Origin of the sequence: Bacillus massiliglaciei (genome assembly GCF_900098925.1) — a bacterium.
GTDB lineage: Bacteria > Bacillota > Bacilli > Bacillales > DSM-1321 > Peribacillus > Peribacillus massiliglaciei.
The window spans coordinates 332,043-447,385 of the sequence record NZ_LT622359.1 but is presented as its reverse complement, the minus strand read 5'-3'; the positions used below and the strand labels follow the sequence as shown (position 1 = coordinate 447,385).

Below are 115,343 nucleotides of genomic sequence, written 5' to 3'. Positions count from 1 at the left end.
GACTCATTTCAAATCTCCTGGCATCGGGAAGCAATTCGTTTTGTACCCTATTCCGTAAATGGAAAACTTTTCACTAAAACGACTAATATAAAAATTGTTCCAAAAGAGGTTACTCTTTCTTACGGTTCAGATACAGTCACTTTTAAAGCAGAATTCGATATGGAAACATTCAAAGCAGGACTGAAAGAGAAAGAAAACCTTTACCTTCGCTTTAGACAGAGAGATTCTAACGAATATCGCTCTTTTCCAATCCATGCTTCCCTTTCAGAAGAGAAAGTTATATTAGAAGCTTCCCTAAATTACGATGACTTGAATTTTGACTTCACAGAAAATGTAAAGAGATGGGATGTTTATTTAAGTAAAAAATGTGCAGGGCAATTTTTTAACTATAGAATTAAAATAAACAGTATTAATAGCAGCCAAGACCTTGTAAACCGAACCTTTTTTAATGAGACGGACTATTATTACTGCATGTTTTATTTAACGAAGAATAAGCGAATGTCTTTTGTCTATTCAAAAGTCCCTTTTAAAAAGCATATAGATAAAGTTGTGCTAGCTGACAAAAAATTATCAATTTACGGTTCCACTTATTTTTCAAATAATATTGAAGGAGCAAGCAACCATTATCAGCTGTCCATCATGCTTCTCAATAGACTCAGTGAGGAATCCAAAGAATTCCCTGTACAAATTTTATCAGGTTCAGATTCGCCTCAAAAACAATTTCGGGTAGATATTCCAACCGATCAATTAGGCGGTCTTGTTCCCAACTTCAAAGAAATTCTTGATTTTTATATCCTTCTAAATCAGGATGTGGTGAACAGAAAATTAAAAATTGGGTTAAAAGAGTTTACCTATTTTAAAGATGCCGTACTTGAAACTTTCAGCAGTGAGACAAAAAATGAAATGATTGAGTATCATTTAACCACTACTCCAAAAGGAAATTTAAAATTGGAGAGTTTTCGATATTCAAAAGAAAGCTATAAGGAGATTAAATATTTCTCTGATAAAAAAACGGAAGATGATATATGGCTGGTGGGAGAAAGACCCGACACTGCTCAGGATAATGGCTATCATTTCTTCCGTTATCTCAGGAAAACACTTCCTGATAAAGAAATTTATTATGTAATAGATCCTAATTCACTGGATAAAGAACGACTAATAGATGATTCAGACCATGTGCTCTACATCGGGAGCGAAAAACATATCCAAAAAAGCCTGCGTGCTTCAAAACTAATCGGAACACATGATTTAGAATATTTTCTTCCATTCAAAGGAATTCAAATAAAAAATTACCGAGAGGCTACAAAGGTATTTTTGCAGCATGGAGTATTGGGAAGAAAGAACGTCGAATATCATAAAAAGTTTTATAAATACCCTTTCGATCTTTTTATTGTTTCATCTAAGCATGAAAAGAAATTAGTAAAGAAAAAACTGGGATATTCAAATAATGAAGTTGTCGTAACCGGACTGGCCAGATTCGATGAATTACAAAAAGACCATTCCCCTAAAAGAGAAATTTTATTAATACCGACGTGGAGAGAATGGATTAATAATGAAGAAAAGTTATTAAAGTCTTTATACTTCAAAAAATACATTACCTTTTTACAATCAGAGGAACTGTCCAGAATTTTAGAACAATATAACCTAACATTAAATTTCTACCCACATTATCGAATGCAGCAATACATCATTGAAAATGTTCAATTAAACAGTTCCAGGATCAATTTGGTAAAACTAGGAGCAAAAACAGTTCAGCATTTATTAAAAGAAAACAGTCTAATGATAACCGATTACTCTTCCGTTTCTTTTGATTTCACATTACTGGGAAAACCAGTGATTTATTATCATTTTGATCAAGATTTATTCTTTTCCAATGGAATTTTAAGACCTATCGAAGAAACTTTTTTGGGTGACATTGTCTACACGCAAAATGAACTTTTAAAGAAAATTGAGGAAATAGTTAAAGGGAATTTCAAAGAAAAACGCGAAGTTACCTCAAGGAAAAAGTTGATTTTTACTTATCAGGATACAGAAAATAATCTGCGAATATTAAACCATATCCTACAGGATCCATCAGTAGAAAGGCAAAATGACATTCAGCCTTCATAAGCTTCTATTCAACTAAACTGAATGTATGATCCTTTTGTTTGGCTGTCGATTTTTGGCAGCTTCTTTTTGTTACACTAGACTGCAAATTGTTAAATATTTGTGGTTTATTTGTAAGGAACATGCGTTATAATTAGAAGAATAATTAATATAAATTTAACCAACGAATATATAAATAGTTTTTAAAAATGCTAGGAGGCGTAGTTATGAAAAAAGTCATCACATACGGTACTTTCGATTTACTGCATTGGGGTCATATTAATCTGCTAAAACGCGCTAAAGACCTTGGAGATTATTTAATTGTTGCTATTTCAACTGATGAATTTAATGCTCTAAAAGATAAGAAGGCATATCATAGTTTTGAAAATAGAAAGATGATTTTAGAATCCATTCGATATGTTGATAAAGTTATACCTGAGAATAACTGGGAACAAAAAAGAGAAGACGTGATCCGGGAAGGCGTTGATATCTTTGTCATGGGAGATGACTGGGAAGGAAAATTCGACGACCTTAAAGATGTATGCGAAGTTGTTTATTTACCGCGCACAGTTGGTATTTCTACTTCACAGATCAAAAATGATTTATTAGAAGTCAAAAATGGCTAAAGATTTTGTTATTGGAATCTATCTTTTCTGCTTTAACCTGCTTTTTTCTCTATGCAAGCTTTTTCCGCTTAAAAACAAAGCGACTTTCGTTTCTTCAATCGGCGAAAATTGCCAGTTTGTGTTGGAGGAAATGGTCAGACAGCAAGCACCTGTTAAAAGAGTTGTGTTAAATAAAGGAAAAAGCAAGATTGAAATGAAGGACGATGGAGATACCATCGTCCTTCATTTTGAGAGTCTTCATATAATAGAGATGCTGCGATCCATTTTTCATCTTGCCACTTCCCGATGGATTATTGTCGATAATTATTTTGGATTTCTTTCGGCTGTCTCTTTTAAAAAAGAAGTCACATGCACCCAAGTTTGGCATGCAGCCGGAGCTGTAAAGAAATTTGGGCTTCAGGATCCCTCTGTAAAGTTCCGAAGCAAAAAAGCACAGAAACGGTTTAAAAACGTGTATCAGCAATTTGATTATGTTACCATCGGATCCGAAAAAATGGCCGGTATCTTTAAAGAGAGCTTTGGTATTGAAGAAAATAATATACTTAGAACCGGCATTCCCAGAACGGATTTCTTTTTCGATATGGCTGCCCGACAGTCTGCCCTCGATAAAATTTATGCATCATTTCCTGAACTGACACATAAGAAAACACTGCTGTATGCCCCTACTTATCGAGAAAGTGACTTACATGAAGGGTATCAGCTAGGTCTTGATATAGATTTACTCTATAAAGAACTGGCAAATGAAGACTATGCAGTCTTGCTGAAGCTGCATCCAGCTGTTTCTGCCACGAATCGTTTCGCAGAAAAATATCCCGGTTTTGTATATACGATCGGCAATGAGTTTCCTGTGAATGAGTGGCTTCTTGCGGCTGACCTGTTAATTACGGATTATTCTTCACTTCCCTTTGAGTACTCCTTGTTAGGAAAACCGATGATCTTTTTTGCTTATGATCTTAAAAGCTATGAGAAAGAGCGCGGATTTTGGGAAGACTACCATCAATCAATGCCGGGTCCAGTCGTGACTGAGACTTTAGAGATTATTCAGAAGATCAGGGATAATGACCTGAAAACAGACAAGATTATTCCATTCAGGAATGAATGGAATCAATATTCAACAGGTTCCTCCAGCAAAAATCTGGTAGATGTTCTTTTCAAAAAATAGATATCTTAATTAAACGAAAGAGGCGCATGTACAGCGCCTCTTTTTTGTGACTCCATTTCCCTCACTCCCCTGCTTTCCGCAACAATGACGCGTAAAAGGGATCTTTCTATCAACCATCAGATATTTGTAAGAAATTTACACATTTAAATGCTGTACATGTAAAAGAAATGTAATATAATAAGTTGAAAATCAATTAAACTATTAAACATACAAGGAGATATAGATGCGGCAGCTAACTATTTTGCTTCTCATTCTTTTGTTCAGTTTCTCTATCCCTCTTACGTCTTTAGCATCAACTGCAGCACCCGGTCCATTTTTAGATAGGGATAATGCAGACTCAGAGCTGATGGTCAAATTCAGACACCCTATCAGCGATACACGGAAGCAGTCGATCCTCAGCTCCGTCCATGCTAAAGAAATACAGTCCATTGGAGCAATTAATCTGTCTCTCGTCTCTATATCTTCTGATAAAAATAAGAATGACATGATCAACATCCTGCTATCTTTCCCTGAAGTCCAAAGAGCCGAGCTTAATAATGAAGTGAAACCAAGCTATATTCCTGCTGACAGCGGATTTGCAAAACAGTGGTATGCCAAAAAGATTGGCATGGAAACAGTTTGGGATACATCAAAAGGAAACAGCAGCATCAAAATTGCGCTTATTGATGGCGGGGTTCAAATGAGCCACCCTGAATTAAAAGGAAGTTTTATCAAGCCCTATAATATCATTACAAAAAAAACGACGCTTCCCTCCAATGAGCACGGAACGCATGTAGCGGGAATCATTGCCGCTTCCATGAACAAAAGCGGAACAGCCGGCATTGTGCCTGAAGTAAAATTGATGCCCATCAACGTGTTCAAAGATAACGAGGCAGATATTTACACAATCATTGATGCCATTGAATATGCTTCGCGTTCCGGAGCGGATATCATTAATTTGAGTTTAACAACAGAAGATTATAATGAAGAGTTCGATCAGGCTATACAGCGGGCTTATAAAAAGGGAATTATCATTGTTGCGGCGGCTGGAAATGAGCACACTTCTAAACTCAGGTATCCCGCCGCATTTAAAAATGTAATTGGCGTTAGTGCGACCGATCAAAAAGACCGGGCAGCTCCTTTCTCAAATTATGGAAGCTATATCGACCTATCTGCACCAGGTTCGGATATCTACTCTACCCTTCCCGGCAATAAATACGGTTTTATGAGCGGAACTTCTATGGCCGCTCCGATGGTAAGCGGCATTTCAGCTCTCATTTTATCGAAAGATCCCTTTCTTACTCCAAATGAGATCTTGAAAATTCTAAAGTCATCCAGTATTGACTTAGGTCCAAAAGGCTGGGATGCACACTTTGGAGCAGGCAGACTCGATGCCTCTAAAGTACTGGCAAAAACACCTGATCCGATATCAACAATCACAAAATCCAGCAGCTCACTGACAGCTAACGGAAAAAACAAGATGTCTTACTCCTTTCAAACAGAAAATGGAGTTAAGCTCTCTGTCTATATCAAAAATTCGAAAGATCAGGTAATAAAAAAACTAGTGACGAATAAAAGCTGGGACGGCGGCACCTATACGGTCAAATGGGATGGAAAAAAGGATGATGGCTCCTTTGCCCCCACTGGGACATATAAATTAAGAGTCAAAATAAATAACTCCAGGCACTCGGCCTATAAAGGTGTTTCTTTCGGCTTAAAAAACGAAGTGACTCCCGAAATCAAAGCAGCAAAAAAGGAATATTCTTTTTCTCCTTCAGTGACCAAAAAACTGAACATTGATTTGTCACTGAATACAAAAGCGGCTCTGTCCGCTGCGATCTATAATAATCTAGGCAAGGAACAAAAAAGCCTGCTTGTGAATAAAGGATTCGAGGGAGGCAGCCATTCTCTGGTATGGGACGGGAAAGACAGCAAAGGAAAAATAGTGAAGGATGGCATCTATGAGTTGAAACTCCAGGCTGCTGATGCTGCCGGCCGCCAAAGCAAGCAGGCAGCTGTCCGAATCGCTCTCGATACGAAAGCACCTTCGGCCGTCATTAAGAATGCCGCTGCCTCTTTTAAACCAAAGAACAAGTCGGCATCTGCAAAATGGACCGTATCTGAATCCGTAAATGCCAATATATCCATTGTTCAAATAAAAGACGGAAAACAAATAAAAACCCTTTATACGAAAAAGGCATTTAATAAAGGCAGTCATACCGTAACCTGGAACGGAAAAAATTCTAAAGGACAGACAGCCGCAAGCGGAAACTATCAATTTCAAATGGAGCTGATTGATCCTGCAGGTAATCGCAAGATTGTGAAAGGTCCAAAATACAAATTAGTTCGCTAAGTAAACCTTGATGAAAAGCCTTCATCAAGGTTTTTCTTTTCTCTAACCATCTTCAGACATATTGCGACTTTACGAATATAGTTCTTAATTACTATTATATTATACTTCTTTTCATCTTTTTCTCTCTATTTCCATAATGTAATATAATTGTAATGTTATTCCCCCGCCTTTTATTGCTAAAATGGTTAAAAAGACATATTATGGGGTGAAATGATTTGAAAAAGAGTATTGTCACATTTTCTGCGGCGGCCCTTCTTTCGACTGCTTTTGCCAATTCGGCATTTGCAAGTTCATATACAGTAAAAAAAGGCGACACTTTATCAAAAATCGCCAACGAAAAAAAGACAACTGTCAGCAATTTAAAGAAATGGAACCACTTAAGCTCTGATTTAATTCTAGTAAATCAAAAGCTAGTTGTTTCATCATCTGATTCTAAAGCCAAGCAGGCCCAAGTAACAGTGCAAAAAACAACTTCTGCTACCTATACAATCGTTTCTGGAGATACATTAATTAAAATCGCTAATAAGCATGATTTAACTCTTGGAGAGCTTAAACAGCTTAACAGCCTAACATCCGATCGAATATATGCCGGAGATAAGCTCGTTGTTTCGAAAACGAAACAAACAACGACCGCTTCCCTTCCATCTGCTGCTAAGCAAGCCAGTAATTCTCCGTCTGGCACTTACACTGTTGTAGCGGGAGACAGCCTTTCCAAAATCGCTAAAAATAAGGGAACTACTGTATCTAAACTGAAATCAATTAATGGATTAAGCTCTGACTTGATAAGAGTCGGCCAAAAACTGAAATTGACTGGCAGTGCAAGTGCGGCTTCCAATACATCTGCTGCTAAGCCAGCCAGCAGCTCTTCCAGTAATTCTCCGTCTGGCACTTACACTGTTGTAGCGGGGGACAGCCTTTCCAAAATCGCTAAGAATAAGGGAACCACTGTATCTAAACTTAAGTCTATTAATGGGCTAAGCTCTGACTTGATAAGAGTCGGCCAAAAACTGAAATTAACTGGCAGCGCGAGTGCCGCTTCCAATACACCTGCCCGAAAGGTGAGCAGCACTACTGCTTCTTCCAATGCCAGCATTGAAAAAGTAGTAGCTGAAGCTAAAAAACTAATCGGAACGCCCTATTCATGGGCAGGAGCCAGTCCATCCGGATTTGACTGCAGCGGATTTATCTACTATACCTTTAAACAAGCAGGCTATCAGATTTCAAGAGTTTCCTCTTCCACTTATTATGATTTAGGAAAGAGTGTTTCATCCCCTCAAAGAGGAGATTTAATATTCTTTGCTACTGGATCAAACAAATCTGTTATCTCTCATATGGGAATCTACCTTGGCGGCGGACAGTTTATCCATGCCAGCTCCAGCCAAGGGGTTATGATCAGTGATACAAGCAATTCCTACTGGAATCCTAAAATCATCGGCTATAAAAGATTATAGAAATATGTTCAAAAAACGGGCTTTCTCAGTCCGTTTTTTATTTTCTTCATTCAGCCAGTCTCCTTCTGCTGCCTTCACTTTTTCATCTTTTGTATTTTATTCCCACTTCCTGCTATTATTTAAACTCCATAATTCATTCCAGGGTTTCTTTCATCCCTAAACTTATGAACACTCCTGCCGATTCTATTAAAGATGGTAACTTAAAAATTACAGCTGCCCCTTTCACGTATTATAATGAAATGGGCTCTATTTGATGCACTGCGGAAAAATCCAACCGGCTTTTTATATACCATAGAATATATTGAAAAAATTGATAAAGAATATAGACAAGAAAGCATATAAGTCTGTCCTCCCTCCATTGAAATAGTGAAAGACCCATATAAAATGGCGGGATATAAACAGGGGGATAAAAAAATGAGATCAGATTACCATAAAAAGAAAAAGAAAAAAGGCAGAAAAAGAAAAGTAATAGGCATTATATTTTTAATTCTCTTAATCGGCGGGGGAATTTATGCAGCCTCTTTTTATCAATCATTAAAAGACGCTGTTAGCACGATGCAGGGAACGGATTATAAAAGCGATAAAAGAGCAGAAGACCTTAAATTCAAACGGCAGGACCCCTTCTCGCTGCTCATTCTGGGAGTGGATGAGCGAAAAGGAGACAGGGGACGCTCTGATACAATGATTGTCATGACAGTAAATCCTAAGAAGGAATCCATTGAAATGCTAAGCCTGCCGCGTGATACCCGTACAGAAATTGTCGGTCACAATAGCACAGAGAAAATGAACCATGCTTATGCATATGGCGGAATTCCTATGGCTATTAATACAATTGAAGCTTTCCTCGATATCCCTATCGACTATTATGTGAAGATGAATATGGAAGGCTTCAAAGATATTGTCGATGCTGTTGATGGAGTGACCGTTGAAAATGACATGAATTTATCACATGGCGGTTTTAGCTATCCAAAAGGCACGTTAACGTTATCCGGGGAAGAAGCATTGGTTTATTCCCGTATCCGGAAGGAAGATCCCCGCGGGGATTACGGCAGACAAATGCGCCAGCGTCAGGTGATACAAGCCATCATGAAAAAAGGAGCAAGCCTCTCCTCCTTAACGAATTATCAAGATATTTTTAAAGCGCTTGGAAAAAATGTAGAAACAAATCTGTCCTTTGATGAAATGCTGAGCATCCAAAATCATTACAAACCGGCGCTCGGGCATATAGAGCAAACGACGATTGAAGGGGAAGGGCAAAGAATCGACGGCCTTTGGTATCTGATCGTATCAGAAGAAGAAAAACAGAAAATACAGGCCGGTTTAAAAGAACAGCTGGAGCTTCCATAAGTTCTTGAATCCGTTAATTAATCGTTTGATTAATAACTTATATGTAAAGGGGACTCTCATCATTAGAGACGTCCCCTTTTTGCGTACCCAGGAAAATGTTTCTTCTTCGTTGTTTCCGAGCTTTTTGCATATACTAACTAACAAAACAGCGGAAGGAACAGAACGATGAAAACAAGAAGAACCCACTATTTACTTGCATGCGGTCTGATCATGGCCCTCTTATTTTTTTGCTCCTGTCCGTCATTCGCTTATGCCGAAACCCCTCCTGCCGCCAAAAACGTCATTCTCCTTATTGGGGATGGAATGGGAATAGGACAGCTGGAGATAGCCAGGCAATTCGAATATGGCAAAACAGGTACGCTTAATGTGGAAAAGCTGGAACATACAGCCCTGATGAAGACCTATTCAGCTAATAATTTTGTCACAGATTCGGCTGCAGGAGGATCGGCGATTGCGACAGGCGTTAAAACAAAGAATGAATCGCTGGGAGTCGATCAGAGCGGCCAAGAGGTCGACAGTATTTTGGATGCCTTTCAGGCTGCTGGAAGGAAAGTAGGCCTGGTTACCACCAGCATGGTCGTTGATGCCACTCCGGCAGCCTTTGGCGCGAGTGTTCCGAATCGCTGGACTGGCAGTGCTGATATAGCCAGACAGCTTTACCATCATAAAATCGATGTGATTCTTGGCGGCGGAGCGAAGTTTTTTTCACCGGACAAGCAGAATGGCCAGGATCTTGTTGACCAATTTAGAGCGGATGGTTACCGTTTCGTTAAAAATCGAAGTGAACTGAATCAGCTTAAAAAAACGAAGAAGCTCCTTGGATTATTTCATCCATCCTATATGAATTTCAAATTAGACAGAGAAGAATACCATTCCGACGAACCTTCTTTAAGCGAAATGACCTTAAAGGCCATCGAGACGCTGTCACAGGAAGACAGGGGTTTTTTCTTAATGGCCGAGGGAGGAAGAATTGATCATACAGCCCATGCCGCTGATCTAACCGGTATCTGGAAAGAGACGATTGAATTTGACCAAACTGTTCAGTCAGTAATGAATTGGGCTAAAAATAAACAGGATACCTTGATTATTGTGTTGGCCGACCATGAAACAATGGGGATATCCGCTACTGAATCCATGAATATTCCCGCCTTGAAAAAACTCCGTGTCAGTACGGAATATATGGCTAAACAGCTTAAGCCTTTACGGGACGGAACAATGGATCCAGAACAGACGGCCGCTATTTTTAAAAAATATGCCCAAATCAATTTATCTGAAAAAGAAGCACAGCATTTTATTGAGCAAGTTAAGGAAAACCGGGGGATGGTCTATCCCCAGCATCAAATTGACTGGATGATCGGCAGTACAATTGCCAGCTGGTTTAAAGCAGGAACGGCTGGTTTTTCAACCCGCTCCGCAAGTTCTACCGGCGGACATACTGCTAATATGGTTCCGATTTTTGCAACAGGGCCCGGCAGCGAAAAAATTAACGGGGTCCTCGAAAATACAGACATATCCCGGATCATCGCCTCAGCTGCTAACATTCCATTTACTCCCGGACAGCTTCAAAAGGAATAGAGATGATTCTGTTCTTCCTGCCAGTTCATGAAATAGGCGCTCATTTCCACTTAGAATGAGCGCCAGCATATAATTTTATAATTGACTATTCTCCTGCTGTAATTGCTGATTATAGCGGTCCGCTGATTGATATGCATCATACATACCATACATCCAAAAGAGTGGATATGTAATGAATCCAATAAGAATAAACATAAGAAATACATTAATGACCTGGATGATAATCAATAAGATTCCTTTTCCAATATGGCCGTTATAGATTTGACCCAGGCCCGAAAAGAAAAAACTTAAAATGGCGGCCAAACCGGCATTCTTCTGCTGCATTCTCATTCTCCTTTCATTATAAAAAAATCAATTCAGAATTTAGTGATGCCGACCGTTCTTTATGAGTATATGAACAAAGACAGAAAGCATTCTTGCCTGAACAGCAAGAATGCTTTCTTGATCCAGTTCTATTTTGTTTGAATTTGGATTTTTTCCGTATTCTTCACATATTCCTTATATTGTTTATTAATCCGTATGAACGATTCAGTCGTTAGAAGAGCATGGTTGGTCATCAATGCTTTCTTATTGGCGCTGCTTAGCCGGTTATAAGTAATGGCGTATTGAGAACCCGGTCCATCATTCTTCCATGCCATAAATTGCATCGCCCTTCCCACTTTTGAGAAGGTGTTCTTTTGGAATAGAGGGTTTTTAGTCCCGCTCGCAAGTATTCCTCTTATACCAGGTTTTCCATTTGCTACACGCAAAAAAGAATTTTTTTCGATAATTGAATTGGACCAATTCAAGACCCTGATTGCATCTGATCGGGTATTCTCGATTTTATTATTTCGAATGATAATTTTATTATGATATTTACCGCCTGAATATTTATGAGTTCCCACAGCGCGGTCTAAATTTTTGAAACTATTTTTTTCAATAAGAACATTCTGATTAGGCGTTTTATCAAACTTACTCCATTCCTGGCTCCAGCCATTTGTTGACCGGTCTGGTGTATCGATGTTAATCGCTTCTTTCACTTTATTCGCAGAGGCTTTGGAATCCTGAAATGTATTGTTTTGTATCTTCACTCCGTTCGAAGCATCCATTTCAATAAAATGGCCGGAGTTCATGTTTTTAAATGTAAGATGTTCTACCTTTATATTTTGATTATGCCCCATAATGATTGCAATCCTGTCCTTCAAATATTTCAAATCAACAGATGCATTGCCTTCCCCTATAAAGCTGATATTTTTCTCTCCTTGGTGAAGACCAAATACTGCCTTTTTCTTGGATTTCGAAGGCCGTATCAATTGAAACATAGATGTGGAAGCCTTGAACTTCGAAGTGCCTGTCTGGTTTCCTTTTACAAGCTTAGCTCCGTCCTTAAGACGTATCGTGACATTTGAAGGCACATAAAGGGTGTTACTGATTGTATACGTTCCTTTTGTCAGAACAAGGGATCCTCCTCCCTTTTGTTCAAGTTTCTCGAGATAGGAGCGCAGCAGATAATAGTGTTTCGTATGGGTATTATACGTCGAAAATTTTAACATGGATGTATCAGCAGGCTTACTTCCCGGCTTTATCGTATAAACTGGATTCGCTGCATCAGCTGAATTCGTGCCGCTCAAACACATTGCAAAAATGAAACTGCTAAAGAATAAGTAAATAACTTTTTTGGTTAACATTCTCATGGTGTTCCTCTTTTCTTTGATGATAATAAAAAAACTAGTAATATTTAATTACCCTACTATTCTTATTCACAAAACAGGCGCTCATTCAAAACCATAGTGAATGAGCGCCTGAAAACTAAACAATACCAACATTTTATTTTACATATTTCTTTAAGATCGGTTCTGCTTTGGCAATCGCTGCTTTGCTTCCTCCCCTGTCCTTCACATCTTCTACCATTAAGGTCATAAGCAGTTCAGGGTTTTCAGTATTCATGACGGCGATCCAGCCATTTTCAGTTCCTTTTGCATTTTTGGAAGCTTTGATTTCCGCTGTTCCTGTTTTAGCAGCAAGCGGGATATCCAGCCCATTCAATTTATGGGCACTTCCGTGAGGATTTTCAACTACCTGTGTTAGCATGTTCTTGACCAAATCTGCCTGCTCTGCAGAAAGGACATTCTTCTTCCAGACTTTCGGTTCCATCTTATCTTTGACAATCAAGGACGGAGCGAGCATATTTCCTTCATTTAAAAAGGCGGAATACGCAGACGCCAAATGTATAGCGCTCATTTGAATTTGTGCCTGACCGTAGCCGCTGTCGGCAAGCCTTCCTTCTGAGCTTATGTCACCAATTTTAGATGAAGTAATGGGGTAGTCAAAAGGCATTTTTTCTTCAAATCCGAACGCCTTTAGTCCTTCTGTGAACTTCTTTGTTCCCAAGCCGAGCGCTTTTTGCGCGAAATAAATGTTATCTGAATAAATCAGCGCTTTCTGCATATCGATTGGGATTCCCGGATCCGCCACACGTGTTATCGAATGGTCTTTCCAATTCTTTTTCTGCCACGTTTTTCCTTTTATACTGATAGCTTCTTTAGGGTCTACCCCGTTTTTCAGAGCTACTGAAGAGGTGATAGCCTTCATTGTCGATCCAGGAGCAAAAACAGAACTGAATCGGTTGATTAGCGGCTTGTCTGGATTGTCAGTTAATTCCTTTTGTTCAGACGCACTGATTCCCAGCACATATTTGTTAGGATCAAAGGACGGGCTTGAAACAAGGGCCAGCGTCTCTCCTGTTTTAGGGTGAATCGCTGCTGCCGAGCCTTTATCTCCTTTATATTGATTGAAGATGTCTTTTTGCAGCTCTGCATCAATTGTCAAAACAATTGTTTCTCCCTCTTCCGCCTGCTGTTCTGCTATGACTTTCTCTTCACCATTTTCAGCCTTAATGTATATTTTCGCTCCGCTTTTCCCTTTCAGCCGATCTTCCAGGATTTGCTCAAGCCCTCTTTTTCCAATGACATCATTAGCCGAATATCCCTTGTCCTTCATTTTTTTTAAATCCTCTGCTGATACGGGTCCTACATATCCAATTAAGTGAGCCGCCGCCTCTTTATACGGATATACCCGCTCTTCTGTATTATGGATAGAAACGCCTGAAATCCCTGTCAGCTTCTCTATAGTCGCTGTATCATCTGCCGCAAGCTTCTTAATCGGAACAAAATCCCCCGGTCTTACCCATGATTGCGAGAGTTTTTGATTGATTTCATCATCTGTCATATGAAGAAGACTTCCCGCCTGGCTGATGGTTTCCTTTTCATTGGCCATTTGTTCTGGAATAATTCCGACTTCCGCCACCGTTCCATTCATAGCGAGTCCCCGTTCATTGCGGTCGACAATCTCTCCGCGAATGGCAGGATATGAAGTAATGCTGATCTTTTCACCAGCCTGTAACTGAGGGAAAATATAACTCTCATCCCATTGTATATACCAGTTTTCTTTATCATCCTTTTCTTCTTTCACTAAGCGGGCCTTATGATCAGAATCCACAGGACCAGCCATCGTGTTCATCGACACTTTAAAGTTTAAAGATGTTTTTTTGGCATCCTTATCTATAGCACTTTCCTCTGGCTGCTTATAGTTAACCTGAAGGTCTTTCACTTCGATATCTTGATAAATTTTTTCATATCTGCCTGTAAACTCTTCTAATGAAACCTTTTTCTTTGTATCGGCAGATAAGTAATCGTACATTTTTGCGAATTCCTGCTTATTCCATAAGTTTGTATAAGCAGCAAATCGCTCTTCCGGCGTTGGTTCATCATCTGAACATCCCGCCAGCCATAATACACTGATGAACAGTAAGCTGGATAGTAAAAGTAGTTTTTTCATGCTTTCCCCCTATAAACTCTTCAATCTTCTAAGGTTATTTTATCAAAATATATACTGATTTTGGCAAATGAAATCACTTATTCTAACATTTTCTCGAATAAAACGACAATTTCCCCATTAAAAATGCCCCGCCATCCAAGAACGGGACACATCTTATAAAATTTGTTTTTTGCGGGATTTCTTCTCGACCATCCAGTCTTTCAAAAATATGAGACCAAGAATGAGTGATACGGCCACACCTGTGGTAGTGACCAATACCGCAATCCACTCAAACACGGAGTAATCATTCATTTTGGCCCAATCCATCTTGCCTTTCCAATCCTCAATGACAAGATTCATCCCAAAAATACCCGAAATCGTAGTAAAAATCGTTAAAATTTGCAGCAAATAGTTCATACTCTTCCCGGATATGTTATTTTGATTTTGATAAAGGAAGGTAAGCGTTTCCTTTACATCCCGGTAAAGTTCATCAATCAGAAAGGTTGCTTTCAATTTGCTGAATATCTCTTTCCCCGAGGCCGTGCTGTTGACTTCCGGTATGTAGTATTTTGCTGTGAACTGAGTAATCATCAAAATCAGACGTTCTGTACTCCTTTTTCCCTTCTCTATTTCAATTTGAGAATGGTCATGCGAAAGTTTCAATAAAATGATTTTATAATAATAAAAAAGCAGAACGGAGTAGAAATATTCACCATATAAACGACCTGCCAGATTTTGCTCCTTCTTCCCTTCTGCTTTGGTGAGGCAGGAAAAATGATATTCACTCATGATGATATACGTCTCATCTGCCCAGCGGTCGTACACAATATTCTCACAGTACCGATCTATATATCGCTGGTTCCTTGCACCTTCATATTTCTCGTCATCCACTCTATGCCCCTCGAGATCTGCTGCCCGGTAAAGTTCCATTTTTGATATGTAACTGTCTGAATCGAGATTGATATAACTGATGACATACATCCTTTCATCGACGAAAAAAGGAAGACTCCCAAAATAAGAAGGATCTAACTCCGGATCATCTTCTAAATAGGCATCGATCGGCGGAAGCAGTTTTTTAAAAATAAATTTCTTTACTTCCTCATATGTTTCCCCGCCTGCCATCACTTCGATTTGCTCTTCATCTTCCGTAATCGGCTCTAATACCCGAAAAATGTCACCGAAAGACACGGCATCCAGATAAGAAATATTTTCCGGAAGACGGACGCGGATGTTCACCATACCGATCCGGAATGGGCAGAGGAAAACATCAGTGGATTCTATAAAAAAAGGAGTATCAAGCTGTGAAGAAGTCAAACGGCATTCCAATTCAAATTTCTTGGAAAATCTGCGAATCCCTTCCTTATCATGCTGTGAGCCAGGGAATAACAAGGGTTCAATATTCGGCATAAAAGATTTTTCGAGCTTCCTGTGCGAAACTTTGTCTCCTCCGTAGAAGGCCTGCTGAAGGTCCAAATCTTTAAAATCGAAAAAGATAAAGTTTTCCTTCCGTAATTTTCCCGTTAATTTTTCAATGTCTTCTTTATCATCCAGCATAAACGGAAAAAGAAATTGGAATTTGGCACGTTTAACTGTATGGTCATGGGTCTGTGCTTGCAGCTTTTCACCTGTGCCGCTCATGAGCCCACCCTCCCTGCATTATTATTACTTTATTATTCCCCTCAGCCTAAAAAAGCAAACGAACCGTCTTAACTAAAAAAATCCCGCTGGCAAATGCCGGCGGGCCATCGAAGAGGTGTTGGGTAATACCTCTTCACTGCAGGTAACTAGTAACTAAGGGTCTTCATGAAAATCAGGAAATACGAGAAACCGTTATGGTTTAATTCCGTAAACTCCAATGAAGTTCTTCTACAGCCGATAAGCCGTATAAGAATACATTTATTTAATCATGTTTTCCATAGCTAATAAACTCGTAAGAATTGCGTTTCTAAAGGTTTTCAGCGATAATAGACAGCCATTTATGATGAAGAGCAGGTTTTTTGCAAAAAAATATAACTCTAAGCATATTTTACATAAAAAAAATAAATGAAAGATGTTTGATCAGTTAAAAAAGGGGTACTAGTTAAACAGAATATGCAGCAAAGGAGCCATTCACAATCATGAGAGCAGCCACTGCGGAAAGTTCGAGAAAGACTATTTTTCGAGATACACAAAAATCTAATAACCTAACGGACCGTCAGCGAATGAGTGACTTTATCAGAAGAAAACGCTTATCCGCTAAAAAGCAAGGATAAGACCCGTGACTGTGTATCGGTCATGGGTCTTTTGACATTTAATTTACCTGTCCGAATTCTTTGCCGTATACATCACTGATACATCGCTGAATGCCGATTATGTTCATAAAATGCTGGATTTTTTTCATAGTCAAAGCCTTATACTCATCCATAATGGAGAATTTTTTTATATAGGCTATTTTTTCACAGGAGCTTGGGGCTGAATACAATGCTGACTGATCAGGTCCTGTATACTTTGTATCATTGCATGTATAGATAACTGCTTCACCAATCTTATTCGCTTCCTCACTGAAGGAGAACGAAAAAACAATCGCACATTCCTCGTCATAAAAAGAGGGTATTACTTTCATAGAAACGTTTTCCATCATCTCACACCTCTCTGATTTGATACATTTACTATATCAAATAAAAGCGCTCTGCCTGCGCGGCTGTAAGCGGCTCCATTTCCTGAAAAAACTGAACATTTATCCCTTCAGCTCACGAAACTTTACCTATTATAACTAAAGGAATATGCTTAAAAGAATAAGGAAGCCAATAGATGTAAAGAGGGTACGAAAAAGTCTGCCGCAAGAAGAATCCTCGTGGGGCAGACTTAATCTTTTTGTATAAAATCTGAAAGAGAAACGATAAAATCAGTAGACAGACGGCAGCTCATATACACTTGGCAATTCTGCAGGAGACACGCCGCCAATTAAGACTAAACCAGCAACTAAAAGAAATGAAACAACGAAACCTTTGACATTTTTTTTCATAGGTACATCCTCCTTTTTTCTTTTATAAATATTGGTTTTGATAGAAATAAATTCTATAGTTATATTTAAACATACAATGTTAGGCCGTGTTTTTACGGCTATCTTTCTAAGCCGTGTCCAAATACTTTCATTACCTTACCATGCTCTGCTTCTCCGATAAAAATATAACTATAGGAATATTAAGGAGAGAACCATATGGACTTTTCAGCCGTCGGAAAAAAAATAAAAGAATTACGGAAACAGGCAGGTCTTTCACAGGGTGAGCTCGCCGAAGGAATCTGTACACAGGCCCAAATCAGCAAGATCGAAAAGGGCGATGTTTATCCTTATGCTTCCACGCTCTATCTGATCTCTCAGAAGCTGGGGGTAGATGTGAACTACTTCTTCGATATCGGAATGACACCAAGACTGGATTATGTAGAAGAAGTGTTCAATCAGCTTAAATTGGCGCGGAGGAATATGAATTACGAAGATATCCGGGATATTGTAAAAGTGGAAGAAAAGAATCCCCTGTTTCTGCAAAATAATAAGAACTATCAGATCCTGCTTTGGCATAAAGCCATTTATGAATATGAAATGAAGAAAAATGTAGATAAAGCACTCTCCCTGTTGGATGAAGCAATATCTCTCACTAAGTCCTCCGAGAAATTATATTCGGAAAGAGAGATTGAATTATTGCTTACCAGAGGGGTTTTCTATTTTGAAGAAAAAAGATATGCGGAAGCACTGGCTGCCTATAAAGATGCTCTTCATCATTTAAAAGTCCTTCCCTTCCTGAATGATAAATCAATCAGGGCCCGGCTTTTTTATAACACCGCACGTGTCCTCACAAGGCTTTTAAAATACGAGGAATCCATACAGTACTGCTATGATGCCATAAAATGGTGTCTGCGGGAGGATCATCTCTATTTGCTTGCTGAACTGCATTACCAGCTTGGCTACAATCTCGAATTGCTAGGGAATTATACGGAAGCAAAAAATTATTTATCCAAAGCTCTCTTCCTTTTTGAGCTTCAGAAAAACTACCGATTTACTGCATTTATTAAACAAAAACTTAAATCTTGGGAAATTGAAGATCAAATCCATTCATAAGCCACTCCCTGCTCGTCAAAGGGATGGCTATTTATTATGTCTCCCTCCTGCTCTCTCAATAGATTCCCTCCTTCCTGCAAAAAAAGCAAATCGATGCTTACACCGTTTTTTCCAATCCATGCTTGGAGCTAAATTTTATTCGCAAAATGCAGTATAATAAATAGATGAGTATTTTTAGCCCGGGTCAGCCGGCCGTGTTTCAAGAGATCACCTGTTTTAAGACCGTCCATTATAGACGATATTGATGGTATGCAGGTTATCGGTCAGGAACCACGGGACCAAAAGCAATGAACTAACTTAACTGCCTCTAACAAAATGCCACTTGAATTGAATCATAATGAAGCATGCGAAAAAAGCCTTTGGTTTTTATATAAAGCAAACTGAACCACGAACAGGAGGCGTTAGATATGGAAGCCAATTTAGTATACGCAGAAGAATGGAAATCCTTTTTTAATCCTGAAGACCAAACCGATGCCGACATGGTACAGGCAGCCTTAGAGCTTTATTTTCAGGAATTAGTTTATGATAAAAAAAGGGAAGACGGTTTTGATTATATAACAGCTACGGTACAGGATATTCAGCCCTATCAGGTTACGATTGATATTACATCCCCTCTGGGCGGCAGCTGCTCTGGTAATGAAACAGGTATCTGCAGGCATCAGCTTGCTTTATTCTTTTCTGTTTACAGTGAACAGGCTAGTGTTTTTAAATGGGTAAATGACTGGAAAATCAGCCGTTCATCAGAAAATGCTCTGCCTGCTGATTTAGGAATCAAGCGGGCCAGTGAGATCTTAAAGGAACAAACAGAGGAAAAAACTGCACTTGGAAGGGATTACTCTTCCTGGAAATCATTTGTCCGCCGTACATTTGAAGAGCAGATTACTCCAAAGATCAATCTGCCGGTATATTTGCTGGAAGATCACCTGAGAAGCTATTTTAAAAAGCTGCAGTCCAAGGCTCCCATGGAGACTGAATGGCGGAGCCTCTATCAGTTCACTACCCTTTTCTGCACCTTCCTGGAAACGGCCAAACTGATTCAATTGCATGATAAGGAGCCGCAGAGTGTGCGTTTCTTTTATTCCCTTGCCAATGACCTTGCGGATGAAGCGCACGAACTGATTCGCGGCCTTAGCCGGCAGGCAAGACCGTTTGCCTTTGATCCATTTGTTTCAAGTATTAAAGATGATGTCGCTCAGCTCCTTCAAGGGGAAGACGGCCTTGAATATGAGCGGGTAGATTTATACCGCGAGCTATGGAGCTATCTTTTTACAAAGCCGGAATGGCGCGGTCAAGAACTGGAAAGAATCCTTAACCAGCGTTCCAAACAATATCCCGGCACCGTTATTAGAAATTCCCATACACTTGCAGCGATCCATCTGTTTTTATTAGAAGGCCAGGACGCGCAAGCCATTGAACTGCTTAAAGAGCTGCCAGAGGATCATTGCCCGTATATATTTTATTGGCTGAATTTCCTTGAAGAATCCCGGACTATTCCATTCATTGAATATATCAACAGCCATATCAAAGCTTATTTGGCCCGAATGACGGATTACTATAAGCGCGTTGATTTTGTCAGAACCTTCACCAGCCCTGTCACCAGCATTTCTTATAAACTGAAACGAACTGATTTGCTGGATAAATTCTATAAAGCAGCTCTGCCGCACAGTTACTGGAATTATGCAAATTTCCTATTTGAACAGAGACAGTATAAAAAGTGGGTGGAAATGCATATATTTTCGGAAATCAGTATTGATTTAATCAGCAATGATTCCATCAAAACCATTGTCTCCGAACAGCCTGAGCTGATTCTTCCGCTGTATTATCATGCTGTACAGGAAAAAGTATCACTGAAGAACCGCCCTGCATACAAGCAGGCTGTCCGATATCTGAAAAAAATGCGCACCATTCATAAGAAGCTGAAAGAAGAAGAAAAATTCGAGAAATATCTGGAGTATGTAACCGATTCAACTAAGCGGCTGCGTGCATTTCAAGAAGAATTAAAAAGGGGAAAGCTAATCGATGTTTAATCCAGGGAAACTCCAAACCAAAATCGCCATGATGGATAACGGGCAGTACCGCCTCTCTATCATTGATGAAACAGGCCGGCATTTACATTCAACCTATGTCCGCAGGCTGCTTTTCAATTGGGATGACACCAGTTACTATGGAACAAAATTAACGATCGACACGGTGGACGGCCAAGCATTTTTCACGGTCGACGCATGGGGTCTGCTTACCTTATTTGCCAAAGAAAGCTTCAACTCCTTCGTTGATTGGGAATGGTCTGAGCTTTCCTCTGTATGTCTTGCAGCTGCTCCTGTTCTACATGAATCCATTGAAAACGGGATTACAATCCCTGATTTCTCGAGCCTTCAGCAAAATAAACTGGCCTGGGAACTCCCTGAAGAGGTAGAGGAAGAATTTCTCCACTCTTTTTGGGAAGAGCCCGTAATCCCTGACTTTGATCAATCCCATTCCATGACAAATAGGACTTTTGTACAAAAATGGTATAACGATGCGGCCAATATGTATATGCAGAAATATTCTCCTACAGGGAAGCACTGGACGGAAGCCACAGAAGCGCTCAGGGACAGCCGTCTTTCACCCGAAGAACTGCAGGCCTATTTTGACCGGGAAAGCTGGCGTACCTGGATCGGTCTCGAGGAGGATAAAAAGCCCTTCTCCGTCGGTCTTCGCCTTACTGAACCGCCGGAAGGAATCGGCCCATGGAAGCTGGAGGTCATCCTCCGTTCCAAAAAGGACGAAAATATTTTGGAAACCTTCACCTCCAAACGGCTTCCGAGGGGCTGGAATAAATTCCGTCCTGAGGTCGATACATTTATCCAGCGCTTGCTCAAGTTAATTCCCTGGCTGGAAGAAGACGGAAAAGTAAAGCAGAATTTAAATGAAATGGAAGCATGGGACTTCCTGACAGAGGCAAGCGAAAAGTTGCTATTCCTTGGTATGGAAATTCTGCTGCCGTCTTGGTGGATGGCTTTAAAGGAATCCTCCTTAAAAGTGAAAGCAAAAGTGAAAAACCAGAGCACCCGCGGTCCTGCTTACGTCGGATTGCAGGCCTTAATGGATTTCGATTGGCGTTTTTCGGTGAATGGCGAGGAGCTCTCCGAAGCAGAATTTGAAAAGCTTGTAGACGAGAAGCGAAGATTGATTTATGTTCGCGGACAATGGGTAAAGCTCGATCCTGCCTTTATCAAACAAATCCAGGAAATGATGGAGACCGCAAACGAAAAAGGTCTGATGCTCACGGACCTGCTTCAGCAGGAATTCCTGCAAGGTTCTGAGGAGACGGAAGAGGAAGACGAAGATGCGAATGAGCTTCTCCGCATTCAGTTTGAATTAAACCAGGAACTCCGCAAAATGGTGGGCCGGCTTCGAGAAACAAAAAATATTCCGATTGTTCCTGTCCCGGCTTCTCTGCAGGGCGATCTCCGGCCTTATCAGAAACTTGGCGTCAGCTGGCTTCTTTTCCTTCGTGATCACGGTTTTGGAGCTTGTCTTGCGGATGATATGGGTCTTGGAAAAACCATTCAAGTTATCACGTACCTGCTCCATATCAAACAGACAGAATGGGCAAAACCAAGTGCCTCCGGTGATGGAAGGACAGAGAAGAAGACTCTGATACGGAAAGAGAATAGGGATGCCCTCGAAGCAGACGTCCATACTTCGGAACCTTCCGAAAATCAGGCAGCCTTAATTGTCTGCCCTACTTCTGTCCTTGGCAATTGGCAAAAAGAACTGGAAAAATTCGCACCAGACCTGAATGTTCTGCTTCACTATGGCAATAACCGCGCCAAAGGAGAGCGTTTTAAAGAAGCCCTTGAAGGATATGATGTTGTGCTGACTTCCTACGGCCTGACCCATCAGGATCAGACAGAACTCTTATCTCAAAAATGGAGTTCTATTATCCTTGATGAAGCTCAAAATATAAAAAATTCTCAAACAAAGCAATCCCGTGCGGTCCGCAAACTGCAGGGACGCCATCATGTAGCTCTGACCGGCACTCCTATGGAGAACCGTCTCAGCGAGCTTTGGGCCATCTTTGATTTCATTAATAAAGGGTACCTTGGAACACTTGGGCAATTCCAAGAAAAATATGTGGCTACGATTGAACGGGAAGAGCAAAAGGATAAAATCAAGGAACTGCAGCGGCTGATACAGCCATTCTTACTGCGCCGCACCAAGCAGGATCAAGAAGTCGCCTTGAATTTACCGGCTAAGCAGGAACAGAAAGAGTTTGTCCCGCTTACATCTGAACAGGCCTCTCTTTATGAACAGCTGATTAAAGATACGTTTGCGGATATTGAGCAGCTTTCTTCCTTCGAACGAAAGGGAATCATTTTGCAGATGCTGAATAAACTCAAACAGCTTTGCAATCACCCTTCCCTATACTTAAAAGAAACAGATTCTCCCTTATCAAAAGCGGCCGGCCGGTCAGGTAAACTCGAGAAGCTTTTGGAATTAATTGACAGTGTGCAGGAACAAAAGGAAAGCTGCCTGATTTTCACACAATATATCGGAATGGGTGAAATGATTAAAGAGCTTCTCGAAAATCGATATAAAATTTCTGTTCCATTTTTGAATGGGAGCGCCAATAAAAAACAGCGTGATGAGATGATTGAGAAATTCCAAAACGGAGAGTTCCCTATTTTCATCCTTTCCTTAAAAGCCGGCGGCACCGGCTTGAATTTGACAGCCGCCAACCATGTGATACATTATGACCGCTGGTGGAATCCGGCTGTTGAAAACCAGGCTACTGACCGTGCCTACCGAATTGGTCAAAAACGGTTTGTTCATGTCCATAAATTGATTTGTACCGGTACATTAGAAGAGAAAATTGACCAGATGATTGATAAAAAGCAGGCACTGAATGATGAGATTATCAGCGGAGAGAATTGGATTACAGAGCTTTCCACCGATGAAATCAAAGAACTCGTTTCCCTTCAATAAATGGATGTCCGGTTAGACAAAAAAGCAGCTGCCCAAAAGTGTGGCGGTCTCAAAAAGTCAAATTGAACTTTTTGGGATCCATACCAATGGGAGCTGCTTTTTCTGTTATTTTGCCTTAATGGCAATCTTTTTCTTGGTTTGATTTCCTGCAAGATCGGTAACTAGGATTTCAAATTGATTCTTTCCAGGTTTTATAGGCAATTCAACGTTTTTGATTGTTTTACTGAACCCTCTCATTTCATAAGGTTCTTTAAAGGCTTGGCTGAACACTTCACTGCCGTTAACATACACTCGGATTTCATCAAAATTATCCTGTACCTTCATGTTTACTTTAGCTGTTCCATCCTCGGCGCTGACCTTTTGAGGGATATTACTTATGATCAGCCTTGGTTTTTCAGAATCCACCATAATGGTTCTTTTAAATGTGCTGGTATTATTTTTTTTATCCACAGCTGTCACTGTGAAGCCTTGCACTCCATCCGTAAATGTTTGCTTATGGGTAAAAACATAGCGCTTTTGCCCTTCATCATAATTTGTTTTCACTTTCTTTCCGTCAATCTTAAACTCTTTCAAACCAGATGGTTCTTCAATATAGCCTGTAATTTCCACTTTCTTTTTATTGGTTATACTTAAGGTTTTAGGTGCTGTAATATGGACTGCAGGACCGGCTGTATCCGCTTCTTCTGCTCCCTCATCCATATTTACCTTCACCGATGTTTCATTGCCCGCAAAATCTGCAGCAATGACTTGTACTTTCCTGCCCTCGATTTCTTTTAAACTATATTCCTTTATTTTAGGAGAGAGCGGCTCTGTCAAAATTGATTTGCCGTCCACTTCAATATCATAATAGGCAATTCCTGAGCCTCCTGCATTATCTGTTCCTTTTATTTCAAGCATATCGCCTTGTTTCACTGCTTTTAAAGAAGGGGCAGCAGTATCAACCTTCACAGGAAATTTATAAGTCTGCCATTCTGCACCATCATAATCAAGTAAAGCTCTGATTTCATAATAATAGTACCCGTCTTTGGCCGTTTGATTATTGATTTTCCCATCCCATCTGCTGTTCTCCAGAATGCTGTAGTAACTGCCTCTTCCTTCATCATAATAATCCTTGGTAACAAACTGGTCGGTCCTAATTTTTCTTAATGAGCGTCCCGCCGCATCCAAAATACTGTACTCAACACTTTCTGCATTTCTTAGGAAAGACATGACCGGAATCAGATCGTCCTGCACTCCGTCATTATTCGGAGAAATGGCAATGAACTTGCTGTTGAACGTCTGGGCAACCGGATCATAGCCAAGATAATCGAAAGTATTTGTATCAATGGTCGTGACCATACCACCCATTCCATAGAACGACTCTTTATCATATTTGGTTTCGTCTAGAATTGGAGCTTTATCCCATTTCCCTTTGAAACCTTCATAGGGAACATTTAGTTCTGGATTTGTGTCAGCCGGGTCGGTTAACGTAACATATCCTTCAACAAAGTAGCCATTTGGGAAAACAGAGTCAATTGGAACCTGGGTTTCTAAATCATCCCCAAGAACTTTTGCTTTTGACAGGTCGACATCCACTTTGAACGTGACTGACCCATTTGCCGGAACCTCAATCGTTTTTTTATCAGAGCCATTGATTTGAATCGTGGCACCGATAATTTTTTGTGCCTCCAATTCATTAGCTAAATAGCCCAATTGTCCTTCGATGGCAAAATCCGTTTGTACGTTTCCAGCTACATCGTATTCCACTGGTTTGCCGCTGAGGTTTTCAGCCTTCAAGGTAAAGCTGAACGTATTTCCCACTTCTTTTAAAGCTACTTTTGCTTCCTTTTTATCAGCCTCTGTAACGACAACAGGAGTTGAAAGGGCCGAGTGCAGCTGCATCACACCGGCTCCCTGCCGGCGAGGAGAATAGGGGATGTCCCATTCTAAGGCTTCATTCACGATTCCCTTATCAATCAGCGGCTGGGAGGTATTCATCATAAGGTTTTTAGCTAAATTTACGCGATCGAAGCCTTCCAGCTTAAATTCTTGATCTGCTCTTTCCAGCACCAGCGCTGCTCCTCCGGAAACATGCGGAGCCGCCATAGATGTCCCGCTCATCATGCCATACTTGTCATCATTGAGCGTTGAATAAATCTGACCGCCGGGTGCCGTGATCTCCGGCTTGAAGTCCAAGTTAGGTGCTGTTCCCCATGAAGTGAACGAACTCATTTTCCCAGCTTCCGGGTTAGCCGCCTTCGTCTTCTCTCCATTGAAGGTTACCGTAACTTTCTCACCGGCAGCTAAGGCCTGCTGCAGCTGATCTCCGTCTGCCTTCAGCATGAAAAGCTGCGGAATCACGATATTTGGATCAGTGACCATCGATATAAATCCATCAGCATTATTGTAAATGATGACACCTGCTGCTCCTGCTGCCTGAGCATTCAGGGCTTTTTCTGTAAATGCGAGAGTGCCCCGCTGAATTAAAGCAAACTTCCCTTTGACATTAGCCTGTTCCAGCTCTTCAGGTGTACCTATGCCTGCATAGGCCAGTTCATAGACCTTTTCCTCCAAGGAATTAGGATGCACACTGCTTGCAGACATATAAGGGGCTTTAGACGTCTCTCCGTTAACAGTGTATGTAACAGCATCCAAATCCAAAAAGCTGTTTTCAAGGGAGGCTACCTGCAAAGAATCGTAGGCAAGTCCGGGAGTGCCCGCTACACCTATATCTGGATTTTCTGTATCCGGGTTTGCAAATCCGTTTCCAAAATGCGCTGAATTCCCAGAGGAAATCGACATTAATATCCCATTATCAACAGCCCTTGCAACAGCCTGCTGTTCAGGATCTTCAGGTGATACAAATCCTGCTGTGGAGCCCAAGCTCATATTCAGTACATCTGCACCGAGTACAATGGCCTCATCGATTGCCTTAATATAGATATCTCCCCATGTTGTCTGCTCATCCTGATCATTCCCGAATACCTTCAGGGCAAGGAGCTGGGCCTCAGGTGCGACACCTTTGATGCCCCCGTTTTCTTCATCTCCGTTGGCAGCTACCGTTCCGCCAACATGCATTCCATGCATAGAAGCGCCTTCTCCCAAATCCAGAATTTCTTCATTATCATCCATATAGTTATATCCATATGGCACTTTGTCGGTATAATAGTTTCCTCTCAGGCCGTCTGTTTCCTTCAAGGCATACACTTCACTCTCAGTCAGCTCAGCTTCCTCTTCATTACTTAATACCATATCCCTGTGAGAAGGGTCGATTCCTGTATCAATAATCCCGACAACCATCCCTTCCCCTGTATACCCATAATCTCTCCATGCCTCCTGTGCCTGCACCAGTTCTTTGCTATAGATCATATCCGGCTTATCCTTAGGACGCTCATATTCATTTACAATATGTACGGCAGAGACCTCAGGGATCGATTCAATCTCAACAATTTTTCCATATTTCATTTCAGCACTGAAACCATTAACTACAGTTGTAAAGTTCTCAAGCTCTTTAAACCCGATTTTCTTTTCTTTTACTTTCGCTTTTACTTTTTTCTGTCTTTCCAGCTTTTGTGCTTTTAATTCTTTTTTCTTTGCTTTCGGTAAATCCTTATACCGCTTGCCCTTTTTAGTTGCATATTCTATTGCCGGGGCCTCCTGCAGTTCTACCACAACCCGGACCTCATCATCACTCTTATACTTTTTGTCCAGCTCTTCTTTCTTTAGCTGAGTGATCTTACTGTTTTTCTTTCCCGCGTCCGTACTGCCAGTTGGTTCTTTAGAAAGCGGAGCAGCTGCGGAAACGCTTGCCGTAAATACGAGCATAATGATGGCGAAAATAGACAAGCTGCGTTTAAACAAGGATTTTTCCTCCCTTTCAATGTTTGAATTTTTAGAATTATTTACCTATAATTAAAAATACCACAATTTACCTGAAATGTTTAAGGACAAAAAGTCCCTGCCCCTCTTATAATCTACTAGGCTAAATCTATTATTTTTCTATAAAAACCTCTGCTGATAGACCCATAGCAAAGAGGCCTGCTGAACATCAGCAGGCCTCAGAGTATGATGGAATAGATAAAAGAGAGTCTTTCTCTTCTCTTTTCAACGGCAATGCCATTTTAATTTTTCATTCGAGGGTCAAGTGCGTCACGCAGCCCATCTCCCATTAGGTTAAAGCCTAAAACGGTCAGCATGATCGCCAGTCCCGGAAAAAGCACAGTCCAAGGTGCTTCAATGATAAATTCCCGAGAATCTGCCAGCATTTTCCCCCATTCCGGTGTAGGAGGCTGTGCTCCGAGCCCCAGGAAACCAAGTGCTGCGCATTCAATAATGGCGGTAGCGATCGCCAAGGTGCCTTGAACAATGATAGGGGCAAGACTGTTAGGAAGAATATGATGGACAAGAATTCGTGCATCAGTCATCCCAATCGCCTTCGCTGCGGTTACGAATTCCTCTTCTTTAACAGATAATACTCTTGAACGGAGCAGCCTTCCAAAAGTAGGAACATTAATAATTGCAATGGCAATCAATGCATTTCTTAACGACGGTCCCAAGACAGCAACAACGGCAATCGCCAGCAGGATGCTTGGAAAAGCCAGGATAATATCAAAAATCCGGGAAATGACTGTATCTATGATTTTGCCATAGTATCCGGCAATAATCCCCAGGAATGATCCCACTACGACCGACCCTGCAACAGATAAAAAACCAACCCATAATGAAAGCCGCGAACCATAGATAATTCGGCTTAATATATCACGGCCAAATTCATCCGTTCCAAACCAATGGTCAGCAGATGGGGCAAGATGCTTCTCACTGAGCTTCTGCACATCATATGGATGCGGGGCAATCAATGGAGCAAAAATAGCCAACAGGATAAAAAACAGGACAATGCAAAGCCCAACCAGCGCTATCTTGTTTTTCTTGAAATTTTTCCATCCCTCTTTCCATGGCGATACGGCCTTTTCCTCTGCCGCTTGAGGAGGTATGAGCGGCGGTGTATTCGTTACAACTTCAGGCATACTTTCCCCTCCTTATTTATACTTAATCCTTGGATCGATAGCTGCATACAGCAAGTCAACAATCAAGTTAATCATGACAAATAAAAATGCAATAACCAAAATCCCAGACTGAATGACGGGATAATCCCGATAATTGATTGCTTCATAAATATAAGTTCCGATTCCCGGCCAGCCAAAAATCGTCTCCGTCAGGATCGCCCCGCCCAGCAGCAGTCCAGTTTGAAGACCGATGACTGTGACAACAGGGATTAAAGCATTTCTGAGGGAATGCTTATACACAACCCAGAACATCTTCATTCCTTTGGCACGGGCAGTCCTTATAAAATCAGAACGCATAACTTCAAGCATCGATGATCGAGTCATTCGGGCAATAATGGCCATTGGAATCGTCGCCAAAGCGATACCGGGCAAGATTAGATGCTTAATCACTTCAAAAAATTGATCAACGCGCCCATTTACCAGGGTGTCTATTAAATATAGACCGGTCACCGCTGCTACAGGATCCCGGATATTATCCCGGCCTGTTGTCGGAAGCAAGTCCCAGTGAATTGCAACCAAGTATTGTTCCATCAGCCCCAGCCAAAAGATTGGCATGGACACGCCGATTAAAGCGATGATCATGGCCGCATAATCAAACCAGGAATTTTGGAACCAGGCTGAAATGATGCCCGCATTGACGCCAATTACGATAGCTATTATCATCGCAACGAGAGCCAGCTCCAATGTAGCGGCCAAATAGGGCCATATTTCATCAGTAATTGGTGTTCTCGTTTTCAATGACACTCCCAGGTCTCCTGTCAGAAGTCCTTTTAAATAAGATCCAAATTGAATGAACCACGGCTGATCAAGCCCCAGCTCCTTAGTCATTGCTGCTACTGCTTCTTTTGTGGCTTGCTGTCCTAAAATAATTTGGGCAGGATTACCGGGTATTGCCCGAATCATCATAAACACGATAAATGCCATCCCTAATAAGACAGGGACTAGTGAGCCTAAACGCCGTATTGTATAAGAAAACAAAAGACCTTCACCTGCTTTCTGTCAAAACATATAATGCATGATTCTTTAGTGTTCAAAAAGGAATAACAAACGGGAAGCATGGATGGAGCCATACTCCCCGTTTGTATAAATTAATTATCTAAAGAAGTATTTTCAAAGGATTGCGAACCTTTTGGATGCGGCACAAATCCTTTCACAGCTTTAGATCCAGCCAGCTGAGGCTTAGAATATACAAGCGGAACCCAAGGTGCTTCATCATGAATGATTACTTGTGCTTCTTCATAAAGCTTATTGCGTTCTTCTTCATCCGGTGTTGACTGGGCTTTAATCAATAGATCATGAACCTCGTCATTGGCATAGCGTGCATAGTTATTCGAACCAATGTTATCTTTATCAAGCAGCGTATAAATGAAGTTGTCAGCATCTCCATTGTCACCAGTCCAGCCCATCATAAATGATTGAGCTTCTCCTGCCTGAACTTTTTCTAGATATGCTCCCCATTCAAATGTTTTGATTTCTGCATTGATATTTACTTGTTTCAAGCTTGCCTGAATCGCTTCAGCTACTTTTTGTCCATTTGGCATATATGGACGAGGGACCGGCATAGCCCAAAGCTCCATATCAAAACCATCTTCGTAACCTGCTTTCTTCAGCAGTTCTTTTGCCTTTTCAACATCGTAATCATAATCTTCTATACTATCATTGAATCCGCTGATAGAAGGCGGGATCGGGTTCTTCGCAGGGTCTGCAGTCCCTTCGAAGAAGGTATCAATGATTTCTTGCTTATTAATCAAATGAGAAACAGCTTGCCGCACCTCTTTATTATTAAACGGTTCCTTTTCAACATTGAAACCAAGGTAGCCAACGTTCATGGACGGACGTTCAATTAATTGAAGATCGCTGTCCCCTTTGACCTTGCTGATATCACTTGGATTTAATCCATCCATCAAGTCAATTTCCCCTTTGATCAATGCATTCAGGCGGGCTGAGTTATCTTTAATAACTTTGAACGTAACACCGTCTAATTTCGGATAGCCCTCTCTCCAGTAATCTTCATTCTTCACTACTTCGATGGTATCGCCTTGTTTCCATGACTTAAACTTAAATGGTCCCGTTCCCACCGGCTCTTTCGTAAACTTCTCTGCATCTTTTTCAAATGCTGTCGGACTTCCGATTGCAAACGGGCTCATCGCCAAATTTTTCAGGAATGGAGCTTGAGGACGCGTCAAAGTAAATACTACTGTATTTTCATCTGTCGCTTTTACCTCTTTGATTACATGCCCTTCATCTCCTTCAAAACCGCCAAACATCGATGGATAATAAGCAAATTTTGCTTCATCATGGCTCTTTGCCCAACGCTGGAAGTTCTTCACGACTGCCTCTGCGTTGAAATCCGTGCCATCATGAAATTTCACTCCTTGACGCAAATGGAATGTATACGTTTTATTATCATCTGAAATCTCCCACTTTTCAGCAAGTCCTTCCGTAATTTCCATGCTGTCTTCCTCATAATTTACAAGGGTATCCATAATTTGTTCTGTGACAATGAAAGATTCCCCATCTGTTACAGTGGCTGGATCCAGTCCGACCGCATCGCCGCCTTTACCATAAATTAAAACTCCGCCGCCTTTTTCACTGCTCTTGCCGCCGCTCCCTCCTGTTTCGGAAGACGAACAGCCGGCCAACGCAAGCGAAATGGCAAGGATACTCGTTAATAATAACGATAATGTCTTTTTCAAAGCATTTCCCCCTAATTATTCAAATTTATGTATACATCACTTTCACGTATATAAGTGGCAAGCGACGTAGTGACCTGATTCATGCTCCGCAAGAGGCGGCTTCACTGCACTGCAAACATCCATCGCTTTCGGACACCTTGTATGGAACGGGCAGCCTGCCGGCGGATTGGAAGGACTCGGAACATCACCTTCCAGAACAACCCGATTCCCCTCATACTCTACATCCGGTATCGGTACGGCTGACAGAAGAGCTTGTGTATAAGGATGCAGCGGGTTCTCATATAATTCCTCACTTTCCGAGAGTTCGACAATATGGCCGAGGTACATCACGCCTACCCGGTCAGATATGTGACGCACAACCCCTAAATCATGAGCAATAAATAGATAAGTGAGATCAAACTCTTCCTGTAAATCCTGCAGAAGGTTCAACACTTGTGCCTGTATGGAAACATCAAGAGCCGATACAGGCTCATCCGCTATAATTAATTTCGGATTAACTGCCAATGCCCTTGCAATGCCAATTCTCTGGCGCTGCCCTCCGCTGAATTGATGCGGGTAGCGCTTTGCATGGTAACTGCTCAGACCAACTACCTCAAGCAGTTCCTTAACGCGCTGCTTACGTTCTGCCTTACTCTTCATTCCATGTACAATCAGCGGTTCTTCAAGAATTTTTTCCACAGTATGACGGGGATTCAAAGATGCAAATGGATCCTGGAAGACCATTTGCATTTCCCTTCTTTTCTTTCTCATTTCAGAAGCGGACAGGCTTGTTATATCCTGTCCTTCAAAATATACCTTCCCATCACTTGGCTCCAGAAGTCTGAGCAGCAGCCTTCCTGTCGTTGATTTACCGCAGCCGCTTTCCCCCACCAATCCCAAGGTCTCCCCTTTTTGAATGGAAAAGGATAAGCCGTCAACTGCTTTCACTTCACCAACTGTCTTCCCAAGAACTCCTCCCTTGATCGGGAAATGCTTCTTTAAATTTTCAACTTTAACTAATGTTTGATTCATGCCTCGCTGCCCCTTTCCCCTCTTCATACAGCCAGCATCGCACTCTCTGCCCGTCTTCAAAATCCTTCAGGTCCGGAGTCTTGCTCAGGCATTGCTCCATAGCATGCTCACAGCGCGGAGCAAACTGGCAGCCAAGCTGTTTAGCACTTGGCTTTGGCACATTGCCCGGTATGGAATAGAGCCTGTCCTTTTTTGTCCTCATATCCGGTATAGATTGAATCAGCCCAATTGTATAAGGATGCTTCGGATTTTGGAAAATCGTTTGCACGGACCCTTCTTCCACAATCCTCCCTGCATACATAACGATGATTCTCTGACACATTTGAGCTACCACACCCAAATCATGTGTAATCATCATGATTGCTGTCTCCGTATCTTGGTTTAACTTTTTCATGAGCTCGAGAATCTGTGCCTGTATTGTTACATCCAGGGCAGTTGTCGGCTCATCTGCTATCAATAGCTTTGGGTCGCATATCATCGCCATCGCAATCATTACTCTTTGCCTCATCCCGCCGGACAGTTGATGAGGATATTCCTTCATAAGCTCTTCAGCCCGTCCAAGGCCGACCATTTTAAGCATTTCAACAGCTTTCTTTCGGGCCTGTTTTTTATCCCATTTTCTATGTATGCGAAGCGATTCAATCAGCTGTTCTCCTATTGTAAAAACTGGGTTTAGACTCGTCATCGGCTCTTGGAAGATCATTCCTATCTCATTGCCCCTAATTTTCCGCATTAGCGCTTCTGAAGCATTGGCAATATTTTTTCCATTAAAAAGAATTTCACCTTCAATTTTTCCTGTCTGCTTAGGCAGCAATCCCATAATGGATAAAGAGGTGACACTCTTTCCGCAGCCTGATTCGCCTACAACACCCAATACTTCCCCAGGATTGACATGAAAATCTATCGAGTTAACCACCGGGATCTCTCCCTCTTCCGTGCGAAAACTCGTGTTAAGTTTCTTCACTTCTATAATTGGCCTATTCATGTTTCACTTCCTTCATGGTGAATCACTGATATAGTTTTACTAATTATTACATCATTATGTCTATTTTACAATATTTTTTCTGAAAATTTATTCTTTAAAGAATAATAATTATATTAAAAATAATCTAATATCTAATCTGGTATAAAACGATACATATTTCAGTTATTAAGATATTAGGCAATCGAGTAGGAGGGGGTGATTAACCCCCGACCTCTCACACCACCGTACGTACCGTTCGGTATACGGCGGTTCCATTAAGTTTGACGCAGAAATTCATATCGATTATATAAACTTTTCAACCCTCGGTGACTCCAATACAAGTTATTGAGGGTTTTGTGTAAGATTGGACTACAGGCTATTCTCCAATATTTCTTTCTGGAGTTTCCCCATTCATATGCCTTTTGGTCAGGGACACCTAGACCTTTGAGTTTTCTTACTCTTGTCCTCGGTTTCTTCCATTGTTTCCATTCAAGCATACGGAGTCTCCGTCTAATCCACTCATCAAATTCTTTAAATTTACTTGGTGTATCAGCCAATGCAAAATATCCACACCATCCCGTTAGATATTGATTTAGTTTCTCGATTCTAACTTCCATAGGAATTTGTTTAGAACGGGAGGTTAACTCCCGTATTTTAGCCTTAAGCCTTTTAATACTTTCATTGGCTATTCGAACCTTCGGTTTCTTATTGACCGTAAAGCTAAAGCCAAGAAACTTTCGTTTCCACGGGCGATCAACTGCTGACTTTTCTCTATTTACTTTGAGCTTTAATTTCTGCTCAATAAAGCATGTAATTGAGTTCATCACTCGTTCTCCAGCTTTCTTCGATTTCATGTAAATATTACAATCATCGGCGTAGCGGACAAACTTGTGACCTCTCCTTTCTAACTCTTTATCAAGTTTATCCAAAAGGATATTCGAAAGAAGGGGGCTCAGTGGACCTCCTTGTGGTGTTCCTTCTTCTGCATCATAGACTACACCATTCATCATAATTCCTGCTTGGAGATATTTCCGTATAAGTTTCAAGACCAGCCGGTCTTGGATTCTACTTGCTAATATCCCCATTAACTTATCATGATTGACTCTATCAAAGAATTTCTCCAAGTCCATGTCAATCACCCATCTATAACCTTCACTTATATATTCCCTTGCTTTACGAACCGCATCATGACCTCTTCTATTTGGTCTAAACCCATAACTATGTTCTGAGAAGGTTGGGTCAAGAAGTGGGGTTAGAACTTGGGCGATAGCCTGTTGAATGAACCGGTCTGTCACGGTAGGTATTCCTAGTAATCTTACTCCACCGTTCGGTTTCGGGATTTCGACTCGACGGACTGGGTTAGGTTGATAGGTACCTTCCCTTAATGAATCACAAAGAGTTTCCCAGTTCTCATAGAGATGTCTTCGTAGGGATTTTACGGACATTCCATCTATGCCGTGACTCCCTTTGTTCTTCTCCACACGTTTAAGTGCTTCTATTAAGTTTTCCCGTGACAGAATCAGATCCATTAACATGTGATATTTCCTTTCGACGTGAACGTAGAAATCTAATTATGTTATTCCTGCTCCACCCTCATGAAGTCCCCTGTGGAATTCACCACTTCCTCCTTCAAGTAAGTCCTTTCGGATTGTCTGCTTCTATACAGGAATTATATGCCTAGTTCTCGTTCTTCCTAATAGTTCAGTCCTTCCCATTCCATCTCGAGTTGGAATGGTACTATGACCTCGGCTGACTTCTGATTGTTCAGCTGTCCATCGCTGGATAGGTTACCAAGGGAACTTGGCGTTCCAATCAGACCTCCCCGGGTAAGAGTACAGTCTTTCCCTCCATCTATCTGCTTCATTTACTCTGTACCACCTTCGGCAGTAAGGACTTCGTTTTGTTGTGCAAACTCATCCAATGGTACCTAGCCTTATATGAAGTTCGTGTTCCTCAGACCGGAGGTTTGCCGCTCGCTTCCTTCAGATTCTGCGTCACCACAGACACCCTTGCGTTAAGCTAACCATTACTACTGCCTTCATGGTTCGGGACTCTCACCCTATAGACTGCACCCATGCCGGGCGNAATCGAGTAGGAGGGGGTGATTAACCCCCGACCTCTCACACCACCGTACGTACCGTTCGGTATACGGCGGTTCCATTAAGTTTGACGCAGAAATTCATATCGATTATATAAACTTTTCAACCCTCGGTGACTCCAATACAAGTTATTGAGGGTTTTGTGTAAGATTGGACTACAGGCTATTCTCCAATATTTCTTTCTGGAGTTTCCCCATTCATATGCCTTTTGGTCAGGGACACCTAGACCTTTGAGTTTTCTTACTCTTGTCCTCGGTTTCTTCCATTGTTTCCATTCAAGCATACGGAGTCTCCGTCTAATCCACTCATCAAATTCTTTAAATTTACTTGGTGTATCAGCCAATGCAAAATATCCACACCATCCCGTTAGATATTGATTTAGTTTCTCGATTCTAACTTCCATAGGAATTTGTTTAGAACGGGAGGTTAACTCCCGTATTTTAGCCTTAAACCTTTTAATACTTTCATTGGCTATTCGAACCTTCGGTTTCTTATTGACCGTAAAGCTAAAGCCAAGAAACTTTCGTTTCCACGGGCGATCAACTGCTGACTTTTCTCTATTTACTTTGAGCTTTAATTTCTGCTCAATAAAGCATGTAATTGAGTTCATCACTCGTTCTCCAGCTTTCTTCGATTTCATGTAAATATTACAATCATCGGCGTAGCGGACAAACTTGTGACCTCTCCTTTCTAACTCTTTATCAAGTTTATCCAAAAGGATATTCGAAAGAAGGGGGCTCAGTGGACCTCCTTGTGGTGTTCCTTCTTCTGCATCATAGACTACACCATTCATCATAATTCCTGCTTGGAGATATTTCCGTATAAGTTTCAAGACCAGCCGGTCTTGGATTCTACTTGCTAATATCCCCATTAACTTATCATGATTGACTCTATCAAAGAATTTCTCCAAGTCCATGTCAATCACCCATCTATAACCTTCACTTATATATTCCCTTGCTTTACGAACCGCATCATGACCTCTTCTATTTGGTCTAAACCCATAACTATGTTCTGAGAAGGTTGGGTCAAGAAGTGGGGTTAGAACTTGGGCGATAGCCTGTTGAATGAACCGGTCTGTCACGGTAGGTATTCCTAGTAATCTTACTCCACCGTTCGGTTTCGGGATTTCGACTCGACGGACTGGGTTAGGTTGATAGGTACCTTCCCTTAATGAATCACAAAGAGTTTCCCAGTTCTCATAGAGATGTCTTCGTAGGGATTTTACGGACATTCCATCTATGCCGTGACTCCCTTTGTTCTTCTCCACACGTTTAAGTGCTTCTATTAAGTTTTCCCGTGACAGAATCAGATCCATTAACATGTGATATTTCCTTTCGACGTGAACGTAGAAATCTAATTATGTTATTCCTGCTCCACCCTCATGAAGTCCCCTGTGGAATTCACCACTTCCTCCTTCAAGTAAGTCCTTTCGGATTGTCTGCTTCTATACAGGAATTATATGCCTAGTTCTCGTTCTTCCTAATAGTTCAGTCCTTCCCATTCCATCTCGAGTTGGAATGGTACTATGACCTCGGCTGACTTCTGATTGTTTAGCTGTCCATCGCTGGATAGGTTACCAAGGGAACTTGGCGTTCCAATCAGACCTCCCCGGGTAAGAGTACAGTCTTTCCCTCCATCTATCTGCTTCATTTACTCTGTACCACCTTCGGCAGTAAGGACTTCGTTTTGTTGTGCAAACTCATCCAATGGTACCTAGCCTTATATGAAGTTCGTGTTCCTCAGACCGGAGGTTTGCCGCTCGCTTCCTTCAGATTCTGCGTCACCACAGACACCCTTGCGTTAAGCTAACCATTACTACTGCCTTCATGGTTCGGGACTCTCACCCTATAGACTGCACCCATGCCGGGCGCANCGGAGGTTTGCCGCTCGCTTCCTTCAGATTCTGCGTCACCACAGACACCCTTGCGTTAAGCTAACCATTACTACTGCCTTCATGGTTCGGGACTCTCACCCTATAGACTGCACCCATGCCGGGCGCACACATAAAAAGTGACTGCAGCTGCAGCCACTAATGAAGGGGAATCCGTCAAGATTCTAAAGTCGTGGAAAAAAACGGAGAGTTATTCGGGGCATTTGCTTTCATGCCATTCTATATAGAGGGAAACAATGAGGAATAATGGAGTATTTCTGATTTCATCAAGGTTTCGTATACCTTACTGACTCAGCAAAGCCACCTCCTCTTCAAGCTTCTTCATTTTCCTTCGAAGACATTCTGCATATTTACTTAGTTCACTATATTTATCTTCAATTGTGCAGACCATACTTTCAAGAGCTGCAATCCTGCTTTCCTGTATGGAGGATTTTTCATGCGATTTTGCAATAAAACGAATTAAGTTTCCGATCAGGATTTCATTTCTTTCCGGACAGTAAGCTCTGCTCCCTTGCTTACAGCCGCTTTCAATAGATGCTTCTGTCCTGTTCATGTTTTCCGCTCCTTTATAAGCCAATATGTTCATATCTATCCGGAACTGTTATCTCCTCCGGTTTTTTCCCAACAAACTGTACCATGTCAGCTATTACTTCTGTTACATATACTTTTTTCCCCTCCTGATTTTCATAATTCCTTGTTTGGATTCTTCCTGTTACTCCAATGATTGAGCCTTTCCGGCAATAATTGACTGTGTTTTCGGCCGTCCGTTTCCAGATAGTACACGGAACAAAATCGGTTTCATATCCTCCTGATGAATTCCGGAAGTGCCGATCGACAGCTAAAGTAATGTTCGTAACGGCCTTCCCATCTCCTGTGTATCTTAATTCAGGATCCTTTGTCAGCCTTCCTACAAGGGTCACTTGGTTAATCATCTTTTCAACTCCTTTCCTGTTTACATCATAAACGGCTATAAGGCATATGCAAAATCAGAGAAAATATCATATAGAAAGAAGGAGTGCTGAATTAAATCTTTTTGCATGCCGGGAAATATAATTTTCTGGATAGCAGCTTAGTAAAAATCCATTTTTTTGCATTTTTAAAAGAAATTGAATGAGACTGTCGAACTCCTTATTTGCCGGCTGACCTATGTGTTATAATCAAAACAATCAGGAAGTAAAATACAGAACAGAAAGAAAATGCAGGGAATTTCTCCCGCTGGTTTATAGCTTATTCAATATTGGATCATCCTATTTTATGGAGGGATAGCATGAAGTCATTTAAATTAATTTCTGTTCAAATTGTCACACCCCAATTGGAATTAATCGATGTTCAGCTTGTTGACGGATTGATTATTAATAAAGAGGATGATGCCCGCACATGGCTTTTAGAAGCCTTCGTACAGGAAGGCCATTATAAGCAGCTCGAGAATAACCTCCCAAAGCTGAATGAAGAAGTAAATATTCAGGCTGTTATCACAAAAAAAGATAATGATCCTGCTTTCTTTCATACCGTGCTGCGCACCCTCCGGTTTATCGACGGCCATGTCAGCCTCTTATTTGTGGGGCATTTACAATCGGCGAGAAACAGGTATGCTGAAATCTTGCTGGAGGATTTAGTGCGGAAAGGGATAGAAGGGCAGCAATTAGTAGAAGAATTCAAAGAGAAGATCCACTCAAAGCATAAAGTGGCTGCAAAAAACGTCAAGTAAAGCCGGCTCCGCAATGGAACCGGCTTTGTTTCAATTATCGATTTTTGTCATTATCGTCATTATCGTCAATAATGTCATTGTTTTGATCTGCATCATCAATGGTATCATTTGGAACTTGTGTATCATCAAGAGCGTCATCTGCATTGTCTTCCGCATCATCGATGATACCATCATCATTATTGGTACCATTATCATTGTTGTCCAAACCGTCATTCTGGTCTTCGATTTGATTATTGTTATCTTCAGGTGCCGGATCGTTATCATCGTTCGTTCCGCAGCCTGCCAAAACAAGCATGGACATAAATGAAGCACCCAGCATAGCTAAAAGCTTCTTTTTCATCATGAAAACCTCCTTTCTTCTTGGTCCTTTGTATTTTGTCCCGAAATCGAAAATATGTTGCGCTGCTTTTAAAGGTTCTCCGTCAAATGTTGGGGTGGCGACTGATCGCCATCCCTAACCAATATGTATCCCAATTCCTTTAAACTGATGGGTTAATAATATTTTTGCCCGAAAACGGCTGAAATTCCTGAATCCATACGCATTTCGCTTAAGAACCTTCGTTGAATTGTTGATCCCTTCTAAAAAACCATTCGAATACCCATAAACAAAGCTGTTTAAGATTTCTGTCTGCCAATTTTGGAGCGTGGTAATGGCTTTCTCCATTTCAGGAATGCCAGAGTCCTGGACCCGTCGATAAAAGTCTCTCAGGCCCTGTTTGACCTTCCCTATATCTTCCGATCCAGATTCCTTCGCCTGAACAAACCAGCCACGATAGGTTTCCTTTAATTCGTACGCTTTTTTAAGCTCTTCCGACATATCCAAATAACGATGCAGATGCCATCTGTCTTCTTCTGTCAGGCGGTCGGAGGCCTTGTGAAAGACATGCTTCATACGTTTGCACTTCTTGCGGTCATACGGGTGAAACTCTTTCTGTACCCTTCTCCGGACACCGTCCAGCGCCCAATAGACATACCGGCAGAAATGAAAGCGATCGGCCACAATCACAGGGCGGCCTAAGGCACTTTGAACCGCCGATTTAAAAGAATGGCTCATGTCCATGATCACCACCTGAACCTGGTCCCCATACTTTTGAAGATAGTGTTTAATCGTATTCTTATAGCGATTAGGCAGGATATCTAAGGGCTTTTTGGTGATTCCATCGGCAATGATGAGCTGGTATTTTCCTTCTCGTGTATCTCCTTTATACTCATCAATGGCAATCACAGAAGGCAGCTTTTCCACAGAACGTATTTCACTCCGAGCCAAACGGTCAAACCGGCGGACAATAGTAGAAGACGAAGAACCGTAGGTTTCCCCCGTTTCTTTAAAGGTCTTTCCTTTAATCGCCCGTATGCCCACGGCCTGATTCCATTCAATAGATGTACGCTGGTAACGCTGTACGAACGGGTTTTGTTCCGAAAAACGCTTCCCGCATGCACAGACATACCGTCTGCGTTTGTAGAATAAATCCGTCTTCCTCTCAAACCACTTTAAGTGCTTAACCTTTTGGATCCGGTAGTCGTGAACACGGGAGGTGGGAGCTCCGCAGTCAGGGCACTGCTGGAGGCTGCGTTCCATCTCCACATATACCCTCATCGTTTCCTCCACCTGCTCTACTTTTAAAATAGTAACCCCTTTTAAACCGGGAATATTCATGGTAAAATTCATGTGCACGCAACTCCATTCTCTACTTGTTTCTAGGCAACTCAAGTATAAAAGAATTGGATGTTTGCGTGCATTTTTTATGCAAACAATTGTATGGATACCCCAACAAATAGTATAGAGCCCTTTTAAAGAACATATTGGAAATCAGGATTCTCCCTAAAAAGAACACTAAAAAAGGCCAGACTTAAAAGTCTGACCTCAAAAAGGGAGAATAAAAAGAAATGGTTAAAAAAAGCACAGCACTTGTTTCACTCTTTATTTTACACCCTATCCAAGGAAAATAAACTGATAATTACCAAAATCATCCTTTTTACACAGGGATATTGAAAGAGACATTATAAAAGGCTTACTCCCTTTTCCTTACTTATTTATCACCAAAGGCAAACATAATCTCTGCTTCGCAGGCTATTTCACCATCTACACTGGCAACTGCTTTTCCTTTTCCTATGGAACCTTTCATCCTCAAGATCTCCACTTCCAGTCTCAGCTGGTCACCTGGTTTCACCTGCCGCTTAAATCGGCATTTATCAATACCCGCAAAAAACGCCAGCCGGCCTTTATGCTCTTCCTGTTTCAAAACAGCAACAGCTCCTACTTGGGCTAAGGCTTCCACAATTAAAACTCCAGGCATAACTGGATAGTCAGGGAAATGTCCATTGAAAAACTCTTCATTGGCCGTCACATTTTTAATCCCGACTGCTCTTTCCCCCTCATTGATTTCAATAATCTTGTCAACAAGAAGAAAGGGGTATCTGTGTGGGATAATTTCTTTAATTTGTTGGATATCCAGCATAGTATGTCTCCTTTTCCATTAAGCTTATGTACCTTGATTCACGATGTCCACGATGTGCGTCCATGTGGACTTTTTAAATACATCGACGAATTCACCGCCGCCAAATACACTATAGCCTACTATGGCGCCTAAGACAACTGCCGCTGCTGCAAACAAACATATGAGAATCAGGCGAAGCCAAATAGGCAGAAGCCTGACACGTATCCAAGGTCTGCTTTCTGTATTTGCCTGTTCATTTTTCTTTTCATCAAACTGCTGCCTTGTTAAACTCTTTTGCTCCATATTAATAATGAAAACTCCTTTTACATATTATATGTGAGAAGGGACATCTCCTGCATTACAGTCCTGGAGATAGGACAGTCTCTCTTTTCTCCCTTCTCTATCGTAACATGTTTATCGGATTCCGTTAATAAGCCCCATCATTTGGTCTGCTAATGTAATGGAACGTGATTGGAGCTGATAATGTCTCTGCACATTCATTAAATCTGTCATTTCCTTGCCCATATCCACATTAGACGCTTCTAAGGCGCCTTGCCGCACATTGATGCCTTCCCGCAGTCCGCCGATAAGCGGAGTCATGATTTCTTCCTCATTAATGTCCATTGCTGTATAATCTTCCGGCAGTCCAAGCAAATTTCCGCCAAATTGGTCCAAAAACTGAGGCTTTTTAACTGATACCACCCCAAGCTCAAAAGTCTGTTCTCCCGTTTCCGTATGAGCGGTCAGTCTTCCTTTATCGGATACCGTAAGACTGTTTACCGTCCCGTTAATGACAACCGGCTCTCCGTTTTGATCAAGAACCGAGTTCCCTTCAGCCGTTACCAGCTTCATTCTGTCTGAATTAGCGCTCTCCGGTGAAAGATAGAAAGCGCCGTCTCTCGTAAGCCGTGTTTGTTCGCCCAAATTATCTTTCACAGAAACAGTAAAATATAATGACGGATCACCAAGAGCTAAATCCAAATCTCGATCGGTGGTTTTAAAGGATCCTTGCGTCAAAATAAGCTGAGCCTGTCCTAATTTAGCTCCAGTCCCCTGCCTGATTCCCATTGGTGTCAATCTTTCAGCTTCTTTTTCGGTATTCTGCTGATTATCAAATTGCTGGGCTAAAAGATCTGAAAAAGTGGCTTCTTTTCTTTTATAACCGTTTGTATCAGCATTGGCCATATTATTACTGATCATGTCTAATTTATGTTGCAGCTGGCTAAGTGTATTTGTAGCTGTCAGCATCGTTCTGTTCATAGATATTTCCCCTTATGATTGAAGATTATAAACGGTTACCCGATTCGGCCAACTTCATTTACTGCTTTTTCCATACTTTTATCATAGGCCTGCAAAACCTTCTGGTTGGCTTCAAAAGATCGATAAGCCATCATCATTTCCGTCATTGTTTTAGATTCGTCCACATTCGAGCTTTCAAGAAATCCTTGTTTTAAGCTAAAGTCCGCGCCATTCACATTATAAGCATCCGGAAGAACTATTCCTTCTGCCGCTCTGTATAAGCCGTCTCCCTCTTTCTCCAATTGCCCATATGGATTGCTGGAAAAGGCAATGCCTAAGCGCACATCTTCTCTCCCTGCCTGAGAAAGGACGCCTTCTTCATTTATGACGTATTGATCATTGTCCAGCTGAATTCTCTGATTGTTCGAGTCGAGTACATACGATCCCGAAGCTGTGGTCAAATACCCGTCTGCATCCAATGTGAAATTTCCGTTCCTCGTATACCTTAGTTCTCCCCATTCATCTTGGACTGTGAACAAGACCGTTCCCCGCATCCCTGTTTCTTCATCAATGGGCATATTCCCGTCTGCAAGCGACACGTCTGTCTTTAAACTTGTTTCAGTCAGGTCGCCCTGTGAAAAAAGCGGAGAGACATCCTGGATATAAACCCCCGTGTTTAACCCGCCCACTTGCTGTGAAGAAGAGATACCTGCTCCATTTTTCCCGGGAATGGCATTAGTGTCCATCCGATTTAGAAGCATTTCCGGAAAAGCTCTGACACTGGTTTGATCAGATTTATAACCGGGAGTATTCGCGTTGGACATATTATTCGTCAGGAGTTCCGTTCTTCTCTGCTGAGCAATCATACCTGACGCTGCTGTATAAAAACCTCTTAACATTCTTACACTCCTCTGAACAGGTTTCGTTTTTTTCTGTTATATAAAATATCGGACAAAAATGCATGATCTTAAGGATTTTCACAATGGTATATTTTTCAAGTTCATTAGGGTCAATTGTAAAGGAATCATACCGAATAGCAGAAAAAGGGCCCTAGCTCGCTCTTACATTGATACGCACGCTTCATTGGTACCTCATGTCTCCGTGAACCATAGACCCTCATCTCTACATTTTCTTATTTAATTTTCCGTGCCGGTATCTTATCAATATTATCCAGCATAATGCCTGTACCCATAGCGACACAGTCCATAGGCTGTTCAGCCACCAGTACTGGGACCTTTAATTCCTCCGCTAAGAGTAAATCCATTCCGTGAAGCAGAGCCCCGCCTCCCGTCAGGATCACCCCGCGGTCGATAATATCCGCAGAAAGTTCCGGCGGTGTTTGCTCCAGTACGCTTTTGGCAGCCTGTACAATGACTGCGACTTGTTCTCTAAGCGCTTCTTCGATTTCGGCAGAATTTACGGTGATTGTCCGCGGCAGGCCAGATACCATATCGCGGCCGCGAATTTCGATTTCCTCTTTTCGTGAACCAGGGAAAACTGTAGCAACCTGGATTTTTATATTTTCAGCTGTACGCTCCCCAATCAGAAGCTTATATTTTCTTTTTATATAATTAAGGATTTCTGCATCAAACTTATCCCCTGCCATCTTAATTGATGCCGAAGTAACGATATCCCCCATGGATAATACCGCGATATCTGTGGTGCCCCCGCCTATATCGACAACCAGGTTTCCGCTTGGCTGGAAAATATCCATCCCCGCTCCGATTGCAGCTACCTTAGGCTCCTCTTCAAGGTAAACCCTTTTACCGCCGCTTTTTTCCGCTGCTTCTTTGATCGCCTTCTGCTCAACTGTTGTAATATTCGTCGGGCAGCATATTAAGATGCGCGGCTTAGAAAGAAAGCCTTTTACATTCAGCTTATTAATGAAATGCCTCAGCATAGATTCAGTAACATCAAAATCTGCAATTACACCGTCTTTAAGCGGACGAATTGCTACAATATTACCAGGCGTTCTCCCTACCATTTTCCTAGCTTCCTCACCTACAGCAAGTACTCGGTTCGTATTTTTATCAATCGCTACGACTGAAGGCTCATTCAACACGATTCCTTTACCTTTGACATGTATCAGAACATTTGCTGTCCCAAGATCTATCCCAATATCCCTAGCAAACATTTTTAAATTTCCTCCTTGAATATCCTCACATAATGCTACTTCTGTCCTAATTGTTTATTTTACCATATCATATATACAATAAATAGTAGAAAAAATAAAATTAAAGTTACTTCAATTATAAAAAAAAGATCCCTTCAGCAAGGAAAACCGAGGGATTTTATACTTTATTTTGCCTGTCATCTTCCGTCCTGTACCATTAGGATTTCCAAAGTACGGTAAATTATTTCACGACTTCTTCTTCTAATTCAGAACGCTTATATTTCAACTTAGTCGCTTCCCCGCCGCGCAAATGGCGTATCGATTTATGATAATCCAATATGTCCTTTACTTCATTAGCCAGATCGGGATTTATTTCAGGAAGCCTTTCTGTAAGATCTTTATGCACTGTACTTTTTGAAACGCCAAATTCCTTTGCAATCACTCGCACTGTTTTCCTTGTTTCCACGATATACTTTCCTATCTTGATAGTTCTTTCTTTGATGTAATCGTGCACACCACTCGACCTCCCTAAATTGGATGTGAGGAGTGTGAAATGAGATCCGTTCTGTCGAATCAAATATAGCATCTTAAAATATATGAATGATAAATTCCGCCATTAATAGGATATTTGTAATTTACGACCCCTCACCTCAAACACTCTCTTTATCGGTTTATACATCTTATTAGCTTGGTTAAGAATTTATGACAAAAGCAAAAGTCTTTTCTTGATTTTCTTTCGTTCTGTGATATATTCACCTGCTTATTTCCTGAGAAATATGTCGCTTCCAGTCCATTTAGCAGGAATTTTTAGAACACTGATTTTCACATACAAAAAGAAACCGCCCCGAAGGACGATTTCTTTTCACCAATTTTCAGTTGCTGCGCTGCATGTATCCGTTTTGATTATTATTATTCTTCGTCTTCTGCTGGCTGTGTTTGATCATCCTGACTATCTGGTGTTTCCTCATCGGCATTTGGATCAGATTTTCCGGCATCGCCTTTCGTATCAGCTTCGTCAGAAGTCTCTTCTTCCGCTGCCTTTGGTGCTTGTTCTTCCTTAGCAATGTCTATTGTAGAAGCCTGCTTGCCGTCAAATTCAATTGGATTAACAGCAATGTTTTCTTTGCGGATTTCAAAATGCACATGATTTTCGGCTTCTTCATTGATTTGGCTGGTTCCTGACATAGCAATCGCCTGCCCCTGCTTCACTCGGTCTCCAACCGCTACCTTTATATCTTGAATGGATTGATAGCGTGTCATGACCCCATCTTCATGTTCTACTTCAATTAAATTGCCAAGAAGCGCATCTTCCTGAACGGTTTTTACAGTACCGCTTAGAGAAGCTTTCACTTCAAATTCTTTGCCGTCTTTTTGAGCAATATCGATTCCTTTGTTTGGCTCATACCTATTATTGTAGAAAACTAAAGCTGCCTCTTGCTCTTTTTCATCGGCATTGACATCATAGAATTGTTTCTTGATCACTGTCTCGGACGAGTCGGCAACCGGCATTTTCACATTTTCCAAATTACTGTTTACTTCTACAGACGGCTCATCGAATCCCTTATTTTCTGTATACTCTTTATTGCCTTGATCTGCAGAATCCCTGAAGCTCATTTGCACCAAAAATGCCGCGGCTAAGATAATGGCTGCACTTGCAAGATAGATAGCTGGTAACGCCCAGCGTTTTTTTAGAATACGCTGGATTTTGGAAGTTGTTTTTCTTTCTTCCTCTCTCATATTTATCACCTCTGCAATCATTGTGAACAGTTTGCAGAGAATATATACCTTTCCGAAAAAATATTTTTAGATTTATTTTGTGAACAGGAACAGCCAATTATGCATGGAATATTTCCCAGTATCATCGTGCTGTAAAAAGAAACCTTTTAAAATGATGAAATCCCTATTTTCCTTCTGGATGATTTGATAAAATGACGTATATCAAATTTTTTAGACTGAAGGATGTTTTCACTATGAAAAATACAGCTCGTATCATTATTTCCCTGCTTCCGATTCTTTATATGGGGGCGGTATGGACAATGTCCAGCATGCCAGATGACGTGATTATGGATCTTCCATCTTCGGCTTGGGACCGATTTATAAAAGAAGCTCTTCACTTAGTAGAGTTTGCAATCCTCTATATACTTTTTGCTGCTGCCTTAGCAGCCAATCAAAAATTGACAGCTAAAAGCAGCCTTTATGCCGCAATAATAGCAGGATTATATGGGATTACCGATGAAATTCATCAGTCTTTTGTTCCTTATCGCTCTGCTACCTTGATTGATGCCGTAAAAGATAACATTGGTGTACTTGCTGCCTACTTTCATGTTCGCTATCATTATTTCAAGCATCAGAGAGGATTTTTAACACAGATTGAAAAACTCGCAAAAAAAAATAAGAGAGCATAACGCTCTCTTATTTTTTTGCTGTCAATGTATTAAGAAGATGGCCTGAACTCTGGATGTCTATCCCTTGATAGTAGTATTTCACAATATCTTTATAATTTTTTCCTTCTTTCGCCATTCCATTCGCACCATATTGGCTCATTCCCACACCATGTCCGAAGCCTTTTGTCAGAATGATGATCCGATCTCCCTGCCGCTCCCAACTGAAATCGGAGGACGTTAAACTTAATTTTTCCCTGATTTGCTTCCCCGTCAGTTTCACTCCGCCAATATCGACAATTCCTACACGGTTCCCTGAAGTTCTTTTCGTAATCGTACCAATCTGGCTCCCTTCCGGAACATTCACGCCGAGTTTATTTTCGAACTCAGACACTGTTACAGCCACCTTCGTTTGAAATTTCGGGGAACTTTTGTCCCATGGGCTTGAGACACTTTTCAAATAAGGCCGTGCCGCTTTCCAATAATCCTCTGAGTTTTCCGTATAGCCATTACTGGTCGAAAAAAAGGAAGCTTCAATAGGCTGCCCGTCATAAGTCAGGATCTGCCCTTCTGTTTCTTTTACCGCCTTTTTAATTTTATTCATTTTTTCTGTATAAGTGGAACCCCATAGTTCTTTTAATTCACTGTCATTTTTATAAACTTGATGCAGCTCTGTATCCCCTACATCTGCCCCTTCAGGCAGCCCGATTTTTTTCTCGGACAGTAATTGACTGACAATGTATGTACGGGCGGCGAGCGCTTGAGCCTTCAATGCTTCTTTTTCAAATTCTGCCGGCATTTCGGCTGCGACAACTCCTGACAAGTAGGTTTCAAGCGGCAGCTTTTGAATTTTTTTCTCCGATGACCTGTAGACAGAGATTTCAATCGATTCGTTTTTGCTTGAATCCACTTTTTTCCCTTCCTTTCCATCGGTTTGCTCCGTTTGTTCTGATAATTCGCCGGTTGTATCGTTCTTGGAAAATGGAAGCACAAGCATGGCTGGAATCATAATAATAACGAATACTGTGATGATCAATACTAGTATCATTGGTTTCATGGTCTTCTTCAAATTCCCTGGCCTCCCCATACATTGAACTCTGCCTATTGCCGGCAGGTAATTGCTCTTAACAATGTATGGGACTGGACAAGCACTTATGACTAAAAGAATCTTAGATTCTCTCTATAAAAAAACCCGTTCACTGGGAACGGGTTTTTATATCATGCGTTTAAGTCTGCGGCAACAGATGGTGTTTCCGCTGGAGTGTCTTCTTTTATTCTCTCAATATCAGCGCCTAGCGAAGCCAATTTTCCATGGAAATTCACATAGCCTCTGTCAAGATGCTTAAGCTCTGTTACTCTTGTCATCCCGTCAGCTACTAAACCAGTTAGGATCAGTGCTGCAGCGGCACGTAAATCAGTAGCAGACACTTCTGCGCCCTGAAGAGAAGACGGGCCATTGATAATGACTGAACGGCCTTCAATTTTCACATCTGCATTCATGCGGCGGAATTCTTCCACATGCATAAATCGATTTTCAAATACAGTTTCAGTAATCATACTTGTGCCTTTTGCACAAAGCAATAAAGACATCATCTGGGACTGCATATCAGTCGGGAATCCAGGATGCGGCATTGTTTTAATATCAACCGGCTTTAATTCATCCGGTCCAATTACACGCAAACCATCCTCTTCCTCGCGGATTTGAACACCCATTTCCTCCATTTTGGCAATAAGGGATGTGAGATGCTCAGGAACAGCACCCCTTACTAATACATCTCCGCCCGTAATGGCCGCAGCTGTCATAAATGTCCCAGCTTCGATGCGGTCAGGAATAATAGCATGCTCGGCACCATATAATGTATTAACGCCTTCGATTTTCATAGTACCAGTTCCGGCACCTTTTACCTTAGCTCCCATCTTGTTCAGGAAGTTTGCCAAGTCTACGATTTCCGGCTCTTTTGCTACGTTTTCAAGGATGGTTGTGCCTTCAGCCAAAGTAGCTGCCATCATAATATTTTCAGTTGCTCCAACACTAGGAAAATCAAGATAAATCTTTGCACCTTTCAATCTTCCATTCACTTTGGCATCGATAAATCCATTACCTACCTTAACCTCTGCACCCATCGCTTCGAACCCTTTTAAATGCTGATCGATCGGACGGGAACCAATGGCACATCCTCCAGGTAAAGCTACCCGTGCACGGCCGTTTCTGGCTAATAATGAACCCATCACTAATACTGAAGCTCTCATTTTTCGAACATATTCAAATGGTGCTTCTTCTAATAACTCTCTTGATGCATCTACAGTAACTTGATTATCATGAAAGGCAACATCTGTATTTAAGTTGCGCAATACTTCATTGATTGTATATACATCGGAGAGAGTAGGAACGTCTTTAATGACACTTTTCCCATTGCTTGCTAATAATGTTGCAGCGATAACCGGCAAAACGGCGTTTTTAGCACCTTCGACTTTAACTGTTCCGCTAAGCCTTTTTCCGCCGCGGACGATGATTTTTTCCAAAAGTATTCCCCTCCGCGTCCATTTTCTCTATATTAATATTCAAACGTCACGATTGGTGTGCCAACTACAAAGCTTGTCCGCCCGCCCAATCCGTCTGTCCTGAGTCCTACCTGCAAATTCAACTGTTCTTTTGTCAATGTCTTCTCAAACAACTCTGAATGTGCTGTCACAGAAATAAAATTCTCTTCCTGCACACTTTCAATTTCCCTGGCATTAAACCGTTTCAATACTTGTTCCATCTTGGCAGATAAAACCGAATCCATATTATCACTGAAAGACCCGCTTATACAAGAAAAAATTGTCGGATTACCTCGAAATGTGTCATTTACACTATTATGGAAGGATGAAGAGACAAATGACCTAGCTCCTTTATCCCAATTCTTTCCTTTTATTTCGTAAATGAGGTATGTAACCATGCCATTTCCTTCCTGCGCAGTCATCATGGAAAAAGATTCAGCAATGCCATATTTAGCATTAGTATGGGATGCGGCTGCTTTCCAGCCATTCTCATCAACTTCTACACGGCTCCATTTGAATTGAGGCAGTTTTTCTTTCAAAACAGAAAGTTCTTTTTGAAAATTTTCTTTTGTCTGAATCTTATCATTTCGCTCTCTCATGTATATAGACCAGTTTTCTATCTCCAGGCCCTTTATCGCTTCTAGATGTTCAGCAATTTTTTCGATATCTGTTTTTTCATTTGCCACAATCGTACTATTCCCATATAGTGCAGGTATCAAACCGATCGCAAACACACACGATAGCATTTTTATCCAGTTTTTCATTATAATCCCCTCCCATCTTCAGTATTGCCCGAAGAAAAGGGGACATACGAGCCGTTCATCGTCAATTGACGACATACTTTGACGTCAGGAGACCTAAATGGCTGACCTTTTAAAAATAGCGACCGCTTTTTACACCCATCTCAATTCCATAATAGTGGAAGCTGAGACGCAAAACCGAGATAATCAAGGAAGAAATTACTCACAGCTGATCCTACCGCTACAGTTATCAAGATGTAAAGCACTCTGGCTTTCAATACTGAATTAGCCCGTAAAAACTTGTCCAAGTTCAGTGATTGTAAAGCCCACCATGTAACTGAAATAAAAAACAGATGCGAGATGATACCAATCATGGCTTGAAGCCCCATGCTGCCTGTTAACATTTTCTAACCTCCAAAATTAACCCAAACTTGATTATACCACAAACAACTGATTAGGTTGGAATAAAAAAGGAAAATAAAATAAAAAAAAGCTTGAACCTGAAAAGGCCCAAGCATCGGCTCTGCAGCTGATCAGTTTCCCATGAAATCAGCAAACCCGCCAAAATGCTGATGAAGAAAATCCAAACCTACATTTGGGTACAGCCCGAAGAGCACTGTGCCCGCCGAACAAATCAACACAACGAAAATCATGCTGGCAGGCATTCTTTTCTTACTTTCCAGCTGCCCCCGCCGAAAATACATTTCTGCTAAAATTCTAAAATAGTACATATAGGAAACAACCGTCATAACCAGCATCACAGCTGCCAGCATATAATGGGCTGGTTCTGCCAGAAAAGCTCCCAGAAAGATATGAATTTTCCCTATAAAACCAGCAGTTCCCGGAATTCCGGCCAGCGACAGAAGAAAAACGGACATGGCTGCAGCGAGCAATGGAGATCGTCTTCCCAGCCCGGCAAAGGCTTCATATTCCACTGACCCCGTTTCCGCAGAAATATGCTGAAGAACGGTGAAGGCTCCTATATTCATTAATAAATAAGCAAGTAAATAAAACCAAAGCGTATCCAGCAGAAAGTATCCTCCGCCAACTGTCGCAATAGCCGTCAGGATATAACCGGCATGAGCGATACTGGAATAGGCAAGCAGCCGCGGCACACTTGTCTGCCTGAGGGCAATCACATTGCCAATTACCATAGTCAGCCCAGCTAGAACTGATAAATAGATGCTGTTTTTTTCCAAGAAGGTAAATCCTCCATAAACATCACCTGAAGCGGTAAAAAAAACTGTAATTATAATTCTCAATAAAAGCAAAAGAACGGCTGTTTTTGATATTGTACTAATAAAAACAGCTGCCGGAATGAAGGGACCTTCATCTCCATTGCAGGTCCATATATGAAAAGGAGCTGCCGCTGCCTTGAGGGAAAAACCAGCGAGTATCAACAGAAAAGCGATGCTTAATAACTGAAGGATTTGACTGTCGGTTATACGGATTAATACCTCGTTTATTTCCCTCAAGTTCGTGGATCCAGCGATTCCATACAAGTAGCTCATCCCAAACAAGGTAACAGCTGATGCGATCCCTCCATTTATCACATATTTCATGGGCGATTCATTAGATGCTTCATTTCGTTTCTGGATTCCTGTCATAATATATGCAGAAAGGGAAAGAAGTTCTAATCCTGCAAATAACGTCACTAAATCACCGCTCGAAGCGATAAACATTGCCCCAAGCAGGCCCGTCAGAAACAAATAGTAAAATTCACCTCTGTACTCATTGAATCCTTCCTTTGAAGAAAATCCCGCTGCCAGTAAAATAACCAGAAAACCGCCTCCTAAAAGGAGCAGCTTAAACGCCTTGGCGAATGAATCCAATAAAAACGTATCATACAAAATGCTTTCCTTACCTGTTGAAAGCAGGCCAAGCAGTGACACAAAAGCAATCAGAACACCTGTCAGGGCCAAAGGGGCAAGCCGCCGTCTTGAAAATGTTTTAGGCGCCAGCCCGTCAAGAAACAACAGCAGCAAAATGGTTACTGTAATGATCAACTCAGGCACTGCTATTCCCCATTCATTAGAGAGCATAATTTTCATATTCCCCATCCACCTCCCTGCATCCTCATTTAAACACTGCCAGTACTTCCTGGAGCGGTCCGCTTAGCACGACGGGATATAAACCAATCAATACAATCAGAGCAAGTAACAAAACGGATGGAACATACTCTGATATCCGAAGGTCCCTTCCCTTATTTTCAAAAGCAGGCTTTCCGCGCACAATCATTAAAATGGCTCTCCACATATAAGCAGCCATCATTATCAGTCCCAGAATCCAGATACAGGCCAGAATCACATGGGATTTAAACAGCTCGGGAAATAAAGCAAAGCCACTGCTAAACCCAGCCAGAATGGGCATACCGAGCGAAGCAATTCCCGCTGTCACAAAAAATACTGCGAATACCGGCATAAAAAACGCACGTCCTCCTAACTGTATCATCGAGGCTGTTAAAGGCCTCTCCTGCAGCACACCTGTTAAATAAAACAATAAAGCAGCAATCAAACTATGTGTAACCGTCTGATAAACAGCACTCTGATACCCTGACACGCTTCCTGCACTCACTCCCATAAGAACGATGCCCATATTTGACATCGAAGAATAAGCAAGCAGCTTTTTCAAATTGGTTTGGAGCAGAGCCAGCAAAGATCCATATAAAAGTCCAATAATGCCAAAGAGCGCCAAATAAAAAGACAGATCCTTAAACGGTTCAGGGAACAGACCGGATCCAAAAGAAAGGATTCCATAGGCTCCTATCTTCATTAGGACACCAGTAAGCAGCATCACAATTGGAATCGGCGCTTCTTTATGTACTCGTACCGCCCATCTGTGAAATGGAAAGATTGGCAGCTTCATCCCAAAAGAAATAACAAGAGCTATACACAAACCCATTTTTAATGGCTCAGAAATCGGTGCAAATAAGGAGACTCCTCCTACCGTTAAAATCTGAATGAGTGCATCAATATTGGTTGTCCCTGCCCTGGCGAATAAAACCATGATGACCATCAGCAAAATGCCAGATCCGAGGCCATTATAGAATAAAAAGTGATAAGCAGCCTTTTCCTTTTCAGCCAGTCCCCATTTTCCGATCAAGAAGAACATTGTAATGAGAGTAAGCTCGAGGAAAATAAACAATAGGATAAGGTTTTCAGCTGTAAATACGCCGAGCATTCCTATTTCCAAAATGAAAAACAACATAAAATAAACTTTACTATCTTTTTTTATCTGGAAGGATGCCATTGCTGCAGCCAGTGCCAGAATGGTTGTCAACATAATAAATAATAGGCTCAGTCCATTTACCCCAAGCTCAAAATTAATGGTATATAATTGTGGATCATACTCTTCCAGGCTGCCAAACCGAATCCATCTGAATTTCATTGAAAAGGCTGTCAGGTCTTTCCCCAGCCAATGCAGGACATACATATATATAGATAGCAAAAAAGGAAGAACGGTTCCGGTAACGCCAAACTGCTTAATTGTTCGTTCTTCCGTACGGGGCATTAACGCAACCATCATAACTCCGAGCAACGGAGAAAACACAAGCACCATAAGGAAATAGCTATTCATCGGTCCGCCCCCTCAAATAGACAACGGGGGACATACAGTATTCTTTTCATAATAAACACGCCCCAATCAACCAGGCAGACATGTAAAACGCCTTCGGCAAAAACGGAAGGCCAAAGCCTATTTGTAGAGGAAAGCTGAAAAAAAGGCACCAGCCACGGGAATTCCTTCATTCTATCAACCTCCTTTAATGCTGTGTTTTATCCTTTTCAATATGCACAGTGTTTTTATTGCGGTAAAGGACGATTAAAATAGCCAGTCCGACTGCTGCTTCGGCCGCAGCAATGGCCATTATAAATAAGGAAAAAACTTGCCCGGAAATAGAGGGAGACCATCCAAGTTTACTAAATGCAAGCAGGTTAATAATAGCTGCATTCAGCATGAATTCAATAGAAATCAGCCTGATGATTGGATTTCGTTTTGCCAATGCCCCATATAGACCAATGCTGAATAACCCCAAAGCCAAAACCAGATAGGCCGCCAAAGGAACAGAAGTCATGACCGCCCGCTCCTTTCCATTGAGTCTTCTTTTGTAAGAAAGAGAATCCCTGCAAAGGCAGACAGCAGCACCGCCAATGTTAATCCAAGAGGAATCATATATTTAGAGAAAAGCTCGATGCCCAGCTTCTTTGTATTCTTCACATCAAAATCAGACGGCAATACCGAGATATTAAGGTCATGAATACCTGCATATACCGCGATGGAAAACCCTGCAACCCCTGCCGCCAGGAAGAACTTTTTCCATTTTCCTGTTTTACTCGCTTCATTATTACTGCGTCCTGCCAACTTAACACGGAACATCAAGGCAGATATAACAACTCCCAAACCAATGAGAATCTGAACCAGCGCCGCAAACTCAGCAGACAATAAAACAAATATTCCTGCTATGCTGATTATAGTAACAGCCAGTGTGATAACCACATGTGTCCACCTCTTTACTTGCAGCAGCATAACAGCCCCTGTGACGGTAAGAAAAGCTAAAATACTAAAGGCAATCATTTCTCCCGAAAATCCCATACCACACTCACCTTCCGAATATTTAGAAAATTTTTTCCGATTAACTTGACTGGCTTGTCCTCACAATCGACATATAAAAATTATATGTGATTTTTAAGTAAAAATAAGGGAGTTTGGTCCATAAACGGGATTTCACATACTATACACCTAAAAATATACAGGGGTCCGGGCAGACATGCAAACATCTATATATCTGTGAGTTCGTTCCCGTCAGGAGGTCTGCTCTTTTCAAGGGCCAATTAAATCATATTAATGATTTTCGTTTGAAGACTAATTTATTAAATAAGCGGAGGAATAAGGTCAGAAGGATGATGAGGTCTAAGAGGTCATCAAATTGAGCCGGATGAATACATGCTTCATACTAAGATACTTAAAACAGCATATCTGTACACTCTATGAAGTGCGTGTAGAATTTATGTATGTTGCCAAAATTGTTCCCTCTTACCATAAAGGAGTTGATCAATAAAAAAAAGCACCTGTGCTAGAGACAGGTGCTTTTTTCAAAGTTATCGCATATTAGCGATTTGGATCCGGTTTACTGCACGTTTAAGAGCAAGTTCTGCTCTTTTAGCATCGATCGTATCTTTGCTGTTTTCCTGCAGTCTTTCTTCCGCGCGGGCTTTAGCAGCCTGTGCCCGGTCCACATCGATAGATTCAGCTCTTTCAGCAGATTGAGCTAAGATGGTTACCACATCAGGACGGACTTCTAAGAATCCTCCATTTACGGCTACATAGTCTGTTTTGCCGCCATTTTTCAGGCGTACTGCACCGATTACTAAAGGCGCAACTGTCGGTACGTGTCCAGCCATGATTCCAAGCTCACCGCTTTTTGCCTTTGTGCTTACCATTTCAACTTCTGCATCATATACTGGGCCATCGGGAGTAACTACATTGACTTTAATGGTCTTCATTTCATTCCCTCCTTGGTCCCTTTAATTAAGCCATTTGTTTTGCTTTTTCAACGACTTCTTCAATTCTTCCGACTAGACGGAAAGCATCTTCTGGAAGTTCATCATATTTACCTTCAAGGATTTCTTTAAATCCTTTAACTGTTTCCTTAACAGGAACATATGAACCTTTTTGACCAGTGAACTGTTCAGCCACGTGGAAGTTTTGTGACAAGAAGAACTGGATTTTACGAGCACGGGCAACAATCAGCTTGTCATCCTCGCTCAATTCATCCATACCCAAGATCGCAATGATATCTTGAAGCTCTCTGTATTTTTGAAGAGTTGATTGAACTTGACGTGCTACTTCATAATGCTCAGCTCCAACAATTTCAGGGCTAAGAGCACGCGAAGAAGAAGCCAATGGATCAACCGCTGGGTAAATACCCATCTCAGATAATTTACGCTCAAGGTTAGTTGTTGCATCTAAGTGAGCGAATGTTGTAGCCGGAGCCGGATCGGTATAGTCATCGGCTGGTACATAGATCGCTTGGATAGAAGTAACAGAACCTACATTTGTTGATGTAATACGTTCTTGTAACTGACCCATTTCAGTTGCAAGTGTCGGCTGGTAACCAACCGCTGAAGGCATACGGCCAAGCAGGGCAGAAACCTCTGAACCAGCTTGAGTAAAACGGAAAATATTATCGATGAAAAGAAGAACGTCCTGTCCTTGCTCATCACGGAAATATTCTGCCATTGTCAAACCGCTCAATGCTACACGCATACGCGCACCAGGCGGCTCATTCATTTGACCGAATACCATGGCTGTTTTCTTGATAACGCCTGAATCACTCATTTCGTGGAAAAGGTCATTACCTTCACGTGTACGCTCACCAACACCGGCAAATACAGAGATACCGCCGTGTTCTTGGGCAATGTTATTGATCAATTCTTGAATTAATACAGTTTTACCAACACCGGCACCACCGAACAAGCCGATTTTACCACCTTTGATGTATGGTGCAAGAAGGTCAACAACCTTAATGCCTGTTTCAAGAATTTCTACTTCTGTTGTTAAGTTTTCAAATGAAGGCGCTTGTCTGTGAATTGGGTCACGACGATTGTCTGCTGGAATAGCTTCTGCAAGGTCAATGCTTTCTCCTAATACGTTGAATACACGACCAAGAGTAACTTCTCCTACAGGAACAGAGATTGGAGCACCTGTATCTACAGCTTCTGCACCGCGGGTTAAACCATCAGTGGAAGCCATCGCAACTGTACGGACAGTATTATCACCTAATTGAAGGGCTACTTCTAGAGTTAATCCTGCACCAGACGCTGCATTTTCGATTCTTAAAGCGTTATAGACCTTAGGAAGTTGGCCATTCTCGAACTTAACGTCAACAACCGGACCCATAACTTGGGTAACGCGTCCTAAATTCATCGTTTTCCCTCCTAACTTACTTTTGACGATTGAATGATTTTGGAACAGGCGGCAAATCGTCGATGCCCCCTGCTCCCTAAGCCGTACTTTTTTATCCAAAAACGGATGGAATATCCTATTCTAAAGCCGCTGCACCGCCGACGATCTCTGTAATTTCCTGAGTGATCGCAGCCTGACGCGCACGGTTATACTGCAAGGAAAGCGAATTAATAAGATCCTTTGCATTATCAGTTGCATTTTTCATGGCTGTCATACGAGCAGAATGCTCACTGGCTTTACCATCAAGCAATGCACCGTAAATCAAGCTCTCCGCATATTGAGGAAGCAATACTTCCAGGATTTCTTCTGCATTCGGTTCGAATTCATAAGAAGTCAATTTGCCGCTGGCTGAACTGATTTCTGATAAAGGAAGCACTTTCTTTTCCGTAACATCCTGCTGGATTGCACTGACGAAATGGTTATAATACATGTAAATTTCATCACAAGCACCATTTGCATACAAATCAACAGTTGACTTGGTAAGAGTATTGATATCTGAGAATGTCGGTTGGTCCGGCACGCCCACTACTTCAAGTTCGACAGGCATATCACGGCTGACGAAGAAGTCACGGCCCACTCTTCCGATCGCAATGATGAGATACTCATCACTGGATTGGTGACGCTGCTGGATCGTTTTGTATACATGACGAAGCACACTGCTGTTATAAGCACCTGCTAATCCCCGGTCAGATGTAATAACAAGGTAACCGGTTTTTTTTACAGGACGTGATACCAACATTGGATGTGATGCATCTGTACCTGTAGCGATACTCGCAACGACTTCCTGGATTTTCTCACTGTATGGTACGTAAGCTTTTGCATTCATTTCAGCACGACTCATCTTAGAAGCTGAAACCATTTGCATTGCTTTCGTTATTTGACTTGTCTTTTTGGTTGAAGTTATCCGTGTTTTTATATCGCGTAAAGAGGCCATTCATTCTCACCACCCTTTTAAATTATTTAGACCTGATTACTCAGAGATAACGAATGACTTTTTGAATTCGTTAATAGCCGCAACGATGGAAGCATCTTCTGGAAGGTTGCTTGTCGTACGGATGACATCTAATAATTCCGGATGAGAATTGTCTAAGAAGATATAGAATTCTTCTTCAAAACGGCGGATATCAGCCACTGGAATATCATCTAAATGACCTTTAGTCAATGCATAAAGGATCATAACTTGTTTTTCAACTTTAATTGGTTTGTTAAGATCTTGTTTAAGAACCTCAACAGTACGGGCACCACGGTTTAGTTTAGCTTGAGTGGCTGCATCAAGGTCAGAACCGAACTGAGCGAATGCTTCCAATTCACGGAATGCCGCAAGGTCCAAACGAAGTGTACCCGCAACTTTTTTCATTGCCTTGATTTGTGCTGAACCACCAACACGTGATACGGAAAGACCGGCGTTAATCGCTGGACGTACACCTGAGAAGAACAAATCAGACTGCAAGAAGATTTGACCATCTGTGATGGAGATTACGTTTGTTGGAATGTAAGCAGAAATATCGCCTGCTTGCGTTTCAACGAATGGAAGAGCTGTAATTGAACCTGCACCAAGAGTGTCATTCAATTTAGCTGCACGCTCCAATAAACGTGAGTGCAAGTAGAATACATCCCCTGGGAATGCTTCACGGCCTGGAGGACGGCGAAGAAGCAAGGAAAGTTCACGGTATGCAGATGCCTGTTTAGAAAGATCATCATATACCACTAACACGTGCTTGCCTTCGAACATGAAGTGCTCACCCATAGATACACCTGCATAAGGAGCCAAGTATAATAATGGAGCAGGCTGTGATGCAGACGCAGATACAACAATTGTGTAATCCAACGCACCATTTTTACGAAGAGTTTCTACTGTACCCCGTACTGTAGACTCTTTTTGGCCGATTGCAACATAGATACAGATCATGTTTTGGTCAGCTTGGTTAAGGATTGTATCGATGGCTACAGATGTTTTACCTGTTTGACGGTCACCGATGATCAATTCACGCTGTCCGCGTCCGATAGGAACAAGCGCATCAATCGCTTTAATACCTGTTTGAAGAGGTTCATGTACAGATTTACGGTCCATTACCCCTGTAGCAGGGCTTTCAATTGGACGAGTTTTTGTTGTGTTAATCGGACCAAGACCATCCAAAGGCTGTCCTAGTGGATTCACGACACGTCCTATTAATTCTTCACCTACAGGAACTTCCATGATTTTACCTGTACGGCGTACTTCACTGCCTTCTTGAATATCTCTGAACGGTCCAAGGATAACGATACCAACATTGTTTTCCTCGAGGTTTTGAGCTAACCCCATTGTTCCATTTGAAAATTCTAAGAGCTCTCCGGCCATTGCGTTATCTAACCCGTGAACACGTGCGATACCATCCCCTACAGAGATTACTGTACCAACATCGCTCACTTCAATTTCAGATTGATAATTTTCAATCTGCTTTTTAATCAGCGCACTGATTTCTTCAGCTTTGATGCCCATGAATTTCACCCCTATCTGTAAATATTAACCTAATAGTTGTTTGCTAAGACGATCAAGCTTTCCGCTCACGCTTCCGTCAAAAATACGGTTGCCAATTTGAAGCTTGATTCCGCCAATAATGTTTTTATCCGTGACATTTGTAATCCTTAAGTTCCGCTTTCCTACTTTTGCGGCAAATGCGGAAGAAACAGCCGCTTCTTCTGATTCAGTAAGAGGACGAACTGTATAGACAATTGCATCAGCAACTGACTTTTCTTCATTGGCAAGTTCAATATACTCATCTGCCATTACGCTGACTTCATCAATACGATGACGGTCAGCCATTAACAGGATTGTATTCTGAAGTGATTCGGAAAGACTGGAAAAGGCATTAGAAATGATTTCTTTTTTCGCATCGCCTGTTACTTTAGGATGCTTAAGAAAATTCAATAATTCCTGATCGTTTGTGAATACTTCTTTTACAGCACGAAGCTCTTCTTCAATTTGGTCGAGGAGATTTTGCTCTTTCGCAAGTTGGAAAAGAGCTACGGCATAACGCTTTGCTACTGTTATATCGCTCATTTAGTTTCTCCTGCCTCTTGAATGTATTCATTAATCAGCTTTTCCTGATCGGATTCAGATAGTTCTTTTTCAATGACTTTAGAAGCAATCAATACAGATAAAGAAGCCACTTGCTCACGAAGTTCCGCAACTGCTTTTTCTTTTTCCTGTACGATTTCGCGCTTCGCAGATTCTTTCAGACGTCCCGCTTCATCACGTGCTTGTTTAATAATATCTTCACGCTGCGCTTCGCCTTGTTTCTTTGCATTTTCAATAAGCTGTCCCGCTTCAGTGCGAGATTGCTTTACGATTTCACGCTGTTCTTCTAAATATTGCAAAGCTTCTTTCCTGCTTGCTTCAGCAGCTTCGATCTCGCTGGCGACATGCTCTTCACGTTGTTTCATGATGCCCATTAATGGACCCCAAGCAAACTTTTTAAGCAAGGCAAGCAAGATAAGGAAAATTACTAGTTGGTATAACACATCACCGATGGCGATACCAGGTGTTGCTCCGAGTACAAAACCGTTTAATAACACGCTTGGTTCACTCCCTTCACGAGTTTCACTTGCAAAAATTTATCGTTCATTCTGCCCCATGGGCCGAGAAAAATATTCTGTAGACATAAAGGAAAGGCGAAGGCTCTCCTTAGATGAACTTCGCCATTATGAAAATTCTTTAAGTTTCTAAACTTATTGTCCTAATACGATGAACGCGATAACTACCGCGATAATTGGAAGGGCCTCAACCAAAGCGACACCGACGAACATTGTAGTTTGAAGCATACCGCGAGCTTCTGGCTGACGAGCCATCCCTTCGATTGTACGACCAACGATAAGACCGTTACCGATACCAGCACCTAATGCACCTAATCCTACTGCGATAGCAGCAGCTATAAGACCTATTGAACCTGTCATGATAAAATTTCCTCCTTGAAATTTGTTTTATTTTAATAGCTTGTCCAATAAATATTGAACAAATATATATTAATGGTCGTCACTTACTTTGTGAGAAAGATAAACCATCGTTAACATAGTGAAAATAAAAGCTTGAATGGAGCCGACAAAGACACTGAATCCTTGCCAAGCAAGCATTGGAATTGCACCGCCCAATGCGCCTAAAAAACTGCTAGTTCCTAATCCAACAAGCAAGGACAGCAAGAGCTCACCGGCGTAGATATTACCGTAAAGACGCAATCCAAGAGTTAGAGTATTTGAGAACTCTTCAATAATTTTCAGCGGGAACAAGAAACCCATTGGCTGAACGTAAGTTTTCGCGTAATTCTTGGCACCCCGCATCTTAACGCCATAATAATGAGTAAGACCCATTATCATAATCGCCAAAGTCATTGTGATTGCAGGATCCGCAGTTGGGGATTTCCACCAAAGGTGATGATCCACGGTAATTGCGAAAGGCAATCCAAGCATATTAGAAACGAAAATGTACATGATCAGCGTCATTCCAAGCATAAGGAAATGACCGCCTGTACGCCAATCCATTGCGCTGTTGATGATATTCTTCACGAAATCCATAACCCACTCGATAAAGTTCTGAATTCCGGTCGGTCTCATGGCAAGTCTGCGGGTTGCCGCGAAGGCAATTAAGAAGACAATTAAACTCGCTATGGTAATCATCAGTACGTTAGCTAAATTAAAATATATTCCAGTATTCATCAATTCCCACATGGGATTTTCATGATTCAACAGTATTCACCTCTCTTCTTTACTTTCGACGTATGTTTTGTATAAAATAATCTATCATAATGACAATATAAACTGTCATTAATCCCAAAACCACGAAGACCACTCGAAATTCCTCAGGATACCTCAAAGCGATCATAGCAGCTATAGCAGCTGCAGACATTCTTGTTAAATTGCCAAGAGAACGTGCTTTTTTCCCTTCAGCTACCGCCTGGGAGAATTTCTTGTTCTTATTGACCAATGACAAGAAAATGATCATGCTAAAGATTGTGCCGAGCAGCAGACCCTGAAAAATGTCATCAAATGGCGTAAACACGATTCCCAGCAAGTACAGTCCCATTAAATAAAGCATGGACTTCCGCTGCCTGTTGAACATTTTGTCTAATTCCGGCATCTCGTCACAAAATCTCCCTAAAAGTTTGTTATCAAATGAGTTTTCAGCATGGCAAACACGCCTTTGATACCCTGTCAAATAACCCAACCGTCATTATTATGTAAACAGTTCGGCAAGATTCCACCTTACATCCTACAAAAAGAATGTCTGTCAAATTCAGCGTATATTTTTCGGAAAAATACTGACATCAAAGCCGTGGCCAATGGATTGGCATTTGATAATGCATAAGTTGCATCCCCGCAGTTAGTAGTGGTGGTAAAAAAGGATATATTTTCATGCAAATTAGTGTTAAACTTGCATGTAGATGCGCCTGAAAACCTTCTCATCTTACATCCTTTGTTAGCATACAATAGGCCAGTATCAATGTCAATGAAGTGGTTAGTGAAATTTGTCACAGATTTGTAATTATTAACGAAACGTTCACATTTTATTTTATTTTTCCTCTTGACACTCATTTTTCCGCCTCAATTTGAATGGTTGTCTCAATCCGATCTTCTTTTCCCGCTCTTTTTGCAAATATGACCGCTTTATACAATCCAGGCCGAGGAAGCTTTTCACTATTCACATCTTTACTGATCATTCCTCGCGGAGCAGCCTTCCCCCATTCTAAATACCCTGCAAATCGATATCCATCCGCTTCATACAATGCGATGCCATATTCATCGGCCCCTTGCGGCAAATACATTTCATAGCGGTACTTTCCAGGTTCATCCGCCTGTACAAATTCAAATCCCATTACCCTCGGATAATCTGGTTCTTCTTTGACATACAGGTAAGGGAGCTGAAGCTTTTTCGTTCCTTCAGATAACGTGACATACCCATCATAAATTCCTTTCTCGGTTTCCTTCGATTCTGCCTGAAGCCCTATTTTCACTTCTTTCTTTTCTCCCGGCTTCAGATGAAACGATGCGGGAAGATGCCAGGTCAGACCCTTTTCCTTGAGCGGCTGCTTAAATGAATAGTGCTGTTCCGATTCACTGACATTTTCGACCGTTATCACTTTTTCATGTTCCTCAATCCCTCCCTTCCTCGTATACATACCAAAGGCAAGAGAACTTGGCGACAGCAGAGTGCTGACATTTACAGCTTCAGGAATCTGTATGCGTCCTGCACCTTGATCGAACGTATGATACAGCTTGCCTTCTTTATCTGTTATAGGCTTCGCAGTATTCATCAATGCTGACTTCACTTGCTCCGGCGTCCATTCCGGATGCATTTGCAAAATCAGCGCACATGCTCCGGCAACATGCGGCGCCGCCATACTTGTACCGGCTAATGCCTGGTAACCGGACGGAACGGTACTGTTAATGGCAACTCCGGGAGCGACCACATCTGGCTTGATTCCCCAGTTTACCGTCACAGGGCCGCGGGAGCTGAAATCTGCCAAAAGATCCCTTTCTTCCTTATATATATATTTGCCGCTCGGGGATACGGACTTTTTGATCCATCCCCGCAGCTTCTTTCCTTCATATTTGGTAATAGAAGCTGCCGGAATACCTATCCCTTCCCCAATCGTTCCCGTAAATTCCCCGTCCGTATTATTGTAGATGATAACAGCAGCAGCCCCGGCTTCCTTTGCGTTTTTTACCTTTTCAGTAAAAGTTAGTTTCCCCCGCTCTATAAGGACTACTTTTCCCTGTGCATTCCCAAGATCGCTCTTCTCTCCCCTGCCGCCAAATACAAGCTCTTCTGAAAAATGCAAATCCCAGGGTTTTGAGCCTTGAAGCTGGCTTAGAGGAACCTCAGACTCCGAACTTCCGAGTCCATACCGCAAATAGGGGACCTTCAGCGGCGGAGTAGATGCACCGACAGAAATAGCTTTTTCAGCTGTTCCAGGGGATCCGACTGTCCATATCCCCGGTCCTGAATTTCCGTTAGAGGTAACGGCAACAATCCCTTTTTCTACCGCTTTGTTTAATGCCATGGAGATAGGCAGATCTGGACCATTTACTGCATTTCCAAGCGATAGATTCAGAACATCAATCTCATCCTTTATGGCTGTTTCCAATGCCAATAACACTTGTTCCGTATCCCCGCTCCCGCCAGGTCCCAAAGCCCTGTATGCATAAATTTCTGCCTCAGGTGCCACACCTTTCAACTTTCCATTGGCCGCAATAATACCGGCTACATGTGTCCCATGAACGGTCGCCAGCTGCTGAGGACTTTTGGTTTCCATGGGATCGTGATCATGGTCAACCAAATCCTCTCCTCCTTTATATGAGTTTTTCAGATCTGGATGGGTATAGTCAATTCCAGTATCAATTACCCCTACTTTCACTCCCCGGCCGGTGAGCCTTCTGTTTTTCAAATCATAATAGCCTCTAATATCCTCCCCGCCTATAAACGGAACACTTTGATCTAAGGCGGGGAGATATTGTTTGACCTCTGCCACATATTGAACATTCTTTTCCTTCTTCAGCAGTTCAAGCTCCTTTTTCAGGCCAAAAACGGAAAATCCACGCAGTGCATGCTTATATTCATGCCTGATTTGCACAGAAGGATATTTTTGTATCATCTCAGCGCTTTCACGTTCAGAAGTTTTTGGTTTTAAGACTATAATGGCTGAATTTTTTTCTGCCTGTCCCCCCTCGGCATAACAGCTGATAGTATGTATGAATATTAAAAAGATGACCGTCAGACCCGTTAGTTTTCTCACGATAATCGCCCCCTAGGATTTATCCTTTCACCCACCCCGGGGACTATACATAAAAAAGAAAGCCCTCAAGCTTTCCGTCATACAGGCCTCCTTCGCTCACTTTGCGGGCAGGAGAATTTCTGAGAGCTGTCACTCAAGAATAAGACACCCTTATCAGGAACAGAAAGCTCGGCGATCTATCCTCTTCCGAGCATAACAAAAGGTATCGAGAAACCTCGATACCTTTTGGGAAACCCACTCTAATTTTCTATGGTTCAAATCTTTCTGGCGGCGAATCCGAACGCTGAAAATGATAACGGATGGCCTCTGCAATTCTCTCAGAAGCACGGCCGTCTCCATATGGATTCGATGCTTTAGCCATTTCCTCATATGCCGCAGGGTCATTCAAAAGCTTGTAGGCCATATCATAAACCGCCGCTTCATCTGTTCCGGCAAGTTTAAGGGTTCCGGCTTCAATCCCTTCAGGACGCTCCGTCGTATCCCGCAGCACTAAGACCGGAACACCCAATGACGGTGCTTCCTCCTGAATTCCGCCAGAATCCGTCAAAATCAGATAGGCACTTGCAGCAAAATTATGAAAATCCAAAACATCTAAAGGCTCAATTAAATGAATCCGCGGATCATCACCGAGAAACTTATCGGCAAGTTCTCTGACTGCAGGATTCAAATGGACCGGATATACTACTTGAATATCATCGTGATCTCCGACGAGCTTTTTGACGGCTCTGAAAATGTTTTTCATAGGTTCTCCAAGGTTTTCCCGACGGTGAGCTGTCATTAAAACAAGACGGTCATTGCCCAATTTGTCCAAAACAGGGTGGGAATAAGAGTTCCTTACAGTTGTTTTCAGTGCATCAGTAGCTGTGTTTCCCGTTACAAATATTTGCCCGTTCTTCTTTTCTGCCTGAAGATTCTTTTCTGCCTGAGGAGTCGGCGCGAAATGAAGATCGGCCATCGTCCCTGTCAGCTGCCGGTTCATTTCCTCCGGAAAAGGAGAATATTTATTCCAGGTCCGTAATCCCGCCTCAACATGACCGATTGCAATTTGATTATAAAAGGCGGCCAAACTGGCAGCAAAAGTCGTTGTCGTATCTCCGTGAACAAGTACAATATCCGGTTTAACCTCTTTCATAATCTGATCCAGCCCGGAAAGCGATCTGGTTGTGATATCAGCCAGCGTTTGCCGGTCCTTCATAATATTCAAATCATAATCAGGACGGATCGAGAATAAATCAAGGACCTGGTCCAGCATTTGCCGATGCTGAGCCGTCACAGCAACCACAGATGTAAAGTCCTCAGGACGGTTCAGGAACTCAAGAACGAGCGGAGCCATTTTGACCGCTTCAGGCCTTGTCCCAAAAATCGTCATTACCTTAATCGGTTCTGTCACTGCCGACACTCCCATCTCTGCTTATTTCGTTCCGAACAGTCTATCTCCAGCATCTCCAAGACCTGGTACAATATAACCATGATCATCAAGCTTTTCATCAAGTCCGGCAATATAAATATCAACATCAGGATGCGCCGCTTTCAAAGCTTCCACACCTTCTGGAGCAGCAATCAAACACATAAACTTAATATTGACAGCTCCTCTGTTCTTAATAGACTGAATGGCTTCAATTGCTGATCCCCCTGTAGCAAGCATCGGATCGACGACGATACATTCACGCTCTGCAAGGTCGCTCGGCATTTTTACATAATATTCAACCGGTTTGAGTGTCTCTGGATCACGGTATAAACCGACATGTCCGACTTTAGCTGCCGGTATAAGTTTAATGATTCCATCGACCATCCCGATTCCCGCACGCAGGATTGGCACGATCCCTACCTTCTTCCCTGACAGCATTTTCACTTTCGCTTTGCTGACCGGTGTATCAATTTCAACTTCCTCAAGCGGCATATCCCTTGTAATTTCAAATGCCATAAGAGAAGCTACTTCATCCACAAGTTCTCTGAATTCCTTCGTCCCTGTTCTCGCATCGCGTATGTATGCTAATTTATGCTGAATTAAAGGGTGGTCAAAAACGTATACTTTACCCATTTCCATCTCTCCTCATCTTTAAAATAACGGCCTTTTCCCATAAGAAAAAAGATTTTTACGTACATGAATCCATTCATCTCACTTATTTTACAGAAAAAGAACGCATACTTCAATAAAGGTTTAATGGTCGGACCTTTAAAACTGAAAAAGCCGCTCCCCTTAAGGGAACGGCTTCACATTATAATTAAAAAGAAGGATATAGCTCAAATTTGTTTGTTAATTCGCGTACACGTGCATCGGCCTCTTTCAATTTGTCCGCATCTTCATGGTTTTTCAGAACAAGACCTATAATAGATGCAATTTCATCCATATCTTCCAAGCCGAATCCGCGGGAAGTAACAGCAGCTGTTCCTATCCGAATACCGCTTGTCACAAATGGACTTTCCGGATCAAAAGGAATCGTGTTTTTATTCACTGTAATGCCAATCTCATCCAGCGCGTGCTCAGCGACCTTGCCTGTCAGGCCTGTAGAGCGAACATCCAAAAGAAGCAAATGATTATCAGTGCCGTCTGAAACAAGCGTGAAGCCTTCTTTCTTCAGCCCTTCTCCCAAACGTTTGGCATTATCAATGATTTGCTGGGCATACGTTTTGAACTCTTCCTGAAGCGCTTCTCCAAAAGCAACTGCTTTCGCTGCAATGACATGCATAAGCGGGCCGCCTTGAATGCCAGGGAAAATAGATTTATCAATTTTCTTTGCAAATTCCTCTTTGCAAAGGATCATGCCGCCGCGCGGTCCGCGCAATGTCTTATGAGTAGTCGTCGTTACGAAATCAGCGTATGGTATCGGACTTTCGTGCAGTCCCGCTGCTACAAGACCGGCAATATGAGCCATATCTACCATCAAATAGGCGCCTACCTCATCAGCAATTTCACGGAATTTCTTAAAGTCGATCGCTCTCGGATAAGCACTGGCTCCTGCAACGATTAATTTAGGTTTATGCTGACGTGCTTTTTCCAACACATCATTATAATCAATTCGATGATCCTCTTTACCAACGCCATACTCCACAAAGTTATACTGGACACCGCTGAAGTTAACCGGACTTCCGTGCGTTAAATGTCCGCCATGGGAAAGATTCATTCCAAGAACCGTGTCCCCCGCTTCTAAAACCGTAAAATATACAGCCATATTTGCCTGGGCGCCGGAATGCGGCTGAACATTCACATGTTCCGCTCCAAAAATCTGCTTTGCACGCTCTCTTGCCAAATCTTCTACAATATCCACGTACTCACAGCCGCCATAATAGCGTCTGCCAGGGTACCCTTCTGCATATTTATTCGTTAGTACAGACCCTTGCGCTTCCATTACAGCTTCACTGACGAAATTTTCAGAAGCAATGAGTTCGATTTTTGTCCGCTGGCGTCCCAACTCTTGCTCGATCGCCTTAAAAACCTGCTCATCTTGCTTAGCTAAACGATTCATAGTAAATCCTCCTCTGATTGTACTGCCATGATTTTTTGCTGTTACAGGATAAAATAAACCTATGTAAAAACATAAAGTTAAGCTTACACACAGACAGCAAGCTGAACTGCACTGGTTTTATGGCATAAGTGTCCGCCGCCTCTTCTTTTCTAAAGGCGGAAAGTGCTGCTGTTAACCGGCATACATAAGCTCTCTCTTAATTCAATTTCATTTTAACATGTCTCCAACAGAAGTTATAGTCTCTTTTTACGCACATTTAATTAATTTTATGAAAGATCGTTCGTAATACAGATAATAATTTAAGATTATTACAAGTCACGACTGATAATTCATCATGAAATCTAAACGTCTCAATCCATTAAACATTCGCAAAAGACTGACATTTAACGGTCAGTCTTTTTTAAGAACAGCTCTTATTGATTCGATTGTCTATATACACAGCTCTTTCGCCCCCAATTAATTTAGGACGTGACTTGGCCATCGTAACATGCGCATGGCCAATTTCCCGGATAGAAGTTCTCACCGGCACAGCCACATGCTTCAAATGCATGCCGATAAAAGTATCACCTATGTCAATGCCAGCCTCTGCCTTAATATGCTCAACAACAACAGCATCTTTCATATTCTGAAAAGCATAGGCTGCCATTGAGCCGCCAGCCTTTTTAACGGGCACTACAGAAACTTCCTCATACCCTCTTCGAAGCGCCGTCACCCGGGAAAGCACAAGCGCCCGATTTAAATGCTCACAGCACTGATAAGCAAGTTCTGCACCGGTTTCGGCTTGAAAAGAAGACATCTCTTCAAATATCATCCGGGCAATTTCCTCTGCCCCTTCAGTTCCAATCCTTTTTCCTCTTACCTCGCTCGTGCTGCAGCCTACGACGACCAGATTGCCTTCCGATAATTGTGCTATGTTTTGAAATTCAGCGAGCAGCCTTTTAAGCTGTCCCTGCCAAGTCTTCAGCATCTCTTTAAAATCGTCCCCTTGATTGTTCATCTTCAGCGCTCCCTTCTCCAGCGTAAAAAGAATCAGCTATTCTGATCTTCATATTTCTTAATTTTTCCAAGGCGGTTCTCATGACGGCCTCCTTCAAAATCTGAAGTCAGCCATGCCTGGGCAATTTCCCTGGCCAGTCCCGGCCCAATAACCCGTTCACCCATAGCCAGAACATTTGAATCATTATGCTGCCTTGTTAATTTCGCACTGTATACATCATGCACAAGCGCACACCTGATCCCTTTGACTTTGTTAGCAGCAATGCTCATTCCGATACCTGTCCCGCAGACAAGGATTCCTCGGTCAAACTCCCCTCTCGCTACTTTTTCGGCTACAGGAAGCGCATAATCCGGATAATCTACAGATGTGCTGCATTCACAGCCAAAATCTTCATAAGGAATATTCAATTCTTCCATTAGTTTTTTTATTTCTTCCCTAATTTGGATGCCGCCATGGTCAGATGCAATTGCTACTTTCATCGTCTTCCTCCTCTATTTTTCCTTACTATTATTGTGTCACAAATAGCCAAAAAGATAAAGAAATGGGTTCATCCCGTAACCATTAAAATGACTGAAGAACCATCATCACTTTAGCTGTTTACAGAAAGAGAAGATGCCTCACTCCGCTGCGTAACATAAACCTTTTCCAGCTGCTGCTAAAAAAATAAAAAAGAGAAATCAGCTAATGTGATTTCTCAGAGAAGGGGTGAGTCTTTTTGAGCAGGCTGGGACAACAATTAAAAAACATAGATTTCCGTTTCAAGGACGGCTTTCGACAACCCCGGGAGTCTCTCCCTTATGCTGTTCCGGCGGCCGCCCTTATCCGTTTCTTATGATAGATTCTTATCCTTTTTCTAAGAATTTTCTGCTTTTATTTCGTGCTCGATCGATGAACAGCAATCTCTTATAACTTGAAACGGCTGATGGTTTGCTTAAGCTGATCAGCCTGAGCTTTAAGCTCCCGTGCCGCTTGATCTACACTGCCCATAACAGAAGCCTGATCATGGGTAGTAGCTGTCACTTCCTCTGCACCTGCGGATGTTTCTTCCGCAATGGCCGCAACTTCCTGTGATTGCTGGGAAGTCTCTTCTATACTCGCCATCTGCCTGTCTACAAGTTCAGTTATATCCGTTACAGCCCGGGCTACAACATTCACCGTTTTCGACATCTCTTCAAGGGCAGCATCTGTTTCAGATCCTTTTTGCACTTCCTGATTGACCGCCTCTACCTGCTCTGTAATCTGCTTCACCACCGCTTTTACTTCGGACTGGATATTCTGAATCAATCCGGAAATATCCTGAACAGCTCTCGCGCTTTCATCAGCGAGCAGGCGCACCTCTTCTGCCACTACAGCAAAGCCTTTGCCATGTTCACCCGCACGGGCTGCTTCAATAGACGCATTAAGGGCAAGCAAATTAGTCTGAGCAGCAATATCTCCGACAAGCCTGATAACCTGCTCAACTTTTGCCGCATTTTCCTCCAAACGCCTTGCCTCTGTTAAAGATTTCTTGTTTCCTTGTGCCAGCTGCTGAATCCCTGAAACTAAAGAATGAATGACATCTTTGTTCTTTCCAAGCTCAGTAACCATTTCACCCGAAAATGAAACAGAAGCATTTGCCTTCCTCTGCACTTCTTGAGCTATTTTCGTCACATCTTCCATCGCTTCAGCTGTATTCATAATAGAGACCGCTGAATGGTCTGCGCCTTTGGAAATTTCTTCGATCGTCCTGGCGATATTTTCAGCCTGCTCCGAAGCTCTGCTCGCCTCTCCGGATATATGAACAACCTTATCATTCGTTTCATGAAAATTATCATCGATTCGATGCACCATATCCCGTAAATTGAAAAGCATATGATTAAAAGCCAAGCCTAATGAACGAATTTCATCGTCTGTTTTATGTACATAGGCTTCCTGGCTAATATCGCCGTCTGCTGCACTCAAGGCAGCCGTTTCCAGTTTTTGAAGAGGCTTTATAATCAGCTGGGCGGCAAAGTAAGCCAAAATTCCGGACCAAATAATCCCGAGTGCCAGTGTCGCGATGCTAAATAAGAGGGTGTTTACACCCTCAAAAAATAAAGGATGAACAACAAAAATAAAAAGTGCCGTTGTAGAATATGTTATGAAGGCTAAAACGGAAATGAAAAGCACTAACTTTTTTCTTAAGCCAAACTTATATCGTTTTCTCTCTGTCATCCTCAATTCCCCCTGTAGCGTAACTACTCAGCTAATTTTCGGACCAACTCCCCGATCAGGCCTTGCAGTTCATGATAGGTTTCTCTATATAATTCAAGCGGGCCGCCAAATGGATCTAAAATGTCTCTGTTTTTCTTATCGTCATAGATAAACTCCTTTAAAGTAAACGTTTTATCAATGGCAAAAGGGAAGGCCTGGCCAATTGCCATCTTATGACTCTCTGTCATCGTAAAAATGTAAGTAGCCCATCGCACCTCATGCTCTGTCAAAGGTCTGGATGAATGGGAATGCAGGATATTATGTTCATCAAGCACCCCTTTCGCATGTTCAGATAGATCTAGGTTTGGCGCTGCATAAATCCCGGCAGACCTCACATCGATACCAGGGATTTGCTTGCTCTTCAATATAGCTTCTGCCAACGGGCTCCTGCATGTGTTCCCTGTGCAGACAAATAAAATGTTCATCTTTTTCACACTCCTCTTTACCTTCATTCCTTTTCTAATTATATAGTACACGGCATGAATATTTTCAGCAGTCATACAGGAAATAAATAAAGAGGGATTTTCTATCCATTTTTTCTGTACTTTTAAAATACCATATCCATGTACTCATTTTCTTGTATAAGAAAGATAAAATATTACATTCTTGTGAATAATTATACCTATAACAAAATACCCTGGTTAGTCTCCAGGGCAGAATGCATCTTTATACTCACTTAAAATGAGAGCAGCAGCTTTAGGCCAAAGGCAAGTAGAATGCCCCCTCCGAGCATTTCACTGTAGATTCCGAGGACTCCCTGCATTTTTCTCCCTAATACTAAGCCGCCCCATGTTAAAACAGCCGCGGTTACACCGAAACAAACAATGGTCATTACCGTTTTTGCTCCAAAAATGCCCAAAGTCAGCCCCACTGAAAAACTATCGAGGCTTACACTCAGCGCAAAAATTACCAATCCCTTGCCTATAGGCGCCAGGATGGCCTCTTCACTGCCTTTTAATCCCGATATAAACATCTGGACACCTAAAATAATCAGCAAAATCCCTCCGGCATATCCCGCTACCGTTCCGAATTGATCTGATAAAAACCTTCCTGTTGCCATCCCTAAAAGAGGCATAAACATATGGAATGCCCCGACTGTAAGTCCAATGATGAAAATTTGCTTGATCCGCAGCTTGAACATTCCCATGCCGAGGCCAATCGAAAAGGCGTCCATTCCTAAGGCAAATGCCATAAGTATTAATGTAATTAATGCTCCTATGACTGATTCCAAATCTAACACCCTCCCCGGACTAGCCTTATACATGGTATGCATGTCCGAAGAATGTTAGAAGATTAGATTGATTATCCTTGGATTTTTTCTGTCATTATCTTCTGCCCGGCTGCTTTAGTCAGGCGATTCATGATAGCCGCACCTATTCCGTCTGTCGGAAACACTTCGCTGTATATAACGTTTACGCCTTCCTGATCGAACTTTCTCAGCGTCTCATATAAACCAGCAGCGACTGTGGACAAATCCGCTAATGAACCAGGTGATAAAATAGAATCTGCCTCATATCGTTCTTTATTCTCCTCAGCTGCTAATACACCCACTTTTTTTCCCTCAGCCCTCTCGGCATCTATTACACGCTGAAAAAATCCCTGCGATCCTTCCACCAATGTCAGAGGGGCTTTCGGGGCATAATGTGTATATTTCATTCCAGGAGCCTTCGGTGCTTCTGCAGGATTCTTCAAAGCAGCATCCTCAATCACCTTGCCAATCACTTCTTGAATTTGTTCTTTTGTAATTCCGCCCGGACGAAGAATGACGGGAATTTCACCTGTACAGTCGACTACAGTTGATTCAACCCCCACTCCTGTAGGTCCTCCATCCACAATTCCCGCGATTCTTCCATCTAAATCATCTTTCACATGAGCAGCTAACGTAGGACTTGGCTTTCCTGATGTATTAGCGCTGGGTGCTGCAATAGGCAATCCGCTTGCCTGAATTAAAGCTGAAGCAACCGGATGATTCGGCATTCTTACCCCCACTGATCCAAGGCCGACTGTTACTAATTCAGAAAGAACTCCAGCCTTCTCCTTTAAAATAACCGTTAAGGGTCCCGGCCAAAATTCTGCCATTAACCTGGCTGCAGCTTGAGGAATTGACTCTGTAAATTCCTCAAGCTGCTGCTTAGACGCAATATGAACAATCAGCGGGTTATCACTCGGTCTTCCTTTTGCCTCATAAATTTTTTTGACTGCTGTACTGCTTTTGGCGTTTGCACCAAGTCCGTATACCGTTTCAGTTGGAAAAGCTACCACTTCATCATTCATCAGTAAATCAGCAGGCTGCATAATTTGTGGATAACCTTCTTTTTTATCCACACTTTTATCCACTTTCCAAAATTTCGTTTCCAATATGAGCACCTACCATTCTATTTATTGCCAAGCGGAATGAACCGCGTAAATTAAGCCTTTTATATTAAAAGATACCATGAAAGTATAAAATACGTTCAGCTATAACACAAGGGTGCTGCACATATTGTGGGTAATCAGTGGATAACTTTTGCAATAAATGAACTCATTTGTTAGTTATATGTGGATAAAATTGTGGACAAGTGGATAAATTAACGCCATTTTTTGAAAAATGGCGTAATTCTTACCTTTTTAAAATAGATTTGTGAATAACTCTCCAAAAAAAGATTTAACTTCAATCTCCTGCGGTTCTTCTCCGTTATACACAGTTGTCCTATTTTTAGCCGGCTTATCCACATCCCCTGCACTTTGCTCCGGTTCTGATTTTTCTTGCACCGGCTGCTGCAGATCTGATCTTTCTTCTTTTTCTTGTTTTTCCTGCTTCTCTTCACCAGTTTGTTTTGGTTCATCTGCTTTGACGGCAGCCTGCTCTTCCGTTTCTTCTTGAGTCACTGGAACATTTTCTGCTCTCTCTTGCACAGGAACTGACGTTTTTTCTTTTGAAACAGTCTCCTCTGCACTTCCCTGATCTTCCACAGGACTTTGGCTTACAGCCGTACCATTCGAAAAATCCAAGAAACATAATGGAGGGAACAAGACACACCACCAATTTGCTCCTTCTCCTGCGCCTAATGTAATGATAACTGCTTCATAATCTCCAGCAGGATATAAGTATTGTCCATAAAGCTTTGTCGGAAAGTCTGCCTGACCGAATTTCACCGAAACAGTCTGCTTCAGTCCTTCTTCCTCCATCACTTCTTTTGCAATCTGCTCCACTTCATCCAGGTTTCCCCGAATCACGTTTCTGGCCTCTTCAATCGATGTTAATTCGGCGACCCACTCTGTGATGGATTCATTTACCCGATCACGAATCAGTCTCTTCACTGCCTGATCCTCTTCATGGTCACTATTAGCCAAAATCCTTAATCGAATCGCCTCATCCGGTATGACCATTACCTCGTCCGATGTCTTAGCAGCTTCCGTCTTCGGTATATATAAACTAGCAATTGTTCCAATCGTTAAAATTAATAGATAGATAATAGCTGAATATTTTCGTTTTAACATGACCCTCTCCCCCTTACACCAGACAGTCTGGCCATGTCTGCCTTATCTTAAACTATCATTTTTAAAAAAATCATCTTCACGATGGAACAACAGAGAGTTTCCGCTCATATCAGCCTGTTTGAAGAACGAAAAAAGAGACCAAGACAAATCCTTCACGATGTTTCACTCATTAGGGACGAAAAAATCCGCCTAAACAGGCGGATTAACGAAGCAAGGCGAAAACCATACGGTCTTTCCCATTAATATCATATTCGACGTCTACCTCTGCAGCCGGAAACGTTTCTTTCAGCATCGCGGCAATTGTTTCACCCTGTCCATAACCGAATTCGAATCCTATCAGTCCCGGCGCTTTCATAACAAGCGGAAGCTGTTCCATAAAACGGCGGTAAAAGGCCAATCCATCTTTGCCGGCAAAAAGTGCCCGATGCGGTTCATGGCCAGTCACCACTTCCGACATCCACTCTTTGTCGCGCTCTGGAATATAGGGAGGGTTGGATAGCAGAATATCAATCTGCTTCCGCCGGTCCAGTAAAGGCTGCAGCAAATCCCCTTGTACGAATGTCACATCAGCTTTTAAGTTTTCCGCATTATGCCGGGCTACTTGAAGAGATGTTTCCGCTATATCTGTAGCCATTACATGAAGGTCCGGCGCTTCAAGCTTCATCGTGATGGCGATAGCGCCGCTTCCCGTACCTACATCCACCAACTCAAGATTCTTCACTTCCCCAAACACGCCTTTTATCTTATTCAGAGTATGATAGATCAATTCCTCGGTTTCCGGACGGGGAATAAGCACCTCTTCATTTACCAGAAACGTCCTTCCGTAAAACTCTTCTTTCCCAGTAATATACTGTACCGGCCGTCCTTCTCCATGCATACAGACTGCCTCTTCAAATTCACTCAGACGGCCGGCAGGCACTGCATCCTGAAGGCTGGCTAATAATTGGGAACGGGTCAGTCCCAGGATAGACTGCAGAAGAATTTCACCGGCATTAGCCTCTCTTCCGCGCTCCTTTAAAAAAGAAGAAGCCCAATTCAGGGCTTCATATATTTTTTTCTCACTCATCCGCATGCTCCAATCGTGAAGATTGGTCTTCTAGGATCAGTGCATCAATCACTTCATCCAGTTTGCCTTCCATAATCTGATCAAGCTTCTGAATGGTAAGTCCGATCCGATGATCTGTTACACGGTTTTGCGGAAAATTATACGTGCGAATTCGCTCAGAACGGTCGCCAGTACCTACAGCCAGCTTCCTGTTTTGATCATATTCCGCCTGAACTTCCCGGTTAATCTTATCATATACCCGGGCGCGCAATACTTTCATCGCCTTTTCCTTATTCTTGATCTGCGATTTTTCATCCTGACAGGAAACGACTGTATTGGTCGGAAGGTGAGTCAGCCGGACAGCTGACATAGTCGTATTGACACTTTGTCCGCCAGGTCCGCTGGAAGCAAACGTATCGACTCGGATATCCTTGTCATGGATTTCGATTTCCACCTCTTCTGCTTCAGGCAGAACTGCCACCGTAGCAGTCGAAGTATGAATACGGCCGCCCGATTCGGTTTCAGGAACCCGCTGAACACGGTGGGCGCCATTTTCAAATTTCAATTTGGAATAAGCGCCATTTCCATTGATTATGAAGATAATTTCTTTATATCCGCCAAGACCTGTCGGGCTCGCTTCAATAACTTCCGTTTTCCATCCTTGCACCTCTGCAAATCGGCTGTACATCCTGTAAAGGCTTCCGGCAAATAGCGCTGCCTCATCTCCGCCTGCAGCCCCTCTGATTTCCATGATCACGTTCTTATCATCATTTGGGTCTTTAGGAATCAGAAGAATTCTCAGTTTTTCCTCTAACGCTTCCATGGCTGCTGCCAGTTCATTCATCTCTTCCTTAACCATCTCACGCATATCACTGTCCAATTTCTCATCCAGCATCGCTTTAGCGTCTTGATATTGCTCTTTCGTTTCTTTATATTCCTTATAGGCCATGACCGTTTCCTGGATCCCTGATTGTTCCTTGGAATATTCCCTTAACTTTTTTGAATCATTAATTACTTCCGGATCGCTTAATAGTTCATTCAATCTTTCATATCTATCTTCTACTGCCTGCAGTCGATCAAACACGTTATTCACCTCATAATTTATTCCCCTTCAAAACAGGGGGAAATCCAGCTTTTCACAATTACATTTATTATAGTATAGGTCAATAAACATCGTCAAAAGGCACGGAGCTGCTGTCACCTCGGGGAACATTACTCCATTTATCCAAGCAGCCTTTTGAAAGAGGTCCGTCTTCCCTCCCTCCGTTGGATGGGAAATAAAAAACTGCCTGCCATCCGATGGCAAGCAGAGTAATCATATGGTATCTCAAACTGTGTCAAGGCAGCTGATCAGCAGTCTGCTACATTTTCTCTTTTATAAGCGCCTTTTGTCTGCCTGGCACCTCATGATGATGACGGCATCTCGGTTCATATGATTCAGATGCACCAACAAGGATAACGGGATCATCATACGAAGCAGGCTGATCATTTATCAATCTTTGTGTCCTGCTTGCTGCAGAACCGCAAACAGAACAAACAGCCTGAAGCTTAGTCACCGACTCCGAAAGAGCTAATAAATCAGGCATCGGGCCAAATGGCTCTCCGCGGAAATCTTGATCCAAACCCGCAAGGATAACCCGATAACCGCTGTCCGCAAGATGCTGGGCAACATCCACAATTTCTTCATCGAAAAATTGGACTTCATCGATCGCAATAATATTAAGATCTTCCTGAAGATATTTAAAAATCTCAGTGGAATGCGCAATCGGCTTTGCCATCACTGATGTTCCATTATGGGACACAACAGCCTCTTCCGCATAGCGATTATCAATAACCGGTTTAAAAACCGCAATGTTTTGCTTAGCAAACTTCGCCCGGCTGACCCTTTTGATTAATTCCTCTGATTTTCCAGAAAACATACTGCCGCAAATTAATTCAATCCAGCCTGATTGTTTCATCTCATACATCGAAACGATGACTCCCTTCCACCTTACGATCCTGTTTCTTCGGTTCATTCAGGATCCCGGTTATCTATTCCTTCAAAAGAGGTATCTGCAAAAGAAAAAACAGGCAAGTAAAGGTGCTTGCCTGCTTCCTGCATGTACAAAGTGTAATTCACTAACGGTGCACATATCGGCAACCCGAGAGGAATTTCCCTCTGCTGAACCTTATTTAAGGTTATATTTTTTATTGAAACGGTCAACACGTCCGCCAGCTTCAGCGAATTTTTGACGGCCAGTATAGAATGGGTGGCATTCTGAACAAGTTTCCACTCTGATATCTTCTTTTACTGAACCAGTTTCAAAAGTGTTACCACAAGAACAAGTTACTTTTGCAAGTTTGTAATTTGGATGAATTCCAGTTTTCATTCTTTTCAGCTCCTTCTGCCCTGAATCATTCGAAACAGAGTTATATACTTCAAGATAAGGCCGCAATGGACCCTCTCAATTATTGTAAAAACACATGGGTTCATTATATCAACTTCACTCAGCTTGTGCAACCTTTGTTTTGGAACAATCTTAGGAACGCTTGACTGCCGCTCCTTTTTTCATTTCCTCATCCAGTTTACTGAAAAATTCTTCATTACCCTTAGTTTGCCTTAAGCGGCGCAAAAATTTCTCTACAAAATCAGGCGTGTCAGACATTGTTTTCCGAATCGCCCATAGTTTATCTAAATGTTCTTTCGGAATCAGCAGTTCTTCTTTCCTTGTTCCGGAACGCCTGATATCGATAGCTGGGAAGATTCTTCTTTCAGCCAGCTGACGATCCAGATGCAGTTCCATATTGCCGGTTCCTTTAAATTCCTCATAAATGACATCATCCATGCGGGAACCAGTATCAACGAGGGCTGTTGCCAAAATGGTCAGGCTGCCCCCTTCTTCAATATTACGGGCTGCTCCGAAGAAACGCTTCGGCCTGTGAAATGCAGCCGGATCGATACCTCCGGAAAGAGTTCTTCCGCTCGGAGGAATGACAAGATTGTAAGCCCTCGCCAAACGGGTAATGCTGTCCATCAGAATAATGACGTCGCGCTTATGTTCCACAAGCCTCATAGCCCGTTCTAAAACAAGCTCCGCTACTTTAATATGATTTTCCGGCACTTCATCAAACGTCGAGCTGACGACATCACCTGCTACAGAACGCTCAATATCCGTCACTTCTTCCGGACGCTCATCAATAAGGAGAACGATCAGTTCAGCTTCAGGATGATTTGTTGTAATTGCATTCGCAATTTCCTTAATCAGCATGGTTTTACCGGCTTTTGGAGGGGCTACAATCAGTCCACGCTGTCCGAAACCAACCGGGGCAAGAACATCCATAATCCGTGTAGACAGGTTTTTCGGCGTTGTCTCCAGCCTGATCTGGCGGTCTGGATACAAAGGCGTCAATCCAGGGAAATGAACCCGTTCCTTTGCGCTTTCCGGGTTATCTCCATTAACCGCTTCCACATGAAGCAAGCCATAATACCGTTCATTTTCCTTTGGAGGACGGACTTTTCCAGATACCTTGTCCCCATTTCTGAGGTCGAATCTTCGGATTTGTGAAGCTGAAATATAAATATCCTCCGAGCTTGGAGAATAGTTAATCGGACGAAGGAAGCCAAACCCTTCTGATGGGATGATTTCAAGTACTCCTTCCATGAAAAGAAGCCCGTCCTGTTCTGCCTGAGCCTTTAAGATCGCAAAAATAAGTTCCTTTTTTGAAAGCTTGCTGTAATAGGAAACTTTATATTGGCGTGCGTGCTCATATAAGTCTTTCAGTTTCATGTTTTCTAAATTGGAAATCGTTAAATTCATTATGACACCACACTTTATATAATTAACATCCTCAACCGATGGACAAGCAGTCTAAGGCATGGCCATATAAAAACCACACCTGCTTTCCACACGGCGAACATGCTATACATCCGCCGAAAATAAAAGGCCGTATAGCGGAATATATTTGCTGTAAAAATTAGCCCAGGCCTCTGGCTTCACCTAAAGCTTGCCTAAACGGCAACATTTCTTTAGAAGGGTATTTAAATTGAAGAAAATGGATGGAAGACTTCGTGAAGTTAGAAGAAGAACAGATTTTATTTTTTTCTTAAAACAAGATTTATTGTACTTCCTTTATTTCAATTATTCAACTGAAAGTTTTTGAGAGGGAAAGCGGACGGAAAATCCGCCCGCTCGTTTTACAGAAGAATGGAATGCCCCTGTCTCTCTTAACCTATTATGCCATTAGGTTTGATTTTTAAACTATGCCGTCCGTCTATGAACCGTACCGTACCGGACTGGGCACGCATAACGACAGATTGGGTTTTACCATAATTCCCTTTGAACTGAACCCCTCGCAGGAGTTCTCCGTCCGTCACGCCTGTCGCAGCAAAAATTGCATCGTCACCGCGGACTAAATCTTCCATGCGAAGCACACGGTTCAGATCAATTCCCATTTTTCCGCAGCGTGCCACTTCTGTTTCATTTTGAGGCAGAAGCTTTCCTTGGATTTCTCCGCCAAGGCATTTTAAGGCAACCGCTGAAATAACGCCTTCAGGAGCCCCGCCAGAGCCGAAAAGAATATCAACACCGGTTTGGTCAAAGGCCGTATTGATGGCCCCTGCCACATCTCCGTCATTGATCAGCTTGATACGGGCTCCCGCTTCACGTAATTCATGAATAATCTTCTCATGGCGTTTACGGTTTAAAACAGTTGCCACAACATCCTGAATATCCTTATTCTTTGCTTTGGCCACTGCCTTCAAGTTGTCCAGAACAGATGCATGAATATCAATTTGTCCGACCGCCTCCGGTCCTACTGCAATCTTCTCCATATACATATCGGGGGCATGAAGAAGATTTCCCTGGTCAGCGACCGCCAATACGGCAAGCGCGTTCCAGCCTCCAGAAGCGACGATATTTGTTCCTTCAAGCGGGTCAACAGCAATATCTACAGCCGGTCCCATTCCGGTACCCAGTTTTTCTCCTATATAAAGCATCGGCGCTTCATCCATTTCCCCTTCACCGATTACCACTGTTCCTTGCATAGGAATGGTATTAAAAACATCCCTCATCGCTGTTGTTGCCGCGTCATCCGCTTCATCTTTTTTTCCTCTTCCCATCCAGCGGGCTGAAGATAAGGCTGCAGCTTCTGTTACACGGACCAGTTCCATTGATAAACTTCTTTCCATTTCGGCTCCTCCTCAGTGTCAAACGTGCTTTTTCTAATCTACGATTAATAGTATAACACATTATACTATATCTTGTAGCACAATTAGACAGCAAGGAAACGGTCAATTTTTCAATTGTTCTACCTCATCCTTGGTCATTTCTTCCCGCCAGATTGTAGCGCCTAAACCTGAAAGCTTTTCAACAAGATGACTGTAACCGCGGTCAATATGCTCAAGACCTGTCACCTCAGTAATTCCTTCAGCCATAAGGCCGGCAATTACTAATGCCGCTCCGGCCCGAAGGTCACTTGCCTTGACTTTTGCCCCTTGCAGCGTAACCGGCCCATTGATAATAGCAGCCCGGCCTTCGACTTTAATCTTGGCGTTCATTCTTCTCAGCTCATCAATATGTTTAAATCGGGCTCCGTAAATTGTATCTGTCACAACACTTGTCCCTTCAGCCTTGGTAAGCAGCGAAGTGAAAGGCTGCTGAAGATCCGTTGCGAATCCAGGGTATACCAATGTCTTTATATCTATAGCCTTATACTCTTTGCCCGGAGCAACGAAAATCTGGTCGTCGCTTGTCTCCACATGGACACCCATCTCCCTAAGCTTAGCAGTGACGGATTCCAGGTGCTGCGGAATGACATTGTCGATGACGATTCCTTCGCCTGCCGCAGCGGCCAGAATCATAAAAGTCCCCGCTTCAATTCTGTCCGGAATGATAGTGTGCCGGCAGCCATTCAGATTCTCTACGCCTTCAATTCGAATGATATCTGTACCGGCTCCTTTGATTTTAGCTCCCATGTTGTTTAATAATGTCGCCACATCAATGATTTCCGGCTCTTTGGCAGCGTTTTCGATAATAGTCCTGCCTTTAGCAAGAACAGCAGCCAGCATGATATTTATGGTAGCCCCCACGCTGACGACATCTAAGTAAATCCGAGCCCCGCGCAATTCATCGGCGCGAAGGTAGATGGCCCCCTGTTCATTGGTCACATGGGCTCCTAAAGCCTCAAATCCTTTAATGTGCTGATCAATCGGCCGCGGCCCTAAATGACAGCCGCCCGGAAGGCCAATAACAGCTTTCTTGAATTTTCCAAGCATGGCTCCCATTAAATAGTAAGAAGCGCGCAGCTTTTTGACACGTCCGCTCGGCAAAGGCATAGAAACCATCCGGCTTGGATCTACGATCATCTCTCCATCGTTAAAAGATACATCGCCGCCAATTTCCTCCATTAAAGCTTTGAGCATGCGTACATCAGAAATATCCGGCAATCCTTCGATCGTCACTGGCGAATCAGCTAATATTGTGGCAGGGATAAGAGCAACCGCACTATTCTTTGCCCCGCTTACTCGGATGTTCCCTTTTAAAGGATATCCGCCGGCAATTTTAAGTTTTTCCATAATAAACTCCCTTCTAAGCTAAGCACTCAAGAAGAATAACAGTCATTTTTTTCCATAAACAATCCACATATTTCGACAGCTTTCAATTTCTTGTTTTAGTTTACACAAAAAACTCTATTTTATGTAAAAAAATGTTAAATTTAACAGAAAAATATGAATGAAAGAAGTAGAGGAGAATTCATAAAATCGTTCCGCCTCTAAAAACAGCCAAGAGACGGAACGGAAGAAATTACACGCTAAGTTCAGAAAACAGAATGGGATTAAGCTTCCGTTCTGTTATTCCAATCATTAATAAATGCCTCGATGCCTTTATCAGTCAGAGGATGCTTGAACAGGCTCAAGATTACTTTGTAAGGAACTGTAGCAATATGCGCACCTTTTAGCGCCGCTTCTGTAATATGCATTGGATGGCGGATCGATGCAGCAATAATTTCAGTTTGGATATCATGAATGGCAAAGATATCTGCTATATCAGAAACTAATTGCAGACCATTTTGACCAATATCATCCAGACGTCCTAAAAATGGAGATACATAAGCCGCTCCTGCTCTCGCAGCCAATAAAGCCTGATTGGCATTAAAGATAAGTGTCACATTTGTTTTGACTCCTTTTGCCGAAAGGGCAGCAACGGCCTTCAGGCCATCCGGAGTCATAGGTACTTTAATGGTAATGTTAGGCGCGATGGCTGTAAGTTCTTCAGCTTCCTTCATCATGCCTTCAAAATCAAGAGAGATGACTTCTGCAGATACAGAATCCTTTACTAAGCTTGTGATCTCTCTTAAACGATCATGGAAGGATACTCCCTTTTCTTTGGCAACAAGGGATGGATTAGTTGTCACGCCTGCCAAGATACCTAATGCATGAGCCTCACGGATCTCGTCAATATTTGCTGTATCAATAAAGAATTTCATATTTGTCATCCTCCATATGTAGTATGTGTGTCTGTAAAAAGAGAAAGGACCCTTCCATTTAACAGGGCAGTCCCAGGCTGTACGCCTTAAGCACTTGCACAAAAGAAGGGTCCGCCCATTTCCAGCTATCCGTTTTGTTAATTACGCCTTGCCGTTTGAACCAAACTCACGGATTTTGCCTATAACAGTTTTTTTGATTGCCTCACGTCCAGGAGCAATATATTTCCGTGGATCATAAACATTTGCATCCGCATTCAATACATCGCGCACCGCTTGAGTAAAGACAATCTGATTTTCAGTATTTACATTGATTTTAGAAGTTCCCAAAGAAATCGCCTTTTGGATATCTTTTGTAGGAATTCCTGTTCCGCCGTGTAATACCAATGGTTTTTTTGTTAAATCACGTACTTCTTCCATCTCTTTGTATCCTAAGTTCGGTTCACCTTTATATGGACCATGAACAGATCCAAGTGCTGGTGCGAAGCAGTCCACATTTGTTTCTTTTACTAACTGCTCACATTCTTGGGGATCAGCATAAATAACGCCATCAGCAACGACATCGTCTTCCTGACCGCCTACTGTACCGACTTCTGCTTCTACAGAAACATTGCGTTCGTGTGCGTAGGCTACAACCTGTTTAGTGGTTTCAATGTTTTCTTCAATCGGATGATGAGAAGCATCAATCATGACAGAAGTAAATCCTGCATCGATTGCTTCTTTACATTTTTCAAAGCTGGAACCGTGGTCCAAATGGATTGCTACAGGAACACTGATGTTCATATCCTTCATTAGGCCCTTAACCATCATAACTGTTGTATAGAATCCACCCATGTGACGGGCAGCACCTTCAGATACACCCAAAATGACAGGAGATTTCTCTTCTTCAGAAGCAGCGAGAATCGCCTGGGTCCATTCAAGATTATTGATATTAAATTGCCCTACTGCATATTTCTCTTCTAAAGCTTTGTTTAACATATCCTTCATAGAAACTAAAGGCATTGAAGTTTCCTCCTAATAGTAAAGTTGGTCATAGAAAGCGAGTCATACTAGATATCCCCAGAAATGAGATAAACCATTCGTATAAGTATCGCAATTACTTCCCTTTTAGAATATCAATACATGGAAGAAACAGCAACAAATATAGACTGCCGTCTCTCCTAATTTTTTTGATAGGAACAGAAAGAAAAGGCTTCTTATCACCTTGTAAAACAGAAATTTATGACAGAAAAAAACACGGCCTGCCTGAAATGACAGCCGCTGCGGACGAATGGTTTTCAGCTCGACTTAATAGGAAGATGATCTCGTACCGCTTTTCTTATATCATCAATATCGAAAGGCTTTGCAAAATGGGTAAGTGCCCCAAGATCCTTTGCTTCCTGAATCATATCAAGCTCTCCATAAGCGGTCATGATGATAACACGGATATCAGGATTTACTTTTTTCATTCTTTTTAAAATCTCGATGCCGTCCATCCCCGGAATTTTCATATCCAGCAGCACCAGATCAGGAGCATGCTGATTCAGCGCCTCAAGGGCTTGTATGCCATTGGCCGCCTGGAACGTCGTATATCCTTCTTTGTTCAGTACTTCATTTAACAAGATCCGTATACCGAACTGATCGTCCACTATTAAAATTTTCCCTGTCATGAAAGCCACCTCGTCCCCTCTAGCAATTTTTTTACCCTGCCTTAAAGCTCCTTTATAAATTCGATAGCCGGCTTACATTACCTGCCAGTTCACAGAACTTTTTAAATTTTTTCTTCTATTGTTATTTTACCATAGCAAAAGCGCAGCTGGCATACAGAATCTGCCCCCTTAAGTTTGGAATTCGAGAAATTTGTTAAGTTGCTTTATAATAAATCTAAAAAAAGAAGGAGATTCGCTCCGTATGTTAAAAATATTTTCTACACAGATGAACGGGATTTTCAAAAAAATCACCGATGAAGAGGAATTCAGCCTAGAAGATGCCGGACGCCTTTTAGCCCAAGCAGGCATTGGTGAGGGAAAAATATATATTTACGGCCTCAAAGAAATGAAAGGGATTCTGCACGAGGCATTAGAAGGAAAAGAGCCATTTCCGTATGCAGAAGAATTCGCTGAAACTGCGCTGGAAATGGGAAAGGAAAATCGTTTCCTTATATTCAGCCGCCATTCGGACGATGTGGCTGCGGTAAAATTGGCAGGCCAGCTGCGGGAGGCTGATCTCCCCTTCGTTGCCGTCTCTTCCGTAAAAAAGGAAAAGGACAGCGTTGAAGACTTAGTAAGTCTTGCTGATGTTCATATCGACCTAAAAATACAAAGAGGTCTGATACCGGATGAATCCGGAGAAAGATTCGGTTATCCATACTTGATGGCTGCCCTTTATGCCTATCATGGAATCAAATTTACTTTAGAAGAAATTTTAAAGGAATATGAAGAATAAAAGGCTGCAGGGATTCAACAAGTAGAATACAAGAAGGTTCTGGGACAAAACAGAATGGGAAAGCTATGGCCTGCAGGAGTGAAAGGGCTCTTTTGGGACAGCAAGACTTCAGGCGACGGGCTGTGCTTTGAAATGGAAATCCATGCAGCAAATAAATATCAAATTGTCGACAAAAGGCATTGAGAGGCTTGAACTGCCCCTTCTCGGTGTCTTTTGTCATTTTTGGATGAATAAAGTTAAAATCCACAGCTTTCCGCTCCAGGCACTTGCTTTCCGGAAAGCGTCCATCCTACGTTCCAATCACCCTGCACAATTTACATAATTCTATTTTAAAAGAAAAAAGAGTATAGACACACTCGAAAATCTTCGAGTGTGTCTATACTCTGAATTATTAAATTTCTCCGTGAGAAATTTGATATTTTTATTTTGGTCCCAGCTTTGTTTATCTTTCGCCTTGCTGAATGGCCATTCCTACAAAATCCCTGAATAATGGCTGAGGCCGGTTTGGACGTGAGATGAATTCAGGATGGAATTGAGAAGCCAAGAACCAAGGATGATCCTTAAGTTCTACAATTTCAACCAAACGGCCATCCGGGCTTGTACCGGAGAATACGAATCCTTCAGCCTCCATTGCCTGGCGATACTCATTATTAAATTCATAGCGATGGCGGTGGCGTTCATATACGACATTTTCCTGATAAGCCGCATAAGCTTTTGTACCTTCTTCAAGCTTGCATGGATACAGACCTAAACGCAAAGTTCCGCCTAAGTCCTCAATATCTTTTTGCTCTGGAAGCAAGTCAATGATCGGATTTGTTGTTTCAGGATTGATTTCAGCTGAATGAGCATCTTTCAAACCAAGAATATTTCTCGCAAATTCAATCGAAGCCAGCTGCATCCCTAAGCAAATACCGAAGAAAGGTTTCTTTGTTGTGCGGGCGTATTCTGTTGCAACGATTTTCCCTTCAATTCCTCGGTCGCCGAATCCGCCGGGAACCAAAATGCCGTCCACATCATTCAATAGCTCATCGACATTGTCTTTTGTGACATTTTCAGAGTTAATCCACTTTACTTCCACATCAGCACTGTATGCAAAACCTGCATGTTTCAAGGCTTCCACTACAGAAAGGTAAGCATCCTGCAGTTCTACATACTTTCCAACAAGACCGATTCTTGTTTTCTTTGTTAAAGAAGTCACTTTAGAAACAAGTTCTTTCCAGTCTTCCATATCCGCTTCGGCACAATCCAGTTTTAAATGGTCACAGACAATTTGGTCCATACCTTGTTCTTGAAGTGCTAAAGGAATCGTGTATAGCGTGTCAGCATCTTGGCACTCAATAACGGACTGTGTATCAATGTCACAGAACAAAGCAATTTTATCTTTCATATCCTGAGAGATTGGCATTTCGGTACGAACGACAATAATGTTTGGCTGGATACCCAAACTGCGAAGTTCTTTAACGCTATGCTGAGTTGGCTTTGTTTTCATTTCACCAGCCGCTTTAATGTACGGCACAAGAGTACAGTGGATATACATGACATTTTCACGGCCAATATCACTCTTGATTTGACGAATTGCTTCCAAGAACGGAAGGGACTCAATATCCCCTACTGTACCGCCAATTTCTGTGATGACAACATCTGCATTCGTTTCTTTGCCGGAACGGAAAACTCGGTCTTTGATTTCGTTTGTAATATGGGGGATAACCTGTACCGTTCCTCCTAAATAATCACCGCGGCGTTCTTTACGAAGGACCGTTGAATAAATTTTCCCTGTAGTCACATTGCTGTGCTTTCCTAAGTTAATGTCAATAAACCTTTCATAGTGGCCCAAATCAAGATCTGTTTCAGCGCCGTCATCTGTTACAAAAACCTCACCATGCTGATAAGGACTCATTGTACCTGGGTCGACATTGATGTATGGATCGAATTTTTGAATCGTTACATTCAATCCTCTATTTTTTAAAAGCCTTCCCAATGAAGCGGCTGTAATACCTTTTCCTAATGAAGAAACCACTCCGCCTGTTACAAAAATATATTTTGTCATATGCATCCCCCTTAATAATTTTATTGTAAGACTGCCAAATGAAAAAAAGACTGTAACCTTGCCGACACTTGCGCCTCATTCTAGTTTTCACCTTTTTGAAGAATTCATGAAAAAATAAAAAAATGATGACTGAACCATCATTAAAAATAAAAACGCTCCGCTTACAAAAGTAAGGGAGCAATATAATTTTTCTTTATGTCCTTTTTTAAGGAGCCCAAAAATGATTCTACAAATTCCGACCTAAAAAGTCAAGCAGCATTTGCTGTTATATTATTCATCCTTCTTTTTCAAGTCATCATCGTCTTCATCTTCATCATCTTCGTCTTCGTCTAAATCAAACTCTTCGTCGTCAATGATCTCTTCATCGTCATCCACAAGATCATCATCCAAATCTTCATCATCATCCAGAAGGTCATCGTCATCAAGATCTTCTTCGATATCATCCAGTTCTTCGTCAAACAATTCTTCATCATCCGCATCTTCACTAAAGTCATCAACCGGCGCAGCCTTTTTCGCTTTCTTCTTTTTCTTAGGTTTTGCAGCTGAATGAACGACTTCTTCTTCAATTTGATCGACAGGATACCAAGCTTTTAAACCCCAGCGATTATCACCTAAAGAGGTAAACCGGCCGTCAATATTTAAATCAGTATAGAATTGAGCAATTCTTTCCCTGATTTCTTCTTGGGATAAATTTTGCATTTTGACGATTTGATCCACCAAATCACTGAATACAATCGGTTCATTCTTATCTACCAAAAGCTCATAAGCCATTTCTAATAATGACATTTCCATAATCTGCTGTTTGGAATAATCTTTTAAACTCAAACCCTGCACTTCCCTTCTCTATTGCAAACACTTTTCGTGTTCTTTAACCTCACAAGTAATCTAAAACAGGATTCGGTCATTCAGACAGCTTTTCCTGCTAGACATAATATCCATTATAAACAATAAAAACGACTTTATGCTAGTTCTATCTTCAGCAAAACATGTATTTCCGCAAACCAAAATCTAGTCATTATTACCCTTTTCTTCTTGTTCTTTACCAGATATGTATAGACGATACGCACATACAAAGAAAAAAACTGCCACTATAAAGAATGAAATGGCCCCCAGCTGGTGGTCATATAAGACATATAAAATATAGATGGCTATTAAAAAACCGATCATTATCAAAATTTTTTTTATCATTGATCCACTCAGCTCCAAGACCATTTTTTCCTTATTTTCCCCTTATTATAAGGGAGTTTATAGAAATTGTGAAAAATTTAAGCAAAAATATTTATCATCCTATGTAAAAAGCGGCCGCAGTCAGCCGCTCACCGCTTACATATTCCTTCTATACTGCCCCCCGACTTCATACAAAGCATGGGTAATTTGACCAAGACTTGCCGCTTTTACGCATTCCATCAAATAAGAAAATAAATTTTCTCCGTTTAATGCCGCTTCCTTCAGCTGTTCAATCAGCTCCCTGCCTTCTTCTTGATGCCTCTCCTTAAAGGATTGGAGACCGAGAATCTGCCCTTCCTTCTCCTCTTTGGATGCTCTTGCGATTTCCATGCTGTCTAGCTCTTGTTCAGATGGAGGATTAGGGTTTAAATACGTATTTACTCCGACAATCGGCAGCTCTCCTGTATGCTTCTTCATTTCATACAGCATCGACTCATCCTGGATTTTCCCTCGCTGATACTGCGTTTCCATTGCTCCGAGAACGCCTCCCCGGTCATTGATCCGTTCGAATTCCTGGAGCACCGCTTCTTCCACTAAGTCTGTCAGCTCTTCAATGATGAAAGAGCCCTGCAGTGAATTTTCATTCTTGGCCAGCCCAAGCTCTTTTGTAATAATCATCTGGATAGCCATCGCCCGCCGCACAGATTCCTCTGTCGGTGTAGTGATTGCCTCATCATAGGCATTTGTATGAAGCGAATTACAATTGTCCTGCAAGGCCATTAAAGCCTGCAAAGTCGTTCTGATGTCATTGAAATCAATCTCCTGTGCATGAAGGGAACGTCCCGAAGTCTGAATATGATACTTAAGCTTCTGGCTTCGTTCATTCGCTCCGTATTTCTCTCTCATCACGATCGCCCAGATTCTTCGGGCCACCCTTCCAATGACAGTGTATTCGGGATCAAGCCCATTTGAGAAAAAGAATGATAAGTTCGGAGCAAAATCATCGATTTTCATGCCTCTGCTCAGATAATATTCCACATAGGTGAATCCATTGGCCAATGTGAACGCAAGCTGTGAAATTGGGTTGGCTCCCGCTTCAGCAATATGATACCCCGAGATGGATACAGAATAATAGTTCCTGACTTTATTTTCAATGAAATATTCCTGAATATCACCCATTAATTTCAAGGCAAATTCAGCAGAAAAAATGCAGGTATTCTGCCCTTGATCCTCCTTCAGGATATCAGCCTGAACGGTCCCCCTGACTGTCTGCAGTGTGTACGCCTTTACCTTCTCTATCTCTTCCTCTGTCAGAGTGCGGCCCAATTCCTGCTCCTTCATGTCAAGCTGCTGATCAATAGCCGTATTCATATACATCGCCAAAATGATGGGAGCCGGACCATTGATCGTCATAGAGACAGAAGTGGAAGGATGGCAAAGGTTAAAACCGGCATACAGTTTTTTCATATCATCCAATGTACATACACTTACACCGCTTTCACCTATCTTCCCATAAATATCCGGCCTGTAATCAGGATCTTCACCGTATAGGGTAACAGAGTCAAACGCAGTACTCAACCTCTTCGCATCATCATCTTTGGATAAGTAATGAAAACGGCGATTCGTTCTTTCAGGAGAACCTTCTCCCGCAAATTGACGCTTTGGATCCTCACCCTGCCGTTTGAATGGAAAAACCCCTGCAGTATAAGGGAAGGCTCCTGGTACATTCTCCCGGTAGACCCAGCTTAAAATATCGCCATAGTCCTTGTATCCGGGAAGAGACACCTTAGGAATCATCAACCCGGATAAACTCTTCGTCTTAAGTTTCGTAACAATTTCCTTATCCCGGATTCGGGTTATAAATTGATCCCCAGCATACTTTTCTTTTAAAACCGGCCACTCTTCAAGATTTTTCATGGATTCCGGCGTTAGTTTGGAAGCGGTTTCTATTCTTGCTTCATCAAGTACTTTCAATGCGGAAGTTTCTCCATTCATTTCCCGGACCGCCTCAATCGCTCCCTCCAGTTGAAAAAGTCTGCGGGCGATACCGGTCTGCTCATCCGCTTGTTTATGATACCTCCTTATCGTTTCGCTAATTTCGCGAAGATAATAGCGCCGGTCGGCTGGGATAATCACATCCTGCTTCTTTACCTCTGCGTGTTTGGAGAATCTCGTTTCCCAGGCTGTGTCTGATTTTTCGTTCAGTTTTCCAGCCAATGCGGCGAACAGGGCATTCGTTCCCTGGTCATTAAATTGAGAAGCGATTGTCCCGTAAACAGGCATCTCAGAAAGCTCCCGGTCAAAAAGCATCCTGCTGCGCTGATATTGTTTCTGCACCTGGTTTTTAGCATCCTCAGATCCTTTCCGTTCGAATTTATTAATGACAATCAAATCGGCATAATCAATCATATCGATTTTTTCCAGCTGAGAAGGGGCTCCAAACTCGCTTGTCATGACATACATGGAAATATCGCAAATCTCCGCAATTTCGGCATCTCCCTGACCGATCCCGCTTGTTTCCAAAATAATCAAGTCAAAACCAGCGGCTTTCGTAATGGAGATCGCATCTTTAATCGCCAATGATAATTCACTTCTTGAATGTCTCGTGGCCAGACTTCTCATATACACTCTGTCAGAAAAGATGGCATTCATGCGAATGCGGTCGCCAAGCAGTGCGCCGCCTGTCTTTTGCTTAGTCGGATCTACTGACAGAACGGCAATCCTCCGATCTGAAAACTCATTGAGAAAACGGCGGATCAATTCATCGGTAAGGGAACTTTTACCCGCACCCCCTGTTCCGGTAATACCTAAAACAGGCGCTTCTTTTTCAGACACTTTGATTTGCTCCAGCACACTTTCTGCTGTTGTGGCCGTTTCTTTTTCAGCATCCAGCTGGTTCTCTGCAAACGTAATGAATTGTGATACTGCCCGGATATCTCCTGACAATAAATCTTGAACTTTATCATGGAGAGAACTTTGGACAGTAGAAAAATCGCATTCTTTCATGATTACATCAATCATCCCCTGCAATCCCAGCCGGCGTCCGTCCTCAGGTGAAAAGACCCTCTTTATTCCATAGTCATGAAGCTCTTTCATTTCTTTCGGAAGAATGACTCCTCCTCCGCCAACATAAATGCCAATATGTCCGGCTCCTTTTTCCTGAAGCAAATCAAACATATATTTAAAATATTCTACATGCCCGCCTTGATAGGAAGACACGGCGATTCCCTGCACATCCTCCTGAATAGCCGCATTCACGACCTCTTCTACCGATCGGTTATGCCCTAAGTGAATCACTTCAGCTCCGCTTGCCTGCATAATCCGACGCATAATATTGATCGAAGCATCGTGTCCGTCAAATAAACTGGAAGCCGTCACAAAGCGAATATGATGCTTTGGCTGATAAGCCGTACCTTGAGTCATTCCGCTCTTCCCCCTCTTAATGCAGATTCGTTTCCCTCGCTGCCTGTCACGAAACCGTGGATTAACATGTCTGTCTGCAGGCTGATATACTCTTGAAGGCTAAACGTCTTTTGAAGCGCCCACCGCCGGAAACTCCACATCTGTCCTTGAACAAAAATATTATGGGCCATCAGGGAAACCTGTTCCTTTTTTACAGAAAGCTCACCGTTTTCCACACATTTTTCCAACAATTTCTCGAACATGGAGACCATCTGAAGCTCTTTTTTTAACACATAAGGCAGTGCGTCCTTCGTCAAGGCTTTGACCTCTTGGTACATGACAAGAACTTCATCCTGCATTTCATCCATCACTTGGAAGAAATAAGCAATGGTTACTTTCAGACTTTCCAACGTGCCCTGTGACTGGTCAATTTCCTTTTGCAACTTCTCCTGCACCTCGTCATAAATAAAGTCACAAACGAGATAGAGAACATCTTCTTTGGATCTGATATATTCATATAATGTCCCGATGCTAAAGCCGGCAGCTTTTGCAATTTCTCTCGTGGTTGTACGGTGAAATCCCTTTTCTTTAAAAAGAGTCACCGCTCCTTTAATCATTTGCGTTCGGCGCTTCTGAATCAGGCGCTCATCCTTAACAGACGCATGGATTTCCCGTTTACTCATTTCCCCTCCCCTTTTCAGCAGGAAAATTCATTCCGCAGTGCGGAAATGCAATGGAACTAAACAGCCATTTACCGGCCGGTTCTTTACTTTGTAATCATCCTGGATATCACCAATTTTTGTATTTCCTGGGTTCCCTCATAGATTTGCGTAATTTTGGCATCGCGCATAAACCGCTCAACTGGGTAATCTTTTGTATATCCATAACCGCCGTATACTTGGACAGCCTCCGTTGTAACCTTCATAGCGGTATCTCCTGCAAACAGTTTGGACATCGCTGATTCTTTCCCATACGGAAGCCCCTCTGATTCGAGCCATGCCGCCTGATACGTCAGAAGTCTTGCCGCCTCTACACTTGTCGCCATTTCTGCAAGCTTGAAGCTAATCCCCTGCTGAGCTGCTATCGGCTTTCCAAACTGAATCCGTTCCTTAGAATAACGGACAGCAGCGTCCAAAGCCCCTTGAGCAATGCCGACCGCCTGTGCTGCGATACCGTTGCGCCCTCCGTCAAGAGTCATCATCGCAATTTTAAACCCTTCCCCTTCCTTTCCTAAGAGATTTTCTTTAGGCACACGGCAGTCTTCAAAAATAATTTCCGTTGTAGGAGATGAGCGAATGCCAAGCTTTTTCTCCTTCTTTCCAATCTTGAACCCTGGGAAATCCTTTTCCACGATAAATGCGCTCGTTCCTTTTTGCCTGGAGGCCGGATCGGTCAGGGCAAATACAACATATGTATCCGCCACTCCTCCATTTGTAATGAAAATTTTAGAGCCGTTCAGAATGTAGTCATCGCCTGACTGCTTAACGGTTGTTCTCATGCCTCCAGCATCTGAACCCGAGCCTGGCTCTGTCAGTCCATAAGCACCTATTTTCTCCCCCAGCGCCATTGGCCGAAGATATTTCTGTTTTTGTTCTTCAGAACCAAACTTATAAATTGGCCAGCCTGCCAGGGAAGTATGGGCAGACAATGTTACACCTGTTGAGGCGCATACTCGCGATAATTCTTCAACCGCAATGCAATAAGCCAGATAGTCGCTTCCGATCCCGCCGTATTCTTCCGGCCATGGAATGCCGGTAAGTCCTAATTCTGCCATCTTATCAAAAATATTTCGGTCAAAACGTTCTTCCTCATCTCGCTCGGCTGCAGTGGGAGCCACTTCATTCTCTGCGAAATCGCGGACCATTTTCCGAATCATTTCATGTTCATCACTAAGCTTGAATTGCATGATTATCCCTCCATTGTACGTACCCGGTTTTTATAAGTTTTTTTGGATAACAATTTTTTGAATTTCACTTGTTCCTTCATAAATTTCAGTTATTTTGGCATCCCGGAAATAACGCTCCACTGGATATTCCTTGGAGTATCCATAGCCTCCGAAAACCTGAACTGCCTCCACAGCAGTCTCCACCGCTGTACGGGAAGCGAAAAGCTTTGCCATCGATGCCTCCTTGCTGCAGGAAGCGCCTTGTGCTCTAAGATCAGCAGCACGGTAGACCAGCAGCTTTGCGGCTTCAATAGAGGTTGCCATTTCAGCAAGTTTAAAGGCAATTCCTTGCTGTTTTGCGATTGGTTTGCCGAATTGAACGCGCTGCTTCGCATAGTTCACTGCATGCTCATAACTTCCTTCCGCTATCCCTAATGCCTGAGCTGCTATTCCGATTCGGCCAAACTCAAGGTTAGCCATAGCAATTTTGAAACCCTCTCCTTCTGATCCTAATAGATTTTCAGCAGGCACCATCATATCTTCAAAAGACAGCTGAACTGTCCGGGAACCAAGAAGGCCCATTTTGTGTTCATCTTTTCCGATAATAAGCCCCGGTGTGCCCTTCTCCACAATAAAAGCAGAAATCCCTTTGCGGCCGAGTTCGGGCTGAGTGGCAGCAAATACAATATATACATCGGCTTCTCCGCCATTCGTAATGAATACCTTTGAACCATTTATCCGGTAAAATCCTTTCTCGCGAACAGCCTTTGTTTTCAAACTTCCTGCATCAGAGCCGGCACTCGGTTCAGTCAGACAAAAAGCCCCTAAGTATTCACCTGACGCTAACTTCCGTACATACTGCCTCTTTTGTTCTTCCGTTCCAAAATACAGAATAGGATTCGTCCCAACCGAAGTGTGAACAGAAAGGATGACACCCACAGTCGGGCTGACTTTCGAAATTTCATGAATAGCAATGATATAGGAAATGTAATCCATTTCAGCACCGCCATACTGAGCCGGGACAGGAATTCCCATCAAGCCAAGCTCCCCCATCCGGCGAATCACCCCGCTTGGAAATTCGCCGTTTTCCATTTTTTCGATTTGCGGCTCAATTTCATTCCGGGCAAAATCCCTGACCAGCTTCCTCATCATTTCCTGTTCCTCTGAAAATCTTAGTTTCACTTCTATCCACTCCCAGATGCGTCCTTTTAATCTAGTTATATTCGTAGAAACCCCGTCCTGATTTCTTGCCAATCCAGCCCGCTTTCACGTATTTCCTCAGCAGAGGACATGGCCGGTATTTGTCATCTCCAAATCCGTCGTGAAGGGTCTCCATGATGTACAGGCATGTATCCAGCCCGATGAAGTCTGCCAGCGTAAGCGGTCCCATTGGATGGTTCATCCCAAGCTTCATCACCTCATCAATGGCTTCTTTTGCCGCCACCCCTTCATACAGCGTATAAATAGCCTCATTAATCATCGGCATCAAGATCCGGTTCGATACAAAACCAGGAAAATCATTCACTTCAACCGGCACTTTTTTCAGCGATCGTGCCATGTTCTCAATGGCGGTATACACTTCATCTGCAGTGGCCAGCCCTCTAATAATTTCTACTAATTTCATAACTGGCACCGGATTCATAAAGTGCATGCCAATAACACGCTCCGGCCGATTGGTAGCGGCTGCTATTTCAGTAATAGGCAGTGATGAGGTATTTGTAGCAAGAATGGCATGCTGCGGAGCTATTCGGTCCAATTCAGCAAACAGCTCCGTCTTAATCTCCATATTCTCCACCGCTGCTTCGATAACTAGATCTGCCTCTTTTGCAGCCTGCAAATCAATAGAAGGTGTCAGCCTGCCGAGCACCCCGGCCTTCTCTTCTTCTGTCATTTTCCCTTTATCCACCTGACGGGACAGATTTTTGTTAATAGAGGCCATGCCCCGCTCAACATAGACTTCTTTCAGATCATGGAGAAGAACTTGATATCCGCTCATGGCACATACTTGGGCGATTCCCGACCCCATTTGTCCCGCTCCTATAACAAGCACTTTCTTCATTTCCATAAAATCATCCCTCCTTCTCTCTGAATCTTTTACACTTGTTTCGGCACTTCGATTAAAAGAGCATCCCCTTGGCCTCCGCCGCTGCAAATGGCTGCAATACCCAAGCCGCCTCCCCGTCTTCTCAATTCATGCATTAAGGTAATCACCACTCGTGCCCCGCTTGCTCCTATTGGATGTCCTAACGCCACGGCCCCACCATTGACATTGACTTTGTCTGGATTGATCTTGGCTATTTTTCCGCTGGCAAGCGCTACGGCTGCAAAGGCTTCATTTATTTCAAAAAGGTCGATTTCCTCTATTGTCTTTCCTGTCTTTTTCAATAACTCATTAATCACAAGGCCCGGCGTTTTCGGAAAATCCTTTGCCTCGACAGCAATCTCTGCATGGCCTGCTATATACGCAAATGGCTTTTTGCCTTCCTGTTTTGCTCTTTCTTCACTCATCAGGACCAATGCCCCCGCTCCGTCATTTACACCAGGAGCATTTCCTGCCGTAATGGTCCCTTGATTGTTAAAAGCAGGACCGAGCCTTGCCAGTTTCTCCATGGAAGTATCTTTTCTTGGAGCTTCATCCTGTTTTATGACCACTGGTTCTCCTTTTCGGACCGGTACTTCGACAGGAACAATCTCTTCAGCGAGGATTCCGTTTTCCATCGCTGCAACAGCCTTCTGATGGCTTCGATAAGCCCAGGCATCCTGCTCCTCTCGCGAAAAGCCGAACTCCTCTGCTGTGGCATTTCCATAGGTGCCCATATGAGCACCAGTGAAGCTGCAGCTTAAGCCGTCTGAGATCATCGTATCCTGAAGCTTTCCGTCCCCCATTCTCAGTCCCCATCTTGCTTTAGGAAGAATATAAGGAGCATTGCTCATCGATTCCATTCCCCCGGCCACAATTACGTCTTCTTCTCCAAGACGAATGAGCATATCCGCAAGTGTGATGCTTCTCATGCCTGAAGCACAGACCTTATTAATCGTTTCCGTCTTTACTTCCCAGGGAAGTCCGGCATGGCGCGATGCCTGACGGGAAGGAATTTGGCCCTGCCCTGCCTGAAGCACATTGCCCATAATCACTTCGCCGACATTGCTTCCCGCTATTCCCGCCCGAGCCAAAGCCTCCTTAATCGCAATACCTCCAAGCACTGATGCCGTCAGACTGCTCAGTCCTCCCCCAAATTTCCCAAAAGGTGTTCTCGCTCCGCTTACAATTACGGTTTTCTTCATCAAAACGCCTCCCTTTTTATATTTCACATTGATTGAACGCTCGCTCAATTATATGTAAGCGCTTAACTTCATTTTACTTCCATTTCTGTAAATATAATAGAATTATATGAACGAACTTCTGGATTAAAAAAAGCCCGCTTTCGTTCAAAGAATAAAAGCAGGCCTATTTATGCTAATCAAGATGCCAGCGTGCCCGTTTCACCTATCACGGATTTCTCAAGCAATTCTGCTACATCGTACGTTTTAACGTTCTCTTCCACTTCTTTTGCTTTCGTCCCGTCTGAAAGCATGGTCAGACAGTACGGACAGCCGGAACTGATCACAGAAGGATTAACCGCCAAAGCTTGTTCTGTCCTTGATACATTGATCCGATGGCCGGTTTCTTCTTCCATCCACATCAAACCGCCCCCTGCCCCGCAGCACATTCCATTTTCCCGGTTTCTTCCTTCTATTTCTGCCAGTTCAACTCCTGGAATGGATTGAAGAATTTCTCTCGGCGGACTGTAGACGTCGTTGTAACGGCCAAGGTAACAGGAATCGTGAAACGTGATTCGCTCATTGACCGGATATACCGGCTTAAGTCTCTCTTCACGGACCAGCATCGCCAGCAGCTCGGTATGATGGTACACTTCTGCTTGAAGACCAAATTCCGGATACTCATTCTTAAAAATATTGTAAGCATGCGGATCGATTGTCACGATTTTTTTTACATCATTTTTCTCAAACTCTTCGATATTTTTAGCCGCCAGCTCTTGGAAGACAAATTCATTTCCCAGCCGTCTCGGCGTGTCTCCGGAATTTTTCTCTTTATTTCCAAGGATGGCAAACTTCACACCCGCCTCATTCATCAGCTTAGCAAAGGAAAGGGCTATTTTTTGGCTTCTGCTGTCATATGAACCCATAGACCCCACCCAGAACAAGTATTCAAACTCTTCTTCTGCTTTCTTCATTTCTTTTACTGTCGGGACGGTTACATCCTTGCGCAGTTCTCTCCAATCCTCTCTTTCCTTCCGGTTAAGACCCCAAGGATTCCCTTGACGCTCGATATTCGTCATCGCCCTCTGTGCATCAGAATTCATTTTTCCCTCGGTCAATACAAGATAGCGGCGCATATCAATGATTTTATCCACATGCTCATTCAGTACAGGACATTGATCTTCACAGTTTCTGCAAGTCGTGCATGCCCAAAGCTCTTCCTCTGTAATTACTTCGCCAATCAGGCTTTTGCTGTAAGGCTCTGCCGCTGCGGCTGTTTCCTGTGCTCCTCGTGAAGCACCTGCCATAGCAATTTGGTTTCCTTCCGTATGGCCGAAGACATAGGTTGGCACCCATGGCTGTTTTCCCGTAACAGCAGCTCCTGTATTAGTTAAGTGGTCACGCATTTTCACTAGGATATCCATCGGTGACAGCATTTTCCCTGTATTTGTTGCCGGACACATATTAGTGCACCGTCCGCATTCTACACAGGCATACAAATCCATCAATTGATGCTGGCTGAAATCCTGAATCGTTTTGGAACCATAGTATACTTCTTCCTCTTCACTTTCAGGCTCTTCTTCAAAATTAATGGATCTTAGCTTCCCCCGATTACCCAACCGCATATAAAATACGTTCAGAGGCCCTGTAATCAAATGGAAATGCTTGGATTGCGGAATGTAAACAAGGAAAGTAAGGATGATCAATAAATGAACCCACCAGGCAATATAGAAAATGACAGTCGCAGCTGCGGGACTGATCCAGCCAAAAATGAACGAAATGGCAGAGGCAACCGGTTCGGACCAGACAGCCTCATGGCCATGCCAGATCATCGCCATGCCATTGCCAATCAGGACGGAAGCCATGATGCCTGCGATGAATAGAACAACTAGCATTGCTTTAAAATCGCGCTTCAGACGGACAAGCTTCTCTATATAACGGCGGTAAAAGGCCCACATGATGGCGGCGAGAACCATTAACGTTACTAATTCCTGAAAAAAAGTGAAAGCCGGGTAAACCGGACCAAACGGCAAATGTGCCCCAGGTTTTATTCCCTTGATGATAAAGTCGATTGCACCAAATTGCACGAGGATGAAACCATAAAAGAGCATGACATGCATCGGTCCGCTCTTTTTGTCTTTCAGTAATTTTTCTTGCTTAAACACATACCTCCAAACATTTCCCCAGCGCTCTTTTACTTTTTTATCAAATTCAACCTTTTTGCCAAGTTTCATATAAGCAAATCTTGTTCTAAGCAAATACGTAAATAAAAAGATTCCGTAAGCGGTTACAATTATAGCTGCAATAAGATTTACCCAGAGCAATCCGTTCATTTCCATCCAATAAGCCCCCCTCTAAGTGATGAATCTGCCAATGCCTGATTGGTATTATTTGAAAAAATGGCATTTTCTGATTTTAGTTACTTCTATTATATAATGAATGAGCATTCAGTCAACTTTTTTCACTGATATTTTTTCATTTTTTTATTGTCTGAAATCCTCTCTTTTAACACAAGCTATAGACAATACTTCTAAGGAATGAAAAAGGAGGGAAAAGGATGAAAGCTATAGGCCGTATTATAGGATTCCTTATCGGAATTCTCGGTTTGCTGTTCCTAGACTTCAAATTAGGCAAAAAGCGGAATAAGTCTCTAAACAGCAAATGTACGATGAGTCCCGGACAAGTCAGCCTTTTCACTTCAGGAAAACATCTCTTTGAGGACTTTTTTAAGGAAATCAAACAGGCAAACAAGCAAATCCATATCCTTTTTTATATTGTGAAGAATGATGAATTCAGCAAACGCTTTTTTCACTTGCTGGAAGAGAAAGCACGAAGCGGCGTAGAAGTCCGTCTCCTTGTCGATTTTCTTGGAGGGCTCAGTATTCCTCACAGCCGGAGAAAATCTTTAAAAGAAAGCGGTGTTCTTTTTGCCTATAGCTATAAGCCAAGGCCCCCTTTTTTCTTTTATTCGCTGCAAAAAAGGAACCACCGGAAAATTGCGATTATAGATGGAAAGATCGGATATCTTGGCGGTTTTAATATTGGCAAGGAATACATTGACCAAGATAAGAAATTAAATCCTTGGCGGGATTACCATCTTAAAATGACTGGCAGTTCGGTTATACCATTACAGAATGTCTTTCTTCATGATTGGAATCTAGAGCGTAAGCCAGAGCAGCAGGAAAACCATTCATCTCTTCCTTCAACAGGGGGGCGTTATCCGATTCAATTGCTGGTCACAGACGGCAATGGTTTGGAGGACAGCCTAATTCAGCTGCTTCATTGTGCAAAAAATAGAATCATCATCGGTACGCCCTATTTTATACCCGGGCCTTCTTTCTTCCAAAAGCTTAGAGAGACGATCCGCCGCGGTGTGCATGTCACCATCATTATTCCTAAAATAGCGGATCATGCTTTTGTAAAAGAAGCTGGGCATCGATTTTTGCGTCCCTTACTTGAAGAAGGGGCGCAGATTTTGGAATATCAGAAAGGGTTTTACCATTCTAAGGTGATGCTGATTGATGATACGATATGTGATATCGGCACAGCAAACCTTGATAAAAGGAGTTTTTACCTTAATGGGGAAATCAATTGTTTAATTACAGATGCAGACTTTATCAAAACCTTACAAAGGGAATTAGATAGGGATATTAGCGAGTGCAGGCCTATTGAAATGCCCAGTCTATATACACGCGATCCAGTTCGATTCATAAAGGAACGGGTGGCTGATCTGTTATCTCCTTTTTTATAAAGAAAATTTCTTTAGGAGCCGCAGATAAGACTTGCAACAAAATAAAGGCCATCTAATTTCTCTGTGAGAAATTGGATGGCTTTTGCTTATCTGACCATTTTCTGTTCCGGTTTTTACAAGTCCGCTCTTTTGTCTTACATTTTTTCCGGTGCTGAAACACCAATCAATTGAAGTGCATTCTTCAAAGTAATTTGAACGGATTTAACAAGGGCAAGGCGGGCCTTGCTTCTGTCTGCCATTTCCGTATCAAGCACTTTGTCTGCATTATAGAAGCTGTGGAAAGTAGAAGCCAATTCAAAGATATAATTGGTCATTCGGTGAGGCATCCGTTTTTCAGCAGCTTCCGCAATAGCCTGCGGAAACTCTCCTAATTTCTTCAGCAATTCGATTTCTTTCTCGGTTGAAAGCAAAGAAAAATCTGCGTCTTTTTCCAGACTGATCCCCTGTTCTTCCCCCTGCCGCAGAATGCTTGAAATCCGTGCATGAGCATATTGAGCATAGTATACCGGATTATCATTAGACTGAGATACTGCCAAATCCAAATCAAAGTCCATATGTGTGTCTGCACTGCGCATCGCAAAGAAATAACGAGTTGCATCCAAACCGACTTCTTCAATTAAATCACGCATCGTCACAGCCTTGCCGGTACGTTTGCTCATTTTCATTTTCTCGCCGTTTTTATATAAATGAACGAGCTGAATGATTTCTACTTCAAGCTGGTCTCTCTTATAGCCAAGAGCTTCGATTGCCGCTTTCATCCGCGGAATATATCCATGATGGTCGGCACCCCATATATTAATTAACTTATCAAAACCGCGTTCCAATTTGTTGCGGTGATAGGCGATATCAGGCATTAGATACGTATAAGAGCCATCCTTCTTGATCAAAACGCGGTCCTTATCGTCTCCCAGTTCTGAAGAGCGGAACCATGTTGCACCATCTTCCTCATAAACATGTCCATTCTTCTTCAGTTCTTCCAATGCACGGTCAATCTTCCCATCCTCGTACAAGGAAGTTTCAGAATACCAAACATCGAATGCCACACGGAAATTTTCCAGATCCGTTTTCAATTTTTCCATTTCATACTTCAAGCCATAGTTGCGGAAAAAGTCAAAACGTTCTTTTTCATCAGCCTTTACATATTGATCTCCGTATTCTTCAGCAAGCTTTTTACCGATACCGATGATATCTTCCCCACGATAGCCGTCAGCAGGCATCTCTTTTTCAAGACCCAATGCCTGAAAATAACGGGCTTCTACTGACAATGCCAGGTTATTGATCTGATTGCCGGCATCATTGATATAATATTCCCGGGAAACATTGTAACCTGCTTTATCAAGAATATTACACAAAGAATCACCGACTGCCGCTCCGCGGGCATGTCCCAAATGCAAATCACCGGTAGGATTGGCAGAGACAAATTCCACTTGGATCTTCTCTTCTTTGCCAAAATCACTTTCTCCATACCGATCTTCCGCTTCCAAGATCGCAGGGACCAGCTCTGTGAGATATTGATTATTCATATAAAAATTGATAAAGCCCGGTCCGGCCACCTCAATTTTCTCAATGGATGCCTTTGAGCGGTCAAAATGTTCAATAATCGCCTCCGCGATCATTTTTGGAGCTTTTCTCGCAATGCGTGTCAGCTGCATCGCCATATTCGTTGAATAGTCCCCGTGCGATTTGTCCTTAGGCAATTCCAGAATTGCATCAGGTATTTGGCTTTCCTCCGCCAAACCAGCACGTAAGACAGCCTCCTTGATCTCCGCTTTTAATTTTTCCTGCACCTGTTCAACTATGTTCATCTTTTATACTTCCTCCCTGTAGGAAATTGTCAGCTCATATTTACCGGGAGAGCCCCCCTGCATATGCATCTGATAGCGCAAAGACAGTTTGCCTTCCTTAAGACGCTCATTCCATGTATGATCTATTTTCGTTGCCGTTGTCGTAAGACCCAGAATTCCATACACACTTTCATACTGTCCATTCGTTTTTTCCTGTAAACGAAACAGCTGCCTCATTTTCACCGACCCGCTCCGAAGAAGCAGCGTTTCGTGGGGCTTGTGTTTAATCGTCGTCTGGACAGTTCCCGCTTCATTTTCCTCACGGTACTGTATATAAATATCGGAACCTTTGGATAACAGCGTTCCAAAGGTAATCAGTTCATAAGATTCGGTTTCCCTTCCGTGTGTAATCTTAGTATGTAGGGTCACCTTGATATTTCTTTTTTCTTGTCCCTGAAGAGTCATTGCCCCACTTCCTTACCTGTCTCCATCCGCCATCATTAGCGGAAAGGGACTGCCAATGGCCCTTCCTCATCTAACGGGTACGCCGGATATTCTTTACTAAGTATAATTATTATGACAGGAAGTTTCAACTTGAAGTCGAAGCAAATACGGATTCTGCTCTTGTCTTTTGTTCATTTATAAAAAAGACCGGCTGATATGGAGCCGTATAACGGTCCGAAGCCATACATCAAGGGGCCGGACAAAATGAAAAAAACATCCATTTCCCTAGAGAAATTGGATGTTTTTCGCTTATCTGATAGATTTCTATTATAGTCTCTGGGATAACCAGTTATTTACCTTGGTGAATCCAGCCCAGAATCATTTCGCGAATCAGTTTACTTGCCGTATTCGCTGTTTGTTCTGATTGATCATAAACCGGCGCCACTTCTACTAAATCGCAGCCAACCACTTTTATATCAGAATGAGCAATTTCATGAATGGAGGCCAGAAGTTCCTTCGAAGTTATGCCGCCTGCATCCACCGTTCCCGTTCCCGGAGCATGAGCCGGATCCAGAACATCAATATCAATCGTTACATATACCTTTCGCCCTGCAAGCGAAGGAAGGATTTTCTTTAATGGTTCAAGCACTTCAAATTTAGAAATATGCATACCATTCTCTTTTGCCCATTGGAATTCTTCCTTCAGCCCGGAGCGAATTCCAAACGAATAAACATTGGATGGTCCAATCAAATCGGCTGCCTTCCGAATAATAGAAGCATGAGAAAGCGGCTCTCCTTCATAATCCTCACGCAGATCCGTATGGGCATCCATATGGATGATGGCCATATCTGGATATTTTTTGTACATGGCCTTAATAACAGGCCATGAAACTAAGTGCTCTCCGCCCATGCCTATCGGGAATTTCCCGGCATCCAGTACACCGTCAACAAACTTTTCAATTAAATCAATGCTTTTTTGCGGATTACCAAAAGGAAGAGGGATATCCCCTGCATCAAAATATTTAACTTCTTCCAGCTCACGATCTAAATAGGGGCTGTATTCCTCAAGTCCAATTGAAACTTCACGGATTCGGGCAGGGCCGAATCGGGAACCCGGACGAAAGCTGACCGTCCAGTCCATCGGCATCCCATAAAGCACAGCTTCAGATTCTTCAAAAACTGGATGGCTTTTTATAAATACATTTCCTGAGTACGCTTCATCAAAACGCATGCTGTCTCCTCCTTACTTCACTAAATCCTGAACAAATTTAGGCAGGACAAACGCTGCTTTGTGAAGCTCTTTTGTATAGTATTTCGTTTCAATTTCATGGAAACGGTCTTCGGCAACTTCAAGCGGGTTATATTTCTTCGAACCGATAGTGAACGCCCACAATCCGCTTGGATATGTTGGGATATTAGCAAGGTAAAGATTCGTAATCGGGAAAATTTCCTTTACATCCTTCTGCACATTGCGAATCAGATCCGCTTTGAACCATGGATTGTCTGACTGGGCTACAAAGATTCCATCCTCTTTCAGCGCTTTTGAAATTCCTGCATAAAACCCTTTTGTAAACAGGTTCACCGCCGGCCCTACCGGTTCCGTTGAGTCGACCATGATGACATCATATTCATTTTCGCTTTCCGCAATATGCATGAAGCCGTCTCCTACTTGGACATCCACGCGGGGATCGTCCAGCATGCCGGCAATTTCAGGCAAATATTTCTTGGAATATTCAATGACTTTTCCGTCAATATCAACCAATGTCGCTTTTTTCACACTTGGATGCTTAAGCACTTCGCGAATAACTCCGCCGTCTCCTCCGCCGACTACTAAAACATTTGCTGGGTTTGGATGTGTAAATAAAGGAACATGTGCCACCATCTCATGATAGACGAATTCGTCACGCTGGGATGTCATGACCATGTCGTCAAGAAGCAGCATGTTTCCCCACTCTTCCGTTTCAATCATGTCAAGCTTCTGGAAATCTGTTTGTTCCGTATGTAAAGTGCGATTCACTTTCATTGTGATCCCAAAATTTTCAGTCTGTTTTTCTGTAAACCAGATACTCATTTATATCGCTTCCTTTCTATTCTTCGATTCATCCGTTTCTATAAAACGGTGATACATAAATTTGTCTTTAGCTAGAAAAAGTATAGTCTAATCTAGCAGAAATGCAAGTGAAATATTTTGCTGTCAGTCTCCATGGATAAAAAGATACTTTTTTTTCCATACTAGTTAACAGACCATACCTGTTTAGGAGGAGAAAGCCATGGAACTAGTGACAGGGCAGCGCTTTAAACAAGCGATCAAATATATCAGAGCTTTCGTCATCCTTTCTATTGCCAGTCTGGCTATCATGATTATTCTTCTTATATCCCTTCTGGTTTATGCTAAACTTTTGGGTCCGCCTCCCATTTCGGTACCGCAGTCCACTCTCTACTACAGTGCGGACGGAAATGTGATCGGTGAATCCAATAATGCACAAAAACGCTACTGGATACCGCTTAATGAAGTTTCTCCTGCCTTAATTCAGGCAACCGTTGCGATTGAAGACAGGCAGTTCTACAATCATTATGGTTTCGATATCAAACGTATCGGCGGCGCCATACTCGCTGATCTTAAAGCAATGTCAAAAGTGCAGGGAGCCAGCACAATCACCCAGCAATATGCAAGAAACCTGTTCCTATCTCACGATAAAACATGGAACCGTAAGCTGAATGAAGCCTTGTACACCATCCGTCTGGAAATGAATTATTCAAAAAAAGAGATTCTGGAAGGCTATTTGAATACCGTCTACTACGGCCATGGGGCATATGGTGTTCAAGCAGCCAGCCAATATTATTACGGCAAAGACGCAAACGAACTCACTCTTGCAGAAGCAAGCATTCTAGCAGGCATTCCAAAAGGCCCTTCCATTTATTCTCCGCTTGAAAATTTGGAAAAGGCCAAAAAGAGACAGAACATTGTCCTTCAATCGATGATAGCAAAGGAATATATAGATAAAACAGAAGCAGAGAAAGCAAGACATTCTGACCTTTCTTTAAATGGAGAATACCATATCGTTACACACAGAATGGCTCCCTACTTTCAAGATGCTGTTAAACGCTCTTTAAAAAATGAACTGCAAATAGATGAGAGAACAATAGAACTTGGGGGATTAAAAGTTTATACCACCCTTGATGAGAATCAACAAAAGATTGCTGAAGAGACGGTATCAGACATTATTTCATCCACTTCAGAAATCCAAGCCGGTTTAGTGGCCATGAATCCGAAAAATGGACATGTGAAGGCATTGATTGGGGGCCGCAATTATGAGGATTCGCCCTTTAATCGGGTCACCCAGGCTGTCCGGCAGCCGGGTTCAACCATGAAACCCCTGTTATATTATGCGGCACTGGAAAAGGGATTTACACCTTCCACTACATTAAAAAGTGAGGAGACAACCTTTTCTTTTGAAAATGGGAACCCTCCTTATTCTCCGCATAACTACAATCATCAATATGCCAATGGCGAAATCACCATGGCTCAGGCGATAGCTTTATCGGATAATATTTTTGCGGTGAAGACTCACTTATTTCTCGGGGAAAAGACCTTAATCCATACTGCCCGCAAATTTGGGATTACGACCAAAATGGAAGAAGTCCCTTCGCTTGCCTTGGGCACTTCCGGTGTCCGCCCGATTGAAATGGTGAATGCATACAGTCTTTTAGCCAATGGCGGGAAGGAAGTCCATCCTGTTTTCATTACAAAAGTTGTGGATCGACAAGGCGAGGTTCTCTTTGAGCAAAAAAACAAAAGCGAACAAATTTTGAAAGAAGACAAAGCATTTGTCATGACAGGCATGCTGACCGGTATATTTGATGAAGCATTGAATGGCTATACCAAGGTGACAGGAAGCACAGTGGCAAAAAGCCTGCACCGTCCTTACGCCGCAAAGTCAGGTTCAACATCAACTGACAGCTGGATGATCGGCTATGCTCCCCAGCTTGTAACAGGCGTGTGGACCGGATACGATAAAGGACAGCAGCTGGATAAACCCGCCGAAAAGGTATACGCCAAGAAAATTTGGGCCCAATTTATGGAACAAGGCTTAAAGGATCAGCCTGTTAAGAAATTTAAACCGCCTTCCAATGTCGTCGCTGTACAGGTCAATCCTGCAAGCGGCAAGCTCGCAGCAGCCGGCTGTCCTGTTTCCAGAACTACTTACTTCATCAAAGGAACGGAGCCTGAGGAATATTGTATGGAGCATTTCAAAGGAGAGGGGACATCTAAAGGAGATTCTCCTCCAAAAGAAAAAGAAAAACGGCCATGGTACAAACGAATCTTGAAGCCATGGGAATAAGATACATTTAAAAACCCCCGAAGCATAATGCTCCGGGGGTTTTCAGTCCTATGCTTTATAGCGATAAAGCTGTCTTTAAGTTTAAATCATTTTCTATGAAACACACAAGTCTTTCTTAGATAAAAAACGAATTCGCCGGCAGACAAATCATTTATTCAGCATCCAGGTCCCGCTTTAACTGTTCCGGCGCTCTTTCCCACATGCCAGCGTCATGATTTTTCAAGAAATCCGCAAGAATCTTCTTGGACTTCTCATCCATAAAATCAACCATGATCTTCCGCTTTAAGGATTTATCCATTTTATTGACATGTTCCGGCAATGATTTATATCCTCTTCTAATTGAACGGTCAACCGTCATTTCACAAGCCGTGACGCCTGCATACATCGGTCCCTCCTGTACCGTTTCAATCGTCACCCAGACAAGCCAGTAAGGCTTCCCATTCGGAACTTCTTCCTTTGTTTTCAGGAATTTAATTCCTCTTTCGACAGTACTCCGGGCATGCATGGCTCCAATATCTACTTCCGCTTCTCCAGCCTCTACATCAATAATAACCGGGGATATATTATCGAGCGTCAGCACACCGGCTCCATACCCGCCATGTCCTTCCGTCGGGTCATTCTTGATGATATTGAAGCCTATTTTTTTCTGTGGTTTTTCTTCCATCTTCCTTCCTCCTTAGATAAAGCTCATTAAAAAAATATCTGTGAAAAAAATTCATTTAAGTGATTAATAATGAACGGCAGCACAAACGTAAAGATAGGCTGGATTGTGTAATCGCCGAGCGGGGTGAGGACCAGGATCAAAAAGATCAATGAACCATAAACCTCATATTGAGTCATCTTCGTTCTGATATGATTAGGTGCCAGGTCCTCAATAATCCGGTAACCGTCCAAAGGGGGAATCGGAAGCAGATTAAAAATGAACAGAATGATGTTCAATTGAATCAGCATTTCCAGAAATGGCTGAATAAAGAACGGCAGCTGCGAGAACAGCCCGGCAGCCAGCAGACTAAAAAGGATGGCATATCCAAGACAGGCAACTAAAAAATTGCTGAATGGACCTGCAAATGAAACAAGAATGCCTGCCAGTCGCGGCCGTTTAAAGTGAAAACGGTTCACAGGCACCGGCCGAGCCCAACCAAATCCTGCGATCAGGAGAAACAGTGTCCCCAGAGGATCCAGATGTGAAACCGGGTTCAACGTCACTCTTCCCTGCTGTTTAGCTGTAGAATCCCCAAACTTATAGGCAACATACGCATGGGAAAACTCGTGGACAGTAAATGCAATGATCAGAACCGCTACTACATAAGGCAGCTCCTCAAGATCAAAAGCCAGAAATCGTTCTAATCCTTCCAAATTTCTTCCCCCATCCTATATAAATGTAAGTATACATGAAATTAATCATATGTAAAAAACTCTGTTTCCCAGTCTTGCAATTCAGAATTCAGTATGAAACACTACAATCATAAAGGAAAATTCTACATAAGGGAAGTACAGCTTCCTGTTCCTTAAGAAATGGCCTGCCTATTTAGTAAAAGCAGGCTTACCTGATATGAAAGGAGGGAGAAATACATGCCATATGTAACCGTTAAAATGCTGGAAGGCCGCACCGATGATCAAAAGAAGGCCTTGGTTGAAAAAGTGACAGAAGCTGTTACAGAAACAACCGGAGCTCCTGCATCAGCTGTAACTGTTTTTATCGAGGAGATGACAAAGAATCATCTCGCTGTCGGCGGGGTCCGTAAAAGCGATCAATAAGCACGGCATAAAAAAAGACATCGCTGGTGCTCAGCGATGTCTTTTGGTTTAGCTGCTTCAGGAAGCTTCGTCCTGATCCTTTTTGTATTCCGTTTCCCAATAAGTAGCGTTTTTAATTCCAAGCTCTTTCGGATCAAATACCGGATCAAGACCTGCCTTCTTTTGTCTCTCATAGTCTTTCAGTGTCAGAATAGCCGGTTTGGCCAATATGAGAATGGCAATAATATTCAGCCAAACCATAAGTCCTAACCCAACATCTCCAAAAGCCCATGCCAGCTGAGCTTCATTGACCGTCCCGTAAAACGTTACCCCTAACAGAACGATAGGCAATATTCGTCTCAGAATATAGTAATAGGCCATAATAGTCGTAAAAGCGAAGAAGAAGAGAGCAACCGCTACAAAGCCTGCGCCAAAGCCAGGCAATACATCATTAATGGCTGCCTGCGTATACATTGGACCGGGTTCAACATCGCCAAGTCTATTTTGAATGAAAGAGCCATCTTCATTCTGGACATTGTACATCCCTGTAAATAAAATCATAAATGCAGTTGCGGAACATACGAAAAGCGTATCAATATAAATGGAAAATGCCTGACAAGCCCTTGCTTTGCAGGATGCGAAACTTCTGCCGCCGCTGGGTGAGGCCCTGTTCCCTGCCCCGCTTCATTGGAGTATACACCCCGCTTAACACCCCAGGCAATAGCCATCCCAAGCAGCCCGCCAAAGGCTAAATCATATCCAAAAGCACTTCAGATAATCAGCATAATCACATCAGGCAGTTCAGTAATATTGAGGGCGATAATGATCAAAGATAAAAGAATATACCAGACCGCCATGAACGGAACGGTAATTTGTGCAGCATTAGCTATCCTTTTAACACCGCCCAAAATGATGAAACCTAATAACAATACAAGCACAATACCTGTTACATAATTCGGAATATGAAAGGCGTTATCAACTGCCACAGCAATGGAGTTGGCCTGAACGCCAGGCATTAAAACTGCCATTGCAATAAGAGCCGCCAAAGCAAAAAGCACCGCAAACCATTTCCATCCTATTCCCTTTTCAATATAAAAGGGCCGGCCCTCCGCGGTAGACCCCTTCATGCTTTTCCTTATAAATCTGTGCAAGCGTTGACTCTATGTACGCACTTGATGCCCCAATAAAGGCAAGCACCCACATCCAGAATACGGCACCCGGTCCCCCGAAGGCAATCGCCGTAGCAACACCTGCAATATTCCCAGTCCCTACTCTTCCGGATAAAGATAAAGCAAGTGCCTGGAAGGAGGATACTCCCGCTTCCGAACTCTTTCCCTGAAACATGAGACGGATCATTTCCTTCACATGACGTATTTGAAGAAAACGAGTTAAAATAGAAAATAAAAGTCCGACACCAAGCAAAATATAAATAACCGGTGTGCTCCAAAGAATCCCATTCAGATAATTTACGAATGCCTCCACTCCTTAACCCCCTTGTATATTTTATTTAAAAAGTCTTAATATTCATTATACTTGACCCATCCTCTGGTCACAATGTCCTAATAAGCATTTTTTAACTTTCGTGCAAAACTCACAAAAATCATAAAAAAATAGACAAAGCCAAGCGATTAATTCAGCTTGGCTTTGTCTTTTAGCATTTCTATATATTCGTAGGCCTCATCAATTTCTTCGAGCGTGTACTTTTGCTTGCTCTTTAAAACGAAGATTTTTTCTATCACTTCTGCTTTAGACAGATTATCGAAATATAAGACTGTGGAAACGAGCTCTAAAAAGCGGGCATTCTGTCCATTCATATCATTCAGGCAATCTTCCAAGTGTGGCATGTCCATCTCATGCATGGACAGAAAATCTTTCCCTGACTCCGTGATCGAATAACAATATTGATAATAGCCTGCCTTCTTTTCTTTTACTTCATTTAAATATCCCATGTCACAAAGCTCTTCTATTCTCAGTGTCAGTTCCTCAGAGTAAGGACCGTAAAAGTGAAATTGGAATTTCTCCTGAAACGGAAATGACAGCTTCTTGGCGATGAAAACAATTTTCTGCAATTTTTTCCGACCATTAATTTCCCCTGCAGTGGAAATCGCATTAATGATCTTAGCATGTTCCTTAAACAAGGTTTATTCACTCCTAATCATGAATGCTCAGGGCATTCTTTCATCACTCCGGAAAGTCCAGCAGCTTCCGGATTTGCCTTTTGATTTTATTATGAACTGACTCATCCTGAAGGAAATCCGCAGGAAAATATAATTTATGATCAGTCCTTCGCTTGCCTGATATGGCATCTACAATTTCCGACTCCCGTGAAAGCTCCCTGATTTCTCCATTGCTCTTCATTAAATGAATAGGCAGGCGCTCTTCCTCTTCTCCCGGACGGTAAAAGTCATAGGGCAGATCAGAAGAAGAATCGACAACCAAATAATACTCCGGATCAATTCCTGCCTTCACAAATAATTTATTTAATTCAACAAGCTTGTTCATCTGAATATTTGAAGGGTGGAACTCCGTATACTGGAACAGCCTGCGGTTCATGAAACGGCTGCAAAGGTCGCTGAGGACTGTATCTTCCTCTTCTTCCCATATCTGAAAATAATAAAGAATAACCGATTCATCCATTTTCAAATAGTCCTCAAGGGTCACCTTGCCATTGAACAGGGAATAGAAATGAACAGGATTTTGCCTGAAGTGATAACCTGATTCATATAAGTGCTTTGCTCTGTGAAGGATTTTCGTCAGAATCACTTCCGCACTCCGGGTAACCGGGTGAAAGTAAATCTGCCAATACATTTGGTACCGGCTCATAATATAATCCTCAACCGCATGCATTCCGCTCTGTTTGATCACAACCTGATCTTCTCTTGGACGCATAACGCGAAGGATTCTTTCCATGTCAAAATGTCCGTAGCTCACACCCGTAAAATATGCGTCTCTCTGCAGGTAATCCATCCGGTCAGCATCAATCTGACTTGATATTAAGCTGACAACTAGCTTGTCCTTATATGTTTTCGCAATGACTTCCGCTACTTTTTTAGGAAAATCGCTGCCGACTTTGGACAGAACCTTATTGACTTCCGTTTCCCCTATAAGGATTTGCTGGGTAAATTGCTCATGGTCCAAATCAAAAACCTTTTCAAAGGAATGAGAAAAAGGCCCATGGCCCAGGTCATGGAGCAGCGCTACACAAAGAGACAGCAGACGTTCCTCCTGCTTCCATTCGGGTCTTCCGTCAAAGACATCATCGACAATTCTCCGAACAATCTCGTATACCCCCAGGGAATGACTGAAGCGGCTGTGCTCTGCTCCGTGAAACGTTAAGTATGTAGTGCCCAACTGTTTGATTCTTCGAAGCCGCTGAAATTCCTTCGTTCCTATTAAATCCCAAATCACTCTGTCCCTGACATGAATATAGCGATGGACCGGGTCTTTGAAAACTTTCTCTTCACTTAATTTCTCTTGGGAATAATCCATACACTGCCCTCTTTTTCAATCTGATATTTCTCATTATACCTTTTTTCAACGGCAAATCCCATTGCCTGGTACAGGGAAAAAAACCTATTATTGGCGAAAACAGCCGAACAGCGCCGCTTTTCCCCCCATATATTTTTTCTCCTTGAAAATTATCATTCCCTCTGACCATTTGGAAGAAACCGGACACGGAAACGTCCGAATAAAAAATCACCTCGGACTGCTGACAGTCAGGGTGATTTATATCATAAATGGTTATTTAAGTTTAGCATCTACTTTTACCATTAATTCATCCTCAGTCGGGGCAGCGACTGGACGGTTATTGACAAAAGCAAATGATTTCTTCCTGCCTGGGCCGCAATAAGATTGGCAGCCTATTTCAATTTTTGCATGCGGATCGAGCTTCTGCAAACGGGGAATTAATGTCTTTATATTCACCGCCTGGCAGTCATCACAAACTCTGAATTCATTCGGCATACCTCTGCACCAGCCTTTCTCTCTTTTATGTCCACCGAGCTAAATTGACAGCTAAAAGGTATTTTACCGCTTCTAATTACTTATTTCAAGACGGCAATCATGGCAGAATCAGGAACATTCTTCTCATTAGCAAAAAATAGTTTCCTATCTGATTTATAAAAAAATTGATAGCCTCTTAACTTGATGGTATAAATCTCAGCCAGCCTGTACAAAATAGTGATAGAAATGTCCATCTTATAAAAGAAGCCCAACTACTAATTAAGATAAAATAGCAGAAAGGAAGGATATACAATGAAAGTACGTCAAGATGCATGGACCGAGGAAGACGACTTGCTTTTAGCTGAAACGGTCTTACGCCATGTGCGTGAAGGCAGCACCCAGTTAAATTCTTTCGAGGAAGTAGGGGATAAATTAAACCGGACATCAGCCGCCTGCGGATTTCGATGGAATGCCGTCGTCCGCCATAATTATACGAAAGCACTGTCTCTAGCAAAAAAACAGCGAAAACAACGGCAGCGAATGCTTGGCAAGGAACAGGGCGGGAAGAAAAAGCTTCTCTACACGCCGCCTGCTTCTCCAATGGGAAGCTTTGACGTCGCTCAGACAGGAGAAATGAATCTTCCTATCATGGAAGAAAGCCAAGAATTAGAAACTAGCAATACCGGAATCATGGAAAATCCGGAATTACAGGCCGAACAGCTGCCGCTTACTGCGGAACGTCCTACTTCATTTTCTTCTCTAACATTAGAAAGCGTCATCGCCTATTTGGAATCTATGAATGGTAAACTGCTTCAGGCAGAGGCCCTTCAGAAAGAAAATGAAAGATTAAAACTTGAATTACACGAGCTGAAAATGTACAACGAAGAACTGGCAGGAAAAGTGAATAACCTCGAGCAAAATACCGGCCTAATTCAGGAAGATTATGAAACTTTAATGAAAATTATGAACCGTGCCCGGAAACTCGTTCTGTTTGATGAGGAGGAACGTCCTTCTACTGCATTTAAAATGGATCGGAATGGAAATCTGGAAAAGCTGGCTGAATAACATACCCGCAGCCCGCCGATGTATCATTCTCTTATAAATGTTAAAGGCCAGCTGCCAGTAAGATAAAAAATCTGTCTTCCAAAAAGGAAAACAGATTTTTTTATTTCACAAGAACAGCACCTTATTATTCCGTTCCGTGACTCTTTCTAAGTATCCTTCATATAGAAGAAGCTCTTCCGGCCTAAGAGAGTCTGAATAAATTCTTCCTGACAGTTTTTGCAAGGTCTGTAATAAACGCAGCATCACATCAGGGACCGTAAGAGGCTGTTCCATCAGTTCAGAAAGGGAGGCCATTACTTCTGGCCTTATATCCGGATAGTCGAATTTAGTCTCCTGCCCGCCCTTAGCCAGCCGGTAAAATTCCCGAACCAATTTGGCCC

At 42.4% G+C, this 115,343-nt stretch carries 100 protein-coding genes and 2 pseudogenes (2 of these 102 cut by a window edge); 18 read left to right on the top strand and 84 right to left on the bottom strand.

Annotation, left to right across the window (positions count from 1 at the left end):
* From BQ4305_RS14105 to BQ4305_RS14075, 7 genes are all read left to right on the top strand, one after another.
* A protein-coding gene (locus BQ4305_RS14105; protein WP_199880694.1) for a CDP-glycerol glycerophosphotransferase family protein crosses the window boundary here: on the top strand, positions 1 to 2,109 show its 3' portion. 726 nt of this gene lie to the left of the window's left edge; only the last 2,109 of its 2,835 coding nucleotides appear in the window; its start codon lies beyond the left edge, outside the window; its stop codon occupies positions 2,107 to 2,109.
* A 203-nt stretch (positions 2,110 to 2,312) separates the two neighbouring features.
* The gene (gene tagD, locus BQ4305_RS14100; protein WP_110928370.1) at positions 2,313 to 2,711 is read left to right on the top strand and encodes a glycerol-3-phosphate cytidylyltransferase; all 399 of its coding nucleotides are present in this window, start codon (positions 2,313 to 2,315) and stop codon (positions 2,709 to 2,711) included.
* Positions 2,704 to 3,873 (top strand): CDP-glycerol glycerophosphotransferase family protein, encoded by a 1,170-nt coding sequence (locus BQ4305_RS14095; RefSeq protein ID WP_110928369.1) that lies wholly within the window; start codon positions 2,704 to 2,706, stop codon positions 3,871 to 3,873. The genes tagD and BQ4305_RS14095 overlap by 8 nt, the downstream gene beginning before the upstream one ends.
* Before the next feature lie 223 nt (positions 3,874 to 4,096).
* On the top strand, positions 4,097 to 6,205 hold the full coding sequence (locus tag BQ4305_RS14090) for a S8 family serine peptidase (RefSeq protein ID WP_110928368.1): 2,109 nt from the start codon (positions 4,097 to 4,099) through the stop codon (positions 6,203 to 6,205).
* 215 nt (positions 6,206 to 6,420) lie between these two features.
* The gene (locus BQ4305_RS14085; protein ID WP_110928367.1) at positions 6,421 to 7,656 is read left to right on the top strand and encodes a C40 family peptidase; all 1,236 of its coding nucleotides are present in this window, start codon (positions 6,421 to 6,423) and stop codon (positions 7,654 to 7,656) included.
* Positions 7,657 to 8,070: 414 nt separating this feature from the next.
* The gene (locus BQ4305_RS14080) at positions 8,071 to 9,003 is read left to right on the top strand and encodes an LCP family glycopolymer transferase (protein WP_110928366.1); all 933 of its coding nucleotides are present in this window, start codon (positions 8,071 to 8,073) and stop codon (positions 9,001 to 9,003) included.
* A gap of 165 nt (positions 9,004 to 9,168) precedes the next feature.
* Entirely contained in the window at positions 9,169 to 10,578 is a 1,410-nt protein-coding gene (locus BQ4305_RS14075; protein ID WP_110928365.1) for an alkaline phosphatase, read from the top strand.
* 75 nt (positions 10,579 to 10,653) lie between these two features.
* Here the strand turns inward: BQ4305_RS14075 and BQ4305_RS14070 are convergent, their stop codons facing one another.
* The 5 genes from BQ4305_RS14070 to BQ4305_RS14050 form a co-directional block, all read right to left on the bottom strand.
* Positions 10,654 to 10,902: a hypothetical protein gene (locus tag BQ4305_RS14070; RefSeq protein ID WP_110928364.1), complete on the bottom strand. Its 249-nt coding sequence runs from the start codon at positions 10,900 to 10,902 to the stop codon at positions 10,654 to 10,656.
* 128 nt (positions 10,903 to 11,030) lie between these two features.
* Positions 11,031 to 12,251: a right-handed parallel beta-helix repeat-containing protein gene (locus tag BQ4305_RS14065; RefSeq protein WP_234396966.1), complete on the bottom strand. Its 1,221-nt coding sequence runs from the start codon at positions 12,249 to 12,251 to the stop codon at positions 11,031 to 11,033.
* Positions 12,252 to 12,384: 133 nt separating this feature from the next.
* Positions 12,385 to 14,394, bottom strand: coding sequence for a penicillin-binding transpeptidase domain-containing protein (locus BQ4305_RS14060; RefSeq protein WP_110928363.1), 2,010 nt, complete (start codon positions 14,392 to 14,394; stop codon positions 12,385 to 12,387).
* A 153-nt stretch (positions 14,395 to 14,547) separates the two neighbouring features.
* Positions 14,548 to 16,011, bottom strand: coding sequence for a magnesium transporter CorA family protein (locus BQ4305_RS14055; RefSeq protein WP_110928362.1), 1,464 nt, complete (start codon positions 16,009 to 16,011; stop codon positions 14,548 to 14,550).
* A 652-nt stretch (positions 16,012 to 16,663) separates the two neighbouring features.
* Complete coding sequence (locus tag BQ4305_RS14050; RefSeq protein ID WP_199880693.1) at positions 16,664 to 16,993, bottom strand: hypothetical protein; 330 nt, start codon at positions 16,991 to 16,993, stop codon at positions 16,664 to 16,666.
* Between the two features lie 579 nt (positions 16,994 to 17,572).
* Between BQ4305_RS14050 and BQ4305_RS14045 the strand changes: the two genes are divergently transcribed.
* From BQ4305_RS14045 to BQ4305_RS14035, 3 genes are all read left to right on the top strand, one after another.
* The gene (locus BQ4305_RS14045; protein ID WP_110928360.1) at positions 17,573 to 18,469 is read left to right on the top strand and encodes a helix-turn-helix domain-containing protein; all 897 of its coding nucleotides are present in this window, start codon (positions 17,573 to 17,575) and stop codon (positions 18,467 to 18,469) included.
* 407 nt (positions 18,470 to 18,876) lie between these two features.
* Positions 18,877 to 20,496, top strand: a complete 1,620-nt coding sequence (locus BQ4305_RS14040; protein ID WP_110928359.1) for a hypothetical protein — start codon at positions 18,877 to 18,879, stop codon at positions 20,494 to 20,496.
* Positions 20,489 to 23,437, top strand: a complete 2,949-nt coding sequence (locus tag BQ4305_RS14035) for a DEAD/DEAH box helicase (protein WP_234396965.1) — start codon at positions 20,489 to 20,491, stop codon at positions 23,435 to 23,437. The genes BQ4305_RS14040 and BQ4305_RS14035 overlap by 8 nt, the downstream gene beginning before the upstream one ends.
* 105 nt (positions 23,438 to 23,542) lie before the next feature.
* On the opposite strand, the gene BQ4305_RS22090 is transcribed toward BQ4305_RS14035, so the two are convergent.
* From BQ4305_RS22090 to ssb, 12 genes are all read right to left on the bottom strand, one after another.
* On the bottom strand, positions 23,543 to 27,277 hold the full coding sequence (locus tag BQ4305_RS22090) for a S8 family serine peptidase (RefSeq protein WP_324611587.1): 3,735 nt from the start codon (positions 27,275 to 27,277) through the stop codon (positions 23,543 to 23,545).
* A gap of 260 nt (positions 27,278 to 27,537) precedes the next feature.
* Positions 27,538 to 28,440, bottom strand: a complete 903-nt coding sequence (locus BQ4305_RS14025) for an ABC transporter permease (RefSeq protein WP_110928358.1) — start codon at positions 28,438 to 28,440, stop codon at positions 27,538 to 27,540.
* Between the two features lie 12 nt (positions 28,441 to 28,452).
* Positions 28,453 to 29,457 (bottom strand): ABC transporter permease, encoded by a 1,005-nt coding sequence (locus BQ4305_RS14020; protein ID WP_110928357.1) that lies wholly within the window; start codon positions 29,455 to 29,457, stop codon positions 28,453 to 28,455.
* A 110-nt stretch (positions 29,458 to 29,567) separates the two neighbouring features.
* Positions 29,568 to 31,175 (bottom strand): ABC transporter substrate-binding protein, encoded by a 1,608-nt coding sequence (locus BQ4305_RS14015; protein ID WP_110928356.1) that lies wholly within the window; start codon positions 31,173 to 31,175, stop codon positions 29,568 to 29,570.
* 42 nt (positions 31,176 to 31,217) lie between these two features.
* Positions 31,218 to 32,186 carry an ABC transporter ATP-binding protein gene (locus BQ4305_RS14010; protein WP_110928355.1) on the bottom strand — a complete coding sequence of 323 codons (969 nt, stop codon included), beginning with the start codon at positions 32,184 to 32,186 and terminating at the stop codon, positions 31,218 to 31,220.
* The gene (locus BQ4305_RS14005; RefSeq protein WP_110928354.1) at positions 32,167 to 33,171 is read right to left on the bottom strand and encodes an ABC transporter ATP-binding protein; all 1,005 of its coding nucleotides are present in this window, start codon (positions 33,169 to 33,171) and stop codon (positions 32,167 to 32,169) included. The genes BQ4305_RS14010 and BQ4305_RS14005 overlap by 20 nt, the downstream gene beginning before the upstream one ends.
* A 254-nt stretch (positions 33,172 to 33,425) precedes the next feature.
* A complete protein-coding gene (ltrA, locus tag BQ4305_RS14000) occupies positions 33,426 to 34,685 on the bottom strand; it encodes a group II intron reverse transcriptase/maturase (RefSeq protein ID WP_110926455.1) in 1,260 nt (419 codons plus the stop codon).
* A 158-nt stretch (positions 34,686 to 34,843) separates the two neighbouring features.
* Positions 34,844 to 35,014 carry a hypothetical protein gene (locus tag BQ4305_RS21540; protein ID WP_199880500.1) on the bottom strand — a complete coding sequence of 57 codons (171 nt, stop codon included), beginning with the start codon at positions 35,012 to 35,014 and terminating at the stop codon, positions 34,844 to 34,846.
* A 296-nt stretch (positions 35,015 to 35,310) separates the two neighbouring features.
* Positions 35,311 to 36,570 (bottom strand): group II intron reverse transcriptase/maturase, encoded by a 1,260-nt coding sequence (gene ltrA, locus BQ4305_RS13990; protein ID WP_110926134.1) that lies wholly within the window; start codon positions 36,568 to 36,570, stop codon positions 35,311 to 35,313.
* Positions 36,571 to 36,728: 158 nt separating this feature from the next.
* Complete coding sequence (locus BQ4305_RS21535) at positions 36,729 to 36,899, bottom strand: hypothetical protein (protein WP_199880500.1); 171 nt, start codon at positions 36,897 to 36,899, stop codon at positions 36,729 to 36,731.
* A gap of 524 nt (positions 36,900 to 37,423) precedes the next feature.
* Positions 37,424 to 37,693 (bottom strand): hypothetical protein, encoded by a 270-nt coding sequence (locus BQ4305_RS13980; RefSeq protein ID WP_199880692.1) that lies wholly within the window; start codon positions 37,691 to 37,693, stop codon positions 37,424 to 37,426.
* A gap of 13 nt (positions 37,694 to 37,706) precedes the next feature.
* The gene (gene ssb, locus BQ4305_RS13975; RefSeq protein ID WP_110928352.1) at positions 37,707 to 38,072 is read right to left on the bottom strand and encodes a single-stranded DNA-binding protein; all 366 of its coding nucleotides are present in this window, start codon (positions 38,070 to 38,072) and stop codon (positions 37,707 to 37,709) included.
* Between the two features lie 335 nt (positions 38,073 to 38,407).
* Here ssb and BQ4305_RS13970 point away from each other — a divergent pair, with 335 nt between their 5' ends.
* Entirely contained in the window at positions 38,408 to 38,848 is a 441-nt protein-coding gene (locus tag BQ4305_RS13970) for a YwpF family protein (protein WP_110928351.1), read from the top strand.
* A 34-nt stretch (positions 38,849 to 38,882) separates the two neighbouring features.
* Here BQ4305_RS13970 and BQ4305_RS13965 read toward each other — a convergent pair whose 3' ends face one another.
* From BQ4305_RS13965 to BQ4305_RS13925, 9 genes are all read right to left on the bottom strand, one after another.
* Positions 38,883 to 39,191 carry a hypothetical protein gene (locus tag BQ4305_RS13965; RefSeq protein WP_199880691.1) on the bottom strand — a complete coding sequence of 103 codons (309 nt, stop codon included), beginning with the start codon at positions 39,189 to 39,191 and terminating at the stop codon, positions 38,883 to 38,885.
* Positions 39,192 to 39,302: 111 nt separating this feature from the next.
* Positions 39,303 to 40,523, bottom strand: a complete 1,221-nt coding sequence (locus BQ4305_RS13960) for an ISL3 family transposase (RefSeq protein ID WP_199880690.1) — start codon at positions 40,521 to 40,523, stop codon at positions 39,303 to 39,305.
* A 355-nt stretch (positions 40,524 to 40,878) separates the two neighbouring features.
* Positions 40,879 to 41,307 (bottom strand): 3-hydroxyacyl-ACP dehydratase FabZ, encoded by a 429-nt coding sequence (gene fabZ, locus BQ4305_RS13955; RefSeq protein WP_110928348.1) that lies wholly within the window; start codon positions 41,305 to 41,307, stop codon positions 40,879 to 40,881.
* A 24-nt stretch (positions 41,308 to 41,331) separates the two neighbouring features.
* Positions 41,332 to 41,589: a DNA-directed RNA polymerase subunit beta gene (locus tag BQ4305_RS13950; RefSeq protein WP_110928347.1), complete on the bottom strand. Its 258-nt coding sequence runs from the start codon at positions 41,587 to 41,589 to the stop codon at positions 41,332 to 41,334.
* Positions 41,590 to 41,700: 111 nt separating this feature from the next.
* Positions 41,701 to 42,546 (bottom strand): flagellar hook-basal body protein, encoded by an 846-nt coding sequence (locus BQ4305_RS13945; RefSeq protein WP_110928346.1) that lies wholly within the window; start codon positions 42,544 to 42,546, stop codon positions 41,701 to 41,703.
* Positions 42,547 to 42,581: 35 nt separating this feature from the next.
* The gene (locus BQ4305_RS13940) at positions 42,582 to 43,424 is read right to left on the bottom strand and encodes a flagellar hook-basal body protein (RefSeq protein ID WP_110928345.1); all 843 of its coding nucleotides are present in this window, start codon (positions 43,422 to 43,424) and stop codon (positions 42,582 to 42,584) included.
* Between the two features lie 233 nt (positions 43,425 to 43,657).
* The gene (gene mreB, locus BQ4305_RS13935) at positions 43,658 to 44,659 is read right to left on the bottom strand and encodes a rod shape-determining protein (protein WP_110928344.1); all 1,002 of its coding nucleotides are present in this window, start codon (positions 44,657 to 44,659) and stop codon (positions 43,658 to 43,660) included.
* 220 nt (positions 44,660 to 44,879) lie between these two features.
* Positions 44,880 to 45,152, bottom strand: coding sequence for a sporulation transcriptional regulator SpoIIID (gene spoIIID, locus BQ4305_RS13930; protein ID WP_110928343.1), 273 nt, complete (start codon positions 45,150 to 45,152; stop codon positions 44,880 to 44,882).
* A gap of 395 nt (positions 45,153 to 45,547) precedes the next feature.
* The gene (locus BQ4305_RS13925) at positions 45,548 to 46,375 is read right to left on the bottom strand and encodes a stage II sporulation protein SpoIIQ (protein WP_110928342.1); all 828 of its coding nucleotides are present in this window, start codon (positions 46,373 to 46,375) and stop codon (positions 45,548 to 45,550) included.
* Between the two features lie 233 nt (positions 46,376 to 46,608).
* On the opposite strand from BQ4305_RS13925, the gene BQ4305_RS13920 reads away from it, so the two are divergent.
* The gene (locus BQ4305_RS13920) at positions 46,609 to 47,043 is read left to right on the top strand and encodes a VanZ family protein (protein WP_110928341.1); all 435 of its coding nucleotides are present in this window, start codon (positions 46,609 to 46,611) and stop codon (positions 47,041 to 47,043) included.
* Positions 47,044 to 47,050: 7 nt separating this feature from the next.
* Here the strand turns inward: BQ4305_RS13920 and spoIID are convergent, their stop codons facing one another.
* The 38 genes from spoIID to BQ4305_RS13725 all read right to left on the bottom strand — a co-directional run bounded on the left by spoIID (position 47,051) and on the right by BQ4305_RS13725 (position 85,360).
* Entirely contained in the window at positions 47,051 to 48,088 is a 1,038-nt protein-coding gene (gene spoIID / locus BQ4305_RS13915; RefSeq protein WP_110928340.1) for a stage II sporulation protein D, read from the bottom strand.
* Positions 48,089 to 48,237: 149 nt separating this feature from the next.
* Entirely contained in the window at positions 48,238 to 49,542 is a 1,305-nt protein-coding gene (gene murA / locus BQ4305_RS13910; protein ID WP_110928339.1) for a UDP-N-acetylglucosamine 1-carboxyvinyltransferase, read from the bottom strand.
* A 32-nt stretch (positions 49,543 to 49,574) separates the two neighbouring features.
* Complete coding sequence (locus BQ4305_RS13905) at positions 49,575 to 50,324, bottom strand: YwmB family TATA-box binding protein (protein WP_110928338.1); 750 nt, start codon at positions 50,322 to 50,324, stop codon at positions 49,575 to 49,577.
* A 140-nt stretch (positions 50,325 to 50,464) separates the two neighbouring features.
* Positions 50,465 to 50,704: a DUF1146 family protein gene (locus BQ4305_RS13900; RefSeq protein ID WP_110928337.1), complete on the bottom strand. Its 240-nt coding sequence runs from the start codon at positions 50,702 to 50,704 to the stop codon at positions 50,465 to 50,467.
* A 129-nt stretch (positions 50,705 to 50,833) separates the two neighbouring features.
* Entirely contained in the window at positions 50,834 to 52,360 is a 1,527-nt protein-coding gene (nuoN, locus tag BQ4305_RS13895; protein WP_110928336.1) for an NADH-quinone oxidoreductase subunit NuoN, read from the bottom strand.
* A gap of 16 nt (positions 52,361 to 52,376) precedes the next feature.
* Positions 52,377 to 53,876 (bottom strand): NADH-quinone oxidoreductase subunit M, encoded by a 1,500-nt coding sequence (locus BQ4305_RS13890; RefSeq protein ID WP_110928335.1) that lies wholly within the window; start codon positions 53,874 to 53,876, stop codon positions 52,377 to 52,379.
* Between the two features lie 184 nt (positions 53,877 to 54,060).
* Positions 54,061 to 54,372, bottom strand: coding sequence for an NADH-quinone oxidoreductase subunit NuoK (nuoK, locus tag BQ4305_RS13885; RefSeq protein ID WP_110928334.1), 312 nt, complete (start codon positions 54,370 to 54,372; stop codon positions 54,061 to 54,063).
* On the bottom strand, positions 54,369 to 54,890 hold the full coding sequence (locus tag BQ4305_RS13880) for an NADH-quinone oxidoreductase subunit J (RefSeq protein ID WP_110928333.1): 522 nt from the start codon (positions 54,888 to 54,890) through the stop codon (positions 54,369 to 54,371). The genes nuoK and BQ4305_RS13880 overlap by 4 nt, the downstream gene beginning before the upstream one ends.
* Before the next feature lie 506 nt (positions 54,891 to 55,396).
* A complete protein-coding gene (locus tag BQ4305_RS13875; protein WP_110928332.1) occupies positions 55,397 to 55,801 on the bottom strand; it encodes a F0F1 ATP synthase subunit epsilon in 405 nt (134 codons plus the stop codon).
* 25 nt (positions 55,802 to 55,826) lie between these two features.
* Positions 55,827 to 57,224 carry a F0F1 ATP synthase subunit beta gene (gene atpD, locus BQ4305_RS13870; protein WP_110928331.1) on the bottom strand — a complete coding sequence of 466 codons (1,398 nt, stop codon included), beginning with the start codon at positions 57,222 to 57,224 and terminating at the stop codon, positions 55,827 to 55,829.
* 115 nt (positions 57,225 to 57,339) lie between these two features.
* On the bottom strand, positions 57,340 to 58,197 hold the full coding sequence (gene atpG / locus BQ4305_RS13865; protein ID WP_110928330.1) for an ATP synthase F1 subunit gamma: 858 nt from the start codon (positions 58,195 to 58,197) through the stop codon (positions 57,340 to 57,342).
* 36 nt (positions 58,198 to 58,233) lie between these two features.
* On the bottom strand, positions 58,234 to 59,742 hold the full coding sequence (atpA, locus tag BQ4305_RS13860) for a F0F1 ATP synthase subunit alpha (RefSeq protein ID WP_110928329.1): 1,509 nt from the start codon (positions 59,740 to 59,742) through the stop codon (positions 58,234 to 58,236).
* Between the two features lie 24 nt (positions 59,743 to 59,766).
* A complete protein-coding gene (locus BQ4305_RS13855) occupies positions 59,767 to 60,303 on the bottom strand; it encodes a F0F1 ATP synthase subunit delta (protein WP_110928328.1) in 537 nt (178 codons plus the stop codon).
* A complete protein-coding gene (locus BQ4305_RS13850; RefSeq protein ID WP_110928327.1) occupies positions 60,300 to 60,818 on the bottom strand; it encodes a F0F1 ATP synthase subunit B in 519 nt (172 codons plus the stop codon). The genes BQ4305_RS13855 and BQ4305_RS13850 overlap by 4 nt, the downstream gene beginning before the upstream one ends.
* A gap of 153 nt (positions 60,819 to 60,971) precedes the next feature.
* Positions 60,972 to 61,184, bottom strand: coding sequence for a F0F1 ATP synthase subunit C (atpE, locus tag BQ4305_RS13845; RefSeq protein ID WP_199880727.1), 213 nt, complete (start codon positions 61,182 to 61,184; stop codon positions 60,972 to 60,974).
* An 81-nt stretch (positions 61,185 to 61,265) separates the two neighbouring features.
* Positions 61,266 to 61,982, bottom strand: coding sequence for a F0F1 ATP synthase subunit A (gene atpB, locus BQ4305_RS13840; protein WP_110928325.1), 717 nt, complete (start codon positions 61,980 to 61,982; stop codon positions 61,266 to 61,268).
* A gap of 19 nt (positions 61,983 to 62,001) precedes the next feature.
* Positions 62,002 to 62,373, bottom strand: coding sequence for an ATP synthase subunit I (locus BQ4305_RS13835; protein WP_110928324.1), 372 nt, complete (start codon positions 62,371 to 62,373; stop codon positions 62,002 to 62,004).
* Positions 62,374 to 62,824: 451 nt separating this feature from the next.
* On the bottom strand, positions 62,825 to 65,029 hold the full coding sequence (locus tag BQ4305_RS13825; RefSeq protein WP_110928322.1) for a S8 family serine peptidase: 2,205 nt from the start codon (positions 65,027 to 65,029) through the stop codon (positions 62,825 to 62,827).
* A gap of 247 nt (positions 65,030 to 65,276) precedes the next feature.
* Positions 65,277 to 66,419 (bottom strand): non-hydrolyzing UDP-N-acetylglucosamine 2-epimerase, encoded by a 1,143-nt coding sequence (gene wecB, locus BQ4305_RS13820; protein ID WP_324611586.1) that lies wholly within the window; start codon positions 66,417 to 66,419, stop codon positions 65,277 to 65,279.
* Between the two features lie 21 nt (positions 66,420 to 66,440).
* Entirely contained in the window at positions 66,441 to 67,070 is a 630-nt protein-coding gene (upp, locus tag BQ4305_RS13815; RefSeq protein WP_110928321.1) for a uracil phosphoribosyltransferase, read from the bottom strand.
* Positions 67,071 to 67,254: 184 nt separating this feature from the next.
* Positions 67,255 to 68,496, bottom strand: a complete 1,242-nt coding sequence (glyA, locus tag BQ4305_RS13810) for a serine hydroxymethyltransferase (RefSeq protein WP_110928320.1) — start codon at positions 68,494 to 68,496, stop codon at positions 67,255 to 67,257.
* 400 nt (positions 68,497 to 68,896) lie between these two features.
* Positions 68,897 to 69,493, bottom strand: coding sequence for a TIGR01440 family protein (locus BQ4305_RS13805; RefSeq protein ID WP_234396964.1), 597 nt, complete (start codon positions 69,491 to 69,493; stop codon positions 68,897 to 68,899).
* 32 nt (positions 69,494 to 69,525) lie between these two features.
* Positions 69,526 to 69,972 carry a ribose 5-phosphate isomerase B gene (rpiB, locus tag BQ4305_RS13800; protein WP_110928319.1) on the bottom strand — a complete coding sequence of 149 codons (447 nt, stop codon included), beginning with the start codon at positions 69,970 to 69,972 and terminating at the stop codon, positions 69,526 to 69,528.
* Positions 69,973 to 70,396: 424 nt separating this feature from the next.
* Positions 70,397 to 71,692, bottom strand: a complete 1,296-nt coding sequence (locus tag BQ4305_RS13795; protein WP_407640156.1) for a methyl-accepting chemotaxis protein — start codon at positions 71,690 to 71,692, stop codon at positions 70,397 to 70,399.
* A 17-nt stretch (positions 71,693 to 71,709) separates the two neighbouring features.
* Positions 71,710 to 72,150, bottom strand: a complete 441-nt coding sequence (locus BQ4305_RS13790) for a low molecular weight protein arginine phosphatase (protein WP_110928317.1) — start codon at positions 72,148 to 72,150, stop codon at positions 71,710 to 71,712.
* 251 nt (positions 72,151 to 72,401) lie between these two features.
* A complete protein-coding gene (locus tag BQ4305_RS13785; protein WP_234396963.1) occupies positions 72,402 to 72,956 on the bottom strand; it encodes a manganese efflux pump MntP in 555 nt (184 codons plus the stop codon).
* 71 nt (positions 72,957 to 73,027) lie between these two features.
* Positions 73,028 to 74,083 (bottom strand): L-threonylcarbamoyladenylate synthase, encoded by a 1,056-nt coding sequence (locus tag BQ4305_RS13780; RefSeq protein ID WP_110928316.1) that lies wholly within the window; start codon positions 74,081 to 74,083, stop codon positions 73,028 to 73,030.
* Positions 74,084 to 74,332: 249 nt separating this feature from the next.
* Positions 74,333 to 75,205, bottom strand: coding sequence for a stage II sporulation protein R (gene spoIIR, locus BQ4305_RS13775; protein ID WP_110928315.1), 873 nt, complete (start codon positions 75,203 to 75,205; stop codon positions 74,333 to 74,335).
* Positions 75,206 to 75,407: 202 nt separating this feature from the next.
* Positions 75,408 to 76,271 carry a peptide chain release factor N(5)-glutamine methyltransferase gene (gene prmC, locus BQ4305_RS13770; RefSeq protein ID WP_110928314.1) on the bottom strand — a complete coding sequence of 288 codons (864 nt, stop codon included), beginning with the start codon at positions 76,269 to 76,271 and terminating at the stop codon, positions 75,408 to 75,410.
* Positions 76,264 to 77,334 (bottom strand): peptide chain release factor 1, encoded by a 1,071-nt coding sequence (gene prfA / locus BQ4305_RS13765; RefSeq protein WP_110928313.1) that lies wholly within the window; start codon positions 77,332 to 77,334, stop codon positions 76,264 to 76,266. Before prfA ends, prmC begins: the two co-directional genes overlap by 8 nt.
* Positions 77,335 to 77,611: 277 nt before the next feature.
* Positions 77,612 to 78,217 carry a thymidine kinase gene (locus tag BQ4305_RS13760; RefSeq protein WP_110928312.1) on the bottom strand — a complete coding sequence of 202 codons (606 nt, stop codon included), beginning with the start codon at positions 78,215 to 78,217 and terminating at the stop codon, positions 77,612 to 77,614.
* 201 nt (positions 78,218 to 78,418) lie between these two features.
* Positions 78,419 to 78,619, bottom strand: a complete 201-nt coding sequence (gene rpmE / locus BQ4305_RS13755) for a 50S ribosomal protein L31 (RefSeq protein WP_110928812.1) — start codon at positions 78,617 to 78,619, stop codon at positions 78,419 to 78,421.
* Positions 78,620 to 78,769: 150 nt separating this feature from the next.
* The gene (gene rho, locus BQ4305_RS13750; protein ID WP_110928311.1) at positions 78,770 to 80,047 is read right to left on the bottom strand and encodes a transcription termination factor Rho; all 1,278 of its coding nucleotides are present in this window, start codon (positions 80,045 to 80,047) and stop codon (positions 78,770 to 78,772) included.
* A 407-nt stretch (positions 80,048 to 80,454) separates the two neighbouring features.
* A complete protein-coding gene (gene glpX, locus BQ4305_RS13745) occupies positions 80,455 to 81,417 on the bottom strand; it encodes a class II fructose-bisphosphatase (RefSeq protein WP_110928310.1) in 963 nt (320 codons plus the stop codon).
* Between the two features lie 102 nt (positions 81,418 to 81,519).
* Positions 81,520 to 82,803, bottom strand: coding sequence for a UDP-N-acetylglucosamine 1-carboxyvinyltransferase (locus BQ4305_RS13740; RefSeq protein ID WP_110928309.1), 1,284 nt, complete (start codon positions 82,801 to 82,803; stop codon positions 81,520 to 81,522).
* Positions 82,804 to 83,063: 260 nt separating this feature from the next.
* Entirely contained in the window at positions 83,064 to 83,714 is a 651-nt protein-coding gene (gene fsa, locus BQ4305_RS13735) for a fructose-6-phosphate aldolase (RefSeq protein ID WP_110928308.1), read from the bottom strand.
* A 141-nt stretch (positions 83,715 to 83,855) separates the two neighbouring features.
* A complete protein-coding gene (locus BQ4305_RS13730) occupies positions 83,856 to 84,713 on the bottom strand; it encodes a class II fructose-bisphosphate aldolase (protein WP_110928307.1) in 858 nt (285 codons plus the stop codon).
* 275 nt (positions 84,714 to 84,988) lie between these two features.
* Positions 84,989 to 85,360 carry a response regulator gene (locus BQ4305_RS13725; protein ID WP_110928306.1) on the bottom strand — a complete coding sequence of 124 codons (372 nt, stop codon included), beginning with the start codon at positions 85,358 to 85,360 and terminating at the stop codon, positions 84,989 to 84,991.
* 241 nt (positions 85,361 to 85,601) lie between these two features.
* Between BQ4305_RS13725 and BQ4305_RS13720 the strand changes: the two genes are divergently transcribed.
* Positions 85,602 to 86,135: a DUF2529 domain-containing protein gene (locus tag BQ4305_RS13720; protein WP_110928305.1), complete on the top strand. Its 534-nt coding sequence runs from the start codon at positions 85,602 to 85,604 to the stop codon at positions 86,133 to 86,135.
* A 54-nt stretch (positions 86,136 to 86,189) separates the two neighbouring features.
* The gene (locus BQ4305_RS22020; RefSeq protein WP_267888111.1) at positions 86,190 to 86,318 is read left to right on the top strand and encodes a hypothetical protein; all 129 of its coding nucleotides are present in this window, start codon (positions 86,190 to 86,192) and stop codon (positions 86,316 to 86,318) included.
* A gap of 259 nt (positions 86,319 to 86,577) precedes the next feature.
* Here the strand turns inward: BQ4305_RS22020 and BQ4305_RS13715 are convergent, their stop codons facing one another.
* From BQ4305_RS13715 to BQ4305_RS13670, 9 genes are all read right to left on the bottom strand, one after another.
* Entirely contained in the window at positions 86,578 to 88,182 is a 1,605-nt protein-coding gene (locus tag BQ4305_RS13715) for a CTP synthase (protein WP_110928304.1), read from the bottom strand.
* 270 nt (positions 88,183 to 88,452) lie between these two features.
* Complete coding sequence (gene rpoE, locus BQ4305_RS13710) at positions 88,453 to 89,007, bottom strand: DNA-directed RNA polymerase subunit delta (RefSeq protein ID WP_110928303.1); 555 nt, start codon at positions 89,005 to 89,007, stop codon at positions 88,453 to 88,455.
* Between the two features lie 498 nt (positions 89,008 to 89,505).
* Entirely contained in the window at positions 89,506 to 92,772 is a 3,267-nt protein-coding gene (gene icmF / locus BQ4305_RS13700; protein WP_110928301.1) for a fused isobutyryl-CoA mutase/GTPase IcmF, read from the bottom strand.
* A complete protein-coding gene (locus tag BQ4305_RS13695; RefSeq protein WP_110928300.1) occupies positions 92,769 to 93,434 on the bottom strand; it encodes a TetR/AcrR family transcriptional regulator in 666 nt (221 codons plus the stop codon). The genes icmF and BQ4305_RS13695 overlap by 4 nt, the downstream gene beginning before the upstream one ends.
* 83 nt (positions 93,435 to 93,517) lie before the next feature.
* Positions 93,518 to 94,657, bottom strand: coding sequence for an acyl-CoA dehydrogenase (locus tag BQ4305_RS13690; RefSeq protein ID WP_110928299.1), 1,140 nt, complete (start codon positions 94,655 to 94,657; stop codon positions 93,518 to 93,520).
* Between the two features lie 30 nt (positions 94,658 to 94,687).
* Positions 94,688 to 95,818 carry an acyl-CoA dehydrogenase gene (locus tag BQ4305_RS13685; protein ID WP_110928298.1) on the bottom strand — a complete coding sequence of 377 codons (1,131 nt, stop codon included), beginning with the start codon at positions 95,816 to 95,818 and terminating at the stop codon, positions 94,688 to 94,690.
* Positions 95,819 to 95,849: 31 nt separating this feature from the next.
* Positions 95,850 to 96,701: a 3-hydroxybutyryl-CoA dehydrogenase gene (locus BQ4305_RS13680; RefSeq protein WP_110928297.1), complete on the bottom strand. Its 852-nt coding sequence runs from the start codon at positions 96,699 to 96,701 to the stop codon at positions 95,850 to 95,852.
* A 29-nt stretch (positions 96,702 to 96,730) separates the two neighbouring features.
* Positions 96,731 to 97,921, bottom strand: a complete 1,191-nt coding sequence (locus tag BQ4305_RS13675; protein WP_110928296.1) for an acetyl-CoA C-acetyltransferase — start codon at positions 97,919 to 97,921, stop codon at positions 96,731 to 96,733.
* A 176-nt stretch (positions 97,922 to 98,097) separates the two neighbouring features.
* Complete coding sequence (locus BQ4305_RS13670; RefSeq protein WP_110928811.1) at positions 98,098 to 100,230, bottom strand: heterodisulfide reductase-related iron-sulfur binding cluster; 2,133 nt, start codon at positions 100,228 to 100,230, stop codon at positions 98,098 to 98,100.
* A gap of 224 nt (positions 100,231 to 100,454) precedes the next feature.
* Between BQ4305_RS13670 and cls the strand changes: the two genes are divergently transcribed.
* Complete coding sequence (gene cls / locus BQ4305_RS13665) at positions 100,455 to 101,648, top strand: cardiolipin synthase (RefSeq protein WP_110928295.1); 1,194 nt, start codon at positions 100,455 to 100,457, stop codon at positions 101,646 to 101,648.
* A 134-nt stretch (positions 101,649 to 101,782) separates the two neighbouring features.
* Here cls and argS read toward each other — a convergent pair whose 3' ends face one another.
* From argS to speE, 4 genes are all read right to left on the bottom strand, one after another.
* Positions 101,783 to 103,453, bottom strand: a complete 1,671-nt coding sequence (gene argS, locus BQ4305_RS13660; RefSeq protein WP_110928294.1) for an arginine--tRNA ligase — start codon at positions 103,451 to 103,453, stop codon at positions 101,783 to 101,785.
* A gap of 3 nt (positions 103,454 to 103,456) precedes the next feature.
* Positions 103,457 to 103,897, bottom strand: a complete 441-nt coding sequence (locus BQ4305_RS13655; protein ID WP_110928293.1) for a YwiB family protein — start codon at positions 103,895 to 103,897, stop codon at positions 103,457 to 103,459.
* 328 nt (positions 103,898 to 104,225) lie between these two features.
* Positions 104,226 to 105,107, bottom strand: a complete 882-nt coding sequence (gene speB, locus BQ4305_RS13650) for an agmatinase (RefSeq protein ID WP_110928292.1) — start codon at positions 105,105 to 105,107, stop codon at positions 104,226 to 104,228.
* 12 nt (positions 105,108 to 105,119) lie between these two features.
* Positions 105,120 to 105,947, bottom strand: a complete 828-nt coding sequence (gene speE, locus BQ4305_RS13645) for a spermidine synthase (RefSeq protein ID WP_110928291.1) — start codon at positions 105,945 to 105,947, stop codon at positions 105,120 to 105,122.
* 199 nt (positions 105,948 to 106,146) lie between these two features.
* On the opposite strand from speE, the gene BQ4305_RS13640 reads away from it, so the two are divergent.
* On the top strand, positions 106,147 to 108,219 hold the full coding sequence (locus BQ4305_RS13640) for a transglycosylase domain-containing protein (protein ID WP_110928290.1): 2,073 nt from the start codon (positions 106,147 to 106,149) through the stop codon (positions 108,217 to 108,219).
* A gap of 151 nt (positions 108,220 to 108,370) precedes the next feature.
* Here BQ4305_RS13640 and BQ4305_RS13635 read toward each other — a convergent pair whose 3' ends face one another.
* Positions 108,371 to 108,883 carry a YwhD family protein gene (locus BQ4305_RS13635; RefSeq protein WP_110928289.1) on the bottom strand — a complete coding sequence of 171 codons (513 nt, stop codon included), beginning with the start codon at positions 108,881 to 108,883 and terminating at the stop codon, positions 108,371 to 108,373.
* Between the two features lie 26 nt (positions 108,884 to 108,909).
* Entirely contained in the window at positions 108,910 to 109,575 is a 666-nt protein-coding gene (locus tag BQ4305_RS13630) for a site-2 protease family protein (RefSeq protein ID WP_110928288.1), read from the bottom strand.
* Positions 109,576 to 109,788: 213 nt separating this feature from the next.
* On the opposite strand from BQ4305_RS13630, the pseudogene BQ4305_RS13625 reads away from it, so the two are divergent.
* Positions 109,789 to 109,977 (top strand): annotated as a pseudogene (locus BQ4305_RS13625) (2-hydroxymuconate tautomerase); the annotation flags it as partial.
* 57 nt (positions 109,978 to 110,034) lie between these two features.
* On the opposite strand, the pseudogene BQ4305_RS13620 reads toward BQ4305_RS13625, so the two are convergent.
* The 4 genes and pseudogenes from BQ4305_RS13620 to BQ4305_RS13605 form a co-directional block, all read right to left on the bottom strand.
* Positions 110,035 to 111,438 (bottom strand): annotated as a pseudogene (locus BQ4305_RS13620) (alanine/glycine:cation symporter family protein).
* Between the two features lie 146 nt (positions 111,439 to 111,584).
* The gene (locus BQ4305_RS13615; protein ID WP_110928286.1) at positions 111,585 to 112,094 is read right to left on the bottom strand and encodes a YwgA family protein; all 510 of its coding nucleotides are present in this window, start codon (positions 112,092 to 112,094) and stop codon (positions 111,585 to 111,587) included.
* Positions 112,095 to 112,137: 43 nt separating this feature from the next.
* On the bottom strand, positions 112,138 to 113,445 hold the full coding sequence (locus BQ4305_RS13610; RefSeq protein ID WP_110928285.1) for an HD domain-containing protein: 1,308 nt from the start codon (positions 113,443 to 113,445) through the stop codon (positions 112,138 to 112,140).
* A gap of 252 nt (positions 113,446 to 113,697) precedes the next feature.
* On the bottom strand, positions 113,698 to 113,919 hold the full coding sequence (locus BQ4305_RS13605; RefSeq protein WP_110928284.1) for a YuzB family protein: 222 nt from the start codon (positions 113,917 to 113,919) through the stop codon (positions 113,698 to 113,700).
* A 291-nt stretch (positions 113,920 to 114,210) separates the two neighbouring features.
* On the opposite strand from BQ4305_RS13605, the gene BQ4305_RS13600 reads away from it, so the two are divergent.
* The gene (locus BQ4305_RS13600) at positions 114,211 to 114,963 is read left to right on the top strand and encodes an RsfA family transcriptional regulator (RefSeq protein WP_110928283.1); all 753 of its coding nucleotides are present in this window, start codon (positions 114,211 to 114,213) and stop codon (positions 114,961 to 114,963) included.
* Between the two features lie 105 nt (positions 114,964 to 115,068).
* Here the strand turns inward: BQ4305_RS13600 and BQ4305_RS13595 are convergent, their stop codons facing one another.
* A protein-coding gene (locus tag BQ4305_RS13595) for an octanoyl-[GcvH]:protein N-octanoyltransferase (RefSeq protein WP_110928282.1) crosses the window boundary here: on the bottom strand, positions 115,069 to 115,343 show its final stretch. It continues 565 nt past the right edge of the window; only the last 275 of its 840 coding nucleotides appear in the window; its start codon lies off the right edge, out of view — the gene reads right to left on this strand; the stop codon is at positions 115,069 to 115,071.

Coding starts and splice junctions, on each gene's coding strand:
- tagD (WP_110928370.1), top strand. CDS start 2,313: ATGAAAAAAGTCATCACATACGGTACTTTCGATTTACTGCATTGGGGT.
- BQ4305_RS14095 (WP_110928369.1), top strand. CDS start 2,704: ATGGCTAAAGATTTTGTTATTGGAATCTATCTTTTCTGCTTTAACCTG.
- BQ4305_RS14090 (WP_110928368.1), top strand. CDS start 4,097: ATGCGGCAGCTAACTATTTTGCTTCTCATTCTTTTGTTCAGTTTCTCT.
- BQ4305_RS14080 (WP_110928366.1), top strand. CDS start 8,071: ATGAGATCAGATTACCATAAAAAGAAAAAGAAAAAAGGCAGAAAAAGA.
- BQ4305_RS14075 (WP_110928365.1), top strand. CDS start 9,169: ATGAAAACAAGAAGAACCCACTATTTACTTGCATGCGGTCTGATCATG.
- BQ4305_RS14070 (WP_110928364.1), bottom strand. CDS start 10,902: ATGCAGCAGAAGAATGCCGGTTTGGCCGCCATTTTAAGTTTTTTCTTT.
- BQ4305_RS14065 (WP_234396966.1), bottom strand. CDS start 12,251: ATGAGAATGTTAACCAAAAAAGTTATTTACTTATTCTTTAGCAGTTTC.
- BQ4305_RS14060 (WP_110928363.1), bottom strand. CDS start 14,394: ATGAAAAAACTACTTTTACTATCCAGCTTACTGTTCATCAGTGTATTA.
- BQ4305_RS14055 (WP_110928362.1), bottom strand. CDS start 16,011: ATGAGCGGCACAGGTGAAAAGCTGCAAGCACAGACCCATGACCATACA.
- BQ4305_RS14050 (WP_199880693.1), bottom strand. CDS start 16,993: ATGATGGAAAACGTTTCTATGAAAGTAATACCCTCTTTTTATGACGAG.
- BQ4305_RS14045 (WP_110928360.1), top strand. CDS start 17,573: ATGGACTTTTCAGCCGTCGGAAAAAAAATAAAAGAATTACGGAAACAG.
- BQ4305_RS14040 (WP_110928359.1), top strand. CDS start 18,877: ATGGAAGCCAATTTAGTATACGCAGAAGAATGGAAATCCTTTTTTAAT.
- BQ4305_RS14035 (WP_234396965.1), top strand. CDS start 20,489: ATGTTTAATCCAGGGAAACTCCAAACCAAAATCGCCATGATGGATAAC.
- BQ4305_RS14025 (WP_110928358.1), bottom strand. CDS start 28,440: ATGCCTGAAGTTGTAACGAATACACCGCCGCTCATACCTCCTCAAGCG.
- BQ4305_RS14010 (WP_110928355.1), bottom strand. CDS start 32,186: ATGAATCAAACATTAGTTAAAGTTGAAAATTTAAAGAAGCATTTCCCG.
- BQ4305_RS14005 (WP_110928354.1), bottom strand. CDS start 33,171: ATGAATAGGCCAATTATAGAAGTGAAGAAACTTAACACGAGTTTTCGC.
- ltrA (WP_110926455.1), bottom strand. CDS start 34,685: ATGTTAATGGATCTGATTCTGTCACGGGAAAACTTAATAGAAGCACTT.
- BQ4305_RS21540 (WP_199880500.1), bottom strand. CDS start 35,014: ATGAAGCAGATAGATGGAGGGAAAGACTGTACTCTTACCCGGGGAGGT.
- ltrA (WP_110926134.1), bottom strand. CDS start 36,570: ATGTTAATGGATCTGATTCTGTCACGGGAAAACTTAATAGAAGCACTT.
- BQ4305_RS21535 (WP_199880500.1), bottom strand. CDS start 36,899: ATGAAGCAGATAGATGGAGGGAAAGACTGTACTCTTACCCGGGGAGGT.
- BQ4305_RS13980 (WP_199880692.1), bottom strand. CDS start 37,693: ATGAACAGGACAGAAGCATCTATTGAAAGCGGCTGTAAGCAAGGGAGC.
- ssb (WP_110928352.1), bottom strand. CDS start 38,072: ATGATTAACCAAGTGACCCTTGTAGGAAGGCTGACAAAGGATCCTGAA.
- BQ4305_RS13970 (WP_110928351.1), top strand. CDS start 38,408: ATGAAGTCATTTAAATTAATTTCTGTTCAAATTGTCACACCCCAATTG.
- BQ4305_RS13965 (WP_199880691.1), bottom strand. CDS start 39,191: ATGATGAAAAAGAAGCTTTTAGCTATGCTGGGTGCTTCATTTATGTCC.
- fabZ (WP_110928348.1), bottom strand. CDS start 41,307: ATGCTGGATATCCAACAAATTAAAGAAATTATCCCACACAGATACCCC.
- BQ4305_RS13950 (WP_110928347.1), bottom strand. CDS start 41,589: ATGGAGCAAAAGAGTTTAACAAGGCAGCAGTTTGATGAAAAGAAAAAT.
- BQ4305_RS13945 (WP_110928346.1), bottom strand. CDS start 42,546: ATGAACAGAACGATGCTGACAGCTACAAATACACTTAGCCAGCTGCAA.
- BQ4305_RS13940 (WP_110928345.1), bottom strand. CDS start 43,424: ATGTTAAGAGGTTTTTATACAGCAGCGTCAGGTATGATTGCTCAGCAG.
- mreB (WP_110928344.1), bottom strand. CDS start 44,659: ATGTTTGCTAGGGATATTGGGATAGATCTTGGGACAGCAAATGTTCTG.
- BQ4305_RS13925 (WP_110928342.1), bottom strand. CDS start 46,375: ATGAGAGAGGAAGAAAGAAAAACAACTTCCAAAATCCAGCGTATTCTA.
- BQ4305_RS13920 (WP_110928341.1), top strand. CDS start 46,609: ATGAAAAATACAGCTCGTATCATTATTTCCCTGCTTCCGATTCTTTAT.
- BQ4305_RS13905 (WP_110928338.1), bottom strand. CDS start 50,324: ATGAAAAACTGGATAAAAATGCTATCGTGTGTGTTTGCGATCGGTTTG.
- BQ4305_RS13900 (WP_110928337.1), bottom strand. CDS start 50,704: ATGTTAACAGGCAGCATGGGGCTTCAAGCCATGATTGGTATCATCTCG.
- nuoN (WP_110928336.1), bottom strand. CDS start 52,360: ATGGGGAATATGAAAATTATGCTCTCTAATGAATGGGGAATAGCAGTG.
- BQ4305_RS13890 (WP_110928335.1), bottom strand. CDS start 53,876: ATGAATAGCTATTTCCTTATGGTGCTTGTGTTTTCTCCGTTGCTCGGA.
- nuoK (WP_110928334.1), bottom strand. CDS start 54,372: ATGACTTCTGTTCCTTTGGCGGCCTATCTGGTTTTGGCTTTGGGGTTA.
- BQ4305_RS13880 (WP_110928333.1), bottom strand. CDS start 54,890: ATGGGATTTTCGGGAGAAATGATTGCCTTTAGTATTTTAGCTTTTCTT.
- BQ4305_RS13875 (WP_110928332.1), bottom strand. CDS start 55,801: ATGAAGACCATTAAAGTCAATGTAGTTACTCCCGATGGCCCAGTATAT.
- atpD (WP_110928331.1), bottom strand. CDS start 57,224: ATGAATTTAGGACGCGTTACCCAAGTTATGGGTCCGGTTGTTGACGTT.
- atpG (WP_110928330.1), bottom strand. CDS start 58,197: ATGGCCTCTTTACGCGATATAAAAACACGGATAACTTCAACCAAAAAG.
- atpA (WP_110928329.1), bottom strand. CDS start 59,742: ATGGGCATCAAAGCTGAAGAAATCAGTGCGCTGATTAAAAAGCAGATT.
- BQ4305_RS13855 (WP_110928328.1), bottom strand. CDS start 60,303: ATGAGCGATATAACAGTAGCAAAGCGTTATGCCGTAGCTCTTTTCCAA.
- BQ4305_RS13835 (WP_110928324.1), bottom strand. CDS start 62,373: ATGCCGGAATTAGACAAAATGTTCAACAGGCAGCGGAAGTCCATGCTT.
- upp (WP_110928321.1), bottom strand. CDS start 67,070: ATGGGTAAAGTATACGTTTTTGACCACCCTTTAATTCAGCATAAATTA.
- glyA (WP_110928320.1), bottom strand. CDS start 68,496: ATGAATCGTTTAGCTAAGCAAGATGAGCAGGTTTTTAAGGCGATCGAG.
- BQ4305_RS13805 (WP_234396964.1), bottom strand. CDS start 69,493: ATGAACAATCAAGGGGACGATTTTAAAGAGATGCTGAAGACTTGGCAG.
- rpiB (WP_110928319.1), bottom strand. CDS start 69,972: ATGAAAGTAGCAATTGCATCTGACCATGGCGGCATCCAAATTAGGGAA.
- BQ4305_RS13790 (WP_110928317.1), bottom strand. CDS start 72,150: ATGAACATTTTATTTGTCTGCACAGGGAACACATGCAGGAGCCCGTTG.
- spoIIR (WP_110928315.1), bottom strand. CDS start 75,205: ATGTTAAAACGAAAATATTCAGCTATTATCTATCTATTAATTTTAACG.
- prmC (WP_110928314.1), bottom strand. CDS start 76,271: ATGAGTGAGAAAAAAATATATGAAGCCCTGAATTGGGCTTCTTCTTTT.
- BQ4305_RS13760 (WP_110928312.1), bottom strand. CDS start 78,217: ATGTATGAGATGAAACAATCAGGCTGGATTGAATTAATTTGCGGCAGT.
- rpmE (WP_110928812.1), bottom strand. CDS start 78,619: ATGAAAACTGGAATTCATCCAAATTACAAACTTGCAAAAGTAACTTGT.
- rho (WP_110928311.1), bottom strand. CDS start 80,047: ATGAATTTAACGATTTCCAATTTAGAAAACATGAAACTGAAAGACTTA.
- glpX (WP_110928310.1), bottom strand. CDS start 81,417: ATGGAAAGAAGTTTATCAATGGAACTGGTCCGTGTAACAGAAGCTGCA.
- BQ4305_RS13740 (WP_110928309.1), bottom strand. CDS start 82,803: ATGGAAAAACTTAAAATTGCCGGCGGATATCCTTTAAAAGGGAACATC.
- fsa (WP_110928308.1), bottom strand. CDS start 83,714: ATGAAATTCTTTATTGATACAGCAAATATTGACGAGATCCGTGAGGCT.
- BQ4305_RS13730 (WP_110928307.1), bottom strand. CDS start 84,713: ATGCCTTTAGTTTCTATGAAGGATATGTTAAACAAAGCTTTAGAAGAG.
- BQ4305_RS13725 (WP_110928306.1), bottom strand. CDS start 85,360: ATGACAGGGAAAATTTTAATAGTGGACGATCAGTTCGGTATACGGATC.
- BQ4305_RS13720 (WP_110928305.1), top strand. CDS start 85,602: ATGTTAAAAATATTTTCTACACAGATGAACGGGATTTTCAAAAAAATC.
- BQ4305_RS22020 (WP_267888111.1), top strand. CDS start 86,190: ATGGGAAAGCTATGGCCTGCAGGAGTGAAAGGGCTCTTTTGGGACAGC.
- BQ4305_RS13715 (WP_110928304.1), bottom strand. CDS start 88,182: ATGACAAAATATATTTTTGTAACAGGCGGAGTGGTTTCTTCATTAGGA.
- icmF (WP_110928301.1), bottom strand. CDS start 92,772: ATGACTCAAGGTACGGCTTATCAGCCAAAGCATCATATTCGCTTTGTG.
- BQ4305_RS13695 (WP_110928300.1), bottom strand. CDS start 93,434: ATGAGTAAACGGGAAATCCATGCGTCTGTTAAGGATGAGCGCCTGATT.
- BQ4305_RS13690 (WP_110928299.1), bottom strand. CDS start 94,657: ATGCAATTCAAGCTTAGTGATGAACATGAAATGATTCGGAAAATGGTC.
- BQ4305_RS13680 (WP_110928297.1), bottom strand. CDS start 96,701: ATGGAAATGAAGAAAGTGCTTGTTATAGGAGCGGGACAAATGGGGTCG.
- BQ4305_RS13675 (WP_110928296.1), bottom strand. CDS start 97,921: ATGAAGAAAACCGTAATTGTAAGCGGAGCGAGAACACCTTTTGGGAAA.
- BQ4305_RS13670 (WP_110928811.1), bottom strand. CDS start 100,230: ATGAACGGATTGCTCTGGGTAAATCTTATTGCAGCTATAATTGTAACC.
- cls (WP_110928295.1), top strand. CDS start 100,455: ATGAAAGCTATAGGCCGTATTATAGGATTCCTTATCGGAATTCTCGGT.
- argS (WP_110928294.1), bottom strand. CDS start 103,453: ATGAACATAGTTGAACAGGTGCAGGAAAAATTAAAAGCGGAGATCAAG.
- BQ4305_RS13655 (WP_110928293.1), bottom strand. CDS start 103,897: ATGACTCTTCAGGGACAAGAAAAAAGAAATATCAAGGTGACCCTACAT.
- speB (WP_110928292.1), bottom strand. CDS start 105,107: ATGCGTTTTGATGAAGCGTACTCAGGAAATGTATTTATAAAAAGCCAT.
- speE (WP_110928291.1), bottom strand. CDS start 105,947: ATGAGTATCTGGTTTACAGAAAAACAGACTGAAAATTTTGGGATCACA.
- BQ4305_RS13640 (WP_110928290.1), top strand. CDS start 106,147: ATGGAACTAGTGACAGGGCAGCGCTTTAAACAAGCGATCAAATATATC.
- BQ4305_RS13635 (WP_110928289.1), bottom strand. CDS start 108,883: ATGGAAGAAAAACCACAGAAAAAAATAGGCTTCAATATCATCAAGAAT.
- BQ4305_RS13610 (WP_110928285.1), bottom strand. CDS start 113,445: ATGGATTATTCCCAAGAGAAATTAAGTGAAGAGAAAGTTTTCAAAGAC.
- BQ4305_RS13605 (WP_110928284.1), bottom strand. CDS start 113,919: ATGCCGAATGAATTCAGAGTTTGTGATGACTGCCAGGCGGTGAATATA.
- BQ4305_RS13600 (WP_110928283.1), top strand. CDS start 114,211: ATGAAAGTACGTCAAGATGCATGGACCGAGGAAGACGACTTGCTTTTA.